Raw genomic sequence first — 113821 nt, forward strand, 5'->3', positions numbered from 1 at the left:
TGCGGGCCCCGCCCCGAGTGTCCGGGATCTGCTGTCGTCGCCCCTGCTTCCGTTTCCAAGACAACCAAACCGGCCAGCCACTGCCTATTGTGCGGCGGCGGGTTGCGGACTGGCAGCGTGTGCGAGCCGGCCGCGCAGCGGGCAGCCCGGTTGCTGACCAGCCGCTTTCGTGCGCGAATGGGCTTTTCGCCCGTTGCTTTTTGTCGCGCCTGGATCTACACCGGTTTACGTGCTCCGTCCCCCGGCGGGCACCTTTTCTTGGACAGGGAAGGAGCCACCCATGTACGCCAGAATCCTTGCCACCATCGCACTGGCCATGCTCTCGACTGTCTCGGCACCGGCGCTGGCAGGCAACTATGCCTATTTCGACCGGCCGGACGCCGTCAATCTGAACAGCCATGCGGCTGTCAGCAGCGATAGCTATGTGCGCGCCTTTGGCTGGGCCTGGGGTGACATTCGCTTCCAGCCGGACCAGTCCGCGCCAAAGACTGACGAACGCCAGGCGCGTGACAGCGCCGTCGATCCACATGACGCGCTGCCGGACCACGGACACGACAGCACAACGCCGCCCCGCACCCGGCGCGGCAAGATCAGCATGAGCTGACCCCGGCCCGGGGTCAGGATTGGCGTTGCGCGGGCCAAGCCGCGCTAGCCTGCCGCCGCTGTCCGGGCGTCAGGACAAAGGAGACCCGGCGAGCGGACGTCGCCGGGTCGCCCTTGGCCTCGGAATCTCTCCCTTGACGCATCCAACTGCCAGGACTCGCGCTATTCGGCCGAAGCTCCCTGCTGCGTGTCGACGCGGATGTTGTGCTTGTGCATCAGCCGATACAGCGTGACGCGCGACACGTTGAGTTCGCGCGCGGCCGGCACCACGTGAAACCCGTGGCTGGCCATGACCGAGCGGATCGCTTCGCGCTCGGCCTCCTCGCGGATCGCATCGAGCGTCTTGCGCGGTACCTCCGTGCCTCCGTGCAGTTGCAGATCCTCGGCGGTGATCTTGCGGTTATCGGTCATCACGATGGCACGCCGCACACGATTGATCAGCTCGCGGACATTGCCAGGCCACGCGTACTGCATCATCGCCTGTGTGGCGCAGGTCGAGAAACCGCGGATGCGCCGGTGCGCCTCGTGGCCATGCTCCGCCAGTACAGCGTTGGAAAGCAGCAGGATGTCCTCGCCACGCTCGCGCAACGGCGGGATCGTCAGCGTAAGCACGCACAGCCGGTGGAACAGGTCTGACCGGAACCGGCCGTCGGCCTGCGCCGCAACCAGGTCGACGTGCGTCGCGGAAATGATGCGCAGGTCCAGCGGAATCGACTGATGGCCGCCGAGCCGGGTGATCGTGCCTTGCTGCAGGAACCTCAGCAGCGCCACCTGGCTTTCCAGCGGCAGGTCGCCAATTTCGTCAAGGAACAGCGTGCCGCCCTGTGCCTGTTCGATCCAGCCGATCTTGCGCTGGTTGGCACCGGTGAACGCGCCCTTTTCATAACCGAACAGTTCGGACTGCACCAGGTGCGATGGAATCGCGCCGCAGTTGATGGCCACGAACGGTCCCTTGCGACGGCTGGAGGCTTCGTGGATGGCCTGGGCCGCGAGTTCCTTGCCGGTACCCGATTCGCCAGAGATGAACACTGGCGCGTCGTTGTGCGCGACCTTCGCCAGCGAACGGAACATCGACCGCATGGCCGTACACTCGCCGATCATCGGCCCGCGCGCGACCTGCTCGGGCGACCTTGCCCCGTGCAGGCAGGCCATGCCGTGTGCATGCTTGAGCGTGTAGAGCAGTTCGTCGAACGAGAACGGCGTACGCACGTAATCCACGCAATAGTCGCGGATCAGTCGGCGGATGCGCTCGTCCTCGAGCATCGCCGTCGAGGTGATGGCCACCCACATGACATGCAGATGCTGCAGGCCTTGCTCAAGCTGGCTCAGCTCGGCATCGCTGTACGGGGTCTGCAGATCGAGCACACCGGCCATCGGTGAACTGCCTCGCACCGTGCGCTCGAGGTCGCGCACCTGCTGCACGCGGCGGATCTCCCATCCCGAGCCAAACTGGCTCGCACTGAAACCAAAATCTTCATAACGCGACACGAGCACGATCTGTGCGGTCCGTGCCGGCGCCTTGCACAGTCGGTCCATGACGTTCTCCCTGACGTTGAACTTCTTGTTGGTAACGGAACCCGGGGCCGCTGGCATGGCGGCGGGCCGCTGGGCCCGTCCGGATTCCGCTGGCTGCGCGGTGGTGCCCGCGCACAACGTAGGGGTCACGGTCTGGACAGACTGCGTGACTGGTCTTCAAGGACGCTGAGATAGTCGCGCCCGGCGCTCAACTGTTCGCTGATACGTCGGCGCACCATGTCTTTCTCGCGCATCAGTTCGACGCTCGGTGCTTCGGGCGACTGGCCGGAATACTGGAAGTACAGGGCCTTGTAGGTAAGCTGGCTGAGAATCCATTCCTGGAGCAGCCTGCGCTGGCGCGTGAGTTCTTCCGCGATGAGCCGGTGTCGCTGCACCAGTCTTTCCACGGCGGCCTGCGTGCGCGGCGACACCTCATGGTCATCGGCGAGCGCGGCGGTGACGTCGGCGATGGCGTAGTCCTCTTGCCTGTCTCGCTGCGCAAAGTCCGAGGACGGATCGCCAAAGACTGTCCACGCATGGTGGATCGACGGACTGGCGGATTCGCTGATGGGCCCGATGGCGGGACGCCGGATTTCTCCTGCGGTCATGGTTTGTTCCCCGTTGAACAACATCCCCCGGCACTACACGTTCGCTGTTACCACTTTCTCTGTTCTGGATTTGAGCTTTCTTTATGTGACGCACGTGTCTTTCCGCGCGCTCTTTATTTCGTGGTGGCGAAGTCGTCCTTCTGCTGTGGACGATCTCATCGGCGCGTGGTCCTTTTGATGGCTGAGATTGCCGGACCTGGCCTTCTGTATGAAACGGTGCCGGATACCAACGGCGGCTTGCCGGATTCCGGAGTCAAGAAAGGGCGCTCTTGCGCGCCCTCAAATTTTTTGCCACGCCTCTAGTTCAGTGCATTTGGCCCTATTTGTCCAGCCCGGCGTGCTCGCTTTCGTCCTCCTCTCATACTTTTGTATGAGACTTTTGCGCGGCCTGATGGCGCCATGGCGAGGTTAATGAGTCCTCACATTCAACGCAGAAACGGGTACGCTGCGATCCAATTGGAAAAATGTTTCATACGCAGAAACGGGTACGCTTCCTGTCATTGACATCGTCGAATGGCAGCGTTTTCATCTTGATGCTGCCGAGTTGGCTTCCTGCAACACAAAGGGCGGCCGAAGCCGCCCCTGGTTGGTCTACAACCTCTTCGGGCTCAATGTCCGGGAAGGTAATAGAACTTGAACAGGAAGACGACGGCGATGATCCACGCCATCGCTGGCACCTCACGGGAACGTCCGGTCAGCAGCTTCAGGCCGGCAAAGGTGATGAAACCGAACGCCACGCCATTGGCCACCGAGTACGTGAACGGCATCCCGAGCGCCGTCAGCACCGCGGGGACGACTTCCGTCACGTCGCTCCAGTCCACGTCCACAAGTTCGCGCAACATCAGGCAGGAGACATAGAGCAGCGCGGGAGCCGTGGCATAGGCCGGAACCGTACCGGCCAGCGGCGCGATGAACAGGCAGGCCAGGAACAATACGGCCACCGTCACGGCGGTCAGCCCGGTACGCCCGCCCGCCTGCACGCCCGATGCACTTTCGATATACGCCGTGGTCGAGGACGTCCCCAGCAGCGAACCGGCCATGATCGCCGTGCTGTCCGCCATCAGCGCCTTGTTGAGCCGGTCCATCCTGCCGGCCTTGAGCAGGCCTGCGCGGTTGGCCACGCCCATCAGCGTGCCCGTGGCATCGAACAGTTCGACCAGGAAGAACACGAGCACGACATTGACGATACCAATCGACAGGGCTGCGGAAATATCGAGTTTCAGCAGCGTCGGCGCGATGGACGGCGGCGCCGAGAACACGCCATGGAACGTGTTGCCCGCGAAGACAAAGCTGAGGATCGTGGTGCCAAGGATGCCGATCAGGATGGCGCCCCGCACCTTCAGGTGGTCCAGCGCGACGATCGCAAAGAATCCGATCACGGCAAGGATCGCAGGTGTCTGGTGCAAGTCGCCAATGGTGACGAGCGTTGCGGGGCTGGCCGTGATGATCCCGGCGTTCTTGAGCGCGACGATCGCCAGGAACAAACCGATACCGGCCGTAATGGCCACGCGGAGCCCATGCGGAATGCCCTTTACGATCATCTCGCGTACACGGAACAGGGTCACGACCAGGAACAGGCAGCCTGAAATGAATACCGCGCCGAGCGCGGCTTCCCACGGCAGCCCCATGCCCTTCACCACCGTATAGGCGAAGTAGGCGTTTAGCCCCATGCCCGGCGCCATTGCGATCGGATAGTTGGCGTAGAACCCCATGATCATCGTGCCGATGGCCGCGGCAAGGCAGGTGGCCACGAACACGGCGTCCTTCGGTACCCCCGCGTCCCCAAGGATGCTTGGGTTGACGAAGATGATGTACGCCATGGTGAGGAAAGTGGTCACGCCCGCGAGAATTTCGGTTCGGGCGTCGGTCTGGTGTTCACCGAGCTTGAAGATGCGCTCGAGAAGACCCGGCGAGGCCTGGACGGCGATGGTGGAATCGCTGCCCGGCCGCGGCGTCTGGTCCGATGTGGACATCGGTGATCTCCTGGTTGGCGATGTGGCGATTGCGTTGCCGGCAATGTCTGGCGGCGGGCACCCCATCGACAATTTTCAAAAAAGGCGTGATGATCCCACACGCTCGCCGTGTTGCGGGAGATTGCTCTGGGGAATCCCCCGCCTTGACGTAGGCCGCAATCCCCCGTATAAATCTCCGCCAGATTCAAGCGACGAGGCAACAGTTCATTCGTTAGCCACCGTCTTGGTACTTCGGTTGTCCATGGTGTCCTTTCCTTGAGTTGGCTGTACGGTGGTGTGCGCACCATCGGTTTCTTTTTTTCTTTTTTTGGAAAGTAATACCATGCAAACCGGTATCGTAAAGTGGTTCAACGACGCCAAGGGCTTCGGCTTCATCAAGCCGGACGCAGGCGGTGACGATCTCTTCGCACACTTCTCGGAAGTTCGTGCCGACGGCTTCAAGTCGCTGCAGGAAAACCAGCGCGTGTCGTTCGAAGTCAAGAACGGCCCGAAGGGTCTGCAAGCCGCGAACATCACGCCGCTGTAAGCATTGCGATTCCGGGCGCACCTCGCGTGCGCTCTCTCGCAAGGAAACCCGCCTTCATGGCGGGTTTTTTTTCGCCCGCCATCTGGCGCTTTGCCCATTGCTGGGCACGAGTGCTTCGTCAGGCTGACGAACCGATGAAGTCTCACGCTCGCAGAAACGGGTACGCAGTTACGTTTTGTGTTGGGCACCGCGGCTCGATCACCTCGCCTCCTCCCTCGACCCGATCTCTTGTAGCCCCGCCCTCCGTTCCTCCAGATCCAACGCAGAAACGGGTACGCATGTAGTACCGGGCATTGGGGCCCTGGAAGCTTTCGCAGAAACGGGTACGCATCTGCGCATGCCCTAGTGTTGTCGCGTTGTGGCTATCCAACGGTCGCGTACGGCGAGCGATACTCCCGGAATCCGGCTGGTTTCGCTGCCTACGAAGTAAGCAGACGAGTTATCCCCGCAGAATCGGGTTCGGACGCCCAGGACATTGGTATACGCGCAGCCTGGATCCGTGCTGCCCGCAGAATTGGGTACGCAATTTCCAGCGAACTGTGCGCAGAAACGGGTACGGGCGCTGTCCTGATCACAACAATCGCCGGGTATACGTATCGACGTATACCCGGCTGCCTCGCAGAAATTGGTACGTTTCCGTTAACCGCACCTCGCAAGGTATACGTAGAGAGCGGGCACAAACTTTCCTTTGGGGCGCATTGCGCTCAGGCATCGTACTTGGTCCGGTTGTGTCGGATCGCGGCTTCGCACGCAGAATTGGGTACGGCCGCCGGATATCGCAGCCTCCGCTGGCACGCAGAAATGGGTACGCAAGGGTCTGTTCCCACAACTGCGCCCACGCTCGCAGAAATAGGTACGCTGCAGAAATGGGTACGCCCTGCCGCGTTTGATGCACATAAGCCCTGTACCGCAGAAACAGGTTCGCCAATCCAGGATATCCACGCAGAAATGGGTACGGAAGCGTACCCGCAAGTGGCTACACCGACGGCGATGCGTACCCAATTCTGCGTGAATAACGAGGTGCGACACCCCGTGAGCTTGGCCGGAACGCTGGTTCTCGCAGAAATTGGTACGTTTACGCGGCCCAGGCCTGTGGAAAAGCCTGTGGGATCAGGCACTTATCCCCGCAGATTCCGGTTCGGCAAACTCGCTGAAACGGGTTCGGTCTGCCGCAGATTCAGGTTCGGCCGTTCGCAGAATCGAGTACGTTTACGCGCAGAAACTGGTACGCAGGGGGTAATTTTTCTCTTTGAAATCAACGGCTGGGATTGTCCGTATACGGTTTACGAGTAGTTAACCCGTATCGGTATCGTTTACTGGTAGTGGATGAGCAGGCAACCGTGGACAACCCCTCCGGGTTGCCCACCGTCTGCCAGCCATCCCGCCACTAGCCGGATTCCCGGCAGCTGCAACCAGTCGGCCTGCACGAAAGCCCAGAGAAATACGTATACGTACCCGTTTCTGCGTGACAACGTTTACGTGTTCGCGTACAAAGGCGGGTAATTCGAAGCCCGTCAATATGCCGATCAAACGCTCAATGGCCATCGACGAGGATCGCTCGCCCCTGCAAGGGGACAACGAGCCATCCCGCATCATCGTTCCCGGTAACGAGAACGGCCTTGTTCCGTCCGAAAAATTCCAGCGCCTCTTCGATGAGGCCCAGGCAATGGAGCGCGAGGACGCCTGGCAAAGCGGCGAAGTCGGCTTCCTTAGCCGTGCCAGTGTGCAGGTCACGCTGCCTTATCGCGCGCCCAAGGGCGCGCCGCCCGTGTGGACGCGCACAAGCGGGAATATCTCGCTGATGATTCAGCCTGGCTACTTCACGCAGCAGCGCTCTGAGCGGGCGACCAACGGCCGGCAGAAGCTCGTTTCCGAGACGGTGTCGCTTGGCTACCCCTATGGCTCCTATCCGCGCCTCATGCTCGCGTGGATCGGCAAGGAGATCATGGCCAAGAAGAAGCGGGGCGAGTTTACCGGCACGGTTGAGGATCGCCGTATTTCGCTGGGTAACTCGTTGTCCGAGTTCATGTACAACCTCGGAATTCCGATGGCTACCGGCGGCAAGCGCGGCACGATGACGCTGGTCCGGCAGCAAATGATCCGGCTGTTCTCGGCGACGATTGCAATCGTCCAGAACAAGTCGATGCCTGTGCCCAACCAGGCACCGAATCACGAGCCACTCTCGATCGATCGCGTGGGCTACCTGCTTGCGGATCAGTTGTCGACCTGGTGGGATCCCATGCAGCCGGGACAAGGCTCGATGTTCGAGAGTTTTGTCGTATTGTCCGAGCCATTCTTCAATGAGCTGGTCAATCGCCCGGTGCCGGTCGACATGCGTGCGCTGAAAGCGCTCAAGCAATCGCCTTTTGCGCTGGATGTCTATTCCTGGCTGACGTACCGGTTTTTCACGATTCAACGCCGTACCGAGATTCCGTGGGAAGCGTTGCAGATGCAGTTTGGGACGGAGACCGAAAGCGAGCGCAAGTTCCGTGCGCTGTTCCGCAAGGCGCTCAAGGATGTCCTGGTTGTTTATCCGGGGGCAAAGGTTGATGCGGACTCGTCGAAGGCGTTGATACTGCAGCCATCGCGAACCAGCGTCCGCAAGCTTTCCTGAACTGCGCCTCGGCTGCAGGCAACAAAAAAGGCAAGCGCGACGCGCTTGCCTTTTTTGTTTGCCGGACGGTCAGTAAATCGAAACGCCGGCGCTTATTGCAGTTCAGCTCAGGCGGGCTTGATGGCCGATGCCTGCAGACCCTTCGGTCCCTGCTTCACTTCGAACGTCACGCGTTGACCGTCCTTCAGCGTCTTGAAACCGCTACCCTGGATTTCGGAGAAATGCGCGAACAGATCCGCACCACCGTCGTCCGGCGTAATGAAGCCAAAACCCTTGGTCTCGTTGAACCACTTGACCGTACCGGTTGCCATAAGAATTTCCTTTCGAAGCAAGTTCGTTACACAGCGCAAACAACCGTTCAAGCATGTTGAGTTCTCGTAGATACCGAACGGAAGCCGACGAGGATGACACGACTTGACTCGACTGTAGCAGGCATCATAACCACATTGTGTTGCGGTGTCATGTGCGGCGTAATGCGCACTACTTTTACTTTAGGCGCATTCCGCCCCGCATTTCAAGAAGAAGAGATTCTGAGTATCGAGATGGCCCTGATCTCCTGCGGGTTTCTGCTGATTTTCCGGGCAGGACCAGTCTCGTATGACCGCTTATTTATCAAATTTTTAATTAATTGAAAGTCGGGTTGTAGTGGAATCTCAATTTGGCTAAAGTGACGCCTTAACCGATCACCATCATTCGCGCTTTCAGCGCTGAAAGTGAGGCCCTTGTGGCAGCAAAAATTATCACCGTTTTCAACCAGAAAGGCGGCTGCGGCAAGACAACCGTCAGCATGCATGTCGCTGGCACACTCGGACTCCGGGGAGCGCGCTCGCTCCTGGTAGATATGGACGAGCAGGGCACCGCCACGCGCTGGGCCGCGCAGGCGAGCGACGAACGCCCCTTTCCGGCGTCAGTAATCGGATTGGCGCCCTCTGGTGGAGCGATGCATCGCGAAGTTCGCAAGTTCATTCACGACTACGACTACATCCTGGTCGACTGCCCACCCGCGGTTCACTCGGCTGCGCCATCCAGCGCGCTGCTGATCTCCGATCTGGCCATCATTCCTGTCGTGCCATCACCCCCGGACCTCTGGGCCGCCGTGGCTGCCAAGACGTTGGCGCAGCATGCGCAGGTTCAGAACGAAACGCTTCAGATCCGAGTGATGGCGAACATGGTGCAACGGCGTGTGTCCATTGCTCGGCAGGCTATCGAGATTTTGGGCGACGACGGGGATGTGCCACTGCTGAACGCGATGATCGGTTCTCGATCGGCATTCCGTGAGTGCCAGGCCATCGGCTGCACGGTGCACGGTGTACCGGGCGCGCGCGAGGCGATCCAGGAAGTCGACATGATGGTGGACGAAGTCTTGTCCCTGATTGAGTAATACGCATGGCAACAAAATTGAAGAGCCTCAAGGCCGGGATGCTCGCCGGCATGGCCGCAGAGAAGACGCGTAGTGACGCGATTGACCGGTTCGCGCGCGCGGAAGCGGCGATCTCCCAGCATCCGAACGGACTCCTGCAGTCGCCGCGCCCGGTGCCGCCGGTGGCCGCTTTCAGCGCTGAAAGTGAAAGTGAGGCGGTAGCCATCGAAGGCCGTACGCTGATCAGGATTCCTATCGCCCAGCTTCACGACAACCCGTTCAACGCCCGGCGCATCTACGACCCGGCCGTTGTTCAGGAGCGTGCGGCGTCGATCGCCACCCATGGACAGAAAACGCCGGGCCTTGCCGCGCAAGATCCGACCCGCCCCGGTCACTACATTCTCATCGACGGTCACTACCGCAAGCGCGCACTGGCGTCGGCGGGAAAGCTCGAGATGGAATGTTTCGTCGAGAGCGATCTCAGCGATCTCGACTTCTATCGCCTGTCCTTTCTGCTTAACGAACAACGATCGGACCAGTCCGCGCTCGATAACGCGATTGCCTGGCGTCAGTTGCTCGATGAGGGCAAGGTGCAGAAGGAAGAAGAGATCTGCGAACTTACCGGCATGTCCGCTGGCACGATCAACAAGACGCTGGCGCTATTGAAACTGCCCGAATCCGTACTGGCCGTCATGCGGGAGCGGCCGAGCGAAATTGGGATCGCTACTGGCTACGAGCTGACCCTGTACTACAAGGTCGCGGGTGAAGACCGCACGCGGGACCTGGTGACCCGGGTCATGAACGACGGCTTGTCGAGTCGCGAGGTTGAATCGATCCGCAAACAGGCGCAAGAAGGCAAGCCGCGCAAGGTCAAGGAGATCAGCCGCCAGTACAAGATCCGGACCGAATCCGGTCAACTGCTTGGCACGATCAAGGAGTGGGATTCCGGGCGGCTGATGCTTGATGTTCAGCTCACGGACCGCAATGCCCGCGAAGATTTGCTTGAAGTCCTCAAGGCCCGTTTCGGGTTGGACAAAACCTTGATCTGAGATGGCCGGATCTGAGATGGCGGGATCGATCGAACCTGGAAAGTCAGATCGCGGTCTGCGCAAGATCATCAGATCAGGGCTGGCCCGACCGAAAGTTCCGAGCCACAGGCAATCAGGCCAGCCGTAGCAACCGCGGTGTAAAGGCGTCCGATTCGGCGCCATGCACTGCGGCAAAGCGCTTCCAGCTTGTCCGCAGCAGCTGGTCCAGTCCGCTGGCTGAGTAGCCGGCGGACACCATCGACTGCTTCGCGCGGCCACGCGCAGTCGTTGGAAACTCGATTGGTGCGAGCAGCGCAGCGTCAGGCTTCCAATCGGCATGCGCTGTATCCCACGTCAGCCGCCTGTCGGTCCAATGCGCGGACAGCGCAGCCAGGACATCTTCAGCCAACAAGATCTCGCCCCGTCTTGCTGCACTTTTAGCGGCCAGCAGCAGATGCCCGCCAGCATCGCTGCGCGATGAAAAATGGCTGAGCCTGAGCGCCGCCAATTCAACGATACGAAGGCTGTGACGCGATAGCAGTAGCGCCGTCGCCAAGGCGGCGCGCTGACGAGGCGACGGCGCATCATTGCCCAGCCATCCCAGGAACGATTCAATTTCGTCGCGAGACAGCACAACCTGGGCCCGGGCGGAATCCCGCCCGCTCGATTCGGAAGCACCATCGGCATGTCGATGTGTCACGGGTGCCTCGTCACGCAACGAGCGCAACAGCGCACTGACAACACGCATTGCAGCCTCGCAGGAACTGGTACGCAGTGGACCCTCGAACGGCCGCCAATGCGCCTTGTCGCGCGGGCCCGCCGGGCCGCACCAGAACGACGATGGCTCGGGACTGGACAGGAAGGCGCGATAGTCCGCGAGATCCTCGCCCGTCATCCCACTCGGCACCTTGCCATTCGCGGCCGCCCAGAGCAGGAGACGCTCCGCCTCCCGGCGATAGCTCTTCCAGGTGTTTGCCGACGCCGTTCGCGTGGCCAACCAGTTATGCACAAACTGAAGATCGTTGCCCAATGCCATAGCCAACGGAGTTGATGGCGATGGCGCCCGCATCAGCTCCAGCGGCACCGGGAAAGGCATTCCGCGTACCAACTGCTGCGACACAAGTACCTTTCGAAGCACTATTTGAGATGGCGCGATCACGTGCGCGCTGACCGCCAAAGCCGGTTGCATCTGCTGGCTACCAAGCCAGCGGATGATCGTCTCAGCAGAATGCCGTCCTATGCGCGGGACATGCCGCCACCAGCTACTGCCCTTCCGGTTGGCAAGATCGGTAAGGTCGGCAACCGTCCGGATACCCGCCGCCGCGAGCCGACGGGCCAGGCTAGGCCCGAACCAGAGCGACACCTGATGGCTCGGCAACGGCCGTCCCTGACCCAATTGCTCGATCGACGACAGCGCCTCCACCCGGCGCGTCATCCCCGTGTCGGAACGGCCGCGCAGCGCCTCGAACATCTCCGCGATATCGGGACGATCATGCTGCAGGGCAAACTGCACCAGCCGGTCGCGCAAGGCCAGGATGCGCTGAATGGCCTGATGCTCGGTCAGCACGTCGTCGTCGTCGGGATCCAGCAGGTACCGGTTTGCGATGTCGACAGGCCGCATGCCCTGGGCATAGGCACGAACCACGGCAAATTCCGTCCGTGTCAGCTTTGTGGCGGCCAGCGTATCTCGGTCGTCAGGCATATATTGAGTGTGTCTTGCTGCACGTTATGCGCGCAGCAGGCATCGCGCGTGAGCCTGCTTCGCCACAGGCCAACCATGCATAAGTGACTGAATTTCAACAGAAAACTTCCGAGTCGAATCCGATCCGGCATGTTTTGCATCACAAAGTGCAATGTAAATTATTTTTTGCTGGATGCAAAGTGGCGCTTGCGTCGGCGCAACGTTCCGGCACGCCTTGACGGCCTGCTCGGGGCATCGGGCGTTCATAGGAACCAAACGTGGCGGTGTATACCGCTGGCGATGCGGATGGAAGGCTGCTGCGGCGTCTGAATGGTGGCGAGGGGGGCGCCAGGGCACCTGTTGCGTTTGTCCGGCACTCCGAAATCGCGGGTATGAACGCACTGCTACCGCTGAACACAGCGGCTCAACTCAGCGTTGATTTACAAGAAGATTCATACGCAGCATCAGGTACGCCGACACGCGAACCAGCACCCGAAGCGCGCATGAATCATCGCAACCATCGTCAGGAGCGCCCGAGCAAAATCGGTATACGTCCCCGTGTTTACACGCTGATCCGAAAATCGTGCACTCGCGAGCAGGCCATTCGCCGCAAGAATTCTTGACCTCGATGAGCGAACGTCACGCAGTCCTCAAACACATGATGGACAGGGCAGCAGTCTGCGCGGCGCGATCAGCTACCGGCCACGCCGACGTATGCATTGTTCCAAGTGTTGTCCGCTACTTGAACGTGTCCGCCCAGTAGGACACCACCTGCTTCACCAGTTCCTGTGGCAGTGCCACGTAGTGTTCCGTGGACGCATCGGCCTGCCCTTCCGCCAGCGCCCAGCGGAAGAACGCAAGCGCGTCTTTCGTGTTGGACGGATTCGCCGCGGAGCGTTGCATCAGGACGAATACGGTGCCGGTGATTGGCCAGGCGTTCGGGCCTGGCGCGTTGGTCTGTATCTGGTAGAAATCGGACCGCGCACTCCATTGCACGGCCGTAGCCGCCGCGCTGAACGATTCGCGCGAAGGTTGCACATAGAGTCCGTCGCGGTTCTGCACCAGCGCGTACGGCAACTTGCGCTGCAACGCGTAGGTCAGTTCCACATAGCCAATGGCGCCACGCAGATTGCGGATGTAGAGCGATATCCCCTCATTGCCGCTCGCGCCGGGGCCACGTGGCCAATGCACGGATGTACCAGCGCCAGCAGCAGTCTTCCATTCCGGACTGACCGTAGAGAGGTAGTTGGTCCAGTTGAACGTCGTGCCTGAACCGTCGCTGCGATGGACGACCGTGATCTTCAGATCAGGGAACGGGATGTCCGGATTGAGTGCGGAGATGGCAGGGTCGTTCCAGTTGTCGATCTTGCCCAGATAGATATCGGCCAGCAGCGCACCTGTCATGCGTATCCGGCCCGGGGCAATGCCCTGGAGATTGATCACGGGAACTACGCCGCCGATTGCGATCGGAAACTGGGCCAGTCCCGCGCGTTCCAGTTCCTCGGGCTTGAGCGGCATGTCGGTGGCGCCGAACATCACGTTGGCCGCCTTGATCTGCCGAATGCCGTTACCGGATCCAACGGGTTGATAGTCGACCTGCCGACCGGTCCTGGCGTAATACGTGGCCGCCCATTTGGACATCAATGGAAAGACAAAGGTGGAACCGGCACCGGTAACGTCGCCGGCGAATGCGCTGACTGCCGCAAAAAAAAGGGCCAGCGCCGCGATGTGTTTGCCCATGATTTTTCATCCTTCTGCAGTCCACACAAGCCCGGCTTCCGGAGATTCAGGCTAGCAGATGCTTTGCGAAGGGAAAGGGATTTCAGTGGCGGCCGACGCCGGCACCGACACCGGCAGCAAGACGGCTGTCATGCGGTTGTCATGAATCCGTCATGATGCCGGTGCATCGACAAGGCGCCACTGCGTGCGGCACGCTTCGCGTCCTGGATTTGACACGCAAGTCACGCAGGGTCACGCGGGTAAATCGGGTCACTCCAACCTGAACGTCCGCACCACCTCCGCAAGCGTTGACGCCTGCGTCTGCAGCGCCGCCGCCGCTGCGGTGGACTGTTCCACGAGTGCGGCGTTCTGCTGGACCATCTGGTCGAGGTGGCTCACGGCGAGGTTCACTTCCTGGATGCCGCGTGTCTGTTCGCGTGCGGCGTGCGTGATCTCGGAAATGATCTGCGTCACGCGGCCCACGTTGCCGACGATCTCGCGCATCGTGTCGCCGCTCATGCGTACCTGCCCCGAACCGGCGTTCACGCTGCCCACCGTCGAATCGATCAGTGTCTTGATTTCCTTGGCCGCCTGCGAACTGCGCTGCGCCAGCGCTCGCACCTCTCCAGCCACCACGGCAAAGCCGCGGCCCTGTTCGCCGGCGCGTGCGGCTTCCACTGCCGCGTTCAGCGCGAGGATGTTGGTCTGGAACGCGATGCCTTCGATCACGCCGGTGATGTCCGAGACCTTCACCGCAGCGCGCTCGATGTCGCCCATCGTTTCGATTGCATTCGAGATTGCCGTGCCGCCATCGGTGGCTACCTGTTGCGCCTGCGCGGCCGTATCGTCGGCCTGGCGCGCGGACGCTTCGGACTGTCCCACGGTTGCGGTGATTTCCTCCATCGATGCAGCAGTCTGTTCCAGGCTTGCCGCTGCCGATTCGGTGCGGCGCGAGAGGTCGGCGTTGCCTTCGGCGATCTCGCTCGCGGCTACGTGCACCGATTCGCTTGCATCGCGAATCTGCCGCATCACGCCCACGAGCTTGTCGGCAAACGTGTTGAACGCGCGTGCGATCTGGGCGACTTCATCGCTGCCGTCGGCAGGCAGGCGGCGCGTCAGATCTCCATCGCCAGAGCCGATTGCCACCATGGCATCGCGGATGCCAGACAGGCGGCGGAACGAGACCGCGGTCACGCCAGCCACGATCACGGCGGCGGCGCACGCCACCACGACAAGCGCGATCAGCGATGCAATCAGCACGGAACGCATGCCGGCCGTCGCTTCAGCCTTGTCCAGCGCAATCACGGCCACCCAGTCGGTGCCGGGGATCTCGCGCCCGCGCAGCAGCTTGGCAGTGCCGCCGATGTCCACTTCGGTTGGCGCGGCGGCGCTGACCAGCGCACCTAGCTTGTCGCCATCGAGCGCGGGCACCAGTTCGGTGATCGGCTTCAACGTGAGCTTGTCGTCGAGGTGCGCGACGATCTGGCCGTTGCGCGCCACAAGAATTCCAAAGCTGGCCGGGGTCGGATGAATCGAACGGACATTGGCGACCACGCTGTCCATGGCCACGTCACCGCCGACCACGCCCTTGACGGCACCGTCGCGGATGATCGGCACTGCGAACGTGACCACCAGCTTGCCGCTGCTGGCGGCGATATACGGCGGCGTGACGATCGGCTTGCCTGCGGCCGCGGCCTGCTTGTACCAGGGGCGCGCGGTCGGGTCGTAGTCGGGCTTCAGGCCGGTGGCGTCCGAGAAGCGATGGCTCTTGTCCGGAAAGCCCACATAGGTCTTGATGAACCCGCCGGATTCGGCGACGAGCTTCAGCGCCGGGATCGGGTCTTCCTGCAGGGCCACGTCCTGCAGGGCGGCGACCATTTTCGTATGGCTGGCGACCCAGTCCGCAATGGCGTCGACATGGCCGGTCTGCACCGCCGCAAGGTTGTTGTCGATCGCTTCGTTGTTATAGGTCCGTGCAACCAGGTGGTTGACGATGGCATTGGCTGCAAGCGCCACGATGACGATGGCCACGGATAGGGCCACGATGCGCGCGCGGAGCGAGGAAAGCATGTGATTGACTCTTCTCTCAGGTTGGCCCGGTTATGGGCAAGGGGGCTGCGCACGCATTTACGGCGCGTGAGGCGGCAGGCTTTAGTGCGCCGCACAAATGCGCTCTGTGCTCCACCCCGCCTGTGCACGAACGATCGTTCGGGGCCCTCGTATGGCAGTTGCCTGGTCGATGCGGGAAAACCCTCTGCAATTCGCTGCGCTGCAGCATCACCTTGCATTCACACGGCGCTCTTCCTATGCTGAACACCAGAATTAGATTTAATTTGAATCAGAGTTCAGAAGTATCTAACGCGCTACATGCGCAAACGGGGCGGTTGGGCATCCTCCGAGGGAGGGCCGGAATTACTGCAGCGGGCCTGGACGGGAAGCTGCGGGGGGCTCGGGAGGCTATACCTGATCGTAAGGAAGTGCAGCCGCGTATAAGCGGAGCGCCTCCAATTAGCGCGATGCCGAGTTGCTATCCTCCGGCGCCGCGCCAAGAAGAAGTGAGCGGCCATGGCCACAATCCTCTTGTTCGAGCCACATCCACTGTTGCGCCTCGGACTGCGCCACATTTTGTCCCAAGCGCACGTGCCCGGCGATCTTGTCGATCTCGACCCCACAACACTGCTCCACCCTGAACCCTGGGTTCACCACGCCGATCTGCTCGTCTGCGGGCTGCCCACCGATGCAGAAACGGGCTGGCACATGCTGGCCGACCTGTGCGATCGCCTGAAGCCGTTGCGCGTACTGGTGCTGGCCGAGCAAGCGCCAGTGCCGATGCCCGAGGCCGGCTTGCCGGAGAAGGTGCGAGGACTGCTGACCAAGACCTGCTCGTCCGATGCGCTGGAAGCCGCGATCCGGCTGGTACTGGCGGGCGGCGAGTGTTTCCCTTCGCAGGTTCCGGCCGCGCGTCCCGGTGAATCGACCGTGGCGGTGTTGCCGGCGGATGCCGCGCGGCACGCCACCACACCGATCGTGGTTCCGCTGCATGGCAGCGTGCCAGGTGCGGGGGCCCACGAGGTGCCGATGGAAACCCCGGCGGCGGGAGCGCACCTGCTCAACATCACCGAGCGCCAGTACGAGGTGCTTGCGTTGCTGGCACGCGGCTATCCGATCAAGACCGTCAGCCGCCTGCTCAATATCTCGGTGGCCACGGCCAAGACCCACGCCTGCACGCTGTATCAGCGGCTGCACGTGCGCAACAAGGGCGAAGCGGTGTACGTCGCGTTGCAGCGCGGGGCGTCGCTGAACTGGCCCGGCCCCACTCCGGCCAGGCCGACCCATATCGCGATGTCGTCGCTGACGGCACAGCAGGCATGCGAGGCAGCCTGACAGCATCGTGCCGCAGTGGCTACCGACCACCGTTCGCCGTCTTTCGTCGTCGTCCTCCACCTTCCGCCGGCCCGCCCTCATCCAAAAGCATGAGGCGGCAGCCGGCGGCCATTGCTACGTTTGAGGTAGAGAAGCGCCGACCCCTGCATACTGGGCAAACCGCCGCCAGCCAGGCTGCGCGGCCATACTAACGAAACGCCCTTTTTCCGTTCGATGACGACTTACCTGATCGCGAGCAACGAAATGATGTGTCGCATCCTTGCGCGACGCATGGAAGGCCAGGACATACCGCTACCGGTGCGCTGGCACAGGCCGGAATGGCTCGACGGTCTGACCGACGGCGCCGTGGGAAGCGCGCCCGTGCATACGATCGACAATCCCGATGAAGCCGAACCGCTGCCGCATGGCGCGGTAGACCTGGTGCTGGCGGACTGCAGCACGGCCGATGATCCGTGCGATCTGCTGGACCGCGTGTACGCGCGCCTGGCACCACGCCGCTGCCTTGTCCTGTCAGATGCGCTCGATGAAACGTTGATGGCCCACGCCGCACGCCTCGGCGCAAGCGGCTGCCTTGCGGTGCCGGCACCCGTGGACCTGGTGTGCGCTGCCGCGGCGCTGGCATGGGCCGGCGGCCAATGCTTCCCCCGTTCCGCGCTGACACTGCAGCGCGCGCGGGCTGCACAGCCGATGCCGTCAACACAGTCCGCACGGCCGCTGCAGTCGCCTGTGACTGCGGCAGAGGCCTCGTCCGCATCCATACCTCCTCCTTTTCGGATCTACCCCGATGGCTCTACAGCCATCGGATGAGAGCGATTGCGCGTTGATATGGCTATGCTGGATGTGCCCGCAGTCAGAAGCCGGCGTGATGGCAGGCCGGCCGCTGCGGGGAGCAGGGGGTCACATGGATCGCAATCTGGATATCCTGGTCGTGCACGGCTTTGCCGTTCGCGAGGGCCGGGGCAAGTGGGCATGCTGCTACGAGATTCGGCTCGCCATTCTCGGTGGGCCACTTCTGTATCGTGGCGAACTGCACGGACGTAGCTTTGCCACCGAGGACGCCGCAATCTTTGCCGCGCTGGACATCGGCGAACGCGAAGCGAGCCTCCATCTTGAAGCCGCGCGCGCGATGATCGTCGCGCTGACGCGCGTGACGCACGACCACATCCCGCACTAGTCACGTAAGCCCGGACCCGGGCATCGATCCGCTCGGCGAGCCAAAAAAGAAGCCCGCCGACCGGGGGACCATGCGGGCTTTGAAATGGGCGCCCGCGCAAGCGCGAACGTCCATTACAGATGAACATATCGAATCGCGCGGCGACACTCTATCAACCAGAAGCAGCAGGCGCGCCGGGCATCTCATCCCCAAGGTTGCAGGTGGCCGCACGTCTCATGCTTCGGTATGGAGGGCCGAGGCGCCCGCCAGCCGGTCAGTTGGAACTGCCGGTGATGTGGTGTTACGCTGCCGCTTGCCGAGCTTCCCGTCATTCACGCCACGCCAACGCATCATGAGCCGCTGGGAACTGATCACCTTCTTTGGAGAGTCCGCCTTTCTGCTGCCGTGCGCCGTATTCCTGTACGTGTGGCTGCGCTGGCGCGGCGCGACCGAAAGTGCGCGTCACTGGCTGCTGGCGTTTTCCGTGACGGCCCTGGCCGTGCTGGTTTCCAAGCTGGCGTTCATGGGCTGGGGCATCGGCAGTGAAACGTTTGACTTCACAGGATTCTCGGGCCACTCGATGATGGCCGCATCCATCCTGCCCGTACTCGCCTATCTGGCGGTGCCGTCGGGGCATCGAGGCTTGAGCCTGCTGGCCGCCGCCGGCGGCATGCTGCTGGCGCTGGCCGTCGGGGTGTCACGGCTTGCGCTGCATGCGCACTCGGTGTCGGAGGTGATAAGCGCGCTGGCGCTGGGGTTCTGCGTCAGCGTGCCGTTCATCATGCGCCGCGCCATGCCTCGCGGGCCGATGGCGATGCTGCTGGCGTCGGCTGCGCTGGCCATGACAATGGCGCTGCCGGTCGGCGGCATTGCCGGGGCCACCCACACGTGGGTCCAGGATCTCGCCACCTTCCTTTCCGGCCGCGATCGCCCCTACCAGCGCGGCGAATGGACGTCCCTGTCCGGCTGCCGGGCCTGCGTGGCCGGCGCGGCGGCGCGTCCGACATGCTCCGCCAGGCACTGCCGCTGCTGACCGGCGGCTGACCCGCTGCCGAACGCCCGCTCCCCAAGAGACCCCGGGGCACTTTGTGCGCCGGCCCACAGACGACCCACGACGGGTGCGCAACCATGGCTGCGATATGGTTCCCGCGAGGGCTTTGGGGCGGTCATGGCATCGAACTGGAACGTTGCCGCCGAGCGGCACACGGCGCTTCACTACCTCTACCGGCTCGGCGACGCGGTGATGATCGCCGCGGGCGGGATCGTCATGGGGGCGCTCTACTTTCCCGGCGGCATACGGGCGGCAGCCCCGGTCAACGGGTTCCTGACCATGCTGTGCGCGCTCGCGGCGCTACTGGTCTTCCCGGCCTTCGGCATCTACGAGTCCTGGCGAGGCCGCAGCCAGGCCGTGCTGGCCCTGCGCATCGGCGCTGCCTGGACCCTGGTGTTCAGCGCAGGTTTGCTCGGCGCGTTCCTGATCCACCAGATTGCATCCGTGTCGCGAGTGTGGTCCATGGGCTGGTTCATCGGAACCGGGGCCACGCTGGTAGTGGCACGGGCGGCCATGTTCCGCATGCTCGGCAACGCGCGCGAACAGGGTATCAACGCCAAGCGCGTGCTGATTTTCGGCTATGGGCCGCTGGGCCGCGAGATGTATTTGCGAGTCCATCAGTTCCGTGCCGCCGGCTATCGCGTCGTGGGCATCTATGACGAGCTGACGAACGCCATTCCCGCCGAAGTGGTGCCGCTGCGCACGATGGAGGAGGTCAGCACGTTCGTGCACAACCAGGGCGTGCGCGAGATCTGGCTGACTCTGCCGATGGCAGCGTGCCGCGACCTGTCCGACGTCGTCCGGCAATTCCGCAATGAAATGATCGACATCCGCTGGGTGCCCGACGTGACTTCCGTCGAACTGCTGGGCCATCGATTCAGCGAATTCATGGGCTTGCCCGTCATCGACCTGAACAGTCCGCCGATATCGGGTATCACGGGGCTGCTCAAGGCAAGCTTCGATCGCGCCTTCTCGTGCGCCGTGCTGATCAGCCTGAGCCCGTTGCTGCTCTTGATCGCCGTCCTGGTGAAACTGTCATCGTCAGGCCCGGTACTGTTCCGACAGCAGCGGCTGGGGATCGACGGTCATCCGTTCGACGTGTTCAAGTTCCGCACCATGCGTGTCCACCGGGAGGCCGGCGTGACCCAGGCCGTGCGTGGCGATGCGCGTGTGACGCGCGTCGGCGCGTTCCTGCGCCGTACCAGCCTGGACGAACTGCCGCAGTTCATCAACGTGCTGCGCGGCGAGATGTCGGTGGTCGGCCCGCGCCCTCACGCGATGGAACACAACGAGATCTACAAGGAACTGATTGACCGCTACATGCTGCGTCACCGCGTCAAGCCGGGCATCACCGGCTGGGCGCAGATCAACGGCCTGCGCGGGCAGACGGACACGATCGAGAAGATGCGCAAGCGCATCGAGTTCGACATCTACTACATCCAGCACTGGTCGTTCCAGCTCGACCTTCGCATCATCCTGCGCACCGCGCTGTACGGCTGGACTGGCGCCTCCGCCTACTGAGGCAAGGGCGCCGCAACGCGTGGTTTGGTGCGACATCGCACCGAGCAGACCGCGCAAAACCAATTGCAATGGAGCCCGTCAACGCAAACGGAGATCACGAATGAAAGCAACCATCCGCAATATCCTGGGCGAAGTGGCCCGGCTCGATGTGCCTCTGGCTTCCCTGGCCGACAACGACGACCTCTATGCGGCAGGACTTTCGTCGCTGGCCACCGTGCACGTGATGCTGGCGCTGGAGAACGCCTTCGATATCGAGATTCCGGATCAGATGCTTACGCGTCAGCTTTTCCGCAGCGTTGACTCGCTGGCCGCTGCCGTGGAAACCATTCGCCAACAGCAGGAGGCAGCATGAACACCGGAGCCAAGGTCACGCTGGCACATGCCAATCCCGATGCCGGCGCTGCAATGGCCGGCGATGCATTGCTGGCCGCCGCGCGTGAGGCGGCAACGGTCGCGCAGCGCTTTGCCGATGAGGTCGACCAGGGGGCGCGCTTCCCGCACGAGGCTTTCGAGGTGCTGCGCGAGCAGGGTTTGCTCGGTGCGATGGTGCCGGCCGTGCTTGGCGGCAGCGGCGCATCGCTGGCCAGCGTGGCGGCAATCTGCAAGGTGCTGGGCGAGTCGTGCGCGTCCACGGCCATGATCTACGCGATGCACCAGATCCAGGTGGCATGCATGCTCGAACATGGGGCCGGCAGCCCGTGGCACCAGCAGATGCTCGCGCGGCTGGCCAGCGAACAGCTGCTGCTGGCGTCGGCAACATCAGAGGAAGCGATCGGCGGCGCGCTGCGCAGCAGCGGCTGCGCGGTCAACGTGGAGGGCGACCGCTTCCATCTGCTGAAGATGGCGCCGACGATCTCCTACGGCGCCCATGCCGATGCCATCCTGATCACCGCGCGCCGGCACGCCGATGCATCGCCGTCCGACCAGGTCCTGGTGTGCGCGCTGAAGGCCGACTACACGCTGCAGAACATGACCGCGTGGGACACGCTCGGCATGCGCGGCACGTGCAGCAACGGCTTCCGGCTGGAAGCCACGGGGCAGGTGGACCAGGTGCTGCCGGTGCCGTTCGGCGAGATTGCCGACGCCACGATGACGCCGGTCTCGCACATCCTGTGGAGTTCGATGTGGCTCGGCGTTGCCAGTGACGCGGTATCGCGCGCCAAGACGTTCTTCCAGGGCCAGGCACGCGCCCGCCCGGGACAGTTGCCGCCTTCCGCGCCGCGTGTGTCCGAAGCGGTCAGCATGCTGCAGATGATGGAAGGGCGTGTGGACCTGGCGCTGGCGCACCAACGCACACGCCATGCGGGCGCATCGGTATCCGCCGCGTTCGCGCTGGCCGCCGAGATGAACGGCCTGAAGACGGCGATGTCAACGATGGCGCTCGATGTCGTGCAGCAGGCGCTGCTGGTCTGCGGCATGGCTGGCTACAAGCATGGCACGCCGTTCAGCCTTGGCCGCCATCTGCGCGATCTCTGGTCGGCGCCGCTGATGATCAACAACGACCGCATCCAGACCAACACCGCCAACCTGCTGCTGGCCGACCGTTCCTGAAGGAGGCATCCATGGATGCACACGCGCTTACAGAGGCTCTTCCGCTCGGCGGCGCCGGCGCGGCCGAGCCGCCGCCGACGTATCTCGAAACGCTGCTGGCGGCAGGGCTGCTCTTCGAAACCGACGTGCGCGGGCTGTATGGCCGCAGCGCCGTGTTCGAATCGATCGCGGATGGCCTGAACGCCGCGATCACGCGGATCGGCGCGGACCAGCAAGCCGAGGTGCTGCGCTTTCCGCCGGCCATGAGCCAGACGGACTTCGAGACGAGCGAGTACCTCAAGAGCTTTCCGCAACTGGCCGGCACGATCCACAGCTTCTGCGGCGACGAGCGCGGACACCGCCGCTTGCTGGCAAGGATCGAGGACAAGCAGGACTGGACCGACCAGCAGGCGCCCACTGGCGTGGTGCTGACGCCTGCGGCCTGCTACCCGATCTATCCGGTCATCGCGAGACGCGGCCCGCTGCCTGAAGCGGGCAAGGTGGTGGATGTGCTGTCGTACTGCTACCGGCACGAGCCGTCGCTGGAGCCGACACGCATGCAGATGTTCCGTCAGCGCGAGTACGTCTGCCTGGGCTCGCCGGAGCGCATCGTGGCGTTCCGCCAGTTGTGGATGGATCGCGGGCAGCAACTGGGCCGCGACCTGCAGCTTCCGCTGGAAGTGGACGTTGCCAACGATCCGTTCTTCGGCCGTGGCGGCAAGATCGTGGCGGACAGCCAGCGCGAGCTGAAGCTCAAGTTCGAGCTGCTGATTCCCGTCAACGATGGTGCGTCGCCCACGGCCTGCATGAGCTTCAACTACCACATGGACCACTTCGGCGCGCTGTGGCACATCGGGCTTGCCGATGGCGGCGTCGCGCACACGGGCTGCGTCGGTTTCGGCATCGAACGGCTTGTGCTGGCGCTGCTGAAGCACCATGGACTTGATCCCGCCAATTGGCCGCAAGCAGTACGGGAAACGCTGGGAGGCGTGTAAATGTACGGGGATGGCAAGGTGCGCACGCGCGGTGGTGCCTATGCGCTGCACGGGGGCAACCCCGTGTGGTCGCACGCCAACCGCCACATCGACCTGTGGGTCGAACTATTGCATGGCTGGGAACTTGAACCCATTGCGGCATTGCCATTCACCGTCACGCAGGATTTCGAGGGCGACCAGTTCACCTCGTCGAACATTCCATCGGCCGACCTGGAACTGCTCTACGGCATCGTGAAGGACGAGCTGTCGACATACGGACGGCTGGAGGCCCACGTGGCCGCGCAGACAAACCGTGGCAACGTGGTGCTGCTGGAGGTGGACAGCTTCCAGTTGCCGCATCCCGCGGGCGTCTATCGCCGGCAGCATGCGCGCTCGTGCATCGCCATCGATGTGCTGGTGCCCGAGGCAACGGCCGTGGGCTACTACCATAACGACGGCTATCACACCGCCAGTGGCGACGACTATGCCTCCATCTTCCGCACACCCGAGGGCGACACGTCATGGGGTGCGGCATCGTTCCCGCAGGTGGAGGTTGTGCGGCGCCGCTTTGCCGCGCAAGCTGACGATGCGCTGCTGCGCGCGTCGATGGACCTGCTGCGCAGCCACCTGGCACGGCGCCCGCGCGAGAACCCGATCAAGGCGTTTCGCGCCGCGTTTCCGGCGCACCTCGAACAACTGATGGCGCGCGGCGAGCCCAACTTCCAGGTCTATGCCGCCAGCGTGCTGCGCCAGATCGGCGCCAACTTCGAACTGCTGGGCCGATACGTGCGCTGGCTGGTGATGAACGGCCAGGCGCTGCCGGATACCGTGGCCGAAGCCTGCTACACGATGGCTTCCGAGGCGATGGTGATGCAGTTCCGCCTGATGCGCGCCGTGATCAGCCACAAGCCCGATGGATGCCAGGATTGCCTGGAGCAGCTGGAGGTGGCCTACCAGGGTACGGTCCCGGCGCTTGCCACGCACTTCGGAGAGACCGTCACATGACCGCACGCGATCCGGAACTGGCCCTGCAGCCCACTCTGCGTCCCGGCGTGGCCGTGGGCCATGCACGGCTGGAAGGCGACTGGACGCTGCTGGAGACCTTTGCCAACGCAGTTGGGCATCCGGGCGAACTATCGGACAACGGGCTCTGGCTGCCGGCACCGGTGCCGGGCACGGTGGCCAGCGCGCTGCGCGCGGCAGGCCGCTGGGACGAAACCGCGCCGCCGCCGCTGCATCAGCACGACTACTGGTACCGGCTGCAGTTTTCCGGCAGCGGACGACGGCTGCTGCGCTTCAACGGCCTGGCCACACTGGCCGAGGTCTGGCTCAATGGCGTCAAGGTGCTGTCCACGCAGCACATGTTCGCCGCGCATCAGGTGGAAGCGGAACTGGCCGGTGACAACGTGCTGCACATCTGCTTCCGCGCGTTGCACCCGTGGCTGCGCGCGCAGCGCGGGCCGGTTCGCTGGAAGCCGCGCATGATCGTTCCGCCCACATTGCGTGCGGTGCGCACCACGCTGCTGGGCCACATGCCCGGCTGGTGCCCGCCCGTGCATGCTGTGGGTCCGTGGCGCGATATCGAATTGCTCGACCCCACCGGCAACGGCGCCATGCACGGCGTGCGCGCGGAACTGTCGAGCCATCTCGATGGCCACGACGGCGTGGTGCTGCTGCAACTGCATTTCCCGGGGGCGGCGCCCGCGCAGGGCACGTTGTCGGCGACAGGCCCCGATCACGCAATCTGGCATGGCGAACTGCGCCGTATCGGCACGCATACGCTGGCCGGCACGCTGCGCGTGGCGCAGGCACAGCGCTGGTGGCCGCACACGCATGGCGTCCCCGCGCTGTATCGCATCGATGCCGGTGTTGGCGAGCAGGCCGTTGCCTGCGGCCATACCGGCTTTCGCACGATCACCGAGGACCGCGGCGGCGAGCCGGGCGCGTTCACGCTGCGCGTCAACGGCGAGCGGGTGTTCTGCCGCGGTGCCTGTGTATCGAGCCACGACCTGCCGGGCCTGGCCGATACCGACGAGGCCGTGGCCCGCTGGCTGCAGCTTGCGCGCGATGCCGGTGCGAACATGGTCCGCGTCAGCGGCGTGACCTGCTATCCCGGCGAGGCGTTCTATCGTCAGTGCGATGCGCTGGGCCTGATGGTGTGGCAGGACTTCATGTTCGCCAACTTCGACTATGGCAGCGAGACCAGTGCCAGTCCGGCGCTGATGAACGATGCCGCGCGCGAGGTGGCGCAATGGCTGACTTCCACGCGCGCCCATGCGAGCCTGGCAGTGCTGTGCGGCGGCAGCGAGGCCGAGCAACAGGCGGCCATGATGGGCGCCCCGCGCAACGCGTGGCGCCAGCCATTGTTCGATGAACTGATCCCGTCACTCGTACGCGAACATCGCCCCGACATGGTCTACGTGCGCAATTCGCCGAGCGAAGGCGCGTGGCCGTTCCAGCCCGATACCGGCGTCAGCCACTACTACGGCGTAGGTGCCTACCAGCGCCCGCTGTCCGATGCGCGCATGGCCAACGTGCGCTTCACCTCGGAATGCCTGGCCTTCGCCAACGTGCCCTGCGCGCGCACGCTGGCAGAGGCCGGATTGTCGCAGCCGCTGCATGATCCGCGCTGGAAGGCCCGCGTGCCGCGCGATGCCGGAGCGGCGTGGGATTTCGAGGACATCCGCGACTTCTATCTGCGCGAACTCTATGACGTCGATCCGCCGCGCTTGCGCTACGAGCAGCCGGCACGTTACCTGGCGCTGTCGCGCGCGGTGGTGGCAGACATCATGACCGAGGTTTTCGGCGAGTGGCGCCGTGCCGGTTCCACGTGCCACGGTGGGCTGGTCTGGCAGTTGCAGGACCTGATGCCCGGCGCCGGTTGGGGCATTATCGACGCGCGTGCGCGGCCCAAGTCGGCCTGGCATGCGTTGCGGCAAGTGTGGCAGCCGTTGCAGGTCATCCTGACGGATGAGGGGCTGAACGGCCTGCATGTGCACCTCATCAATGAAACCGGTACGCCGCGCACGGTGCGGCTTGCACTACGCTGCCTGCGAAACGGCGAGGCAGTGGCGGCACAGGCCACACAAACGCTGACGCTTGCGCCTCGTGAGATACGCAGGCTGGCTGCCGCGGAAATGCTCGATCACTTTTTCGATTTCACCTATGCGTATCGGTTCGGCCCACCCGCGCATGACGTGGTCGTCGCCACACTGCATGAGCCGGACGAAGGCAACGCGTTGCTCAGCCAGTCGGTATATCTGCCGGACCGGCGCGCCAACGCGCTGCGCGAACCGGGGCTGCAGGCCGGCGTGACGCGCGAAAACGAGTCGTGGTGGCTTACGATCCGCACGCAGCGCTTCGCGCGTTGGGTGCATATTGACGATCACGCGTTCCAGCCGGAAATCGACTGGTTCCACCTTGGGCCGGGCGAATCACGCCGCATCCGCCTGATGCACGATATCGGCGGTGCAGGCGGTAGCCATGCCATACCTTCGGGTGAAGTTTCTGCGTTGAACGCCCACTGTTCGGTCAGCTACGACGGCTGATCTCATCCCGCTTCACCCCGCCTCATCCTTACCCGCCTGCGTTCCAATTGCCCGCCAGCCCAGTGCCGGCGCCGATGCGCCGCGCGTTCCCCGGGTGTCTTCACCGTGGCTTCACCCGTTCGGGTCAGCCGTTTTCCTCCATCCAACCTACCAAAGCATGACCGACCATCCCAACCGTTAGCCCACTGTCGGTTCTGTGCGGCATGGCACTTAATAGATCAACAACGAGATACAAGCCGGGGCCAAATTCCGGCGGGGACAACGGGTGGCAGCCGCAAGGCTGCCTGCTTGCACCATCAATCGAGTACGGGTGGCGCGGCGAAATCGGGTCACGCATCCCTTATGCGGGAGGAATCCTGCAAGGTGCGTTCCGATATCGCTTCGGGATCAAAGGGAGGCAAAGAAAATGATCACGCATCGGTCGGACCTGCATGTCAATCACTTGCTCAACGCGCTGCCGCGCCATGAATGGGAGGCGCTTTCGCGGCACTTCGAGCTGGTTCGCCTGCGTGCCGGCGAACTGCTGACCGATTCGGGCCAGCGCATCGTGCACGTCTATTTTCCGACGACGTCCGTCGTGTCGCTGCTGTCGCTGCTGGAAGACGGCGCGACCGTGGAGTTCGCGGCGGTTGGCAACGAAGGGCTGGTGGGCATTCCCGTGGTCACTGGCGGCGACACGATGCCGAGCCGCGTGGAGGTGCGCAGCCCCGGCTTTGCGTATCGCATTCCGGCGCGCGTACTGCGTTCGGAACTGGGCCATCTGCCCGCGCTGCAGCGCGTCACGCTGCTCTACGTGCAGGCCGTGCTCACGCAGATCGCGCAGACGGCCGCATGCAACCGCCACCATTCGCTGAACAAGCAGCTATGCCGCTGGTTGTTGCTGGCCATCGACCGCATGAGCACCAACGAACTGGTCATCACGCAGCAGGTCATCGCCAACATGCTTGGTGTGCGCCGCGAAGGCGTGACCGAGGCGGCCGGCAAGCTTGAGGACCTGGGCCTGATCCACCACAGCCGCGGCCACATCACCGTGCTGGACCGCTGCGGGCTGGAACGGCACTCATGCGAGTGCTACAAGCTGGTCAAGCGCGAGTATGACCGCCTGCTGCCCGCACTTGCGGAAGTGCATATTTGAGGCGCTGCGCGGGGAAAGGGGGCCGGTGTGCGCACCGGCCCTTTTGGTTGAGTGGAGTTCAGCGATGCTGCAGTCAGACGTGTGCGGGGTCCACGCTGCCGAACGAGCGCAGCAGTCCCTCTATGACCTGGTCGTAGGCGGCTTCCAGCGTGCCAAGGGTCTCCACGCACAGGTCGGGGCGGCCACGCGCCACGGCGCGCGCCAGCCGGAACTGCAGCACCTTGCATTCCGATGCGATCGTCGCGGCACCGTTGACGACGGATGCGGGCACGCGATATCCGTGCTCGCCCAGCCACGTCAGGCAGTGACCGAGCATCTCGAAGTTGGCGCCGAACTGGCGCGGCAGGTTGAAGCCATAGTGATGGAAGTAGGCATCGCCACGCGCCAGCACATTGCCGACCTGCTCGCCGAACGCTTCGCGCCAGCTTGCCACCGGATTGCCGGCCGGGCGGCGGCCCAGATGCCGGCGCATCTGCGAGGCCACGGCATTCGACAACGCCACGCCCTGCAGCGGCGGGCGCACGCGCTTGGCGCACTCGGCATATGGAAACAGCAGGTCGCCATTGTCGCGCAGCGCCGGGTCGAGCCGCAGCAGCCCGCGGTAGTCCTCGCCGTCAGCCGTGTAGTAGCCAACGCTGTGGTAGTAGGACAGCCGCTGTGCCGCCGTGTCGATGCGGTCGATCGCAATCGTGGTTTTCACATGTCCGCGGCGGTAGGCCGTGGCGCGTGTATCGGGCAGGTAGTAGCTGTCGACCTCGACCAGCACGGTATGGCCACGTGCAACCTGCTCCGCGATATGCGCTTCCAGCGTGTCGTAGACGGCCATCTCCTGCACGATGGTGCCGTAGAGCTGTTCGATGTCGGCCTGCGGATACTTGAAGAACGTGAAGTGGTCGCCCTCGAAATCCTGCGTGACGGTAAACGCCAGCGCCGCGCGCGGGTCGAGCCCCCAGCCGTAGAGCACTTCAATCCACAGATCCATGTAGCAGTTGGTTTCCTGCCAGATCGCGTCCTCGCCATGCAGCCCGCCGGGCCGCGCCGGTGTCGGCGATGGTGCCGAGGAAGGTGCCAGGATGCCCGGGTCAGCGGACCCGCCGCCACCGCCAAGCGTGCCCAGGACAGTTTCAGTACCACGCTCCATGTCGTTTCTCCGCAAGATTCGAGTGCATGCCGTGCACTGCCCGTCGTAACCGGTACGGACGCGGCCAACGCTATTGAAGCGCCCACGTGCGGCGTTTATCGGTACGGTGGGCAACAGAACCCCTGCCTGAATCCACACCCGAGCGCCGCCCCGCCTCACCGCATCTGGCGCCGGCCAAGCGTGTGCGGAATCGAACAGATGCCGGTTCTGCCACGTTCCTACACTGACGCGTATCAGCCGGAGATATGTCCGGAATCGTCTTGCGTACCCATTTCTGCGAAGTGGCAGGAGGCATGATGAAAACACGGAGTCGGGAGAAGATCCTGCCACCGATCACGGTGCAGGCGCTTGTCGAGGAAGTCCCGGTACTGGTTACGCCAGTACGGGCGACACTGCAGCCGGTGATTCTTGCGGGCGGCTCCGGCACGCGGCTCTGGCCGCTGTCGCGCGAGCAATATCCCAAACAGCTGCTCAACCTGGTTGCGGACGACACGTTGCTGGAGGCCACGGCCCATCGCCTTGAAGGCGTGGCCATGCGCACCGGCCGGACGGCCGGAATGGAAGCGCCCCAGATCGTGGTCTGTGGCGAAGAGCATCGCTTCATGGTGACGGATATGCTCAAGCGCAAGGGCAAGCGAGCGCGCATCGTGTCCGAGCCGTGCGGCCGCAATACGGCGCCGGCGCTGACCGTGGCCGCGCTGCACGCACTGGCTTCCGCAGGCCCATGCGGCGACGCGGTGCTGGTAGCCACGCCTGCCGACCACAGCGTGGCCGATACCGATGCATTCCGGGATGCCATTGCCACGGCCGTGCATCACGCCGAGCGCGGTGCCATCGTCACGCTCGGCGCGCGGCCCACGGTACCGGAAACCGGCTTTGGCTACATCCGTGCGGCGGCGCCGGTGCAACCGGGCGGCTTCGTCATCGACCGCTTCGTCGAGAAGCCGCATCTGGAACTGGCCCGGCACTATGTGGACTCGGGCGAATACTGGTGGAACTGCGGCATTTTCGTGGTGCTGGCGTCGGTATGGCTCAACGCCGTGAGCCAGTTGCAGCCCGAGATGTACAAGCAGTGCCGCGCTGCCTACGAGGCCGGCGAGGCGATCGGCCAGGGCGACGTGTTCCGCGTGGAACGCGAGGCGTTCGATGCGTGCCCGTCCGATTCGATCGACTACGCGGTGATGGAAAAGCTCGACGCACTGCCGGGCATCCCCGGCATGCTCGTGCCGCTCGACGCCGGGTGGTCCGACGTCGGCTCATGGGCCGCGATCTGGGATATCGCCGTGAAGGACAACGCCGGCAATGCGGGGCGCGGCCGCGTGCTGTTCGATGGCGCCACGTCGTGCCTGGCCCATTCGGAAGGTCGCCTGATCGCATGCGTCGGTGTGCAGGACGTGGTGGTGGTGGAGACGGCCGATGCAGTGCTCGTGGTCGACAAGGCCCATGTGCAGGACGTGAAGAACGTGGTGCAGCGCCTGCGCTCGGAGCATGGCGCGGAGATCGTCAATCATCGCAAGGTGCATCGCCCCTGGGGCTGCTACGACTCGATCGACCATGGCGACCGCTTCCAGGTCAAACGCATCATCGTGGAGCCGGGCGCGAGCCTGTCGCTGCAGATGCACTACCACCGCGCCGAGCACTGGGTCGTGGTACGCGGCACGGCGCGGGTTACCTGTGGGGACACCACCAGCATTCTTTCGGAGAACCAGTCTACGTATATCCCGATTGGCACGCTGCATCGCCTCGAGAATCCCGGCAAGACGCCGCTGGAGATCATCGAGGTGCAGTCGGGCGCCTATTTGGGTGAGGACGATATCGTCAGATTCGAGGACAACTACGGTCGAAAGTAGACCGCACGGGTGAAGTACAGGTGGAAGCAAAAGGGGGTACGCGGTGAGCAACATGTTCTTTGCAGGGCCTGGGGCGGCAGCCGGCGCCATGCCTGCAACCAATGGCGGTGCGCGCCGCGCGCTGCTCGATCACGCAGGCTGGATCATCTGCGCCGGCGTTGCCGGCGCGGCCATCGCATGGCTCGTGGCAATTGCCCGGCCGGACGTCTACAACGCCAGCGCGCTGGTTCAGGTGCTGCAGCCAAGGGAAGGTGGCGCACAGCGTGGGGCAAACCTGGCCGGCAGTGTCACGTCGCCGGCGGTATCGATCGACAACGGCATGCTGCGCAGCCGCGCGGTGGTGGCGCCCGTGGTGGAGCGACTGCACCTCGACATCAGCGCACTGCCATTGCGTGCGCCGTTGCTGGGGGCGCTGGCTACCCACTTTGCCACGCCCGGCAAGCTTGCGGGGCCGTGGCCTGCCACTCTCGGCTATGCCTGGGGCGGCGAGCAGATCGCCGTGGAGAGGCTCACCGTACCCGATCGCCTGATCAACGTGCCGCTGACGCTTGAAGTGCTGCCTGGCAGCGCATATCGCGTCTATGAGCAGGACACGCTGCTGCTGGAAGGCGTGGTGGGCGCCAAGGTGGAGTCCAACGGCATCAACATGTTCGTGTCGCGCATCGACGCCCAACCGGGGACCCGGTTCGTGGTGACCCGCCATGACTTGCTGCAGACCATCGATTCGGTGGCCAGCACGCTGCGCATCGACACCGACGTCAAGGACACCGGCACCGTAAGCATCGGCTGGCAAACGTCCGACCGGACGGTGGTGGCCGCGCTGGTCAACGGCATCACGGAATCGTTCATCGATGCCCAGGCTGCGCAACGGCGCGATGACGCGGCCGCGACGCTGGCCTTTCTTTCAAACGAAATTCCGCGTGTGAAGACCGAGCTCGAACGCGCGGAGGCCGCGCTGACGAAATACCGGTCGCATAGCGGATCGATGCAGCCGAGCCAGGATGCGCAGTCGTACCTGAATGGCAGCATGGATTACCAGCGCCAGATTGCCTTGCTGAAGCTCGAGCGTACCAAGCTGCTGCAGCGCTTCACCGAAGAGGCCAACGAGGTCAAGACGGTCGACAACCAGATTCAGCAAATGATCCGCGAGCGGCACGACATGGACGCGCGGCTGCAAAGTCTTCCCGCAACCGAGCGCGAATCGGTGGCGCTGACGCGTGACGTCAAGGTGGCCGAAGACATGTACATGACGCTGCGCAACAAGGCCGAGCAGCTGTCGTTGTCCCAGCTTGACCGCACAGGCCAGGTGCGCGTGCTGGACACCGCACTGGTACCCGTGCAGCCCGTGGGAATGGGCCCATGGCCGATGACCGCCGGCGGCGGCCTGATCGGACTGTGTCTGGCGATGGCCTGCATCACGATGCGCCAGCGTATGAAGCCGACGCTGGATACCGTCAACGATGCCGAACTTCAGCTTGGGCTGCCCATGCTGGGCGACATCGTCTTCAGCCAGGAACAGGTGGAACTGGAACGCCTGGTGGATGCGCGGCTGCACGCGGCGTTCGGCCAGCTGACCGCGTCTGGGCTGCTTGAGCGTCCGCAACCGGGCCACGCGCTGGCCACCCCTGACGAACTGGCCGAGAACAGCGAAGACGATCGCGACGGCGCCGAGCGGCTGCTGAGGCTAGGGCTGCACGACCAGTTCCTGCTGGCGCGCAACGCACCCCATTCGATGGCGGTGGAAGGGTTGCGCAGCGTGCGCGCGGCCTTGCACTTCACGCTGCGCGGTGCGCGCGACAAGGTGCTTGCGGTCACCAGCCCCACGGCGGGCGCCGGCAAGACGTTCGCCTCGGTGAATTTGGCCGTGCTGTTTGCGGAGGCGGGCCAGCGCGTTCTGCTGGTGGATGCCGATCTGCGCCGCGGCAAGGTGGCAAGCTGGTTCGACCTGCCGGCCGAGACGGGCCTGGCCGAGGTGCTGGCGGGTCATGCGCCGTTGTCCAATGCCGTGCAGCGCACCGTCGTCAATGGTCTGTCCGTGCTGCCGGCGGGCACGCACCCGACCAATCCTTCCGAGTTGCTGATGCACCCGGCCATGGAGGCTTGCGTGCAGGCCTGCAAGGAGCGCTACGACCTTGTGCTGATCGATACCTCTCCGGTGCTGGCCGTGGCCGATGCGACGTTCGTGGCCAACCTGGCCGGCGCAACGCTGCTGGTGCTGCGCGCGGACACCACGCTGCCCGGCCAGGTGGAAGAGGCGCTCAAGCGCCTGGGCCGTGCCGACGCACGCATGATGGGCGGCATCCTGAACGGTGTGCGGCCCAAGCGCAGCAACCAGGCCGACTACCGCAACATGAATCCGTATCTGGGTATGCCCCTGCCCGTCACCATGCGGCGGCTGGAGCGGGCCCCGGTCATCGAGCACAAGACGTGAGCATGCAGTCGGCGAGACAGGAGTCGCGTACCCATTTCTGCGTGCCGGATCGGCTGGCCGCGAAGGAGCCGGCATGAGGCGGATCGCATTCGAAGGCTGCACGGGATGGCTGCATGGCGAGGCCGGCCAGACCGGTGTCGTGCTGTGCGCACCACCTGGCCATGAGGGGATGTGGTCGCATCGTGCCTTGCGTCACCTTGCCGACGATCTCGCCGCGGCCGGCATGCCTGCCTTGCGTTTCGACTACCACGGTACCGGGGACGCCGCTGGCACAGGTGACGAGCCAGAGCGTCTCGCATGTTGGGTAGGCAATATCATCGCGGCCACCGAGCAGTTGCGTATGCGCACCGGGGTTCGGCAGGTGGTGTTGTGCGGCATGCGTCTGGGTGCCAGCCTTGCTGCGCTGGCGGCTGGGGCACTGGCGCAACGCGGCGAGGCGGCAGCGGCGCTGGTACTGCTGGCCCCGGTTGTCAGCGGCCGGGCCTTCCTGCGCGAAATGCGCGCCCTGCACCTCAACTGGATCAACAGCGTGGCGCCTGACCTTGCGCGATACGCTGCGCCGGAAGGCGGGCTGGATGTCCTCTCCTATCGCCTGAGCGCGGACCTCGTACATGCCGTGCAGGCGTTTCGGCTGGACCGTCAGCAGGACTGTCCGTCATCACGCGTACTCATTCTCGATCCCTGGCTCGGCCCCGCGTCGGCTGTGCCGCCGCTGGTGGCACACTACCAGGCGATGGGTGCGCACGTCGAAACCGGAGCCTTTCCCGAATATCCGGGGTTGATGCAGTCCACCGAGTACTCAGCGGTCCCGGAGCAGGCATGGCAGCAGGTGACCGCCTGGCTGGCATCGTTGCCGCCGTGCGCCCAGGCGTCGGTGGCGCCGGCGCATGACCCCGGCGAGTGCACCGAGTTCGCGACGGACGGCGCGCTCGAGCAATCTGTCTGGCTTGAGGGCGCCAGCCAATTCGGGGTGCTGAGCCTGCCGGGCAAGGGCAGTCCCGCCAAGGTCGCGGTGATCTTCCCGAACACTGGAGGCAACCATCATGTCGGCGATGGCCGCCTGTTCGTCACGCTCGCGCGGCGGCTGGCGCGCAACGGGGTTGCCTCCTTGCGGCTCGACCTCGCCGCGTTGGGCGACAGTCCGCAGGCATGGCGCCGCATGAGCATTCCTGACATCTATGCCCCGGCGCCGCGTGCGCAGCTTGCCAAGGCCGTGGACTGGATGCATGCGCGTGGCTTCGAGCATATCGTGCTGGCCGGCGTCTGCTCGGGCGCCTTCCTGAGCCTCCATGCAGCACTGGCCAATGACAGGGTGTGCGGGCTCGTGCTGGCAAACCTGGTGAAGTACACATGGGGCGAGGCGGACGTGGCCAGCCTGGGCGAGGCTGACCAGCCGCTGGTACTGCTTTGGCATGCCGCGCGCAAGCCTGGCAACTGGATGCGCCTGCTGCGTGGCGACATTCACCTTGGGCGGCTGCTCAAGGGCGTTGCGCGGCGGGTGAGGACCCTCGCGGCATATGGCCTTGGCCGCTGGCGTCCCGCCCCGCGCGGCGTTGCAACGGTCGATGGCGCGGAGGTTGATGCGGCGCATTCCGCGCGGGCCTTCGCCTGGGCCGCCATGCGCAGGCTCGATACGCGCGGCGTGCGCACGCAGTTCCTGTATGGCGCCACCGACATCGGTCTGGAAGAAACCGCGCAATGCCTCGGCCGCAACCTCGAAGCGCTGCAAGGTCTGTCGCACATCTCGTTGCAGCGTCTCGACTGCCTGGATCATGCGCTGTTCCTGCACGAGAGTCGCGAACGCTTTAGCGAGCACGTGATGCGCCATGTCGAGGCGCAGCTGGCGCGAGTCGCTACACAGGCGAATCCCGTGGTGGCTTCGGCGGCGGCTTCAGCGGCGACTTCAGCGGCGGTCGCGCGCGACATCAGCGAAGCGCTTCGATAGCCGCTGCTCCCGGCACAGCTTGCTGCCGTGGCAATGGTCGATGGTGGTCAAGCGAACTGAGCAGGGCGATCGCGAGTGGCACACTCGCCTTACTTTCCGGCGCGGGCTTGCGCATGCCGGCAGCCTTGCCGTTACCTTACCCGGTTCCGCCCCATGAAGCTGCTACACGTCATCCCATCGATCAATCCAGTCCAAGGGGGCCCCAGCGAGGGCATCAGGCAATTGAACGGACCGCTCGCGGCGCTGGGCGTCGAAGCGGAAGTCTGCTGCTGCGACCTGCCCGATGCGCCCTATGTTCGCAGCGCTGGCTTCCGTGTCTTCGCCTTCGGACCTTCGTGGTTGCGCTACGGCCTCAACCTGCGCCTCGCAGGGTGGCTGCGCCGCCATTGCGAAGACTACGACGCCATCATCGTGGAGGGCATCTGGCAGTTCCACAGCATCGCGACCTGGCTCGCCCTGCGCGGCAAGCGCGTGCCCTATTTCGTCTACACGCACGGCATGCTCGATCCCTGGTTCAAGCGGCGCTATCCATTGAAGCACCTGAAGAAGATGGCGTACTGGCTCTTTGGGGACTATTGGGTACTGCGCCACGCACGCGCCGTGCTATTCACGTCGACAGAGGAGAAGCTGCTTGCACGGCAATCGTTCCGTTTCTATCGCTGCCGCGAAGCAGTGTCTTCATACGGCACCGCTACACCGCCGGGTGATCGCGAACGCCTCTCCGGATTGTTCCTGGACCAGTTTCCGGAATTGCGCGGGCGGCGCCTGCTGCTGTTTATCGGACGTGTCCACGAGAAGAAGGGATGCGACATTCTGCTGCGCGCCTTCGCCGCTTCCTGCGCAGCTGACAGCGCGCTGCATCTGGTGATCGCCGGGCCGTGCGAGCCAACCATGCGGGAGCAGCTTGACGGTATCGCGGCGGCCGCTGGCATTCGTGACAGAGTGACCTGGACGGGGATGCTGAGCGGTGATCTCAAATGGGGCAGCTTCCACGCGGCCGAGGCGTTTTGCCTGGCGTCGCATCAGGAGAACTTCGGCGTCGCGGTAGCCGAGGCGCTGGGATGCGGGGTGCCGGTGCTGATCTCCGACAAGGTCAACATCTGGCGGGAAATCGTGGAGGACGGCGCCGGAATGGCAGGCGACGACACGGTGGAGGCGATGACCGGCGTCCTGACCCGCTGGCTGGCGCTTGACGCATCCGCACGGGAACGCATGCGAGCGGCCGCCATGGACTGTTTCCTGCGGCGTTTCCAAAGTCAAATGGTTGCGGAGCAACTGACAGCCCTGATACGCGCCGAGATCGGAAGCCAACGCCGGTGAGCTGGAGCTGCCGGCGTTGCGTCCGCGTCGTTAGTGCCCGGGACGTTCGGCGAAATCGACCCGGTACAGGCGCCAGTGATCCTTGTTGGGAGTGAACTGGGTCATGTTGTTCCTGACCACGAGTGTCTCCAGCAGCGGCGTAAAGCGAAGATTCCTGCCTTCGATTGGCTTGTCGTCACCGAATGTCTCAACATAGTAGTGGATCGAGAATCGTGTGAGAAACGCCTCGAGCGAAGCAAGGTTGTCTCCTGGCCGGGTTCCCGTCGCTCTGTAGAACTCCATGGCCTGGCCGGATACCAGGCCAACGGTATCGGCAATCGGCAGCGCGGAGTAGTAGCCGAACGCTCCCACCTCGGATAGGGCCACTGTCTTTGGACCGCCTTCCGCGTGCACGACGATTTCGCGTGCGCGTTGCGCGAAGTCGCCAATGGCGACGCCCTCGTCTGTTGCCTTCACGGGCAGGAAGAAGCAGAACAGAGCGATGGAAATGGCGAGTTGGGCATAGGCTGCCGCCCGGACAAGCGGGGACAGCCTGGAGCGGCCCGCCAGGACCAGGCAGGCCGCAAGCAGCAAGGGGAAGCCGATACTGGTCTCGTAGCGCGTGGAGACCAGGATGTTCTTGTAGGCAAGGTAGCCGCTCAGCGCCATCGTGCACACGGCGCTGGCCCAGAACAACCGCACGGCGCGGTCCGGCACCTTGCGCTCAACGTAGGCACAGAGCATGAGCAAGGCGCCCGACACAAAAAGGATCTTGCTTATGGCGATGGCGCTGTACCACTTGTTCGGCATGGCCAGAAAGATGCCCTTGGCCTCGGCAGTCTGGGGGATGATGTGAAAGTCGACGGCAAATGCCACGGCCGTGAACAGAACCAGTCCTGCCAGTCCAGGCCGCAGCAGGCCCCGCATGTTGGCGCGCCAGTCCTTGCCTTCGGCCAGTACCAGAAGCACGACGGCGATGGAGAGCAGAGCCAGTTCCGGACGGACGAAGATCGACAAGGGGGCGAGCAGCGCCACGCAGTTGCGTATTGTTTCTGTCCGCGACAGATAGCAGGCGAACAGGAGTGCGACGAACAGCATCGTCAGCGGGTTCTCCATACCGCTTGAAGACCAGCGCAGCGTCAGCGGGTTCAGTAGCAGCACTGCAACGAGCAGGCCGGGAATCCGCCTGATCCTCAGTATTACGACGAAAGCGCAGGCAAAAACCAGCGCACCGATGATCTTCCACCCGATTACCGTCAGGCCGAGCAGCTTGCAGAGCCCACCAGCCAGTAGCAGCCAGGCGGGAGACGTGACGCCAGTCGACAACGTACCGTTGTAGCTATAGCCGTCACCGCTTAACAGCGACTTGGCGTAGTTCATGTAGATATAGGTGTCGTCACCCGTGCTCCAGCCGCTGCCTGCCAGGGAGACGGCTACCGCAAGTACGAATGCGGGGACTATCCAGGCCAGGCGTGTGAAGACAGGGGTGCCTAGCTGCAGCGTTGGGGGAAGCTGGCTGGCCCTATTCTCGTCTGGCATGTCTATCTCCCTGGAGACTTGCGGTTCGTGGTCGCGGAGCCGTGCACACGGTTCACAGTGCGAGCCGGCGGAAGACAACGTCAGGCAGCGCGCGGATGGCCCACATGATGGGGCGCCAGAAGCCCGGCACGTATGCCACGGCCGTGCCACGCTGAATGGCGGCCACGATGTGCGCGGCCGCATCGTCCGCGCTGATCCACAAGGCGTTCTTGCGGAACGAGCCGGTCATCGGCGTGTCGACAAAGCCGGGTTTGATGGTGACCACGGCCACACCTGATTTCGACAGGCGCTGGCGCAGTCCGGACATGAAAGTGGTAACCATGGCCTTGGCGCTACCGTAGACGTAATTGCTCTGCCGTCCGCGTTCGCCTGCCACCGAGGATATGACCGCGATCGTGCCGACGCGCCGAGCCTCGAAGTAGTTGGCGAAGAGCGTCAGTAATGCAATGACGGACAGAGCGTTGGTGCGTAACTCGGCCAGCGTAAGTTCGACTGACTGTGCACAGGCCGCCTGGTCGGAAAGGGTGCCGTGGCAGATCAGCACGGTATCGATCGTGTCCAGTGCATCTTCCGCCTGACGCAGCATCGCCGCGTGTGAAGAAAAGTCATTCGCGTCCATGGTCAGCGTCTGGACTTGTGCCGCCCCGCGTGCGCGCAGGTCCTGCGCCATCACCTGCAGGCGCGCCGCGCCGCGTCCCACCAGGAAGAGCGAGTCGCCACGCTGGGCAAAGCGCCGCGCGGCGGCTTGCGCGATGGCCGATGTCGCACCAATGATCACTATCGTCGTCATGTCCATCTCCATGGGTGCGGACCGCCTAGCGTACGGCTGGGCCATTGGTGACCCGCCGCCAGAACTCCGACGAGAACGCCGGGTCGACAAAAGGAACCAACCTTTGCCATTGCGGGTAGCCGGCGCGGAAGCATTCGCCGCTCATGCGCCCGTCCTTGGCAGGATAGAGCCGGCCACCCGCCTGCTCGATCAGCGCATCCAGCCTGCCGAAGAGCGCGTGCAGGGCCGGGCCAGTGTTCGGAAAGTCGAGAGCCAGTGTGTAGCCTTCGCGTGGGAACGACAGCAGCCCCGGCGATGGCAGGCCGCCGAACCGCTTGAGCACGCCAAGGAAGGATGCCGCGGCCGAGCGTCCAATCTCGGTCAGCAGAGCCTGCAGCACGGCATGCGCATCTTCGGGCGGTATAACGCACTGGTATTGGTAGAAGCCACGCGGGCCGTACATCCGGTGCCATTCCAGCAGGTCGTCTAGCGGGTAGAAGAACGTCTCGCAGTGTTCGAGCTGGTCGGTCGGCCTGGAGCCGGCCGCGTGATAGTGGAGTGTGTTGAATGCACTGACTGTCAGGCGGTTGACCAGCGACAATGGCGGCGTGAATGGCATCCGGCGGGTTTTTGAGCGTGACGCGGGCGCTTGCGGTGCGCTTTCCGCAGGCGCGTGATTGGCGCGCGTGAAGAGGCCACGGCCGACGCGCCGCGCACCGCCCGAGCAATCGATCCAGGCCACCGTATATTCATGCGTGTCGGCGGACTCGCGGCAGAGGCGGAAGAACGTATCCAGATCCGCGAACTGCTCGGTCCGATGCTGCACCCAGGGCGAAGCGACGGGGCGCAGCTGGATCTCGGCCCACAGAATCATTCCAGTCAGGCCCAGGCCGCCAATCGTGGCCGAGAACCAGTCCGCATTGTGTTGCGCGGAACAGCGCAGCAGGGTGCCGTCCGAGCGACGCAGCATGAACGCGCGGACGTGACGGCCGAAGCTTCCGTGGGTCAGGTGGTTCTTGCCGTGTACGTCATTCGCAATTGCCCCGCCAAGCGTAACGAAGCGGGTGCCGGGTGTGACCGGGAGGAACCATCCCTGTGGCAGGGCAAGGCGCAGAATGTCGGCCAGCAACACGCCGGCTTCGCAGCGCAGCACGCCGCTGGCGCTGTCGAAGGCGATGAAGTGATCGAGGTAGCGGGTGGACAGCAGTGCGCCGCCGTGGTTCAGGCAACTGTCACCGTAGCTGCGACCGTTACCGAACGGCAGGAAGCTTGTGCACCCGGCGGGTAACGGCGGCACGGGCGTGAAGCGATTCCGTAGCGCCACGACTTCGCTGTCGCTGCGTTGCACGTGACCCCAGGAGTGGATGGATTGCCGCGCCATGGTGCTTGCTAGGCCGCCGTGAAAATCACAAGCGCGGCCAGTGCGCCGAGCACAAGGCTGACGCGGTCGCGCAAGGCGAACATGACCGGGTCATCATGCATTTGCCCGCGGTGCGAAAGCACCCATACACGGCTCACCCAGTACAGAAGCAGCGGGCACAATGCCCACAGCAATTCGGGACGGCGATATAGATTCTCGACGGCCGGATTGTTGATGTACAGCGCAAGCACCAGCACGCACATGTATCCAGCGCCGGTACCGAGACTCTCCAGCAGGCCGAGATCGTCCAGGCGGTAGCCGCGCCCGGCGGCTTCCAGTTTGCCATCGTGTTGCATGACCTTCAGCTCGGCGAAGCGCTTGACGAGCGCCAGGCTGAGGAAGAGGAACAGGGAGAACAGTAGCAGCCACAACGACAGCGGCACCGCCACGGCCATCGCCCCCGCCACGATGCGGATCGTGTACAGCCCCGCGAGGCAGATGACATCGATGATGACGATTTTCTTGATGCCCAGCGTGTACGCCAGGGTCAGAAGATAGTAGGTCGCCAGCGCCAGCCTGAACGGTCCAGGCAGCAGCATGGACAGGCCGGCACTGGTGAGCAGCAGCAGCGGTATCAGCACGAAGCCGGTGCTCAGGGGCAGTACTCCGCTTGCGAACGGACGGGTCGACTTGCGGGGATGCTGGCGGTCGGCTTCCACGTCGAGCATGTCGTTCAGTACATAGACGGACGATGCGCACAGACAGAACGCGACAAACGACAGCAGCGCGTTTGCCTGTGCCGAGAAATCAAGCACACGGTGCGCGGCAGCCAGCGGCACGAAAAGCAGCACGTTCTTGGCCCATTGATGAGGGCGCAACGCCGCCCATATCGCCCGCGCAGTGCTCCTGTGTGAGGTAAAGGTGCGGTAGACGTCGGTCACCTCGCGGGCCCGCTGTTCAAGACCAATGTCTGCGTTGACTACCACGCCGCCCCGACTGACGGACCAGACGTGCAGGTCGACCCGGTCGTTGCCGCAGTAGTCGAAGGCACGCGAACCGAACTTCGCCACAAGCATGTCAGCCTTCTGCCTGCCAGACAGATTCTGGGTATCGCTGCTCGCCAGCACGCCGTCGAACAGTTGCAGATGGGAAGCGACGGCTTCCGCGAGGCGATGATTCGAAGCCGTGCACAGCCAGATATGGCGACCGTCACGCTTCTCGTCATTCAACCATTGCAGCAGTTCCTGATGAAACGGCAAGGCCGCATGATTAAGCAGCACGCGGCTTGCGATCTGCGCCTTGAGGTAGGCCTTGCCGTGCAGCAGCCACCATGGCAGCGCGAACAGGTAGAGCGGATTCTTGCGTAGCAGCGCGACGCAAGTCTCGAGCAGGAGGTCGCCATGAATCAGTGTGCCGTCGAGATCAACGCAAAGGGGAACAGTAGGCTGATGCATGTATCAACTCCGCTGATTGGCGATCTCTGTGGAAAGGCTGCTCGCGGCGCTACGAAACACGTAGCGTTTATCCAGTCGGTACTTCAGGTAATAGCCGAGGCCAAGGCCAATTACGCCGCCGAGATAGCGCATCTCCTTGCCGGTGAACACATAGGCGAACCCAAACTCGAAGGCCCAGAAGATCAGCGTCGTCACGAGCCCCATTGCCGTGTACTGCAGGAACACCCGCACGTCGTGAGAGGCACTGCGGGCGCGGAAGTCGAAGATGAAGCGCTTGTCGAGCACATACTTCACCAGCAAGCCAACGGCCGTCCCAAACATCACGGAAAGGAGCCCAACCAGCGCGCCATCGTAGAGACGCACGAACAGGTCCTGAGCGCCAATGTTCGCGCCGATGGCAACTATCGCGAGCACGATGTAAAGGAAGGCGATGCGTGCGGCGCTGCCTTGCACACGTTCCCCAGGCGGATGCGCCACGTGCTGGGCGGGTGCCAGCCGGCCGCGGCGGCGGCAGCTGGAGTCCGCCGCGATCGTGCAGGTATCCTGCGTGTCCGGAACGTGGGGCATGTCGACGTCTCCAGGAACGCGGCGCTCAGGCGCGCTTCGAGTTCGCTGCGCCGTACTGGGCCAGGTAGCGGTACTTGCCGTAGCGGTAGTGCGGCCGGTACCAGCGTCCCTCGACATCGAGGCCATTGAACAGTACACCCTTGACTTCGCCCCCGGCCTGAATGATCGCCCGCTGCGAGGCCTGCAGTTCGCTGGCGGTCGTGCTGTCTGCAAGCGCCACCAGGAACACGGCGCCTGCCTTTGCGGCGAGGATGCCGGTATCGGATGCCGCCAGAACCGGCGGCGTGTCGATCAGCACGATGTCGTAGCGGGCCTTCAGTTCCTCGAGCAGTGCGTCCATTGCCGATGCCTGCAGCAGATCAGCGGCCAGTTGCGGTTGCGCGCCGGTGGCGATGAAGTCCAGGCCGGGCAGCACATCGCGCTGAACGACCTTGTCCAGCGGGGTGCCCGTGAGGCGCTCGGTGAGTCCAGGCTCGCGCGGCTTGTCGAAACTGCGGTGAAGTCCGCCGCGGCGCAGATCCGCGTCGACCAGCACGATCCGGCGGCCGGCCGCGGCGGCGATCGCGGCGAAATTCGCGCACAGGAACGACTTGCCAACCCCCGGGGCCGGCCCGGTGATGACCACGACATGGTCACGACTGTTGGCCAATGCAAACTGCAGTGAGGTGCGGAAGCCGCGCATGCTCTCGATGGCGGGGTCGTCAGGCTGACGCATGGCCAGCACACCATCCGCGGGTTTCGCGGTGCTCAGCGGGATCGTGGCATAGACGGTCAGGCCCGTCTGCCGTTCCACGTCGTCGGCCTCGGCGAGACCGCCGTTCATCATGCGCCGCATGACCACGGCCAGCGCACCTGCCAGAAACCCCATTGCCAGCGACACCACGCCGATCATCATGCGGTTCGGGCGTACCGGCTTGAGCGGCAGGTCCGCAGGGTCCACCAGCCTCGCAGTGCCTACCTTGCTGGCGCGCACCAGCCGCAACTGCTGCGCGTCATTGAGCAGTGCCTGGTACATCTCCGTACTGACCTTGACATCGCGCATCAGGCGCAACACGTTCTGTTCGACTTCGGGCAGGCGCTGGATCTTCGACGTAACGCCGCCCAGTTGGGCGCTCAGGCTGGCGATCTGGCTGTCGAGGATCTCGACGCTCGGATGGTTCGGCGTGTAGCGCGTGGCGAGTTCCTGGCGCTTCTGCTTGAGTTCCTGCAAGCGTGTCTGGATCTGCACGGATTGCGACAGGTACAGCTTGGATTCTTCACTCAGGTCCACCGTGCCCCGCTGGTTGCGCATGGCGTTATAGCGCGTCTCGGCGGTTTCGACCTGCTGCTTGAGTTGCGGCAGCTGTTTTTCCAGAAAGGCCAGCGATTTCTCGGCCTCCTCGGCCTTGCGGCGTGTGTTCTGGTCTACGTATTCATTGCCGATCTCGTTGAGGATAGCGGTCGTCCTCTCGGGGGAGGTATCTTCCAGCGCAATGCCAATCACACCGCTCTGCTTGCCGCGCTCGCCGATTATCAGCCTTTCCTGCAGGTCCGCGATGGCTGCCGAGCGGGCGACGTGGCGTACAACGTACTGGGTACCGGGATGGCCGTCGAGCTGACTGACAATGATCCTGACCTGGCCTGATTCGGTGTTGACCACAAGCGGCGTGCCGAGCGTACCGGCAGCCGTGGTTGCATCGCTGGCAAAGGCCACGCGATAGCGCCGCTCGCCCAGTGCGGTGAGGATGATCTTGCGACCGTCCATCTTGGCGGGCACCTGAAGGTCGTCCACCTTGATTGATTCGTTGCCCCAGGCGAAGCCCCCCCAGCCGAACAGGCCCGGTGTCGACAGTTCGCTGCGGTAGCCGGCGATGGCGGCACCGATCACCGGGAAGTAGCGCGGCATGGCGCTGATGTCGAGGCGCAGGTTGTCGACTGCCTTGCCAACCACCATGCGCGAGCGCAGCAGTTCGATCTCCGCCGTTGCCGCAGGCTTCACATCGAACACCGGAGAGATGGACGCGGCAATCTTCGACGCATTGCTGCTGGAGCCGGTGTCCTCGATCTGCACGAGCATGTCGGCGCGGTACACGGGCTTGGTAAGAAGCGCGTAGAGCAGTCCCACTACGATCACCGCCGCAGCCACTGTCATGAAAGTCCAGCGGAAGCGCAACAGTACGTCGAGGTAGGCGCTCAGGTCGATCGGTGTTTCTGCTGCGTCCCAGTTGTCGGCCGCGCCGCCTTGCACTGGTTTCTCTGTGTTCATGTTGTTCCTCCGCACGGATCGGTGGCAGCCGAGCGGATGCGTGCCGACCACGATTCGACGCCCAGCCTGATCAGGCCGAGTGCGATCACAAACATGTTCTGCGAACCGCCGTACGGGTCAGGGATATCTGTCTGCTCCTGCTCGCAGAGACGATGGGTCTTGCCAAGCGAGCACGGGTAGTGCTGCTCGAGATAGGTACGCTGGTCGGCCTCCATTACCAGCACCAGGTCGGCGGACTCGATCTGTGCGTTGTCAACCGCACGTGCCCGGTGCCGCTTCAGATCGCAGCGCTCGCCGGAAAGCAGCCGCACCGCGCGCGGGTCGGCTACGGCCCCGATCGGCGGCGCCAGTCCGGCCGATTCGATACGGCACTCCGGCAGTGCCTGACGCAGCAGGCATGCGGCCATCGGGCTTCGACAAGTGTTGCCCAGGCAGACGACCAGGATTGAGCGTATTTCGGCCATGTATTCGCCTTTGCACCTATGGCTTGATGAAGGCGGCAGTGCCGGTAATCGGCTGGATCAGCAGGCCCATCACGCGGCTCCATCGCACCAGGTTGCGCGCGTCGACATAGACCACGTCCTTGGGTTCCAGTTCGAAGCTCTCGGCAACCGCGAGTGCCACCGGCGACGTGCCATCGAGATGGAAGACCTGCGGAGCGCCGCTGGACGCACGCCGGATCACGTAGATCTGTTCGGCGTCGGCGGTGCCCGGATTGACGCCGCCGGCATCGCCGAGGGCCTCGTTCAGGGACATGTGCCCGTTGCGCATCAGCAGCGACGTCGGTTTGAGCACCTCGCCGGTGACGAATATCTTGCTGTCCTCGCGCTGCTCAACGCGCACGATATCGCCCGACTGCAGCAGGATCTGCGCGGGATCGACGCCCTTGGCAAGCATGGCGGGAATGTTCACGTACCAGCTGCGCTCGCCACGTGTCACGCGGATGCGGCTGTTGTCGCCGGTCAGGTTGAGTACGCCGCCGGCGCGGTTGAGCGCCTCGACAAGCGTCATCGGCGCATCGTCGATGGCCTGCATGCCAGGAGTCTTCACCTCGCCGTCAACATAGATGCGCTGGCTGCGGAAGCCCAGCACGCGTACGGTCATCTGCGGATCGCGGACCACGCGCGACAGCGCACGCGCCATCTCGTCGCGCACCTGGTTGGCGGTCTTGCCGCCGACCTTCATCACACCCGCATAGGGAAACTGGATATCGCCCAGCGGGCTGACCACGTAGCCTGGCATGTTCGAGCCGCCAGTCTGGGCGGGCATCTCGAAGCCCGCGGCGATGCTGTAGGTCTGGGTCGGAAACACCAGTTCCGGGTGATCCCAGACCACCACGGAGATGATGTCGCCCGGGCCGATGTGGTAGGGCTGGGGCTTGGCGAACAGCTCTTCGACCCCAGCGTTGGTGGGCGGCGCCTTCGCGCGCATGGTGCGCACCAGTTCGAGTGTAATTGGGGTGATCTCGGGCGGCGGGGCGCTCGGGTCTGCGGCGTCGACCGGCATAGTGCCGGTGAGGCGCATGCCCGGCGATGCTGCGCAGCCGGCGAGCACGGCCACGACGCACGCGATACCCAGGCGCGCGGCGTAGGATAAAGCAGGGCGGGACAGTCCGATCACGGCATTCTCCATTGCTGCTGGGGGACAGAAAGGCACGCCTGTCCCCGGACATTGCCATCTTGAGGCGGAGTGGCCCCGTCTTCGGTACGGTCTCACACATATTTGGTGCGGGATCGGGGTACAGGCGCGGCGTACGGGCGGCAGCCCGGAGAGGAGGGCATTCGATCAGTGTGGCGTAGCGCACGGAGCCATGCCGGGCGGCCCGGCTAGGCTGCGGCATGGCCTCCAGACGTGGCGCGATGCGTTCTCTGGCGGGGGCGCTTGACGCATGCGAGGCGATCGATGACATCCATTTCCGTACTGATCCTGACGAAGAATGAGGCAAGCGATATCGCAGGCTGCCTGGAGTCGGTGGCGGCGATAACCGACGACGTGCATGTCCTCGATTCCGAAAGCACGGATGAGACGTGCAGCATCGCCGCAGCGCTCGGCGCGAAGGTGACCGTGCGCCCTTTCGATAACTTTGCCGCACAGCGGAACTTCGGCCTGCACCAGCTACCGATCCTGAACGACTGGGTGTTGATGCTGGACGCCGATGAGCGGCTGGGCCAGGCATTGGTCGAAGAGGCGCTGGCCCTTGTTGCCACCTGTGATGATTCCGTGGCGGCGGCGCGCATGGGGCGGCGCGATTTCTGGCTTGGCCAGCATCTGAAGCATGCATCCATCTCGCCTTTCAATATCCGGCTGGTGCGGCGGTCGTGTGTGCACTTCGAGCGGGAGATCAACGAGGTGCTGGTCGTGGATGGCAACATCGCGGAGCTGAGCAACCCCTTCGATCACTATCCGTTCTCCAAGGGCATGAAGCACTGGCTCAACAAACACAATCTCTACTCGACCATGGAGGCGGAGCTGATCGTGCGCAATCGTGTGGGCCGCCCGGCAATTGGCAAGGCGTTGTTCTCGCGCGACCCGTCCGAGCGCCGCCTGCACCAGAAGCGCATCTTCTATCGGCTACCTGCCCGCCCGCTGATCAAGTTCTTCTACATGCTGGTGCTGCGCCGCTCGTTCCTGGATGGATTGCCCGGATTGCACTACACGCTGTTGCAGTGCATCTACGAGTACATGATCGTGCTTAAGACACTGGAATTACGTGAGCGTCAGGCGGCCGAAGAAAAGGGGCTTGAAAGTCCGACATTGCAGGCATCCACGGCGTCGCGCGTACCCAAGGCAACCGAGCCGACCTGATTGCGCCGGCACCGCTCGCCACGGATGATTCAGGGCTGTGGCTTTCGCTTCCCGATCGCCCTGGCCGGTGCGCCCCCGTAGACGGTCCAGGTCTCGCGCAGTGGCCTGGTCACCACCGAGCGCGGTGCGACCACCGATCCTTCGCACAGCGACACGCCAGGCGAGATGAAGGCCTCGGCGCAGATCCACACGTGCCGTCCAAGCACGATCGGTGCCGAGATCAGCTGGAAGGTGGGATCGTTGTAGTCATGTGAGCCGGTACAGAGATGGGATCCCTGGGAGACGATCGAAAACTCGCCGATCTCGATCGGGCTGATGTTGTACAGGGTGACGCCGTCGGCCGCTGCCGTATGGTTGGCCATCGTCAGGTGCCACGGCGCCCACACCTTGACGGACGGGTAGATGTGCACATGGTGTCCAAGTCGTGCGCCGAACAGGCGCAGCAATGCCGCGCGCCAGCGATGCGCGGAGCGCGGGCTCGGGCGGAACAGCAGCAACCACGTCCAGTTCCAGATCTGGCGGACCACGCGGTTGCGCAGCGTGAAGGACGGGCCGGAAAGGCGATCGGTACGTTGCAGGATCATGGTGCTTCAATGGTGCTTCAGCCGCGGCCGCCAGCAATGGCGCGGCAGCACAGGTTGGCCGGGTTGTGGAGGTCATGGTCGCCGCGCGGCGCCGCTCTTTCGGTGCGCAAGCGCACCGAGTGCGCAGGGTCATCCGCGCATGATCGGATAGCGCCCGGAAAGACGGCGCGCGACCAGCAAGCAGCGTTCAGCACGGAGGCATTCATGATCGCGGATACAGTTCAGGACCGGATCAACAGAAAGGCATGGACCAGCTGGGGCGCTCGCCACTGGTTCGCCGCTGCGGTAGAGCCGACAGATCCTGGCGAGGCTGCGGCAATCGCGCGAATTGCCGATCAAGTGCGTGGCACACCGCTGCTCGATGTTGGCGTGGGTGGCGGGCGCACCGTGCAGATGCTGCGCGCGCTCAGCAATGACTATGTGGCGATCGACTACACGCCGGAACTGGTTGAGATCTGCCAACGCAACCATCCCGGTGTCGCCGTGCATCGCATGGATGCGCGCGACTTGTCTGCCTTCGCCGATAACAGCTTTGGCATGGTCATGTTCAGCTTCAACGGCATCGATGCGGTTGACGCCGACGGTCGCAGCGCGATCCTGCGGGAATTTGCCCGTGTGCTGCGCCCGGGTGGCTTGCTGCTGTTCTCCACGCACAACAAGCGCGGCCCGAGCTACCGCGAGAACCTGACGCGCTTCCTTCAGCTGCCAAAGTGGTCGCCCAATCCGCTGCGGCTGGGCTTCAATACGGCCCGCATCATTGTCAATCTGCCTCTTGCCACCATCAACTATCTGCGTCATTCCAGACTCAACCGCGAGTACGATGGCTACGCCGTGCGCGTGTGCGCCGCGCACAAGTTCGGCATTGTGATCATCTACACGGAAATGGCCGCCCAGAAGCGCGCGTTGGCCAATCTTGGCCTGCAAACGGAGGTCGTCTTCGGCAACCTCGATGCGCGTGAGCTAAGCGAAGATGACGATGTAAGCCAGGTCTACTGGTTTCACTTCATCGCCCGCAAGACCTGAGCGCGACGAGTCTGCGCCGGTACGGAGCGTTGTAGTGTGATTTGCTCCGGCCGGTGGCACGCAGGCTAGCCGCCCGCGCGGCCAGGGCGCCAGGGAATCATGCGCAGGACTGCGTATGAGAACCAGTAGGCAAGCAGGTAGATCAGCAGGGTCTCGATCCAGCTGCGCACGACGTAGCGCGGCAGGCCAGCCATCGACTCCATACCGGTCGCCGCGCTGGTCAGGAAGAATAGCCAGGCAAAAAGACGCACGGCATTGAAGGAGTTGAATGCCGGTAACCAGGGTGCCGAGTGCGGGCCGGGATTCGGGTTGCGCACGCGCGTGGTCTGTGTATCGGCGAGCGTGAAGATCGGGATCAACGCCAGTGCGATCACGAACGGATACAGCCAGCCGAACAGCGCATAGCCGCTGCCGAAGATCGAGCCAGTGCGAAAGCCTTTCAATGCATCGTAGTCGCCGGTGGTGGTGAAAAGCATCAGGTCGCCCCCGGACGAGGTGCTGACCAGGTCCTTATCCACCGGCAGGCCCAGCATGTCGATGACCGGTCGAGGCAAGACGCTGAGTACGCTTTGCCATTCGAGGTCGCGCAGCTTTGCCTTGGCCGACGCGTCCTGACGCAGCGCCAGGTCCAGGCTTTCGTCGGCGAACTTGAGGTTCGACAGACGCGCCAGGAACAGGTTGTCGACGTAGTACTCGTCCCAGTCGTAGCTCTTGGTGGCATCCTGCTGCCGTCTCTCCTCGATCGCGCGCCGGTCATGCATCGTGGTCATGGTCTCTTCGAGCAACTGGGCGGCCGCCAGATCGCGCCTTGCATCACGTACGATCACCATGCTGGTGGCGAGGTCGGCCACCGGTCCCTGCACCAGTATCAGCCCGGCGACCAGCAGCACGAAGTTGCGCACGCTGAACAGCCGCGATGTCACACTGCCCGAGACAACCCCGTACAGGTAGGCGATGCCGAGCGAGGTCAGGCCAAGCAGGAAGGCGGAGCGGCTGTTGCTGCCCATCGAAACGAGCAGCAGCACGCCTGTGTAGGCCGCGAGCACCAGCTTCCAGAACGCGGACACGCGCGCGCCGCTTGCCCCCAGGACCGGCCGGATCAGGATGCAGTACGGCAGGTAGACAAGCGGAAACATCGCCTGCATGAACTTGTTGTCCGCACCCAGCACTTCCTCGCGCGCGGAGCCCAGCACGAAGACCTGGTAACTCATCGCCGCCAGCCCGATGCCGCCGAGAATCAGGAACTGGGCATTGCTCGGTACACGGAAGTACCCCAACGGCTGCAATACGCGGACTGTGAGCGCCTTGCGCACCGAGCCCGCCAGCCGGCTCTTTCGGTAGAGCGCGTGCGCGCCCAGCAAGAACAGCAAGCACACCAGGGCGTGCACAAAGATCAGCTCCGCGTGAACCAGGTTGTTTGTCACCGGCTTCCACTCGAACAGCGTGGCGACTGGTGGCAGCAGGAAATAGGAAAGGGTGTAACCGAGCACGATCAGCGTGGATACGGGATAACAGCGCAGCAGATCGCGCCGCGCCGAGAAGCTCACGCCGAGCACGCCGCCGATGAGGATCAACACGGCGCAGACGATGTTTTCTGGCGTAAGGAAGCACAGCATCTGGAACAACACCAATAGCGACCACACGGCGAGCAGGTGCCCGCGCTTCTTTTGCACACGTAGCAGCAGGTTCGAACGATATGGCTTCCGGGCGCTCAGGATCATGTCATTCCCCAAGGGGTTCGGAGGCGGTCGACACGGACTGGCCGCCGTCGCTGCTGCCAGCAGGCAGCACACGCGAGCGCCAGGAACTGGCCAACAGCCATGCAAGTACCACCGTCTCCGGTACGAGCAGCAGCAGCGCCGCCCCTAGAGTGGGTGGCAGCGCTTGCGCCAGCAGCAGCCAGATGGCCAGCGCGGCACAGCTGGCGCCTGCATACACGGTTGCAACGCTGACATGCGTATTGGTGGCGATCAGAAGTGCCGCGGGGATGAACCAGGCGACGTTGAACAGGGCATGCAGTCCGATAACCGCGAGTTCCAAGTGGCCGACGTGCACGGCGCCGCGTCCCCAGATCTCGATGATGCGGGGCCCGCCTCCCACCAGGCAGGCGTAGACGATCACGCAGGCCGCCATGATCCACAGCGCCGCGCTGCGCGTGAAGGCTCGCGCGCGGGCCATGTCGCCCTGGCCGGCAAGCCGCGAGATCTCAGGCTTGAGCGCGTAGTTGGCCACCACGCCAAACTGAATGATCATGCGCATCAGCGTGCGCGCCATCGTGTAGGCGACCACTACCGCGGGGCCGCCGAGCTGGTTAAGCACCTGCACGCCGCCCTGCAACGTAATGGCCTGCGACAGCGGGAAGCTTGCGTAGGCGAGCGAGGGCTTGAGGACCGCGCGGAACTCGGCCCAGGATGCATGGCGGATGCCTACCACGGGCAGTGGCGTATAGCGGTTCGCAATCATGATCTGGCCCACCGCCAGCAGCGCCTGGCAGGCGCACATGGCTGCGGCCAGTGCGACGGTGCCGCCGCCGCACAGCAGGACCGCAATGGTGATCACGATGTCTGCCAGCCGGCGGTTGGCGATCAGGAAAGCGCCCAGCGGAGCATGGTCCATCGCGCGGAACCAGCCGTCCACTGGCCCCCCTATAAACTGAAAGCCGACATACAGGGCCATGTACAGCGTGATCTGCCTGGCCTCCTCGTTGCTGATGGTGTGCAGCTTGAGCAGCGCGACCCAGTCGATGAGCGGTGTTATGGCGCAGGTCAGTGTGAAGATCGCCACGCCGAGCATGAGGGCGAACACGAAGGACGTCTGCAGGATGACGCGGGCGGCAGGCCAGTCATGTGCGCCGGCGCATATCGTGGCACGGTTGGCCGACGCCTGGGAAATGCCCAGGTCGAGCAGGATGAACAGCGACGGCACACCGGTCAGCACCAGCCAGTCGCTATAGCCGATCTTGCCCCAGGAATTGACGAAGAACGGCAACTGCACCAGCTGGGCCAGGATGGTGACGATCTGTGCATAGCCGTAGCTGAGCGCATTGAGGCGAAAACGCGCAAACAGTGATGGCTGCCGGGCGGCGGCCGGAGGGGGCAGCGTTGACACGGACCGGTACTCGCTGGTTGGCTGGTGTGGTGCGGAGCAGATGCGCTGATACACCGAAGCAACATCGATATCAGGCGAGCCTATACGCGCAGCGCGCGTACGGATGTGGGTTAGCGCACCGTTCTCGCGCCGGTCTGGAAACGGTGTGCGACAGCGTACGGACAGTCAGCAGGGGGGCGCGGCATGGTGCGGCATGGTGCTGCATGGTGCGGCAGGTGGGTCGGCCGCGTGCCGCCTGTCGCGTGCGCATCTGTGCCGCGCCTGACCCGTTCCCTTTCTGGAGACTTGATATGAGGATCGTCGTGCTCGGCCATCCGCAGTATTTCGGCAGCCACAGCATGAACCGTTTTGCGGCCATGGTGGCGCAGGGGATGGCAGACCGCGGCCATGAAGTGTTCCTGTGGTCGCCGGAGCCGATGCTGCAGCGCCTGGCAATTGGACGCGCGTCGCGCAAATGGCTGGGCTACCTGGACCAGTATCTGCTGTTTCCCCTGCTGGTGAGGTGGCGCCTGCGCGGCGACCGTGCCGGTACGCTGGTTGTGCTGGCCGATCATGCACTTGCCATGTGGCTGCATTTCCTGCGTGGCTATCCGCACGCGATCCACAGTCACGATTTCACGCCGCTGCGCGCCCTGGCAGGCGAGCTGCCCCAGATGGAGCTATCGAGAGCCGCGACGCGCGTCTACCAGAGGATGATCCGCGCCAGCCTCGGGCTGGGCCGCTATTTCATTGCCGTGTCGCACCAGACCGCCAGGGATCTTGGCCGCTTTCATGGCGGATCGCCGTTTCAATGCAGCGTGGTGTACAACGGCCTCAATTATCCGTACTGCCCGCTTGATGCCGCGACCGCGGTGGAGCGCCTGCGCAGCGCAGGGCACACTGCAATCGGCACTGGAGCCCTGTTGCATGTCGGTGGCAACGACTGGTACAAGAACCGTCGCGGCGTACTTGCGATGTATATCGCCTACTGCCGGATGAGCCATCAGGACCAGCCAATCCGCCCGCTCTGGATGATCGGTGCACCGCCCACCGACGCCTTGCGCGCGCTGGGTGCGCAGGCGGAGGCGGCTGGCGGGCAAGTGCACTGGCTTTCCGGCCTGGATACCGGGTGCGTCCATGCTGCATACGCGCTGGCTTCGGTCCTCCTGTTCCCGAGTCAGGCCGAAGGGTTCGGCTGGCCGATCATTGAAGCCATGGCATGCGGTACGCCGGTGCTGACCGTCGATCGCGATCCGATGCGGGAAGTGGCGGGCGGTGTCGCCCAACTGGTTCCCCCGATGGACGATGCCGATGTGGAAGGCTGGGCTGCGCGCTGCGCGCCGACGCTGGCCGCGATGCTCGAGTGGTCCGCCGAGGAGCGCGCGCAGGTAGTGCAGCAAAGCTTGCAGCACGCCGCGCGCTTCTCTGCGGAGCAGGCATTGGATCAGTATGAGCGTCTTTACCAGGTTGCATTGCGCAGCGGCGTGGCGACAAGTCATGCATCGGCAAGCACTTGAGTCGCGTTGACGCTCGTTGACGCTCGTTGACGCTCGTTGGCGCTCGTTGGCGCTCGTTGGTGGATAGCGAGCGGGTCCGTCGCCACTACCGTCAACGCTATGGTCAATACGCTGGTGTCAGGGGCCCCAGCTCTCCAGCGCGTCGCCGCGCCTGTCGGCACTCGCGCTATCCTTGACGTTGGCGTGCACCGCACGTAGCGATTGCTCGAATCGCGTCAGCACGGCATCGCGTTCCAGATGCTGCTGCGCCCATCGACGCCCCGCCGCGCCAAGCCCCGCACGTTTCCTGGCATCGTCAGCCAGCGCGGCAATCGCGCGGGCAAATGCGGCGTTGTCGCCGGGCGCCACCACTACGCCGCACTGGCTGACCACGTCGGCCAGTGCGGAATCCGGGGCCGCCGTGGCGACGACCGGGCGGCCGCTGGCCAGCATGCCGGTCAGTTTCGATGGCATGACCAGATCGGTGACGTCCGCGCGTTGCGGCAGCAGGTGAATGTCGGCGGCTGCCAGCAGCGCCTGGAATCGATCCACGTCCTGCAGCGGCAGGAACTGCACACGTGGCAGGCCCGCAGATGCGGTCTGCAGCGTGGCACGGCCACCGCCGTCGCCGCAGAACACGAAGTGGATGTCTTGCCGATCGCGCAACAGTGCTGCGGCGGCCGAAAGATGTTCAAGTCCCTGCTTGGCGCCCATGTTGCCCGAGTAAAGCGCCAGTACCGCGTGCGCGGGGATGCCCAGTTCCTCCCGCATCGCCGCGGCGGCGTCAGCGGGGGTGTCGTGCAGTATCGTCCAGTTCGGCAACAGGATCGCGCGCGACGGGCTGACGCCCTTTTCGATGGCCAGTGCGACCATGGCCGGGGAGATCGACGATACGCGGTCCTGCCGCTTCAGCAGGAAACGCTCGAACCGTGTCGCCAGCCAGCGCAGCCACGGTTGCCGAAGCAAACCAAGCGCGAAGGCGGCATCGACTTCGTAATCCTGGATATGGAGCCACGCCTTGCTGCCCCGGCAGCGGCTGAGCAACGTCCCGGCGGGCGCGCACATCAGCGGCGGCTCGACCATGAACACGACATCGGCACGCCAGCGCAACTGCAGGGCCAGCACTGGCAGGCTGGACAGCGCAAAGCTCGCCAGATGCAGCAGCCGCCGCAGCCCGGACTGCCGTGCGGGAATCCAGACAGGTGCACGCCAGACGTCCACGCCGCGGATGTGCTCGCGGCGGTATTGCCACGCACGATAACCGTCGCCGATCTTCCATGCGGGATAGTAGGGGGGCGCCGCGATGACGCGCACTTCATGCCCGCGTGCCGCGAGCCATTCCGCCTGCTCGGTGGTGTACTTGCCGATACCCGTAAGCTCCGGCGCGTAGTTGAGGCAGTACATGAGGATCTTCATCTTGCGCTTGCCATCGTGCCGGGAAAGCCCGGCGTGGGTGGTCAGGCTGCCGGCGCCGGCTCGCGCGTACTCAGCAGGCCGTTCGACAGTGCGTTGCGATAGGTGTCCTGCAAGCCCTCTTGCAGCGCGATGCGCGGGTGCCAGCCCGTGGCCGCGATGGCGCTGCAGTCCAGCCGCTTGCGCGGCGTTCCGTCCGGGCGGCTCGCATCGAATCCGATCGTGCCGTGGAAACCGGTGGTTCTGGCAATCAGCGCCGCCAGCGCCGCGATGCTGACTTCGTCGTCGCTGCCCACGTTGAAAAAGCCGTGCGGCGCTGCGTGCCGATACGTGGCCACGGGCAGGGCCATCAGGTGCAGGCACGCCGATGCCAGGTCGTCGACATGCAGGAACTCGCGCAACGGCCGCCCGCTGCCCCACACCGATACCTGCGCGGCGCCCTGCGCGGCGGCGTCGTGGAAGCGGCGCAGCAGGCCCGGAATGACATGGCTGTTGTCGGGGTGGTAGTTGTCGCCGGGTCCGTAGAGATTGGTGGGCATCGCGCAGCGGAAATCGGTGCCGTACTGGCGGTTGTAGCTGCTGCACAGCATGATGCCGGCGATCTTCGCCAGTGCGTACGGCGCATTGGTTGGTTCCAGCGCGCCCGTGAGCAGCGCCTCTTCGCGGATCGGCTGCTCGGCAAGTCTTGGATAGATGCAGCTTGAACCGAGAAACAGCAGCTGGCGCACGCCGTTCTGCCATGCCGCATGGATGACGTTGGTGGCAATCGCCAGGTTCTGCTGGATGAATTCCGCTGGAAACGCGTTGTTGGCGTGTATGCCGCCCACGCGCGCGGCGGCCAGGTAGACCTGGTCGATGCGCTGCCCGGCAAAGAATGCCTGGACCTGTTGCTGGTCGCACAGGTCCAGCTCCGCATGCGTGCGCGTGATGATCTCCACATCGCAGTTTGCCCGCAGCGCGCGGGCAATGGCCGAGCCGACCATGCCGCGATGACCGGCCACATAGATGCGGGGCCGGGTATCAGTCATGGTGGTCGTAGGCGCGGAATCCGGCCAGGCGCACCAGCGCATCGCGCCGTGCCGCGGCGTAGTCGGATTCGATCATCTCGCGCACCAGCGCCTCGAAGCCGATACGCGGGGTCCAGCCCAGTTGCGCGCGTGCACGGCTGGCGTCGCCGAGCAGCGTTTCCACTTCCGTGGGACGGAAGTAACGCGGATCCACGCGTACGATGACGTCGCCAACCTTGCAGGCGGGACGTACCGCGCCCATGCCGGCATCGATGGCGGTGACGACGCCCACTTCCTCGGTGCCGCTGCCGCAGAAGCTGACCGAAATGCCGAGCGTGCGCGCCGAAAGCTCGACGAATTCGCGCACGCTGTGCTGCTCGCCGCTGGCGATGACGTAGTCCTCGGGCTGCGGCTGTTGCAGCATCAGCCATTGCATCTCGACGTAGTCGCGCGCGTGTCCCCAGTCCCGCAGGGCGGACAGGTTGCCCAGGTAGAGCGTGTCCTGCAGGCCCAGTGCGATGCGCGCAACGGCGCGCGTGATCTTGCGCGTGACGAAGGTTTCGCCGCGCACCGGGCTCTCGTGATTGAAGAGGATGCCGTTGCATGCGTACATGCCGTACGCTTCGCGATAGTTCACGGTGATCCAGTACGCGTAGAGCTTGGCCGCCGCATAAGGGCTGCGTGGATAGAACGGCGTGGATTCCCTCTGCGGTATCTCCTGCACGAGGCCGTAGAGTTCTGATGTCGATGCCTGATAGAAGCGCGTGGAGCGTTCCATCCCCAGGATGCGCAGCGCTTCCAGCAGCCGCAGCGTGCCCAGCGCATCGGTATTGGCGGTGTATTCGGGCTCTTCGAACGAAACCTGCACGTGGCTTTGCGCGGCCAGGTTGTAGACCTCGTCGGGCTGCGACTGCTGCACGACGCGCATCAGGCTGGCCGTGTCGGTCATGTCGCCATGGTGAAGAAACAGACGGCGATCGGGCTCCTGCGGGTCCTGGTAGAGATGATCGATGCGTTCGGTGTTGAACTGCGAGCTGCGGCGCTTGACGCCATGAACCTCATAGCCCTTGTCCAGCAGCAGTTCGCACAGGTAGGCGCCGTCCTGGCCCGTGATGCCTGTGATCAGTGCGCGCCGGGGGCGCGGGTTGTGCGTCAGATCTGCTTCGCCGAGACCGGCAATCGGTTGGAGGTCGTTAGCACCCATTTCGTCCGAGGCTCCTGGCTTGTGGCCGCAAGCGGTACCCGGGATTCAGCGCGACCCGGGACGGGCCGCGGCATACCCGTGAGGGGACTGTATTCCGTAGCACCGCATGGCACTGTGGGATAGCACACAAATGGGTTGTTTCGACGCGCGGGCCTTGCTCGGCCGGATCGGCCGGTCTACGCAGAAATGGGTACGCCTGGCCGCGATCCACGTGCGTACGCGGCTTCGGCATGACAACAAGGAAGGGAGATTGGCGGGCGCGCAGGGCACACAGCGGCGCCCGCCGGAGGGATCAGAGCGTGGCGGTTGCCGCGCCTGACGGGTAGTGCGTTTCGTCGCGGCGGGCCGCCTGACGGGCCGACGGCTCGTCGCCGCTGACCCACTCGAGCGTTGCGCCGCGCTGGAGCGCCGCGTAGACGGCTTCGCCCTTGTTCCGGACCTTGAGCCGCTGGTACAGCGTGCAGGCATGGCTCTTCACCGTGGCCACGGAGATATTGAGCATGCGGCTGACGGTCTTGATCGGATAGCCACGGGCCAGCAGCACCAGCACCTCGTACTGACGCGGCGTGATCTGGAGCATCTCCGCTTCGTCATAGCTCGGCTCTTCCTCGGCCAGCGGCCGCGCCACCGCGACGGGCGAAGACATCGGCTGCCCGGGGCGCAGGCTGGTGAGGTCGCGCACGGCCACCGCGGAACGCATGGCGCTGGCGCACAGGCCGGGGGAAAGCGGGTCTGGCTGCATGGCCGATGACAACGGCAGCGGCGCCGCGGAGGCCAGCGACTGCGTGACCGGCATGGCCGAGCGCGATGCCGATGGCGTCGTGGCGGCTTCGCCGGCGAACATCAGCCCCTGGACGCTGGAGATGGCCAGCCGGATGGCGGCCTCGATCACCGCCAGCGAAGCGGACTTGGGCAGGCAACCGCAAATGCCGCGCGCGGCATCGGTGTTGGGCACGTGTAGCGGCAGCCCATCGGCCAGCACCAGAATGCGCTGCGGTGCCAGGTGCTCGCGAGCCTGCTCGAGCTGGACCCAGCCTGCGGCCGGGTCGGCAGGCATGCCGAACACCAGCAATTCAGCGTTTCGATGTGGGACTTCGAGCCGGACAACGTCGGCCGGCGACATCGCCAGCACGTGTCCAAATTCCTGAATGGTTTCGAGCATCTGCAGAAGCCCGAGCCGGAGCAGCGGATGCTCCTCGATCAGCAAGGCGTTCATTCTTGTTCACTCCCCGTTCATGGGTGAGCTTCGGGAGCTTTGCGTGTGGGAGTGAACTGCTGCGTCAGGACAAGCGCCGCCTTGGCGGTGCCGCGAAACTGCGCCAACCCCGTGCTTCCGTATCAGTCGACGTCCACTTGTCAGGATGGACTTGTCCGCGCGACCGGAAGGATGACCCGAACCCAAACCCGAAAAAAAAATCTCGCTCCAAAATCGAACTTAAAACCATCTTATGGGGTGGTTGATCTGAATGCAAGCGGCCGGGTTTGAGGTGGTGCCGGGTTGGAATGAGGTCCATCTCATAATCCATTGCCGGGGTCGTTCATTTGGTTGTCAGAAAGCTCGCAGGCCCTTGTAATTAGGCCTGTCACAGCGGTTGCATCGTTGATACAGCGGCATTCGAAAATGTTTCACACATGCAACCGATTTGAATGAAAATCGTCTGGTGAATATCAAAAGTTCACCCGGTTGGGGGGTGTGGCATTAACAAATATCGTGCGGGGTGACGCAATGATGAAACCCCTGGGAAAGTACCTTTATGTCATTAATTCGACCTTTGACTGCGATAGGGCGGGCAGTCGGACTAGGGCAAATGGATGAGAGGGTTACCCCTCTTCAGTAGGAGAAGAAAGGCTGGTTGTCGGGCACCCGCCGCCCGGTATCCCACCGCCATTCGCGGGAGTCCGGCAGGGGGTAAAAATGGCAGCGGGCCGGGTCCCATGCCCATGGCCCCAGCCCGCCTTCAGCCATTTTCCCGTTTGCCGGAACCGCAGCCCGGTAGAGCGTGTGCTGACTTACCTGAAGCGTGTCCGTAAGAATGTCCGTGACAGCGTCCGTTTGGCGATCCGCTCAACGGTCCCAGTATCCAGGCCGCTTGTACCAGCCGTTCGGCCCGCGGGCCCAGCGGTCAGGTACGTATCGATAGCCCGGACGCGCCGGTTGCCAGTAGCCCTCACGCCATGCGTAAGCCCCATGTGCCCGGTCGTAGTGGCCCGGCACCCAGACATGGCCCGGCCGCGGCGTTGGGCGCATCTCATGGTGCGGTGGCGGGGGCGGGCCGCGGTAGTAGTCGTGCGCCTGCGCCGCAGGCGGCAGCAACCCGAGAACTCCGCCTGCGGCAAGCACGGCGGCAGCGAGCAATAGTTGGCGTTTCATGATGTCTCCTTGACTGGCGTTGAACCGGCGGCTGGTGGCGCGTCTGGCTCAATGGCCGCAGCGGCCGTTCGGTAGCGTCAGTAGCGGTCGTAGTAGTGGTAGTGCGGGCCGCGTGGCGGCACCACGATGCAGGCTGAAAGCAGGGCGCTGGTGGCGGTCAGCAGGATGGCCAGGGCGAGGGCGCGTTTCATTTGGGGGCTCCGTATCGGGTTCGTGTTGAACACGGCTTCAATCTAGCGGCGCTCCCGGCGCTTGCGTGGTTGCACTTGTAAGGTGGTTTCTCACGCCCGAAGGTGTCCGGGCGCGTTTTCCTGATCTTGCAGGCATCCCGCGCGGCCTTGCCAGGCAACGGTTTGCGGGAATGTGACGTGGGCGCCGTCGCATGCGGTGGCGATCACGCGCCGAATAATGTGGCGTTACATCGGAAATGAATCGCGCAAAGATTTTCCGATCCGCAGGCGTTGGCTACCGCATCCGGATGTGCCCTGTCATCGCAATGACGGCTCACCACGTTGGTCGCAGAAACGGGTACGCTTTCATCAGTCGGGCCGTTGCCGGCTGATGCGCCGATACGGTGCGCGGGATGCGCCCGAAGGTGGCGCCCGAGGTGGCCCCGATGGTGGCGGCGGGACGTGGCACGCCCCACCATGCGTCAAAGAGATGCGCCAGCCCGGCCCGCCCGGTGGCATGGAGCTTGCGCCAGTCTGTTCGCCGTAAACCCGAGGGAGGAAGTCATGCCGGTCATGCTCATCCTGCTGGTCCTGCAGGCGCTCGAGGGCCTGAACCCGCTGATCGTGCCGCAATTTGCGCGCGCACACCTGGCTGATGGTGCCGATTCAGTAGCGGTCATCGAACACGTGCCGGCGCCATAGGACCGGCGCCATAGGACCGGCGCCATAGGCGTGGGCGAGCGTGGCGGCCCTGGCGCCGCCGCTCAGCCGAAAAATTCCTGGTAGTAGCGCGCGCAGTTGCCGGTCTGCCGGAACGTGTAGGGCAGTTCGGCCATCGCGGCTGCGTCGAGCGAACCAAAGGGGATGTCGAGGTCGGCTTCGGGTTGAACGGCCTCGTCGTTGCTGCTGGAGATTTGTTGCGGATTCACGGTAACGCTCACTCGATCAGGGCGGGTTTTCGGGGTTCTTCGCTGTTGCTCCCGGGCGCCGCATTTTGGGGGACTGGACGGGATCGCCATCCTGCAACGCATCGTACGCAGTCACTGCAATCCGATCAGCCACGTTCGCCCGAAAAGACTGTTTCACTTCCGATATCAATCGCCTGACCTATCGCTGCGATAGCGCAGCATTCGCAACAACGACCCTGCTTCCAGTGCGGACTTGTCGTGCCATAAAGACAGCACAAACAAAGCTGCGCCGGGTTGCCGGGGCAGGACTATAGTGGCTGTGGAGTCGCGCCCGGCGCGGCTTTCCCCATCGGTTTCCGCCATCTTCCCAGCCATTCTGCGGGAGTCCGTCATGAGTCTGCCGCCATGCTTTGCCGACCGCCGCGAGGCGGGTCAGTATCTCGGCCGCTATCTGGTCGAACTCGGTTTTGCCCGGTCACGCGATGGTGACCCGGCGCTGGTGCTGGCCCTGCCGCGCGGCGGTGTTCCCGTTGCCTATGAAGTTGCGCGTGCGCTCGGCGCCGTGCTCGATGTGCTGCTCGTGCGCAAGATCGGCGCACCCGGTTACCCGGAACTGGCACTGGGCGCGGTCGTGGAGGGCGATGCGGGCGGCAGCGGGCCGCATACCGTCGTCAATGACGATCCCTGGGCGCGCCGCGCGCTGGAGTCTGGCGCGTTCGACGCCGAACGCGGTCGTCAGCTCGGGGAAATCTGCCGACGGCAGCAGCGATATCGTCAGGGACGCCCCGTTGCGGCCATGGCGGGGCGACGCGTGATCGTCGTCGATGATGGCGTGGCCACGGGCGCCACCATGCGTGCCGCGCTCGATGCCGTGCGCATGGCAGGTGCCGCGGAGGTGATTGCGGCGGCGCCGGTGGGATCGGCCGATGGCATCGACACATTGCGCGGTGTGGCCGATCAGGTGGTCTGCCTGAACATCCCGCCGAATTTCGGAGCCGTCGGCGCGTTCTATCTCGATTTCACGCAAACCTCGGACGACGAAGCGCTGTCGCTGCTGCGCGATGCCGGTTGCACGCCGCCGGTTCCCACACCTGGCACCTGGCCGCGCAACGATGGCGCGTCAGGGGAGTTCAGGAACGGCGGCCCCGCCGCGCATTAAGACGCGGCGCCGCTCTCGCATGGCGGCCAATATCAGCCGCCAAGGCGCGATTTGAGATGCGGCACCAGGCCGCCGGCGTGCAATAGCGCGAGCAGGAAGTCGGGCACTGGCTCGCACGGGACGCGCGTGCCGTCGTCCAGTCGCACCTCGGCGGCATCGAGGTTGAACGCCGCGCGCAAGCCATCGGCCAGCGCGGCGGTGTGCGCGCATACCAGCACCGGCAGCCCGATATTGATCGCATTGCGATAGAACAGGCCCGCAAACGACGACGCCAGCACCGCCGATACGCCAAGCTGCTTCAGTGCCTGCGGCGCCTGCTCGCGCGATGAGCCCATGCCGAAGTTGCTGCCGGCCACGATGATGTCGCCGGGTTTGACCGCGCCCGGAAACTCCGGCCGCAGGCTCTCCAGGCAATGCGCTGCCAGTACGTCGAGCCCCGCCTTCATGAAGGGGCCTGGGGCCATCGCGTCGGTATCCACGTTGTCGCCGAAACGCCAGATGCGGCCGGCCGGTGGTTGCTGAAAATCGGGTGCCGGGGTCATGCCAGTAGCGTGCGCGGGTCCGTGATGTGGCCGGTAACGGCGCTGGCGGCCACGGTCAGCGGGGACGCCAGCCATACGGCACTGCCCGCATCGCCCATGCGGCCGGGGAAATTGCGGGCGGTCGATGCGATGGCACGGCTGCCCGCCGCGAAGCGCGTTGCGCCGTAGCCCGCGCATGCATTGCACGCGTTCGGCAGCAGTTCCGCGCCCGCATCGACAAGCGCGCCGAGCGTACCTTCCAGCGCTGCCTGTTGCTGGTCGCGGACCGAGGCCGGCGCGACCCGCAACGACACCCCCGGTGCCACCTTGCGCCCGCGCAGCACGCGCGCGGCCATGCGCAGGTCCTCCAGCTTGGCGCCGGTGCAGGCGCCAAGATAGGCGATGTCGATCGATTGCCCCGCAGCCTGGTCCACCGGCGCGCTGTTCGCCGGCGAATGCGGCGCGGCAACCTGCGGTGCCAGCGTGGCGGCGTCGAAGCGATGCGTGGCCAGCACTGGCGCGTTGGCGTCGCTGCGCCACTGGCGCGTGTCGATGCCTGCGAGCGTAGCTGCATCGACGCCGGCATCGGCCAGCCAGGCCATCGTCGTCGCGTCGGGCGCGATCAGCGCTGTTTGGGCACCAAGTTCGGTGCTCATGTTCGTGAGCGTCATGCGCTCCTGCATCGGCAGCGCCTTGACCGCGGTGCCCGTGTACTCGATGACTTCATAGCGGCCGCCCGCCATGCCCAGCGTGGTACACAGGAACAGCATCATGTCCTTGGCGCAGACGCCTTCGGACAGCATGCCCTGCCACTCGATGCGGATCGTGTTCGGCACGCGCAGCCAGATTTCGCCCGTGACCAGCACGCCGGCCATCTCGGTGGCGCCGATACCGAACATGTAGGCGCCAAACGCACCGCCCGTCGGGCTGTGGCTGTCGCCGCCGACGATGAACCGGCCGGGAAGGATATGGCCGCGCTCGGGCAGCACCACGTGGCAGATGCCTTCGTTGTCGATGAAGTTCGTGATGCCGGCTTCGCGCACCCAGTCGCGCGTGAAGCGGATGATCGCCTCGGCCTCGGGGTCGGCAGCGGGCACGAAGTGGTCGGTGACCACCACGAAGCGCGATGGGTCCCATACCTTTGCGCCGAGTTCACGCAGCAGCGGCGCAACGCGTCGCGGACCGCTGGAATCGTGCGACATGGCCAGATCGACCTTGCACATCACCACGGTGCCTGGCACGACATGCGCCACGCCCGCTGCGCGCGCGACCAGTTTCTGGGCGAGCGTAGCGGGCAGGATCTGCGGATCGACGGCGCTGCCGTGCGGAGGGGTCATTCCGGTTGGGCTCCTGAGTACTTCACGACGGTGGCCCAGCGCTTGACGTCCTGTTTCACGAAGTTTGCGAACGCGTCGGGCGGCATGCCGCTCGGCTGTGCTCCATCGTTTTCCAGACGGCGACGCACGGCGGGCTGTTCCAGCCCGTGGCGCGCGGCCTGGTAAAGCGTCTGCGTGATTTCCGGCGGCAGGTTGGCCGGACCGAACAGGCCGAACCACGCGCTCGACTCGAAGCCCTTCACGGTTGCGCCGATCGGCTGCACACCGGGGAACTGCGGCAGCGGCGTCGGGCTGGTGACGCCGAGTACCTTGAGCTTGCCCGCCTTGACGTGCTGCGCCACGTTGATCGTGCTGGCGAACATCAGGTCCACCTGGCCGGCCAGCAGGTCCGTAATGGCTGGCGTGGTGCCCTTGTACGGGATGTTGACGATGTAGGTGCCCGTCATCATCTTGAACATGTCTCCGGCCAGATGCACCGACGAGCCGACCGCCCCGATGCCGAAATTCAGCTTGCCGGGCTCCGACTTGGCCAGGCGGATCAGGTCGGGGATGTTGTTCGCCGGCAGGCTGGGCCGCGCCACGAGCACGCTGGGAACAGTGGCCACGAGCGTGATCGGCGTGAAGTCCTGGATCGGATCGAACGGCAGCTTCTTGTACAGCGTTGCGTTGATGGTATGGCTCGTGAAGCTCATCAGCAGCGTGGTGCCGTCGGCCGTGCTTTTGGCAACCATGTCGGCGGCGATGTTGCCGCCTGCACCGGGCCGGTTCTCGACCACCACGGGCTGGTCCAGCACCTGCGACATCTCCTGGGCAATCGTGCGTGCCAGCGTGTCAGTGGTGCCGCCAGCGGGCGCGCCCACCAGGATGCGGATCGGCTTGCCGCCAGCTATCGCGGCTTCGGCGCCGGACGGAGCGATGCACAGCGCCACCAGCGCAAGCAGCGCGGCGCCAGATACGCGGCGCATCCTGCTTGCGGGTTGCGGGGCGGACTTGCTGGCAGGCTGATGCTCGCCCGGGCGAACGACTGGCATGACGAAAGCTCCTGGTGTGATGTGGAGTGCGCAGTATCGCCCGATTTTTCTTTACCGCAATTAGAGCGGGGCTCTAAGAGACGCTGTCACGTCCCTGACTCCCGCCCTTGCCCATCAGTCGCGCAGGCCCGTACGGGTTTCGTTTTCCACCCACACGTTGGCGCTGTCCCCGCCGCCCATCGGCGACAGTTCCATGCGGTACTCGTAGCGGTCGGGCCGATACTGCCCCAACAGCAACTGCACCGGCCTGCCGCTCTTGTCCAGCACCACACGGCGCACAGCCAGCAGCGCGCCGCCCACGGGTACGTCAAGCAGCGGGGCCACGACTACGTCGGCCAGCCGGGCGGTCAGCACCTGCGACGCACGGCCCAGTTCCACGCCGGCGGATTCCAGCAGGCGCAGCATCGGCGTGGTCTCCAGATCCTTGCGCGTCAGCGATCGGCCCAGGCTGGCGGGCAGGTAGACGGTGATGTACGAGAGCGGACGGCTCTTGTAGTGGCGCACGCGCACGACCTTGACGACAGGGTCGCCCACCTGGATCTGCAGCGCCTCGGCAACTTCGGGGGTGGCGTGAACCTCGTCGATCGAAATGACCTTGACCGCGGTCTTCTCGCCCATGTCGATGATCGCGCCGAGCAGGCTCGTGGCGCGCTCCTCGGTGACCTGCGGCTTGACCGGGTGCGGGTTGACGAACGTGCCGAGCCCGCGGTGCCGGCGCACCAGACCCTCCTGGACCAGACGGTCGAACACGCGCCGCATTGTCACGCGCGAGGCGTGAAACTGCTTGGCGAGGTCGATTTCGCCAGGCAGCGGGCCCTGGCCGAATCGGCCTTCCACGATCTGCTGGCGGAGCACCACGTAAATCTGGTGATACAGGGGAACGACGGCTTCACTCATGGTTTCCCTAGCGAATGCGCTGACAAGTCCTAGACGCGTGTAATGTACTTTAAATCAGACATAGAGCCTAGCAAGAAACGCACTCGCGGCGTGGGCGCCACAATTGGCCGCCCCAACTGTTGCCAGACGACATCGGGACAGCACTTGCCGCAAGAAAGGCCCCGCCTCCGCGCCGATTCCCTCCATGGATGGAGGTGACGGCGCCTCCAAAATGGCGCTCCGCCGCAATTGCAGCATGACCAAGCCGACACTGACTAGTCAGGTTTACCGGCACATTGTCGAGCGACACGCAGGTCACCACGGTATGGATGTTTCATTGCCGTAACGCGCGCCGGCGGCGTGCGACTGCCGACGGCGCGTCCGTAACCCTTTGAAAAGGCGCCGCTTTTCCCAAGGGCGCCGGAAGGGCCCCGCAAGCGGGCCAGATCCCGTGTCACAGCGCTGTGACATGTCTACTGCCGCGCACAGACCTCGCGCCTATGTGCGGTGCACAACTGTCGGGAAAAGTTCCCCTGCGCGCGTGCGGCAGCCTTTGTAATTCAACGGGTTTCGGCGCTGGCCCTCAGTGCTGGCACTGAATATGCGCAAGGGAAGGCTGGTCCGGCAACGGTGCGGGACCTGAACCTCCAGCCGTCGTTCGGCGTGTATGAGCGGCGGCCGGAGGCTGAGCCGCGATGTGTATTTCTCCTGGGAGCAACGTATGAACAAGACATTACTTGCGTCGGCGATTGCGCTAGCTTTTGGCTTAGCAGGTAGCCAGGCGTTGGCAAACCCGACAAACACCAACCAGAAGGCCCAGAACAACACGCAGACCGCAACCGCAACCGCGACACAAAGCGGCAGTGGTGCCGATGCAAATGAAAATTCAACTGCTATCCAGGCGAACGGGAATTCTTCGAGCAAGACAAAGACCACTACTACCAACACCACCAACACCAACTCCAAGAACCACAGTGACCAGGACATGAGCGGCTATGGCAACGCCGCTGCAGCGAATGGCAGTACGGCTACCGCCACGTTCACCGACGCGTTCAACACCAGCAAGGCGATCGCGGTCAGCAAGCTTGAAGGCACGGTGACTGGCAACTACATCCACAACATCGGCAATGTTGCCACCAATAATGGCAACGCCAATGGCGGCGCGGGTGGCAAGGGTGGCATGGGCAAGGGCGGCACTGGCAACGGCGGGACTGGTGGTAATGCTGGAAACGGTGGCGCCAGTGGCAACGGCGGTGCCGGCGGCTCGGGCGGTTCGGCGACGAACGGCAGCGCTACTGCAGGCTATGCCTCCAACGGCAGCGCCTCTGCAGGCGACGGCGGCAATGGCGGCAATGCCAAGGGCTGGGCTGGTGACGGTGGCAGCGCCAAGTCCTATGGCGGCGGCGCGCTCTCGGCAAGCCTTGGTGTAGGCGGCTTTGGCGGCTCGGGCAAGGGTAGCGGCGGCGACGCCGGCTCCGGCGCCAAGGGTGGCTCTGGCGGCGATGGCGGCAATGCCAAGGGTAGTGGCGGCGGCGCCCTGGGCGCCAGCGGCGGCCTTGGTGGCAGCAGTGGTGCGCTTGCTGCGTTGGGCAAGGTCCATGGCAATGCTGGCAATAGCACGGCAACGTCTGGTGCTGGCGGTGCCGGCACTGGTGGCACTGCTTCGGGCGCTGGCGGTTCTGGCACGGCTACTGGCGGCGCTGGCGGCGCTGGCGGTGCGGCCACTTCGGCTGCTGGCGGCGGTTCCGGCACGGGTACCGGCGGTGCTGGTGGTGCCAACGCCTCGACGGCTGGTGCGGCAACTGGCGGCGCAGCTACGTCTACCGGCGGTGCAGGCGGTGCTCAAACCAGCACGGCAGGCGCAGGCGGTGCCGGCGGCTCGGCCACCAACGGCGGCGCGAGCAGCCTGGCCTCGAACGGCAGCGCAACGGCCGGCAACGGCGCAGTCGGCGCAACATCAGGCGCTGGTGGTGCAGGTGGTACTGGTGGCGTCGGCATGGGCGGCACGGGTGGTACTGGCAATGGTGCAGTTGGTGGCGCCGGCGGCGCTGGCGGTACCAACTATGTCGATGCTGGAACCTTCAACATGTCCAACGCGATGGCCAGCGTCGGCCAGTCCGCAGCGGGCATCATGATTGCCAACCAGAACAGCGGCATGGCGTCGCTGGTGCAGCAAAGCGTCAACGTCCAGGCGAACCTGAACGTCGGGCACTAAGCCCGGTTGAGCGTCTGTTCCGTTCCGCACGGAGCGGAACGGCGCCCGCAGGGTTGAATCCGGAAGGACAGTGCATACCGGCGCGCTCGCGTGCCGGCTGCACTGGCGTGTCAGACGCCTGTATGTCCGATATCGCATCCGAAGCTCGCGGCCCGGATGGGGGGCCGCGTCTCGGGGCATGAGGAGACGCACCATGCGATCGCATCGCCGAGCTGTCCTGGCTTTGTCGACAGCCATTCTGGCCTGGCCGTTTGCGCAGGCCGTTGCAGGGCCGCCCAGTGCCGAGGCAACCGCCACGGCCGTCGCGGCGGCAAGCAGTGAATCGGGCGCAGCCACCGTGGTGGCGGGCGCGGCGGCAAGCGTTGCGGCGGGGACGCCGGACGCCGGTCCAAAACTGAATATTTTCGGTACGACAGCCAGTGCAGTCGCGAGCGACAAGCTCGACGGCGTGCGCGGCGGCGCCGAACTGGTCGTCAACGATATGCGCCTGAGCGGCACGGTGGGCAACAACGCCGCCATCAATACGCTCTCCGGCAGCAACATCGTTTCGGATGGCTCGTTTGCCAACGCCTCGGGCTTGCCGACCGTGATCCAGAATTCAGGCAACAACGTACTGATCCAGAACGCGACCATCCTCAACGTCCAGTTCAAATGATCATGCGCAGCCTGCTGTTGGCAGCCGCCTCCGTGGCGGTGGCGCTGGGCGGCATCGCCGGAGCCCGCGCCGATACCGTTCGCATTCCGGGCGATCAGGGCAACTCGTACACGGTGCCCGTGACCAGCCTGCGCGAGGCGCGCTTCCGCACGACGATCCGGCAGCAGTATGACTTCAGTTGCGGCTCCGCCGCCGTTGCCACGCTGCTGACCTACCAATACGGCTTCCCGGTCAACGAAGAAACCGTCTTCGCCAACATGTATGTCAACGGCGACCAGGCGAAGATTCGCACGGAAGGCTTTTCGCTGCTCGACATGAAGCGCTTCCTGGAATCGCGCGGCTTCCAGGCCGACGGCTACGAATTGCCGTTGTCGAAGCTGGAAGAAGCGCAGATCCCGGCCATCGTCCTGATCGTCGAGAACGGCTACCACCACTTTGTCGTGGTGAAAGGGGTGAAAGGCAACCGCGTGCTGATTGGCGACCCCGCACGCGGTACCCGCGCTCTCGAACGCGATCACTTCGAGAAGATCTGGGAAAGCCAGTTGTTGTTCGTCATCCACAACCGCACGGAGAGTGCACGTTTCAACCTCGCGTCCGACTGGCGTGTCGCGCCGTCGGGCCCGTACTGGATGGGAGTCCCCCGAGACAGCCTGTTCTTCACCGTCATGCCGAAGCATGGCGCCTCTGATTTTTGAGCTGAGGAACATCATGGTCCAGACAACCATTTCTTCCGCGTCAAGACGCACGGCCGGGTCGGCAACCGCGGCCGTGCTGCTGGGCGCGGGACTCGCCTGCGCGGGCAATGCCCACGCGGGTGTCGAGACCCTGGCGCCGGAGTCAGCGGACACCGCAAGCGTGGCGGTTCCGACCGCCATCGATCTACCCGCATTGCCGGCGCCGACGGAACTGGCGGCGCTGCCTGAAGCCCCGATCACCGATGCGGCACGTGCCGCCGAACCCGCTGTTGCCGAACCTGTCATTGCCGAACCCGTTGCCGAAGCGCCTGCGCGAGTGGTGCCGGTCGACAAGGCCACCGTGGCCCGGTTTCATCCCTCCGGGGACTCGCTCGAGGCAGCCATGTCCATGGCCACGCGCGAACCCGAAGTGCAGGTGGCCGAGGCGCGCAAGGGCATGGCCAAGTGGAAACCGGTCGCGCAGGCGCGGCTTGAAGATTCGCGCGGCGGGTTCGATGTCGGTGGCGGGTTGCAGGTTGGCTTCGGTATCGATCGTGCCGTGTTCGTCAACGGCGCACTGGCCGTCGCCACCAGCATCACGATTCCGAATATCAGCAACATCACCTCGGCGCAGGCGGCGCAGCTTGCTCAGGCACTGGCCCCGGTGACCGTGGCGGTGACGGGCGCCAACAGCGTGGCCAGTGCCGCCATTGCAGCCGCGCAGGCTGCCGCTGCGGCGGCGCAGGGCGCGGCGGGCCAGGCAGGACAGTCGTCGATGGCAGCCGCAAACGGCGCGGCAGGCAGTGCCCAGGGCGCGGCCGGTGCGGCGGCGTCGTCAAGCGCGGCGGCCGCCACTGGCGGCGTGGCCCAGGCGACTGGCGCCGCCGGACTGGCGCAGCAGGCTGCCGCGACAGCTACCGCCGCGACAGGCACCGTTGTCACCAACGGCCTGCTTACAGTGATTCAGAACGGTGCGGCAAATACCGCGAATGTAGGTGCGGTATCGAACGTGCCCGCCACGGTGATCCAGAATACCCTCAACAACCAGAACATACAGAGCCTGATGACGATCAACGCAAGTGTGAACACGCTGGCGGCATTCCGCTCGCAGATGGCAAACACCGCGTTGAACAGCGTCATCCAGAGAATGGCCGGCATGAAGTAACTGGGTGTATTGCGTAGCAAGGAACAGTATTCGCGCACAGAAGGACATCGAACGAACTGGCTGCGGGCGACCGCGTAATCGCCCGCCGTCCCCGGGGGAGGAAGACGTCATGAAGAAGCGCTCGCTGCAGGGCATCCGATTTGCCGGTTGCTCGACAATGTTGCTGCTTGGCGGCATGGCCCACGCGCAAACGCCGCCTGACGATGGGCCGCCAGCAGCGGCCAGACTTGAATCGCTCCAGAAGGAACTGGCCGAACAGGCAAAACAGCTAGAGGCGATGAAACGCGCGCTGGCCGATCAGGAGGCCACGATCCGCGACCTTCGCAGCACGGTGGATGCCGAAACGCTGGCGCGAAAACGCGGCGGCCAGGCGGGGGTGGGCACCGGCGTGACGCCGGGCAATGCCGCCACCAACGCCGCGGCCGCCAGCGCGGGCAGCGCAGCCACCCAGATCAACAATACGGCTCAGCAGGGCGTGCAGGCGCAGCAGGCGCCATCCGATGCGCCGCCGCAGGCCGTGGCACCACAACCGCAGGACACGCAACAGGGCCAGGCCGCACAGGGGGCCCAGGCTCAGGGCGACCAGCAGGGCGAGTCGGTGGCGGGCCCCGAACAGCCGGTGGGCAAGCCGCCGGAGCGCGATACGCGTCCGCCGGAAATCGCACCGATCTTCGATCAGCCAGGCGTGCTGACGCCGCAGGGCAAGATCGTCGTCGAACCGAGCTTCCAGTACGGCTACTCGTCGAGCGATCGTGCCGTGCTGGTGGGTTACACGGTGATCCCCGCGCTGCTGATCGGCCTGATCGACGTGCGTGAAATCAAGACGTCGACGTACATCACATCGCTGGCATTCCGCTATGGCATCACCAAGCGGCTCGAGATCGAAGCCAAGGTGCCGTACGTGCATTCGAGCAGCGATACGGTCAGCCGCGAGATCTTCACGGGTACGGCCGTCGACAATGCCTTCAATGCCAGCGGCAGCGGGCTTGGAGACGTGGAAGCGACCCTGCGCTACCAGCTCAATTTCGGCAACGAGAAGATGCCGTACTTTATCGGCTGGCTGCGCTATAAGTCGAACACCGGCACGGATCCGTTCGAAGTGGTGACCGATTGCGTGACGCGCTGCGTGAGCAATACCACCGGCACCGGGCTGCCGCTGGGCATGCCGACGGGTACCGGCTTCCAGGCAATCCAGCCCGGCGTGACGTGGCTGCTGCCAACCGATCCGGCGGTGTTCTTCGGCACCTTCAGCTACCTGCACAACTTCGCGCGCGACAACGTCAGCCGGACCGTGCTGAATGGCGAGCAGGAGTTCCTCGGCAAGATCGCCCCGGGGGACATCTTCGAGTTCAACTTCGGCATGGGCCTGTCGCTCAATGAGCACGCGTCGTTCAGTATCGGCTATGACCAGAGCATCATCTGGCCGACCAAGCAGAACGGACAGACCGTTCCAGGCTCCGTGCGCATCACGCAGGGCACGCTGCTGGTGGGTTACTCGTACCGCTTCAACAACAAATACACGCTGAACCTGTCGGTGGGCGCCGGCCTGACGCGCGACACGCCAGACCTGACCGTGACGGTGCGGCTACCGATCACATTCTGAGGGGCATCCGGGGGGGTGATGTGACGCGCGAAATCCATCAAGCGCCCACCCCCTTGCTGTCATCCATTCGGTACCTTGCGCTGGCTTCGCGGAGGGAGTAGAACACCAACTAACCCGTCCCGCAGACGGATGACCCACATCGGGGCGGCCTGACAGAGGAGACAAGTCATGCGCAAACGGATCTTCTGGTTGTTGCCCGACCTGGCAAGCGCGCGTCGCACGATGGACGACCTGCTGCTGGCTCGTATCGAGAATAGCCACATCCATTTCGTGGGACGCGATGGCGCCGACATGACGGGTCTGCACGAAGCAAACCTGTTCCAGACTTCGGACATCGTGCATGCCGCGGAAATGGGCCTGATGGTTGGCGGTGGCGTCGGCATCGTGGCCGGGGTGGTGGTGGCGATGTTCCCGATCGTCAGCGACTCGCCGCAATGGGGCCTGGTAGGCGTGCTCGCCGTGCTGGGCGCCGTGTTTGGCGCGTGGGCCTCGAGCATGATCGGCAGTTCGGCCCCCAACAGCCGTCTGCGCACGTTTGAAAAGGACATCGAGGCAGGCAAGCTGCTGCTGATGGTGGACGTGCCGCGCAGCCGCGTCGAAGAGATCGAGACGCTGCTGCAGAAGGTGCATCCCGAAGCGGCCTTTGCCGGCCTCGATCCTGCGGTACCGGCCTTCCCCTGATACCGGGAACGCCGGCTTCACCCAGCGCGCCAGTCGTGGCGCGCCCCGGCGCACGTGCTATCGCGCGCCATGCTGCGGCCACACCTGAAACCGTTACCGGAGTCATCGGGTTTCCGGTGTGATGCCGCAGCAACACTTTCCCCCGCAAATCCCGTCTTCATCCCCCCCTTCGTTTGAACAATCGCTGCCGTTGGGTTACCTTGCGAAAGCCGCCGTGTGGCACCGTGAGGGTGTGTGCAGTCGCGCGGCGCGCATTGGCACAAGAAGCCGTTTCGCTTCGTTCTGAAGCGGCTTCTAAAAAATAAACACGCCAGCGCATCTGGAGGGGTCAACAATGAACGCAAGGCAATTTGCGTGCGGCATGCTTGCCGCCACGCTCGGGTTTATCACGCCCATCGCGGCGCAAGCCGAACCCGGCATCACCAAGAGCACCATTCGCATCGGCCAGTCGGCCGGCGTCACCGGCCCGGTGGCGGGCTCCGTCAAGGAGCAGATCGCGGGTGCCCAGGTCTATCTCAACGCGATCAATGCAAGCGGCGGCATTTCGGGCCGGCGCATCGAGCTTCTGACCTACGACGACGGCTTCGATGCCAAACGCACCCCCGGCAACGTGCACAAGCTGATCGCCGACGACAAGGTGTTCGCGCTGTTCATGGTGCGCGGCACGCCGCAGAACGAGAGCATCCTGCCGATCATCGGCGCGGAAAAGGTGCCGCTGGTTGCGCCGCTGACCGGCGCCATTACGCTGCACCGGCCGGTCAATCGCTACGTGTTCAACGTGCGCGCCAAGTACCAGGACGAGGTGGCACGTGCGATCAACCATCTTGCCACGTCAGGCATGAGCCGCATCGCGATCTTCTATGCCAACGACGGCTTCGGCCAGGACGTCTTCGAAGGCTTCACCACGGCGTTGCAGGCGCGCGGCGTGCAGCCGGCCGGGGCGGCGTCGTTCAATCGTCCGATGGGTGATATTGGCCAGGGTGTTGCCAACATCAACAAGGCCGGCCCGCAGGCCGTGCTGGTGATCGGCTCCGGATCGGAAGCCGCGAAGATCATCCGCGAGATGAAGAAGGCCGGCAGCCAGGCGCAGTTTGTCACGCTGTCGAACAATGCGGCCGACTCGTTTATCAAGGAGCTTGGCGACGACGGCCGCGGCCTGATTATCACGCAGGTGGTGCCTGGCATGAATTCGAGCCAGATGAGCATTGCCAGCGAGTACCGCAGCATGGCCAAGGCGCAGAAAGTGGAGCCGACCAACGCGGGCATGGAAGGCTTCATGTCGGCCAAGGTGCTGGTGGAAGGCCTGCGCCGCGCGGGGCCAGAACTCACGCGCGAAAAGCTCGTGGCGGCACTGGAGGGCCTGCGCGACTATGACTTGGGCGGCATCCTGATCAGCTACAGCCCCACGCGCCATACCGGCTCCTCGTTCGTCGAAATGTCGATCGTTTCGTCAACCGGCAAGCTGATCCGCTAGTGATCCGCTAGTGATCGGCTAGAGGGACCGGGGCTGCGGTATATTTGCCCGCATGGCAACTTCCTACCCAGCCCATCCTTTCTCGCTTTCCGGCCGCGTGGCACTGGTCACCGGCGGTGCGCAAGGCCTTGGCCAGGCGATCGCCGCCGGGCTGGCCGCCGCCGGGGCGCATGTACTGATCTGCGCACGCAACGCCGGACGCGTCAGCGAGGCCGTGGCGCAACTGCAGGCGCACGGACTCGGCGCCGAGGCGCTTGTGCTCGACATCACAGACGAGGCCGCCGTAGCTGCGGCGTTCGATGACATCGCCGCCAGGCACGGGCGGCTCGATGTCCTAGTCAACAACGCCGGCGCGCGCAATCGCAATTCGATGGACCAGCTCGATGCGGGCCACCTGCGCGCGATGCTGGAGACCAACCTCGTTGCTCCCTACGCGCTGTGCCGCCATGCGGCCCGGCTGATGCAGCGGGGCCAGTACGGGCGCATCGTCAACGTGACGTCGATTGCGGGTCAGGTCGCACGTGCCGACGACGTGCTCTATCCCGCCACCAAGGGCGGGCTGGATGCGCTCACGCGCGCGATGGCGGCTGACCTGGGCCGTCAGGGCATCACCGTCAACGCCATTGCTCCCGGTTACTTTGCCACCGAGCCGAACCAGGCGATGGTGGCCGACGCTACCGTGGCCGAGTGGCTGCGGAACCGGACGTCACTAGGCCGCTGGGGCCAGCCGGATGAAGTGGCGGGCGCGGTCGTGTTTCTTGCCTCGCCTGCCGCGTCGTATGTGACCGGGCAGGTGCTGGCTGTCGATGGCGGGTATCTCGGGCATTTCTGAGCGCCGGTATCTTCAGCGCTTGCCGCCCCGGTAATGCGCCCGCAGGGTTTCGATCATCGCCGCCGCGGCGGCTGAATCGCTGCGTTCCTTCAATCGCACCATGCAGATTTCGCGCATCAGCGACGGCATCTGCATGGGACGGATCGCCAGCCCCTCCCGCCGGAACTGGAACAGCGCCAGCGCCGGCACCACGGACACGCCCAGGCCCGCCTCGACCAGCGCCGCCACGGTAGCCAGGTGCTCCACCTCCATGACCCCGTGCAGCTTGAGCGGATGCAGCGCCGCATCCAGATGCTGCCGCACGCTGCTGGTTCGCGACAACTGGATGAACGGCAGCCCGGCCAGAGCCTGTGGCGTGATACGGCGCCTGTCTGCTAGCGGGTGATCGACCGGACAGACCAGATGGAAGCTGTCGTGCACGAGCGGCTCGACGCGCAGGTCGGCATCCTGGGCCGGTGCAGGGGCCAGTGCGAAGTCGGCCTGGCCACGTCGCACAAGATCGATGCAGCCATCGGCCAACTGGTCGTGCAGTTCCAGCGCGATGCCCGGATAGCGCCGGCGGAAGTCCGCCAGCAGTGGCGGCAGGTCGCCGCCGGCAAGCGAGGGCAGCGCCGCAATGGCGACACGGCCCTTGCGGCGCTCGGCGTGGTCGCGCAGATCCTCGAAGGCCGCTTCGAAATCGCCAAGCAGCCGGCGCGCAACCTCTTCGAAGCGGCGGCCGTCGGCGCTCAGTTCGACATGGCGCGTCGTGCGTTCGAACAGCCGGCTGCCTGCCTGTTCCTCAAGCGTCTGGATCAGCGTGCTGAATGCCGATTGCGACAGATGGCACGCCTGCGCCGCGCGCGTGAAATTGCGGTGGCTCGCAAGTGCCACAAAGGCGCGCAGGTGCTTGACCGACAGGTTCGAGAGCATGATCGCGGGCGTGGGATTCATCCAAGAAGTCGATAGATTAATTCAAATCATCCGTTTGTTAGTGGGAGTGGGCCGGCCCTAGAATGGGATCGCCGCTCTCCCCAACGTGTACTGCGAACGCCCATGACTGCTCCCTTGCTGATCGGGTCCGGCGCCGGATTCTCCGGTGACCGTACTGACGCCGCCTTGCCCGTGGTGCGCACGCTGATAGCTGCCGGCGGCCCGGCCGCGCTGATTTTCGAGACGCTGGCCGAGCGTACGCTGGCACTGGCGCAACTGGCTCGCCGCGATGATCCAGAGCATGGCTACGAGCCGCTGCTGGACCAGCTGCTGATGCCGGTGCTCGGGCTGTGCCTGGCCAACGGCATTCCAATCGTCGGCAACTTCGGGGCGGCCAATCCCCGGGCGGCCGCGCGACGCATCGGCGAACTGGCGGCCGAGCTGGGCCTGCCCGCACCGCGCGTGGCGGTGATTGAAGGCGACGACCTGTCGCACGACGCAGGCCGTGCGTTGCTGCGCGGTATCGTCGGCGACGCTTTCCCCGACGCACGCTTCGTCTGTGCCAACGCGTACATCGGCGCAAAGGGCATTGCCGATGCTCTGCGCGAGGGCGCCCAAGTGGTGGTGTGCGGCCGCGTGGCCGATCCGGCGCTGGCTGTCGGCCCTGCCATGGCGCATTTCGGCTGGGCCTGGGACGACTGGAACCGCCTTGCCGCGGCAACGATGGCCGGCCACCTGCTCGAATGTGGAGCGCAGGTCAGCGGCGGATACTTTGCGGACCCGGGCATGAAGGACGTTCCGGATGTGCACGCGGTAGGGTTTCCCATCGCGCAGCTCGATGACGATGGTCGCATCGAGATCTTCAAGGCGGCCGGAACCGGCGGGTGTGTGGACCTGCGCACGGTCAAGGAACAGTTGCTCTACGAAGTGCATGACCCCAGTGCCTACCTGACGCCGGACGTGGTGGCCGATATCGGCGCGGTAACCGTCGAACAGATCGGCCCGGATCGCGTGGCGGTGCGTGGCATCCGCGGCCATGCGCGCCCCGATACCCTCAAGGTGAACCTGTTCCATCAGGGCGGATGGATCGCGGAGGGAGAGATCTCATACGCCGGCCCCAACGCCGCAGCACGCGCGCGGCTGGCCGCCGAGATACTTCGCAAGCGCATGGAGGGGCTTGGGTTCGAAGTGCCAATCCGCTTCGACCTGATTGGCGTGCTGAGCGTGTTTGCCGACGATGCCGGTGAAATGCTCGCGCGCCCACAACCGCATGAGCCTGCCGCGCAGGATGTGCGTTTGCGCGCGGCCCTGGCACACGACGACAAGGCCGTTGCCCAGGCGCTGCTGCGCGAAGTCAACGCGCTCTATACCTGCGGCCCGGCCGGCGGTGGCGGCGTGCGCACGGCGCTGCGCGCACGCCTGAATGCGATGTCGTGCCTGGCGCCGCGCGCCGCCGTGACGCCGCGCCACACCCTGATGGCCTGACTGGAATCCGCCATGACCCCATCCGCCCAGCCCTTCCTGCTCTACCAGCTTGCCCACGGCCGCACCGGCGACAAGGGTGATCGCTCCAACATCAGTGTGATTGCCTACGACGCGCGCGACTTTGAGCATCTGGTTGCACACGTCACCGAGGACGCCGTTCGCACGCTGTTCGCGCATCGCCATCCCACGGCTGTGAAGCGCTATCTGGTGCCATCGATCCACGCGATGAACTTCGTGATCGATGGCGTGCTCGATGGCGGCGTCAACGACGCGCTCAACCTTGATGCCCACGGCAAGGCGCTGGCCTTTCTGCTGCTGGGCATGCAGATCCCCCTGCCGCCGCGGCTCGCCGGCGGCACCGCATGATTGCCGAGCCGACCCATGACAGAACGAACAGAGGAGACAAAGATGTACGCGTTTCGCAGGTCGAAGGCCCTGGCCGCCATTCCAGCCGCCATTCTTGCTCTTGGCACGTTCGCTTGCCTGGCCCTGCCGGCCGGCAGCGCGTGGGCCGAGTATCCCGACAAGCCGATCCGCTTCGTCGTTCCTTTTGCGGCAGGTAGCGCCACCGACCAGCTCGCGCGTGCCGTGGGCAAGGCCGTGACGCAGGAGGCCACGGTCAGTGTCGTGGTCGACAACAAGCCGGGCGCCAACGGTTTCATTGCCGCCAGCGATGTGGCCAAGGCCGCGCCCGATGGCTACACGGTGCTGATCACCACCAACACCACGCACGCGGCCAATGAGCACCTGTTCAAGAAGCTGCCCTACGACCCGGTCAAGGACTACGCGCCGGTGACCGCGCTGGGCCGCGGCGGCCAGATCATGGTGGTCAACCCGCAGGTGCCCGCAAAGACCGTGGGCGAGTTCATCGCGCTGGCCAAGAAGGAGCCGGGCAAGCTCAGCTTCGGCAGTGGCAGTTCGTCTTCGCGCATCGCCGGGGAGCTGTTCCAGCAGATGGCGCATGTGGAACTGCTGCATGTGCCGTACAAGAGCAACCCGCTGGCCATTACCGACCTGCTCGGCAACCAGATCCAGATGATGATCACCGATACCGCCACGGGCCTGCCGCAGGTGAAGAGTGGCAAGCTGCGCGCGCTGGGCGTCTCGGGCAAGGTGCGCTCCCCGCTGGCGCCGGATGTGCCGACGATCGACGAGGCCGGCGTGAAAGGCTACGAGATGAGCTACTGGTTCGCCGCCTATACGCCGGCCGGCACGCCGCCTGCCGTGGTCAACAAGCTGAACCAGATGCTGGTGAAGGCAGCCCGAAGCGACACCGCGGCCACTTTCTACCAGACGACCGGCACCGAGGTGTTCACGACCTCGCCGGCCGAACTGGCAAAGTTCCAGTCGCAGGAATCGGCCAAGTGGGGCCGCATTATCAAGGCCGCGAACATCCAGCCCGAGTAAGAAACCGCTTCAGACTGATTCTGGCGTCGTTGCGGGGGCCTTGCCGTACTACTTGTACTGTCTGCGGCCCCGCGTCTAGCCAGAACCGCTTCGCTTCAGCCTGAAGCGGCTTCCATTGTTGATCACGCAGAAACGGGTACGCTTGCCGACGGTATGACGCTCCCGTAACAACTTGCCGCGCCATGCGCCGCGATTTGGCCTAGAGTGTCTGGATCGGAACGACTGGAGCGAGCCATGGGGCAAACGGGCAAGGGATTCCGGGGCGGCCGCCGCAGGCTGCTGGTTGCCGCCACGCTGTCGGCGGCACTCGGTGCGGTGGAACTGCCGGCGCAGGCGCAGACATTGCGCGGCAAGCCAAGGTCGAAGATCGGCGTCATCGGCTCCGGCCATATCGGCGGGACGATCGGCGGATTGTGGGTCAGCGCGGGGCATCCGGTGATGTTCTCGTCGCGCCATCCCGAGGAACTCAAGTCATTGGTCGACAAACTGGGCCCGCTGGCCCAGGCCGGCACCGTGGCGCAGGCCCTGGCATTTGCGGATGTGGTGCTTCTTGCCGTGCCCTACAGCGCGGTGCCCGAACTGGGCCGGCAGAATGACTGGAAGGGCAAGATCGTGCTCGATGCCACCAATGCGATATCACCACGCGATGGCGCGATCGTCGACGAGGCCAAGGCCAACGGCATCGGGGTGACCACCGCCAAGTACCTGCCCGGTGCGCGCATCGTGCGCGTTTTCAACTTTACGAGTGCCGCCACCTTCCAGCGCGAGAGCAATCGCACTGGGTTGCTAATGGCCGTGCCGATGGCCGGCAACGATGCCGCCGCGTTGATGCAGGCGGGCAGGCTGGTACGCGATGCAGGTTTCCAGCCGGTGGTGGTGGGTGGCCTGTCCAGTGCCGACCGTTTCGCGCCGGGCGGCAAGCTGTACCATGTCGAGGGCACGGAAGCGGAGTTCCGCAAGGCCATGGCGCAATATCCCGCGCCATGACGCGTGGTTCGGCGGCGCCGCTCAGCGCCGGTGCCACTCCATCGCCACCATCGACGGGGCAAAGCCCATCTGGCCGAAGAACGCTGCTTCGGAAGAGCGCGCTGCACGCAGGACCCAGGTGATGTCGGGGTCGTTGCCCATGACATGACGCATCAGCGCGCGGCCAATGCCGCGGCGCCGATGCTGTGGCGCCACCGCGACCATCGAGATATAGCCGTTCGAGATATCGTCGCAGAGCGCGCGTGCAAAGCCGATGACTTCGCCGTTTTCGACGGCCACGGCAACGCGTTGCGAATTGGCGATCAGCTGTGCGAACCGTTCGGGATTGCTGACCCGTTGTTCCCAACCGTTGGCGGCCAGCAAGCGCCGGGCTGCCTCGATTTCTGCGGGCAACGGGTTGCGGATTTCCATTGACGACTCCTCCAGCCTGATACCTGCGCACGTGCGCGACCCCGCCAAAGTGGGGGATGCGGCGGCGCTTGCGCCACGAGCGCGCGGATTCCCCGCGCGTTTCGGCGCAGAGTGTAGCGAAGCGAATGCCGCCGCGTCAAACAACTTTGCCGGAAACGCACCGGCGTCCGCTGACGCACGCAACGCCTGCACATGGCTCTGTTGTGCACGGGATGCAAGCGGTATGATGGCTGCCATGAACGCCTCGATCTTCTCTTCCGCCCACCCGGCCGATCAGTTGGCCGAGTTCAACGACGCCGATAGCGCGCTCGCGCGCATCCGCGAAATCTATGACAGCTCCGTGGCTTCCGTGCGCGCGCGCTTTGACGCGTTCGCCAAGGGCAAGCCGCTGCCTTCGGCCGCGCACGCGTGCTATCCGTACCTGGGTATATCGGTCAATCTCGAAACGATGGTGACCGACAGCCGGCCCTCCTGGGGCACGGTGGCCTACCCTGGCGTCTATGGCACGACAGTGACGCGCCCGGACCTGCTGTGCGACTACTATCGCGACCAGATCGAACGCCTGATGCGCTATCACCGCGTGCCGGTGGTCGTCGGGTTGTCGCGCCGGCCGATCCCGCTGCCATTCGTGATCGAAGCGTCGACCACCGATATCAGCTACACGCAGGCGCGCGAACTCGAGGCCTCGTTCGTGTTGCCCGAACTGAGCCGCATCGACGATTCGATTGCCAACGGCACGTTCGAGCCGACTCCGGGCGAGGCGTGGCCGCTGTCGCTGTTCTCGGCCGAGCGCGTGGATCTGGCACTGCAGCGGCTGTATCACTACACGGGCACGGCGCCACATCATTTTCAGCGCTTTGTCCTGTTTACGAACTACCAGCGCTATGTCGACGAGTTCATCACGCTGGGCCGCTCGCTGATGGCCGGTGACGGCGGCGATGGCTACGTGAGCTTTGTCGAACCTGGCGACGTGATTCAGCAGCTTGGTGCAGCGGAGCCCGACGACGCAACGCGCCCGCGCGCGCTGCCGCAAATGCCGGCCTACCACCTCGTGCGCGAGGACGGGCTCGGTGTCACGCTGGTCAATATCGGCGTGGGGCCATCCAACGCGAAAACGATGACCGACCACCTCGCGGTGCTGCGGCCGCATTGCTGGCTGATGGTGGGGCACTGCGGAGGACTGCGTCGCTCGCAACAGCTTGGCGACTACGTGCTGGCGCACGCGTACGTGCGAGATGACCACGTGCTCGACCACGACCTGCCGCCGTGGGTGCCTGTGCCGCCTATCGCGGAGATCCAGGTGGCACTGCAGGAAGCCGTGGCACGCGTGACGGGCTTGTCTGGCACCGAGATGAAGACGCGCATGCGCACCGGCACGGTGGTATCCACAGATGACCGCAACTGGGAGCTGAAGTCAAAGGCCCTATACGCCCGCTTCAACCAGTCGCGCGCGATTGCCATCGATATGGAGAGCGCGGCAGTGGCCGCCAACGGATTCCGCCTGCGCGTGCCCTACGGTACGTTGCTGTGCGTATCCGACAAGCCGCTGCATGGCGAGCTCAAGCTGCGAGGCATGGCCAATGCGTTCTATCGGCAACGCGTGAGCCAGCACATGACCATCGGCCTGGAGGCGGTTCGGATCCTGCGCGAAAACGGTGTCGAGCAACTGCACTCGCGAAAGCTGCGCAGCTTCGACGAACCGGCGTTCCGGTAATCTCTTCCCAGAACGAAAAAAAGCGCGAAAAAAAGCGCGCGGGATCGCCGCGCGCATGGAAGCGGAATGGGCCGTGTCAGCCCAACCGTGTGACAAGGAGGAGAAAGCGTGTGGCTTAGAAGCGGTAGCCGACGCCCGCGCTGAACAGCCACGGATCGAGTTGCACCGACGATACCTTTGCGCCGGTCGAGTTCGCGTAGACGTTGCTCGAGATCCAGACCTTCTTGACGTCGACGTTGAGGAACCAGTTCTTGGTTACCTTGTAGTCCATGCCGATCTGCAGGGCAGGACCCACGCTCCAGCGGTCGAGACCAAGCGTGCCGCCGGCGATGTCCGCGCCCCAGATGCGCGTGACGTTCACACCGGCGCCCACATAGGGGCGGAACGTGCCGTTGGGGATGAAGTGGTACTGCAGCAGCAGGCTCGGCGGCAGATGGCTGAACGAGCCGATCTTCGCGCCATCCAGGCGGACATCCTGCTTCTGCGGAATCGTCAGCACCAGTTCGGCCGCAATGTTCGGCACGATGAAGTACGTGACGTCGACTTCGGGAATCCACTTGTTGTTGACGCTGATGCGGTCGGATGCGCCGACACCGCCGATCGGGTCGGACTTGTTGTCCATGTTCAGGAACGTGCCGCGCAGGCGGACCATCCAGTTGCCCTGCGTTTCATCGGCGGCCATGGCCGGTGCCGAGAGCGTACCGATCGTTGCGGCGGCGAGCGCCGTGCAGATGGACGAAGCGAGGGTCTTGCGGCGAAGAGAGAAGAGAGTAGTCATATTGGACAAGCACTTGACATCGAAAAAGTGCGCCCAGTGTGTCTTGCGGTGTCCCGCCAGACCTTGATGCAAAGCAACTGCGAATCACCCCTCACTACGAAGGGTCAATGACCGTCGCCTGTGCGCGACAGGCTGATGCGAAGTGCGACAGTGTTTGCGCTGACTCAACGTCTATCGACATGCGGAAGGATTCGTGGCGCCGCGATGTCGATCCCCTTACGCTGTGCGCACGTGGTTGTGCACCGCGCATGTCGTGGGCGTCCTTGAGGGCGTCTTTCACGGTGTGCCCTGTGGGGGCAGGGCACACCGGTTTTCTTCGGCGCAGTAGGGTGCACGGGCATCTGGTTGCAGTGCTCGACGCATTGGCGTACCTGGTCAATATCGGAGAAGTCCAATTCCTGGTCCACGCGCTGCGTGTACAGGTTTAGCGCCAGCGTTACCAGGTCGACGTTGCCGGTGCGCGCGCCATTGCCGAATGGCGTAGTTCAGAAGACGCGCAGGCGTCAACCGTGAATTAACGCCGAAATCGGCAAACGTGAGCATATGTAGCGGCCGGACTTCCGACCAATGGATGAATCCTGGTCCGCTATGTGGGCTTGCGCTCAGTCCTCTGGCTGGTATTGCATCCGCCGCATCGCGCCTAGTCTGATTGTGGGAACGGGACCATAACCACAAACAGAGGGGATCATCATGCGGACACGTACGTGGGCCACGTGGCTTGCCTGTGGGGCGATTGCATTGCTGATGGCGGCATGCGGTGGCGGAGGCGGCGGTTCGGGTTCCGGCACGGCGCCCACTGGCAGCGGCGGCAGTGGCACGGGTAGCGGTGCCGGTGGCACGGCGGCGGTGGCGAAGTCCTATACGCTGGTGATGAACCAGACCTCGGGCAAGGTCAGCGTAGGCAATTCGATCTCTCTGACTGCATCAGTGGTTGACGATCTCGGCAACGATGTCACGGGATCGACCAGTTTTGCGTGGTCCACCTCGAACGTTTCAATCGCGGCGGTTGCGGCCGGTACTGTCCCGGGCAGTGCGGTGGTGACCGGCGTAGGCACCGGTACTGCCACCATCAGCGTGGTGGCGACCGTGACCGGCGCCAACAATGCCACGACGGTCCTTCCGCAGGCGTCGGCATCGATCACGGTAGTGGCGCCTGGGACAACGACGTACAGCCTTGCATTGCCCTATCCCTCGCTATCGATGACCAATGGGCAGACGCTGCCCGTGACGGCATCGCTGATCGACAGCGATGGCGCCGACCGCTCGGCAATCGCTACCGGATGGACGTGGCTCAGCAGCACGTCGGCGGTGCAGGCGACAGGAACGTCGAATGTCGGCACGCTGCTCGGCGTCAATGCAGGCAGTGCCGTTGCGTTGTCGGTGGTCAGTGTCCAGGTCACCGCACCTGATGGCAGCACGCTGACCGGCGCGTTCCCGGTGTCCGTGTTCCCGGCGGGCACGGCGAGCTACCGGCTCGTGCTGTCGCAGAACGGCGCGCAGATCAATGCGCTGAACGTGCTCAACGGCCATCCGCAGACCTATAACTCGCAGGTGGTACGCAACGATGGCACCGATTCAACTGCGGATTTCACCGGCCTGTGGACCTTCACGACGACGTCGCCCACGCTGGCAGTGTTGCCGGATTCGTCGACGCGCATCACCACGGTAAGCACCAGCCGCGCGAACGGTGCATCGCCGCTGCAGAGCATACTGGCCGAAATGGCCGGCAGCCTGACGCTGAGCGCCAAGCCGCGCGCCAGCCTGTTTGTCACCGAACAACCGACCTGGGCACTGGCCTACAACGGCCCGCAGCCACTGGTGGTGATGCGCGTGGCCGGCGTGACGACGATCGCCGTGCAACTGTTGCATCGCGGTGTTGACGAGGGCATCACGGGGTGCGGAAGCAGCTGGGCGTGGTCGACATCGAGCGGCAATATCGTGCTCACGCAGTCACCGCTCGCGCCCAACTCGGCGTCGATCATGCCGACGGCAACCGGCGCCTTCACGGTCACGGCAACATGCACTGCCGGCACCGAGGCCATGCCGCTTTCGATCACGATTCCGGGCACGGCACAGTAGCCGGCGATTCACGGGCGTACCCGTTTCTGCGTACGGCTCGCATGCTTCGGTCTGCTCCCCTCTCCCGCGTGCGGGAGAGGGGCCGGGGGAGAGGGCCAGGCGGCTCTCAATGCGACAGGTCGCGATTTAGACCGCTTTTCCCTCTCCCCCAGCCCCTCTCCCATTTCATGGGAGAGGGGAGCGCAGAACAGTGTCTCGGGCAAAAGCGTACCCGTTTCTGCGTGCCCGCTCACCTGCGCCACAAACAAAAACGGCGGCCCCGAAGGACCGCCGTCATCCACCAGCATCGATCACGCCATCAGGACTTGCGCACGAACGTGATGACCTGCTCGTTTGCGGAACCCGAGCCGGAATTGCCCGTGGAAGCCGAAGTATTCGACCCACACGTGCCGCAGCCACTATTCGTGTCGCACCCCGTGGCACAGCCAGCCGCCGCCTCGCGCGGTGTCATCCGGCGCGCCAGCCAGCCGCGCCAGCCCTGCGCCGACGCACCGCCCAGCGATGCCGCCAGCCCGGCTTTCACGCGCTCGCGCGTGCGCGGCATGTAGCGGGCTGCCACATGCACGGCGCAGGCCACCACGATCAGCGGGACCAGTAGCGATTCAAAGGCGTGATAGAGCGTCATGGCTTCTTTGTCCGATCAGCTGAACATCAGTGCCACACGGTAGGTGATGAACGACGCGATGTAGGCCAGCCCTGCCAGATAGGCGGCCGAAGCGGCCATCACTTTCCAGGAGTTGGTTTCGCGGCGGATCACGGCGAGCGTGGAAATGCACTGCGGCGCGAACACGTACCACGCCAGCAGCGACAACGCGGTGGCCAGCGGCCACTGCGCGGCGATCATCGGGGCGAGCTGCGTGGCCACGGCGTCATCGCTGCCGGACAGCGCGTAGACCGTTGCCAGTGCGCCCACGGCCACCTCGCGCGCGGCCAGGCCGGGCACGAGGGCGATGCAGATCTGCCAGTTGAAGCCGATCGGCGCGAATACGTGCTCAAGCGCGCGGCCGATCATGCCTGCGAAGCTGTAGTCGATCGGGGGCATCGTGGCGCCTTCGGGCGGCGACGGGAACGTCGCCAGGAACCACAGCAGCACCGTCAGCGTCAGGATCACGCGGCCAACGCGCGACAGGAAGATGCGGGCGCGCTCCCACAGGCCGATGGCGATATCGCGCGGATTCGGCACCCGGTACGACGGCAGTTCCATCAGCAGCGGATGGTCGGTGCGGTCGCGGCGGAACCACTTGAGCACAAACGCCACCGCCAGCGCACTGACGATGCCCGCCACATAGAGCGCGAACAGCACCAGGCCCTGCAGGTTGAACAGGCCGGCGACCGTGCGCTGGGGGATGAACGCCGCAATCAGCAGTGCATACACGGGCAGGCGCGCCGAGCAGGTCATCAGCGGTGCGACGAGGATCGTCGTCAGCCGGTCGCGCGGGTCCTGGATTGTCCGCGTGGCCATGATGCCGGGGATCGCACATGCAAAGCTCGACAGCAGCGGAATGAACGAGCGGCCAGACAGGCCCGCGCTCATCATCAGCCGGTCCAGCAGAAACGCGGCACGTGGCAGATAGCCCGATTCCTCGAGCGTCAGGATGAACAGGAACAGGATCAGGATCTGCGGCAGGAACACGATCACGCTGCCCAGACCCGCAATCAGGCCATCGACAACCAGGCTCTTGAGCATGCCCTCGGGCATCAGGGTGCCGACGAGTTCGCCGAGCCAGTGCACGCCGCCCGCGATGCCGTCCATCACTGGGGCCGCCCACGAGAACACCGCCTGGAACATGAAGAACAGCAGCACTGCCAGAATGGCCAGGCCGAACACCGGATGCAGCACGATGCGGTCGAGCCGGTCGTCGATGCGCGCGGTGCGCGTGGGCATCGATACGGCGATGCTCAGCAGGCGCTTGACCTCGGCATGGGTGTCCAGCTCGGACACGCCTTCCAGCGGCTGGGCCGGCGGTGCGGGTGGCAGCGCGTCGTCGAACATCCTGATCAGGGATGCCGCGCCGTCGTGCCTGACGGCCACGGTCTGCACCACCGGCACGCCCAGCGCGCGCGACAGTGCATCCCGATCGATCTTGATGCCTCGCCGCGCGGCCGCATCGCTCATATTGAGCACGACCACCATCGGCAGCCCCAGGCGGCGCAACTCCAGCACGAACCGTAGGTGCAGGCGCAGGTTGGTGGCATCGACCACGGAGACGAGCAGGTCGGGCCGCGCCTCGCCGGGGCGCTGGCCCATGCAGACCTCGCGCGTAATGGCTTCGTCAAGGCTGGCCGAGTGCAGGCTGTAGGCGCCCGGGAGATCCAGGATGCGTACCGTTCGGCCGGCCGGCGAGATGAACTGGCCTTCCTTGCGCTCGACGGTGACGCCCGCGTAGTTGGCCACCTTCTGGCGGCTGCCTGTAAGCCGGTTGAACAGTGCGGTCTTGCCGCAATTGGGATTGCCTACCAGCGCGATGCGCAGGGCGGAGGGATTCTGGGCGACGGACATGATGGTTCGGAGGTCCTGGCCTTCAGGCGATACGCTGGGATGGCGGCGCGTCGGCGTCGATCTCGGGCGCGATGCTCGTGACGGTGGCGCTGAGCACTTCCACGGTGATGCGGGCCGCTTCCGCGCGGCGCAGCGCGAAGCGCGTATAGCCAACCTGTGCTACCAGCGGGTCCTTGCCGAACGGGCCGACGGCAATGATCTGCACTTCCTCGCCAGGCACGAAGCCCAGGTCACGCAGGCGGCGGGCAACAGGATCGTTCGCGAACTCGTCATTCACGGATTTCACGACGGCGGCCGTGCGCCGGGGCAGTTCTGACAACCGCATATGCTTCCAGTCCAGGGGGCGGGATTAGCGCCACGCGGCAAGGCAAGAACCTGCCGGGTACGTAAATAGAAATCGTTCTCGATTGTATAGCATTCGCGGAAGTTTGGCGCTTTTACGGTGAAGACGAGGGGGGGATTGCGCACAGATCGAGGACCGGGCCGCGACGATCGGCAACGGCCGCCGTGGGGGGCGTGTCCAGGCGCTCAGGAAAACCCCCACTTATGTTCCGAATAACACATTTGCGGTATTGGTTACCGTGCAGGCCCGGCGATAAGCTGCAAGCACGCTGAACACCCCGTTCCACGCGTACTTCTAGCCACTGGCTTCGGCCAGTGGCTCTTTCTTTGCGCGGCTAGATTTCTGCCTTGGCGGCTGCGGCCCTGACCGTATCGACAAAATGGTCGCGCGCCGGGTGATCGGGTGCCTGTTTCCACACGCAATACACCTCGGACGGCACCGTAGCGTCGGCAAGCGGCCGGAAAACGGCGCCAGCCATGCCGGAACGCGCCAGCGCAGCCGGCACCACGGCCACGCCCATCCCCTGCGATACCAGCGACACCACGGACAGCCAGTGACGCACCTCGTGGCGAATCTGTGGATAGAAACCTTGCGCCGCGCACATGTCGAAGATGCGGCTGTAGTAGTCCGGCGATGCCTTGCGCGAGAACAGCACGAACGCCTCGCCACGCAAGTCAGTGAGCGCTACCGTATTCTGCGAGCCAAGCGGGTGGCCGGCCGGCATGCAGCAGACGAATGCTTCGCTGTGGGCCAGCGTGGCCGCCAGCTCGTCCGGCACGCGGCTTGTGTGGACGAAGCCGGCGTCCAGTTCGCCATGTAGCAGCGCATCGATCTGCTCCTGCGAATTCAGTTCGGTCAGCGCCACATGGATGCCGGGGTAGCGGGCCTGGAATTCCTGCAGGCGCTGGGGCAGGCCGCGATAGAGCATCGATCCGACGAAGCCGACGCGCAACCGCCCCACGGCCCCCGCCTCGATCTCGCGCGCCAGCAAGCGCGCCTGCTCGGCCTGCGCCAGCAGCGCGGCCGCCGATTCCTGGAACGCTCGCCCGGCCGCTGTCAGCCGCACGCCACGGCTGTCGCGCTCGAACAGCCTGGCGCCCACGGACGCTTCCAGTTGCTGGATATTGAGCGAGAGCGGCGGCTGCGAGATCGAAAGGCGTCTGGCGGCACGCCCGAAGTGAAGTTCCTCGGCCAGCACAAGGAAGTAGCGCAGATGTCGGAATTCCATGGCGATACAAAAATTATATTGATCGAGCCAATTTTAGAATTAGACACGAATCGTTGGGGTTCGAATAATGAACGTCAAACCATCCCGCCCGAGCCGCGATGCATGCCGGGCAGGGAGCATCAGGAGACGATTCATGCCGACCAGCGCCGCAGCCCCCACATCCACCCTGGCGCCTGCCACCCCCGGATTTTCCGAGCCCACCGCCCATCCGGTACCTGACCGCCATGGCGCCAGCCTCTTCACGGCCGATCCGGACCTGCGCGCGCTGCTGCCGCTCTATCTGCCTGCCGATCTGTTCAACCACCTGCTGCCGCACCTGGAGCGCATGGGCGCGCTGGCCGGGGGCGTGCTCGACGAACTGGCCAACGTGGCCGACCACGCACCGCCTACGCTGTCGCATCGCAGCCGCACCGGCCTGGATGACCAGCGCATCCACAAGCATCCGGCCTATGTGGAGCTGGAACGCGTGGCGTTCTCCGAATTTGGTCTGGCCGCGGCATCGCACCGTGGCGGCGTGCTCGGCTGGGACAAGCCGATGCCGCCAGCGGCCAAGTACGCACTGACTTACCTGTTCGTGCAGGCCGAGTTCGGCCTGTGCTGCCCGTTGTCGATGACCGATTCGCTGACGCGCACGCTGCGCAAGTTCGGCGATCCGGCGCTCGTGGAACGCTTCCTGCCGAACCTGACCACGCAAGTGTTCGATGACCTCTACCAGGGCGCGATGTTCATGACCGAGCAGGGCGCCGGCTCCGACGTAGCGGCCACGGCCACGCGCGCGATCCGCGACAACAGCGTCGAGGGCGGCTGGCGTCTGGTAGGCGACAAGTGGTTCTGCTCGAATCCCGACGCCGCGCTGGCCATGGTGCTGGCCCGTGTCGAGGAGGCTGACGGATCGGCTGTGGACGGCATCAAGGGCGTCTCGCTGTTCCTGCTGCCGCGCACGCTGGCCGATGGCAGCGCCAATCACTACCGGATCATTCGCCTGAAGGACAAGCTCGGTACGCGGTCGATGGCCAGCGGCGAGATCCGCCTGGAGGGCGCGCATGCCTGCCTGGTGGGCGAACTGGGCCGCGGCTTTGTGCAGATGGCCGACATGATCAACAACTCGCGCCTGTCCAACGGCGTGCGTGCGGCCGGCCTGATGCGCCGCGCGCTGACCGAAGGCCAGTTCATCGCACGCGAGCGCCGCGCGTTCGGCAAGCGTCTGGCCGACATGCCGCTGATGCGCCGCCAGTTGCTGAAGCTGACCCTGCCCACCGAGCAGGCCCGCACGATGGTGTTCCAGACCGCCGAGGCGCTGCGCCGCGCCGATGCTGGCGAGGCCGATGCCTACCCGCTGATGCGCATCCTGACGCCGCTGATCAAGTTCCGCGCCTGCCGTGACGCGCGCAAGGTCACCGGCGACGCCATGGAGATCCGCGGCGGCTGCGGCTACATCGAGGAATGGAGCGATCCGCGTCTGGTGCGTGACGCGCATCTCGGTTCGATCTGGGAAGGCACGAGCAATATCGTCGCGCTCGACGTGCTGCGCGCGATCCGCCGCGAGGGCTCGCTGCCCGTGCTGCAGGCGCACCTGCAGGCGCTGCTGCGGGATACGCCGATGCACGCCGCCGCGCGCGCCACGTTCGACCTTGCCATCGCCAATGCTGCGGCGCTGGCGAGCCGTGCTGCGGAAGCAGGCGCCAATGGCGACGTCCTCGCACGCCAGGCCGCTTCCGCGCTGTATCACGTGACCAGTGCCGTGGCGATGGCGTGGGAAGCCGGACGGATCGGCTCGGTACGACGCATGCGCCTGGCGCAACTGGTGCTTGTGCATCGTGTGTTGCCACAAGACCCGCTTGGCGGCGGCATCGAGCCAGTATGGCTGGCCGAGACGGTCGCGCCGCCTGCTGACGGTGTCGTACGCGCGGCAGGCCCGGTCGATCAGGTCAACGTGTTCTGACCGATCGCTTGCGCAGTACGGTGCACCGGCGAAGGTTCGCGAAGGTGCACCTCGCGCGCTCGCGGCGCGCATCCATACATAAATAGATTCACCGGAGACAACCCATCATGCCCCAATGGCACCGCCGCACGGCTCTGGCCGCGCTGACCTCCTTCGTCGCCTGCACGCTCGGCATCGTCACCACACCGGTCTTCGCACAGAAGGACCAGAAGGACTTCCCGACCAAACCGATCATGCTGGTGGTGACCTACCCGCCCGGCGGGCCTACCGACGCGATGGCGCGCACGCTGGCAGCCGCACTGAAGAACAGCCTTGGCCAGCCCGTGGTGGTGGAGAACCGCGCGGGCGCTGGCGGCAATATCGGCGCAGAAGTTGTTGCGCGTGCCGAGCCCGATGGCTACACGCTGATGTTTGGCACGTCGGCGCCGCTGGCGATCAATGTCAGCCTCTATCGCAAGATCAACTACGACCCGGTCAAGAGCTTCGCTCCCGTGATCCAGATTGGCCAGTTGCCCAACGTACTGGTCGTGAACCCGAGCGTGCCGGCCAAGAACGTGCAGGAGCTGATTGCGTACGGCAAATCCCATCCGGGCAAGCTGTCCTATGCGTCGTCGGGCAATGGCGCGTCGTCGCACCTGGCGGGCGTGTTGTTTAACAACCTGGCCGGCACGGACTTCCAGCACGTGCCGTACAAGGGTACCGGCCCCGCGCTGAACGATCTGCTGGGCGGACAGGTCAGCATGACCTTCACCGATGTGCTGACCGCGCTGCCGTTCATCAAGAGCGGCAAGGTGCGCGCGCTCGGCGTGACCACCAAGGGACGCTCGCAGGCGCTCCCTGACGTGCCCACCGTGGCGGAGCAGGGTGTTGCCGGTTTCGATGTTTCCGTGTTCTTCGGCGTGGTAGCCCCGGCCGGTACGCCGCCGGAGGTCATCAGCAAGCTCAACCATGCGTTTGCCGATGCGCTGCAGCAGCCGGGCGTGCGCAAGACGCTGCTGGCACAGGGGCTCGAATTCGCGCCCGCGACCGCGCCCGAGCAGCTTGGCGGTTTCGTGAAGGCGGAAGTCGGCAAGTGGCGCACCGTGGTGCAGAAGTCCGGCGCGCAACTGGACTGATCACGACGAGCAGCGACAAGAACCAAGGAACAGACATGACGCCATTTACCCCCGGCGCGCTGGCCGGCATTCGCGTGGTCGACCTGTCGCGCATTCTGGGCGGGCCGTTCTGCGGCCAGATCCTGGGCGACCACGGCGCGGACGTAATCAAGATCGAGCCGCCGCAGGGCGACGATACGCGTACCTGGGGGCCGCCGTTCCGCGATGGTGTGGCGTCGTACTACTTCGGCCTCAACCGCAACAAGCGCGTGATGCGGCTGGACCTGACCGCCGACGCGGATCGCGAAGTCCTGTTGAAGCTACTGGCCGATGCCGACGTGATGATCGAGAACTTCAAGACCGGCACGCTGGAGAAATGGGGCCTGGGATACGACGTGCTGTCGCAGCGCTTTCCCCGGCTGGTGCATTGCCGCGTGTCGGGGTTTGGCGCCGATGGTCCGCTCGGCGGCCTGCCAGGCTATGACGCGGCGATCCAGGCGATGGCCGGCATCATGAGCATCAATGGCGATGCCGATGGGGAACCGCTGCGAGTGGGCCTGCCGGTGGTCGACATGGTGACCGGCCTGAACGCCACGCTGGGCGTGCTGCTGGCACTGCAGGAGCGCGAGCGCAGCGGCCGCGGGCAGTTCGTGGAAGCGGCGCTGTACGACTCGGGCCTGTCGCTGCTGCATCCGCATGCGGCCAACTGGTTCATGAGCGGCAAGACGCCAGCGCGCACCGGCAACGCGCATCCGAACATCTATCCGTATGACACGGTAGCAACGGCAACCGACCCGATCTTCCTGGCAGTCGGCAACGACCGGCAGTTCCGCATCCTGTGCGAACACCTTGGCGTGGCCGCGATGGCCGACGACGAGCAATTCGCCACGGCGGGCGCGCGCTCGGTCAATCGCGTGTTGCTGAAGAGGGAGCTTGAGTCGCGCATGGCGACGTACGATGGCAAAACTTTGGCCGATGACCTGGCCGCAGCCGGCGTGCCGTGCGCACCGGTGCTGTCGGTGCCGGACGCACTGCAGCATCCGCACACCGCGCACCGCGAGATGGTGGTGGAGATGCCCGGCGGCTACAAGGGCCTTGGCGCGCCAGTCAAGCTGAGCCGCACACCGGCGACGTACCGGTACGCGCCGCTGACAGAGGGTAACGAGTTCCTGCCAAGAGAGGCGGCGAACGACTGAGTTACCGCTAACCGTTGTTATGCGCTCCCCTCTCCCATGAAATGGGAGAGGGGTGGGGGAGAGGGCGAGCGGTTCAATCCACGACAGTTCGAAATTTGAACCGCCATGCCCTCTCCCCCTGCCCCTCTCCCGCAGGCGGGAGAGGGGAGAAAACCAGTAGCACGGTTTAACCCGGAATCATCCCCGTCAGCACATACGCCTGCAGCGTCGTGATCACGCCGACGATCGCCGCAAACAGCAGGCTGTGCTTCACGGTGAAGCGGAACAGCTCCGACTCCTTGCCGACCAGCCCCGTTGCCGCGCAGGCCACGGCGATCGATTGCGGCGAGATCATCTTGCCGGTCACGCCGCCCGTGGTGTTGGCGGCCACCAGCAGCGTGTCCGACACCCCGATCTGATGCGCGGTGGTGTGCTGCAGCGAGCAGAACAGCGCGTTCGACGATGTATCCGAGCCGGTCAGGAACACGCCCAGCCAGCCGAGCAACGGCGAGAAGAACGGGAACGCGGCGCCGGTACCGGCCAGCAGCAGCGCCAGCGTGGACGACATGCCCGAGTAGTTGGCGACGAACGCGAACGCCAGCACCAGGCCAATCGATGCGATCGGGCGGCGCAGTTCCAGCAGTGTTTCCACGAACGTGGTGATGGCGTCGCGCGGCTTCATGCGCAGCAGCACGGCCGAGATGATGGCGGTCAGCAGGATCGCGGTGCCAACGGCGGACAGCAGGTCGATCTTCAGCACGGCCTCGTACGGCTTCGGCGATGCCACGATCGGCGCGGCCTTGATCACGAGCTGGTCGAGCATCGGCACCTTGAACTTCAGCACCGTACCTGCCAAGGCGCCGTTGCCCGCGAACAGCGCCTTGAACGGCTGCAGGCTCCACACGGTGACGATGGCAGTCAGGATGCCGAACGGTGCCCATGCACGCACGGTCTGGCCAAACGTGTAAGGCGATGGCTTGCGGCTTGCGGGCGCTGCACCCGTGCCGCCGCCGAACCCGGCCATCGCCACGGTGCCGCCAGCCGGAACCGTCCCACGCGCCGCTTGCGATGCCGAGCGTGGCTGCCACACGCGCAGGAATGCCGTGAGCGAGATCAGGCTGACCAGTGCCGAGGTGATGTCCGGCAGTTCGGGGCCAATGTGGTTCGACGTGAAGTATTGCGTGACGGCAAAGCTGCCGCCGACAACCAGCGCGGCGGGCCACGTCTCGCGCACGCCCTTTGCGCCGTCCATCATGAACACCAGCCAGAACGGCACGGCCAGCGACAGCAGCGGCAACTGGCGGCCCGCCATCGCGCCAATGTGCATCGGGTCAATGCCCGTGACCTGCCCGGCCACGATGATCGGAATGCCCATCGCGCCGAATGCCACCGGCGCCGTATTGGCGATCAGGCACAGCCCCGCTGCATAGAGCGGGTTGAAGCCAAGGCCGACCAGCAACGCGGCGGTGATCGCCACGGGCGCGCCGAAGCCCGCCGCACCTTCCAGGAACGCGCCGAACGCAAAGCCGATCAGCAACATCTGCAGGCGCTGGTCATCGGTGATCGACAGCACCGATGCGCGGATGATGTCGAACTGCCCGGTCCTGACGACGATCTTGTAGAGGAACACCGCCGTGACGATGATCCACGCGATTGGCCACAGGCCGTACGCGAAGCCGAAGCCGGCTGCGGCAAACGCCTGCTGCGCGGGCATGCCGTAGGCGAAGATCGCCACGGCCAGCGCCAGTGCCAGCGTCACCGCGGCCGCCACATGGCCCTTCATGCGCAGCACCGCCAGCGCGACGAAGAAGAACAGGATGGGTACTGCCGCCGCTAGTGCCGACAGCCACAGGCTGCCCAGCGGCGTATAGATCTGGGTCCAGGATTGCATCTGGAGGTCTCCTTTGATGATATTTAGTTTTGGCGTCCGGATTCTTGTTCTGACCTTGCCGCTACTCGGGCTGGTTGCGTGCGTCGAGCAGATCGGAAAGGCTTTTCGGCGCCGGTGTCAGCGGCTGCCGATGCTGGGTCCAGCCCATCTGGCGTGATGGCGTCAGCACGCGCAGGCGCGTGGCGGCCCAGCGGAATAGGCGATAGGTGGCAGGATGCGCGAACGCGCCGCTCCAGAAGCGCCAGACCAGATGCTCGCGGCGGCTGAATTTCGCGCCCTGGCCCTTGAGCGGATGCGGTACGGCTTCATCGGGATCTCGGTTTGCTTCGGTGCGCAGCCGCACAAGCAACTGCGGAATCGGAATGCGCACGGGGCACACCTCGCCGCAGGCACCGCACAGGCTCGAAGCCGTCGGCAAATCGGCCGTGGCGTCCAGGCCAAGCAGATGCGGCGAGATGATCTTGCCGATTGGCCCCGGATACGTCGTGCCATAGGCGTGGCCGCCGATGCGTGTGTAGACCGGGCAGTGGTTCATGCACGCGCCGCAACGGATGCATTGCAGCGTGGCGCGCAGCTGTTCGTCCGCGTAGGCCTGGCTGCGGCCGTTGTCGAGCAGCACCAGGTGAACTTCGCGCGGCCCATCGCGTTCGCCATGCTTGCGCGGACCCGAGATCAGGTTGAAGTAGGTGGTGATCGGCTGCCCGGTTGCGGAGCGCGTCAGCAGGCTGGACAGCGGCACGATATGCGACAGCTTCGCCACCACCTTCTCCATGCCCATGATCGCGATATGCACGTCGGGCACCGTGGTGGAAAGGCGGCCGTTGCCTTCGTTCTCGACGAGCCACAGCGTGCCGGTGTCGGCCGCGGCGAAATTGACGCCGGACAGGCCGATATCGGCCTCCACAAACTCCTGGCGCAGCGCGCGGCGGCCGGTCTGGATCAGCGCATCGACATCCTCGGTGTACGGGGTGTCCGGTATGTGCTGCTCGAACAGCGTCGCAATATCGGCCTTGGTCTTGTGGATCGCCGGCATCACGATGTGCGATGGCTTCTCGCCGGCCAGCTGGACGATGTACTCGCCCATGTCTGACTCGATGCAGTCAATGCCGCGTTCCGCGAGGTAATGGTTGAGTTCCATTTCCTCGCTGGCCATCGACTTGCCCTTGATCACGCGCCGCGCGGCACGGGACTGCGCGATGCGCAGGATGGTCGCGTTCGCCTCGTCGGCGGTCTCGGCCCAGTGGACATGCACGCCGGCCGCCGTGAGCCTGTCTTCAAGCTCGACCAGCAGGTCGGGCAGGTTGGCCAGTGCGTGCTGTCGGATCGCTTCGCCAAGATCGCGCAGATGCTCAAGCTCGTCGCCATCGGGAAACTGCACGGCGCGCTTCTGCTGCAGGAAATCCATGGCGCCACGGAAGCTCTTGCGCAGCTTGGGGTCGTCGAGCGCGGCGCGCGCGCGGGCGCGAAAGTCCTCGGATGGAACGAAGTGCAGCGGTTGCTGGTTCATTGCGCGGCGTCTCCATCAGTCACGATCACTACCCAGAGCTGGCGCGGGCCATGCGCCCCATAGGCCAGCGTCTGCTGGATATCGGAGGTCTTGGACGGGCCGGAGACCATCACAAGGTTGGTGGGCATGCCGTCGGCCCATTGCTCGGCGCGTACGGCCGCATGCAGGTCGGGGTGCAGCGTCGACGCGTAGACCAGCGCGATATGCGTCGGCGGCACCAGCGACATCGTGCGCGGCGAGCCGGTATCGGGCGCCAGCACGAGTGTGCCGGTAGCGGCCAGGCCTGAACGGGCCACGGTGAAGCCGGCGTCGACGGTATCGAACAGCTCTGCTTTCCAGGTTTCCAGCGGACGTTCGAACCCCACCGTGTCGATGCCGGGCGGCAGCGCCCGCGCCAGCGCGGCGCCTTCGGGTCGATTGCGGTCCAGCAGCAGGCGGCGCACGCCTTCCTGCTGCAGCTTCTGGGCAACCCAAGCGGGCCAGCTGGCAGCGTTGGTGCAGATCACCTCGGCATGCGAAGCGGTCAGCGCGGTCTGCATCGACGCGACCATGGCGCCGATCGACGGCGCTTCGCCACGGCGCGCATCGAAATGGGTGTCGATGCGCTGGTCCAGCTTGCGGGTGTCGCCCGGCAAGCTGTTGCCAGAGGTCGGCACGGCGGCGCGCAGTCGTCCGAGCATGCGTTCACGTGCGCTCATCGTGGTCATTGGGCACCTCCGGTACGGCGCCACAGGAACGAGGCCAGGTGCTCGACCGGTAACGGCGCGCCCGCATGGGCGGCGGCGTGGCCGATATTGAGCAGGCAGCCGCAATCGGCGGAAACGAGCCGGTCGCAGCCGGTGGCGCAGGCGGAAGCCACCTTGTCGCGCACCATCGCACCCGAAATATCGGCGTGCTTCAGCGAGAACGTGCCGCCAAAGCCACAGCACTCGGATTCGCGCTCATGTTCGACACGCGTGACACCGGGCAGCGCATCGAGCAATGCGACGCCATGCGTGCGCGTACCCATTTCTCGACGCGCCGCGCATGACGTGTGCAGCACCACACGCTCGTGCCCGGCATTGCCAGCCGCCGTATCAAAGCGCACGTGGAGCACGTTCAGCAGGAATTCGGCCAGTTCATAGACGCGCGCGGCAAGGTCGTTGGCCAGCGCGGCGGCCTCGGGGTCGTCGGCGAACAGCGTGGGCCAGTGATGGCGCATCATGCCGGCGCACGAACCGGAAGGCACGATGATCGGCCATGGCTCGCGGAACAGTTCCAGCTGCGCACGGGCCACCTTGCGTGCCTGCTCGGGGTTGCCGCTGCTGTAGGCGGGTTGGCCGCAGCAGCTCTGCCCGCGCGGAAAGTGCACGGTCAGGCCTTCGCGCTCAAGCAGGCGCACGGCATCGAGGCCGGCTTGCGGGACGAACAGGTCGACCAGACAGGTGCCAAACAGGTACACCTGTTGCGGGATGGATGTGGGGTACTGCCTGGGTTGCATTGTCTGTCTCCGGTAGGCGGCGCCGCCTGCTGGCAACGCGCTGCGAGATTTTTGAGCGCATAATTCCCGCTCTCGCGCCGGAGTACAAATTGGTTGGACCAATCGCCGGCCAATCACCGGCCAATCACCGGCCAATTGCCGGCCGCGCCGGATTTCAGAGGAAAGAGCCAGATGGCGGCAGCCAATATGCGCAACCGCGTGGAAGACATCATGCGCAGGATGGAGACAGCGCTGCTGGACGGCACATGGCCCGTCGGCACGCGGCTGCCTGCCGAGCGGCTACTGGCCGAGCAGTACGATGTGTCGCGCAACACGATCCGTGAGGCAATCCAGCGGCTGGCCGCGCGCAACCTGCTGCAAAGCCGGAGAGGCGCGGGCGTATACGTGACCGACCAATTGCGCACCGGCATCGCCTCGCCATGGGGTCAGCTTGTGGCAGATCATCCCGCGCTGCGTGACGACATCCTCGAGTTTCGCCGTGTGCTGGAAGGCGCCACGGCCTACTTCGCGGCGCTACGCGCGGACGCCTCCGACCTCAAACGTATACGTGCGCTGCTCAAGGAACTGGAGCGCACGCGCAAGACGGATGACAAGCGCGCGGAGGCCGTCGCCGATGCAAAGCTGCACGATGCCATTGCGCAGGCGTCGCACAACACGATGTTCCTGCATTTGCACACCAGCGTGATCGGCATGCTGCGCGAACACATCACGATCAACGGCACGGGCCTGCGCGAAGCGGACGAGGAGTCGTCGGACCTGCTGCTACGTCAGCACCGCACGCTGTGCGAGGCGATCCTGGCGCGCCGGCCGGAAGAAGCGCGCACGGCGATGCAGACGCATATCGACTTCGTACGCAGCAAGGTCGACTGAGGCCGTTTCAGAATGATTCTGGCGTCGTTGCGGGGCCTTGCCGTACTAGTTGTACTGTCTGCGGCCCCGCGCCTAGCCAGAACCGCTTCGCTTCATTCTGAAACAGCCTCCTAGGCCAACGCGTATTGGTCGTACCAATTGCTGCGTATCACATCGCAATGGAATCAAGTACTTGGCGCGAGGCTCAAACGAGCTCGGCCAACGTCAATTCGCGCTTCACGTACGCATAGAAGATCGGGCCTGCGATCACGCCAGGTATACCGTACAGCGTCTCCATCACCAGCATCACGGTCAGCAGCTCCCATGCGGCGGCATGTATACGTGCGCCGATGATGCGTGCATTCAGGAAGTACTCGAGCTTGTGGATCACCACCAGGAACAGCAGTGACACCACGGCGATCGGCAGCGATATCGAGAGCGAGGCGATCACGATGGCCGTGTTCGAGATCAGGTTGCCAAGCACCGGCAGCAGCCCCACGATGAATGTGATGGCCACCAGTGTCTTCGACAGTGGCAGGTGCTGCTGGAACAGCGGCAGCACCACCAGCAGGTAGATCGCGGTCAGCATCGTGTTGACGAGCGAGATCTGGATCTGCGCGAAGATGAACTGCGAAAACGCGGTCTGCAGCGTACGCGCCCGCTCGACCAGCGCATGAGCCAGCGGACGGCGATTCGGGCGGGAAATGGCGCGGTACAGCGCAACCATCGCTCCGATGATGAGCCCGACGATGATATGCAACAGCGCGCGCAGGATGTCGGCGCCAAGCCGCTGGGCCATCTGGGCGTGCTCGCGCAAGGCCGAGATCAGCGTGGTGGCCAGTTCTTCGACGCCATTGGGCAGGTAGTCGCTAAGCCAGACCGGCAACTGGCTGCGCGAGCGGTCGATGATGTCTGCGGCATGGTCCAGCAGCCGGTCCAGCGTATTGCCGTCGCCAGTGACAAAGCGGACGAGCGCCCAGATGCCGACGGTCAGCACCAGCAGGATGATGGCCGACAGGATAGCCACGGCCAGTGCATCGTGACGCGGATGCAGCCGCATCAGGCGCGGCGCCATTGCATCTACGAGCGAGTAGAGCAGCAGGCCGGCCAGCAGCGCGGCAACGAGGTTGGCGTGCATCACCAGCAGCAGGGCCCCTCCGGTCAGCACGAAAGACACCGCCTTGACGTTGAACCAGCCTGTCGGCGTCAGGTGGCGGATCGGCGAAGGCCTGGGGGCGCTGCCGGTTTCGGCGCGTTCTGTTGTCTGGTCGGTATCCAACTGCGGCATATCTCGGCTGGGCGCGGGGCGTTGCGGAAATGAAGGAATCGCCCAGATTGTCGATGGCGCGCGTAACAATGGCAAGACAGCATGACGAGACAATCACCGCGGACGCCGCAGGCGTGAAACTTGCGTCGCTGGCCTATATTGAAGTTCCGAGAGGAGCGCGCAGAGCGCCCAGAGCGCCCAGAGGAGACCGCACGCATGGCCTTTACGCACACCGTCGGCGCGCGCCGGCACGTATTCGCCGATCTGCGCACGCTGCTGGCCAGGGCCAGCCCTGCCCGGTCCGGCGACGCGCTGGCCGGGATCGCCGCCGCCAGCGAGGAAGAGCGCATGGCGGCTCGCATGGCACTGGCCGACATGCCGCTGGCGCATTGCCTGTCGGAGGCGCTGATTCCCTACGAGGACGACGAGGTCACCCGCCTGATCGTCGACAGCCACGATGCGCAGGCGTTTGCCGAGCTTTCAGGCCTGACCGTTGGCGCGTTCCGCGACTGGCTGCTGCGGTCCGAGACCGACACCGCCACGCTGGCGCGCGTGGCGCCCGGCATCACGCCGGAAATGGCGGCGGCTGTCAGCAAGCTGATGCGCAACCAGGACCTGGTGGCGGTGGCGCGCAAGTGCCGGGTGGTCACGCGCTTTCGCTGCACGATCGGGCTGCCCGGGAGGCTTGCGGTGCGGCTGCAGCCCAACCATCCCACCGATGACCGGCGCGGCATCGCCGCGTCGATTGTCGACGGGCTGCTCTACGGTTGCGGCGATGCCACCATCGGCGTCAATCCGGCTGGCGACAATCTTGGCTCGATCGTTGCTCTGCTGGAACTGATCGACGAGATTCGCTGCCGATACGAGGTGCCGACGCAATCCTGCGTGCTGACCCACGTCACCAACACGCTGCGCGCGATGGAGCAGGGTGCGCCGGTCGACCTGGTGTTCCAGTCCGTGGCCGGCAGCCAGGCGGCCAACGAAGCATTCGGCATCTCGCTGGCGCTGCTTGACGAGGCACGGCAGGCAGCGCTGTCGCTGCGGCGCGGCACGCTGGGGCACAACGTGATGTACTTCGAGACCGGCCAGGGCAGCGCGCTGTCGGCCAATGCCCATCACGGCGTGGACCAGCAGACCATGGAAGCGCGCGCCTACGCGGTGGCGCGCAGGTTCGAGCCGCTGCTGGTCAACACCGTGGTCGGATTCATCGGTCCCGAGTATCTCTACGACGGCAAGCAGATTATCCGGGCCGGGCTGGAGGACCATTTCTGCGGCAAGCTGCTGGGCGTGCCGATGGGCTGCGACGTCTGCTATACAAATCACGCGGAAGCCGACCAGGACGACATGGACACGCTGCTGACGCTGTTCGGCGTGGCGGGCGTCAACTTCATCATGGGCGTGCCGGGCGCCGACGACATCATGCTGAACTACCAGAGCACGTCGTTCCACGATGCGCTGTATCTGCGCGAGATACTGGGCCTGCGGCCCGCACCCGAGTTCGAGCAGTGGCTGCAGAAGATGGGAATCGTCGATGCCGGCGGGCGGCTGCTGGAGGCGGGCACGCGCCAGGCGCTGCTGACCATGGCGGACACGCTTTGAGCGGACAGGAGACGTCATGCCGGACATACCTGCCAGACCCGATGATCCATGGACACGCCTGCGCCAGTTCACGCGCGCCCGCGTCGCGATTGGCCGCACCGGCCATGCGCAGAAGACCGAAACGATTCTGGCGTTCGGACTGGCTCACGCGCAGGCGCGCGATGCGGTGCACCTGCCGCTCGATGCCGCCGCACTGGAGGCGGCGCTGGACGCCGCGCTGCGCCAGGCAGGCCAGGCAGGACCTGAGGTTGTGCACGTGCATAGCGCCGCGCAGAATCGCGACCAGTACCTGCGCCGGCCGGACCTGGGGCGGCAGCTCGATGCAGACAGCCGTGCGCGGATCGTTGCGTCGGCGCCGCCGTGCGATGTGGTGTTCGTGATTGCCGATGGCCTGTCCGCCCTTGCCGCGCAGCGTCATGCGCTGCCGCTGCTGCAGGCCGTGCTGGCGCGTTTGCAGGGCTGGCAGGTCGGCCCGATCGTCATCGCGCGGCAGTCACGCGTGGCGTTGGGCGATGAAATTGGGGAGCGGCTTGGGGCGCGGCAGGTGGTGATGCTGATCGGCGAGCGCCCGGGGCTCAGCTCGCCGGACAGCCTTGGGGTCTACCTGACGTTCGATCCGCGCGTGGGGCGTACGGACGCCCAGCGCAACTGCATTTCCAACGTGCGGCCGGAGGGACTGTCCTACGCGGAAGCGGCCGATCGGCTCGTGTTCCTGATGCGGGGCGCGGTGGCGCTTGGCCGGTCCGGGGTAGACCTGAAAGACGACAGCGCCGCCGTGGCGGCGACGCTGCCGGGCCCCTGATGCCATCAGGGGTTACATTCAAGGGTTACATCATGCGGCGGGAGAAGTTGCCGCTTTCCGCATCGCTCATCAACGTCATGAACTGGTCGCGCGCCATGTGCACCAGCTCCATGTGGTCGCCAGCTTCGAACCAGATTTCCGGCTCGCCCATCAGGCTTTCGTCCACATAGGTCTTCATGCCGTACGACATCGCGCAAGGCGGGATGGCGCCAAGGTCGCAATCCTTGAACACTTCGCGGATTTCATCCTCGTGCGCGAGCACCAGCTTGCGGCCCGTCATTTCGCAGATGGCTGACATCTGCAGGTGGTGACTCGAAGGAATCACAACCGCCACATAGCCGCCTTCGTCCTCGAGCAACAAGGTCTTGGCCAGACGGTTTCCAGGTACATGGGCAGCCTGTGCAGTGGCCATGCTGCTGAGGCTGTAGGGGTGACGAATAATATCGAACTGGCTGTTCATTCGGCTGAGCCGGCCAGCCAGGGTGCCTGCCATTGCCATGATTGCCTTCCTTCCTACGCGCCCACGCGCAGTTTAGTCCCGAGTGTTCTCACTATAGGCACTGGCGGCGCGCACGTGAGGCCAGATCGCCTGCAACTCGGTTTTCAGGAAGGTCAGCAGGTAGCGCGTGGCCATGGTCTGGTAGCGGTTGGGCATCGTCAGCATGTACAGCCTGCTGCCGAACGCGCTGATGCGGTAGTTGTCCAGCAGCGATACCAGCGTGCCGGCCGCCAGTTCCGACCCAACCGCGTAGTAGGGCGAGATGCCGATGCCCAGTCCTCCGACCACGGCATCCTTGAGAAACGCAAAGTTTTCGGAAGTCAGCGTGGGTTCCAGTACGACCTGCTCGCGCTCGACGGTGCCATGGCGCGTGCCCGACACCTTCAGCTTCTGCCCGATCGGCGATGCGCAAACGACGGCGTGTTCTGTCAGGTCGGCCAGTGCCGCAGGCCGCGTGCGGCCCGCCAGGTACGATGGTGCCGCGCAAATCACCCAGTCGACGGCGCCTATCTCGGTGGCGACGACTGAATCGGGCGGCGTGGAAATGATGCGCAGCGCCACTTCCACGTCTTCGGAGACGAGGTTGTGGATGCGGTTGTCGAACACGACGTCGAGCGTGATATCGGGATAGCGCTGCTTGAACTGCACCAGCAGCGGCGAGATCATCGAGTGACCCAGGCCGGTGGGTACCGACAGCCGCACATGGCCCTGCAGGCTCTTGCCCATGCTGCTGATCAGCGCATTGGCCGCGGCCACTTCGCCAAGGATGTTCCTGCCGTGCTCATAGAGCCCGGCGCCCACGGGTGTGGGCTCCACGTGCCGCGTGGTCCGGCGCAGCAACTGCACGCCCAACTCTTCTTCCAGCGCCTTGAGGTGGTAACTGACGTTGGCGCGCGTCATCTTGAGCTTGCGGGCGGCGGCGCTGAGATTGCCGGCGTCGACAATATCGACGAACAGGCGCAGGGCGTTGAGATCCATGGCGATGGGGACGATGGGGCGATGCGGCGATGAGGCGGCGAGGGCGCAGGCAAATGAAAAGGGGCCCGAAGGCCCCTCAGTTTGCCACTGTTTGCCGCGAGTGCGGCCGGTGGCCGCGGCAGTTCAGTGTTCGTGGTGCAGGTACTTGGCCTGGCGCGGCAGGCGCAGGCTGACCAGGAAGGCCACCACCATCATCGCGGTGACGTACCAGTAGAACGTGCTTTCGTGGCCGATCGACTTCAGGCCCAGCGCCACGTACTCGGCCGAGCCGCCAAAGATGGCGTTGGCCACCGCATACGCCAGCCCGACACCGAGTGCCCGCACTTCGGGCGGGAACATCTCGGCCTTCACGATGCCGCTGATCGACGTGTAGAAGCTGACGATGGCCAGCGCCACGCAGATCAGCACAAGTGCCATTTCGGGGCTGCTGACGGTCTTGAGCGTCGTCAGGATTGGCACCGTGGCCAGCGCGCCAAGCGCGCCGAACAGCAGCATGTTGTTGCGGCGCCCGATGCGGTCGGACAGCGCGCCGAACAGCGGCTGCATGCACATGTACAGGAACAGGCAGCCCGTCATCACGTAGCTGGCGGTCTTGATCGGCATGCCGGCGGTGTTGACCAGGTACTTCTGCATGTACGTGGTGAACGTGTAGAAGATCAGCGAGCCGCCGGCCGTGTAGCCCAGCACCGTGAAGAACGCAGCCTTGTGGTGGCGGAAGATCTCGCCCACGGTGCCCGCGCCCTTGGCGTTGCGCGACTGTGCGGTGGTCGTTTCATGCAGCGTGCGGCGCAGCAGCAGGGCCACCACGGCGGTGACAGCGCCCACCACGAACGGAATGCGCCAGCCCCAGGCCTTGAGTTCGGCCTCGGTCAGCAACTGCTCCAGAATCACGATCACCAGCACGGCCAGCAACTGGCCGCCGATCAGCGTCACGTACTGGAACGACGAGAAGAAGCCGCGCCGGCCTTTCAGCGCGACTTCGCTCATGTACGTGGCGGTGGTGCCGTACTCGCCGCCGACCGACAGGCCCTGCAGCAGCCGCGCCACAAGCAGCAGCGCCGGCGCCCAGTTGCCGATGGCGGCATACGTCGGCAGGCAGGCAATCATCAGCGAGCCGAAGCACATCATCGTGACCGAGATCACCATCGAGTGCTTGCGGCCGGCGCGGTCGGCGAGGCGGCCGAACAGCCAGCCGCCGATCGGCCGCATCAGGAAGCCGGCCGCGAACACGCCGGCGGTGTTCAGAAGCTGCGCGGTGGGGTCAGCCTTCGGGAAGAACGACGACGCGAAATAGATCGCGCTGAACGCGTAGACATAGAAGTCGAACCATTCCACGAGATTGCCGGACGAAGCGGCAACGATCGCGAAGATGCGCTTTTTGACTTCTTCCGGGGAGGGTGCCGTGCCGGTGGTGGCGGGGGAGGCAGTGTCTGTCATAGGACCTTCTGATTCTTGGCGGCGGGGCTTGCCGCTGGATAGAGGCGGGCGCGTTGTGCGGCGACCTGGCGCGACTTGAAAGCCGGCACCAGGCGGGGGCTGCCGCTCATCGGGCCCGTGTGCCCGGTTAGCGTAACTCGGAAATCATTGACTGCACAGACGACGTGCACCGAGCGCTCGTACACATGCCTTGCGGGGGCCTTGTCCGCGCTGGGCTTGCGGATCATTGTCCTGCTTGGTGAATTGTGTTTTCGAATGCGCGGGGCGCCCGGGGGCAGCGAATCGCCGCTCCGCCCGCCGCCGCCCGTCACTGCCGTCCGTTGCGTTTGACCGGGCAGCTTGCGTGGCACCGCAGGCTGCGCAATGATGCTTGCCGGATTGTGCCCCCCGCTCCTTTCAAAAGCCTTGTCGAAGCCTAGCTGATGCCCGTTTTGCGAATCCTGCGAACCCTGCCGGTTCTGCTGCCATTGCTGCTATCGCCCATGCTGGCGGTGGCCGAACCCGATCTTGTGCAATGCAAACGGATCGACCGGGAGCAACTGCGCACGGCTTCGGAAGAAACGCTGCTCTTCCTGCGCTGCCGCGCGCGGCAGACTTCGTACGATGCACCGCGGCTCAAGGGCGTGACGCAGAAGTACAAGGACGACATCGTGTTCTCGTGCCTCGACCAGGCCGATGCCGTCGAGCATCAGCTCAAGCTGAGCTACGGATATACGCGCGAGTCACTGGCCAAAAAGAAATGTGATGAATATCTAACTCGATAACAATTGTCAAAATTTGTTATCGGTTCTGTCCAAGTTGTCGTGGATTGTCAAAATCGTCCATCCGCGTACCATTGGCGGCCATTGCTGTTGGATCTGATTGACCGGAGACTGCCATGGCCCTCGACGCCGAATCCTTTTCCCTGCTGCGCGCTTCCGTGCAGCGCTTCATTGACGACCGCCTGAAGCCGGCTGAGGACACGCTCGAGGAACTCGACGACGTGCCCGCCGATATCGTGGCCGACATGAAGGAGATGGGCCTGTTCGGCATTTCGATTCCCGAGAGCTACGGAGGCATTGGCCTGTCGATGTCGCAGGAATGCGACGTCGTTTATGACCTGGGCCATACCGCGTTCGCATTCCGTTCGGTGTTCGGCACCAACGTTGGCATCGGTTCGCAGGGCATCCTGATGGACGGCACCGAGGAACAGAAGCAGGCCTATCTGCCGAAGATCGCCAGCGGTGACCTGATCATCTCGTTTGCGCTGACCGAGCCGAACGCCGGCTCCGATGCTGCGTCGCTGCAGACCCGCGCCGAACTGGACGGCGACCACTACATCATCAACGGCACCAAGCGTTTCATCACGAACGCACCGCGCGCGGGCGCGTTCACGCTGATGGCGCGTACCGGAGGTCCGGGCGCCTCGGGGATTTCGGCATTCATCGTGCCGGCCGATACCCCGGGCATTTCGCTGGGCAAGCCGGACAAGAAGATGGGCCAGCGCGGCACCAAGACCTGCGACGTGGTGCTTGAGAATGCTCGCGTGCCGGCCGCCAACATCATCGGCGGCGTTCCGGGCGTGGGCTTCAAGACGGCGATGAAGGTGCTCGACCGCGGCCGACTGCATCTTTCCGCACTGGCCTGCGGCATGGCGCATCGCCTGATCACCGACGCCGTGGCCTATGCCAAGGAGCGCAAGCAGTTCGGCAAGCCGATCGGCGATTTCCAGCTGATCCAGGGCATGCTGGCCGACAGCCAGGCGGAACTCTATGCGGGCCTGTCGATGATGCGCGACTGCGCGCAGCGCTATGACGCCAAGCCGGTCGGCAAGAGCGACCCCGAAGTCAGCATGCTGGCTTCGTGCACGAAGATGTTCTGCACGGAGATGGTCGGGCGCGTGGCGGACCGTGCGGTGCAGATTCACGGCGGCGCGGGCTATATCGCCGAATACACGGCAGAGCGCTTCTATCGCGATGTGCGTCTGCTGCGCCTGTACGAAGGCACCACCCAGATCCAGCAGGTCATCATCGCCAAGCATCTGCTGCGCGACTGAGTGCGCAACTAAGTGCGCAACTAAGAGGGCGTTTGAGAACCGCTGCGCTTCATTCTGAAACGGCCTCCAGGCACTAAAGAGGTTGCGCGACGGGTCAGAGGGCGACAGGAGACAGGATGAGCAAGTTCCAGGTAGCGGCCCCTTGGCGGCCGGTCACGGCGGGGCAGCAGTCGGCAGTGTCCCGGATCGATGTCCCCGCTGTGCACCGGCTGCGCGCCGTGGTGGCCACGTATCGGACGGCGCTGCAGGCGTACACGCTGGTCGTCTCCCCGGACGAACTGATGGCATTGAGCAATGGCCGGGAGCCGTCGCATTCGGCGCGCGACTATCGCGCGCAAGCGCATCTGGACCGGCTGCTGGCCTCGGTTCGAGGGTCCGGCCTGGCCCTTCCCAGTGCGATCGTCGTTGCGGTATCGGGCGGCCGGATGCAATGCGAGTGCGATCACCTTTACACGCTGGAAATGCATCCGCAGGCTGGCGACAGCCTGATCGTGCTGGATGGGTATGACCGGCTGGCTGCGCTCGCCGAATCGGGGCGAGGGAATATCAAGACGCTGGTGACAGCCGTGCTGTGCTGTACGGCAATTGACGGCACCGAGGCCACATCGGCTACATCGGCCACCGGGGCCACCGGGTCCGATCATGTGCCGATGCACACATCGGCGGCCGCGCGTTGGGCCGGTGCGACGCGGATCTGGCAATAACACTGGCGACTGCCCTGCGGCAGCGCAGGGCCGCGGAAGCTGCGGCGGACGCCGGGACAGAGGCGGCTTCAACCAGCCGTCAGTGCCAGATGCTGTCGACGTCGCGCAGCAGGTGGCCGGCCAGGATGTAGTCGCCCAGGCGGCTCGCCTTGGCTTCGAGTTCCAGTAGTTGATGGTTGGCCAGCGTGCCAAGATCGAACTGGCAATACAGGTTGCGTTGCCGGAATGTCGTCTTGGGTTTGCCAAGCCCTTCGATCAGGGCGTCGCAAGAGCGGACGGCGATGCTCTCCTGTCCGCGATATTGCACCCTGACGCCGCGACTTTCCCCCAGCCGTCCAAGCTCGATGGCGTCCTGCCATCCGGTCTCGTAATCCAGCTCAAGCGCACGCATCGGATTCGAGGCCAGAAGCCTGAGCGCTTCTGCCTTGCTGCCAGCTCGCACAATCGACATCCATACCTCTGGTTTCAATAAGCACTGTATGAATATACAGTACTCGGTGGCTGTCCTCAAGGCTGGTCTTGTTGGTGTCGTTACGCCCGCTCACGGCTTGACGGCTTCGGCCGGGGCTGCGGCGGGGGCCGTGGCCGGCTGTGTTTCCGGGGGCGCCGTGCTGGCCGCCCCAGAGCCAAAGTCTCCGGCGAATGCCTGGGTCAGGGTGTCTGCGCCGAGGTAACGGCGGATCGCGTCGTTGACGGCTTCCGGCGTGGCCGTGCGGATGCGATCCTCCACTTCCGCCGTATGGGCCATGGTGCGGCCCAGATAGAGCTGGTTTGCCAGCGCCCCGGCAAGCAGGCCATCACGCGAACGGCTGATCAGGCCCTGCTGCAGCAGGCCGCTGACCGCTTCGGACAATTCGCTGGCGGTAATGCCATTGCGCACGAAGCGCTGCATTTCCTCATCGACAGCCCGATGCAGGCGCGCCTGGTTCTGCGGTGCATACACGGCCCACAGCGCGAAGCGGCCAGCGCGATCCAGCGCGCCGACCGACAGCGAACTCGACACGCCATAACTGATGCCGTCCTGCTGCCGCAGCCGGTCGGCCAGGCGGCTGCGCATGCCTGTGCCACCCAGCACACGGCTGGCAATCAGCATCAGCGGGTAGTCCGGCGAATCGCTGAGCAGGTCTATCGGTTGCGATGCCAGGTAGACCGCGTTGGCCTTGCCCGGCGTATCGAGCGTGAACGTGGCAGCAGGAATGGCGATAAACGGGCGGTCCACGCGGTCGAACGGGACTTGGGCGCGCCAGTCGCCAAACAGGAACTGTGCCTGCCGGACGGCATCGTCGGCGTTGAAGTCGCCAACGATGGCCAGTTGCGCGTGCTCCGCACCGTAGAAGCTGGCGTGGAAATCGCGCAGTTCGGCCAGCTTCACGGCCTTGAGGTCGGCCACGCTTTCGTCGAAGGTTGGCGTATAGCGCGGATCATCGGGCGGGTACGGATTGCCGTGGCGGCCCAGTGCATTGGGCGCCAGCGCATTGGGCTGGCGGCGCTGGCTTTCGATGCCCGCGATGCTGCTGGCGCGCAGGGTCTCCAGTTCGGCGGACGGGAAGGTGGGCATGCGCAGCACGGTACGGAGCAGCGCCAGCAGGTCGGGCAGATAGGCGCGCCGCGTCTCGAACCGGACTGTCAGCCGTTCGGAGTTGCCGGAGATCGACACATTGGCCTTGAGCGCCTCGAGCCGGTCAGCAATCTGCTGGCGGCTGAACGCGCCGGCGCCCCGGTCCAGCATGCTGGCGGTCAATGTGCCGATTGCAGTCTTCCCTTGCAGCGCTTGGGCATTGCCCAGCCGCAGGATCAGCGTGCCATTGACGGCTTCACCGCGCGTGGGCTTGGGCAGCAGGGCCAGTTCCATGCCGTTCGACAGCGTCTGGCGCAGCGTATGGGCATCGATATTGGCCGGGCTCGGGTCGAACGTGGCAACGGCCTGTGTGGCGGCCTTGCCGGTGTAGTTGCTGACCAGCGTGGCGATGTCAGGCGCGGGCGGAATGCTGGCGAGCTGGGGTTTGTCCCCGGGCAGGAACTCGCCGACCGTGCGGTTTGTCGGGCGCAGGTAGTTGTCCGCCACGCGCTGGACGTCTTCGAGCGTAGTGGTCTCCACGCGGTCGCGGCCGATGAAGAGCAGGCGCCAGTCCCCTTTGGCAATGGCCTCGGACAGCGCAACGCCATAGCGCGCCGGATCATTGAGAATTTTCTCGTAGCCGTTGCGCATGCGAACGCGTGCGCGCTCGAGTTCCTCCCCGGTGACGGGATGCGCGGCAAGTCCTTCTATCTCCGCCAGCAGTGCCGTGCGCACGGGCTCGATTGGCCGGTCCTTGCTGGTTCCGGCTGCGAACAGGATCACGCCGGGGTCCTTCATCGCGTCGAACGACGACATCTGCCATGCAGCCTTGCGGGTATCGACCAGCGCGTGTTCAAGCCGGCCGCCCGGCGTGTCGGCAAGGATGACGGAGAGCAGCCCCAGCGCCGTCGTATCGGGATGCGCGCCGGGCGCCACGTGATACAGCACGGCCACGATGCTGCTGTCACCCGGGCGCGTCAGCGTGAGTTCCCGGGCGCCTTCCTGCGCCGGTTCCACGGTGTGCTCGGGGGGCAGCACGCGCGTGGGCCGCGCAATCGGCCCGAACGCCTGCTCGATGCGCGCCAGCGTGCGTGCGGGGTCGAACTGGCCTGCCACCACCAGCACGGCGTTGTCAGGCTGGTAGTAACGGCGATAGAACGCCTGCAGGTTCTCGATGCCGACGCGCTCCACGTCGCTGCGCGCACCGATCGGCGTCTTGCCATAGTTGTGCCACCGATACGCTGCCGCATACATCTGCTGCTGCAGCATCCGCATCGGATTGTTCTCGCCGATCTCCATCTCGTTGCGGACCACCGTCATCTCGCTGTCGAGGTCACTGCGTGCGATGAAGCTGTTGACCATGCGGTCCGCTTCCATGCGCAGCGCCCAGTCGAGGTTGTCCTCGCTGGCCGCAAAGGTCTCGAAGTAATTGGTACGGTCCTGCGCGGTTGTGCCGTTGTACTGCATGCCGCGACGCGCGAATTCGGTGGGAATCGTCCTGCCCGGCAACGACGGCGTGCCCTTGAACATCAGGTGCTCCAGCAGGTGCGCCATGCCCGTTTCGCCGTAGTTCTCGTGCCGGCTGCCGACCAGGTAGGTCATGTTCACCGTTGTGGTCGGCTGGGCGTCGTCGGGTGCAAGCAGGATCCGCAGGCCGTTTGGCAACTGGTACTCGGTGATGCCTTCCACGGTGGTCACGCGCGTGGCGTGAACGACTGGCGCGGCGGCGGGCGGCGGCACATAGGTGCCAGGCCGCGCAGCCATGGCGGGCGCGGAAACGGTGATCAGGCAGGCCAACAGGGCACAGGCGGCACCGGTGACGAAACCGGCAGCAGGACGACGATGCATGGATTCTCCGAGGACGGCGTTGCAAGGCCGTCTGCAAGGATTCTATCCGTACCGGGGCGGCGAAAACCGCGTCCCGGTGCACTTTCAGAATCGGGGACATTCCGGCTCCACTCAGCGCCGGGACAGCGGGCACGGCCGCGAGGCGAATGTCCGATTCCAGCGGGTTTGTCTTGCCGCAAAGGCGTAGGATGCACGGCATGGAACTCGATCCCGATACCTGCTACAAGGCCGTTGCCTCGCACGACCGACGCTTCGACGGACGCTTCTTCGTCGGCGTGTCGTCGACGGGGGTGTACTGCCGGCCGATCTGCGCGGTGCGCACGCCGAAGCGCGAGAACTGCACGTTCTACGAGACGGCCGCGGCGGCCGAAAAGAACGGCTTTCGCCCGTGTCTGCGCTGCCGGCCCGAACTGGCGCCGGGCCACGGGCTGGCCGACATCTCGGGACGCCTGGCGCAGGCCGCGGCCACGCTGATTGACGAAGGCTTCATGGCCGGTGCCGGCGTGGCACAACTGGCTGCGCGCATCGGCGTGACCGAGCGGCACCTGCGCCGCCTGTTCGATGCGGAATTCGGCGTCTCCGTGCATGAGTACGCACAGACCCAGAAGTTGCTGCTGGCCAAGCGGCTGCTGACCGACACCGGGCTGCCCGTGATGGAAGTGGCGCTGGCCGCTGGTTTCGGCAGCGTGCGGCGGTTCAACGATGTGCTCAAGGACCGCTATGGCCTGACGCCGCTGGCGATGCGCAAGCGCGCTGCCGACGGCATGGCGGACCGGCTGGTATTCGAACTCGGTTACCGGCCTCCGCTGGCGTGGTCCGCGCTGCTCGGATTCCTTGGCGTGCGGGCCGTCGACGGGATCGAGCAGTGTCAGGGCGAGGTTTATACGCGCACGCTGGCGATCGATGCGGGCGGCCATCGCCATATCGGCTGGGTGCGGCTGGAGCATGTGGCCAAACGCGCGGTTGTGCGGGTGACGCTGTCCGGCACGCTTGCGCACGTGATACCGCAGGCGCTGGGCAAGGTGCGCCGGCTTTGCGATCTCGGCTGCCGGCCCGATATCGTCGACGCGCACCTGGGCGATCTGGCCGCGCAGACGCCTGGCATGCGCCTGCCCGGGACGTTCGATGGATTCGAGATAGCGGTGCGGGCGATCGTCGGTCAGGTGATTCCGGTGGTGCAGGCGCGGCGTATCCTGGCGCGGCTGACGCAGGTTGCCGGCGAACCGTTGCCCGACGCGGCGCTGGCGGGGCTGGCCACACCGGCTGGCATGGCGCCGCTGGCGCATGTGTTTCCGACCGCGCCGGCACTGGCCTCGCTGCCCGACGCGGACTACCGGGCAGCCGGCGTGACGGCTACGAAGGCGCGGACGATCCGCGCGCTGGCCCGTGCGGTGGCAGCCGGTGAGATCGACCTCGATCCGCACGCGCCACCCGAGGCCACCGTGGCGCAGTTGCGTGCGATCGACGGCATCGGGGACTGGACGGCGCAATACGTTGCCATGCGCGCGCTAGGCTGGCCTGACGCGTTTCCAGGTACCGATTACGCGTTGCGCAAGGTACTGGGCGTCGACACGGTCCGGCAGATGCAGGCGATAACCGCCGGATGGGCGCCGTGGCGCGCCTACGCGGCAATCCATTTGTGGCACCGCTACGAAGCCATCAAGCTTCAGGGTAGCGATATAGACGAGCAGGAGGCGGCATGAGCAGCCATCAAATCATCGACAGTCCGCTGGGCAACATCCTGTTGCGTGCCGACGCGGGCGCCTTGACCGGCGTGTTCTTCGCCGGACAGAAGTACTACCCCGGCCAGGCACAGCCATCCCCGGCGACGTCCGCCGCGGACGCACGTGTTCTGGATCAGGCTGCGGACGAGATCAACGCCTATTTCGACGGCGCGCTGCATGTGTTCTCGGTGCCGTTCCGGCTCGTTGGCAGCGCGTTTCAGCAACGCATCTGGCAGGCGCTGTGCGACATCGGGTTCGGCGAAACATCGACGTATGGACAACTCGGGGCCGGGCTGGGCCTGCCGCCGAGCCATGCGCGTGCGGTGGGTGGCGCCGTCGGGCGTAATCCGCTGTCGATCATCGTCCCGTGCCATCGCGTGCTGGGTGCCTCCGGCGACCTGACCGGCTACGCGGGCGGCGTCGACCGCAAGCGTGCACTGCTGACGCTGGAAGGCGTGCTGCATCCGGGCCAGATGCAGGCGATGGCGCCGCGTCAGGTGGCGCTGGCCCTGGACTGACACGACCGGGGAAACACGTGGCGCGGCTGTTTGTTGCCGTCGAGATGCCGCCCGCGCTGGCGGCCGACCTGCTGCGCCTGGTGCCGGCACAACGCGGCATCCGGCCCACGCCGCCCACGCAATTGCACCTGACACTGCGCTTCCTGGGCGAGCAGGACGAACCGACGGCTGCGCGGATCGACGCGGCGCTGCGTGCGGCCATGGTTCCGCCCACGTTTCCGCCCATGTCGCTGCAAGTGCAAGGCGTGGGCCGTTT

General features: G+C 64.8%; 98 protein-coding genes and 1 pseudogene (1 of these 99 cut by a window edge). 52 read left to right on the top strand and 47 right to left on the bottom strand.

Annotated elements, in window-relative coordinates:
* The first annotated feature begins 280 nt into the window (after positions 1-280).
* Entirely contained in the window at positions 281-604 is a 324-nt protein-coding gene (locus B552_RS0114625) for a hypothetical protein (protein WP_019449776.1), read from the top strand.
* A gap of 161 nt (positions 605-765) precedes the next feature.
* On the opposite strand, the gene B552_RS0114630 is transcribed toward B552_RS0114625, so the two are convergent.
* From B552_RS0114630 to B552_RS0114640, 3 genes are all read right to left on the bottom strand, one after another.
* Positions 766-2139 (bottom strand): sigma-54 dependent transcriptional regulator, encoded by a 1374-nt coding sequence (locus B552_RS0114630; RefSeq protein WP_019449777.1) that lies wholly within the window; start codon positions 2137-2139, stop codon positions 766-768.
* Between the two features lie 125 nt (positions 2140-2264).
* Positions 2265-2726 carry a hypothetical protein gene (locus tag B552_RS0114635; RefSeq protein ID WP_019449778.1) on the bottom strand — a complete coding sequence of 154 codons (462 nt, stop codon included), beginning with the start codon at positions 2724-2726 and terminating at the stop codon, positions 2265-2267.
* A 608-nt stretch (positions 2727-3334) separates the two neighbouring features.
* Positions 3335-4699, bottom strand: a complete 1365-nt coding sequence (locus tag B552_RS0114640; protein WP_019449779.1) for an NCS2 family permease — start codon at positions 4697-4699, stop codon at positions 3335-3337.
* A gap of 322 nt (positions 4700-5021) precedes the next feature.
* On the opposite strand from B552_RS0114640, the gene B552_RS0114645 reads away from it, so the two are divergent.
* Both B552_RS0114645 and B552_RS0114650 read left to right on the top strand, forming a co-directional pair.
* The gene (locus B552_RS0114645; RefSeq protein ID WP_008646365.1) at positions 5022-5225 is read left to right on the top strand and encodes a cold-shock protein; all 204 of its coding nucleotides are present in this window, start codon (positions 5022-5024) and stop codon (positions 5223-5225) included.
* A gap of 1519 nt (positions 5226-6744) precedes the next feature.
* Positions 6745-7839, top strand: coding sequence for a replication protein RepA (locus B552_RS0114650; RefSeq protein WP_026035670.1), 1095 nt, complete (start codon positions 6745-6747; stop codon positions 7837-7839).
* Between the two features lie 107 nt (positions 7840-7946).
* On the opposite strand, the gene B552_RS0114655 is transcribed toward B552_RS0114650, so the two are convergent.
* Entirely contained in the window at positions 7947-8150 is a 204-nt protein-coding gene (locus tag B552_RS0114655; RefSeq protein ID WP_006159056.1) for a cold-shock protein, read from the bottom strand.
* A gap of 413 nt (positions 8151-8563) precedes the next feature.
* Here B552_RS0114655 and B552_RS0114660 point away from each other — a divergent pair, with 413 nt between their 5' ends.
* Together B552_RS0114660 and B552_RS0114665 are read left to right on the top strand one after the other, a co-directional pair.
* The gene (locus tag B552_RS0114660; protein WP_019449781.1) at positions 8564-9220 is read left to right on the top strand and encodes an AAA family ATPase; all 657 of its coding nucleotides are present in this window, start codon (positions 8564-8566) and stop codon (positions 9218-9220) included.
* 5 nt (positions 9221-9225) lie between these two features.
* On the top strand, positions 9226-10248 hold the full coding sequence (locus B552_RS0114665) for a ParB/RepB/Spo0J family partition protein (protein ID WP_019449782.1): 1023 nt from the start codon (positions 9226-9228) through the stop codon (positions 10246-10248).
* A gap of 112 nt (positions 10249-10360) precedes the next feature.
* Here the strand turns inward: B552_RS0114665 and B552_RS0114670 are convergent, their stop codons facing one another.
* Entirely contained in the window at positions 10361-11929 is a 1569-nt protein-coding gene (locus B552_RS0114670) for a phage integrase family protein (RefSeq protein ID WP_019449783.1), read from the bottom strand.
* A 371-nt stretch (positions 11930-12300) separates the two neighbouring features.
* On the opposite strand from B552_RS0114670, the gene B552_RS28880 reads away from it, so the two are divergent.
* Positions 12301-12531 (top strand): hypothetical protein, encoded by a 231-nt coding sequence (locus B552_RS28880; protein ID WP_157160258.1) that lies wholly within the window; start codon positions 12301-12303, stop codon positions 12529-12531.
* Between the two features lie 115 nt (positions 12532-12646).
* Here B552_RS28880 and pstS read toward each other — a convergent pair whose 3' ends face one another.
* Both pstS and B552_RS0114680 read right to left on the bottom strand, forming a co-directional pair.
* Positions 12647-13648, bottom strand: coding sequence for a phosphate ABC transporter substrate-binding protein PstS (gene pstS, locus B552_RS0114675; protein ID WP_019449784.1), 1002 nt, complete (start codon positions 13646-13648; stop codon positions 12647-12649).
* A 249-nt stretch (positions 13649-13897) separates the two neighbouring features.
* Entirely contained in the window at positions 13898-15697 is a 1800-nt protein-coding gene (locus B552_RS0114680; protein ID WP_019449785.1) for a methyl-accepting chemotaxis protein, read from the bottom strand.
* Between the two features lie 495 nt (positions 15698-16192).
* Here B552_RS0114680 and B552_RS0114685 point away from each other — a divergent pair, with 495 nt between their 5' ends.
* The 11 genes from B552_RS0114685 to B552_RS0114735 all read left to right on the top strand — a co-directional run bounded on the left by B552_RS0114685 (position 16193) and on the right by B552_RS0114735 (position 27923).
* Positions 16193-17011, top strand: coding sequence for a response regulator transcription factor (locus tag B552_RS0114685; RefSeq protein ID WP_026035671.1), 819 nt, complete (start codon positions 16193-16195; stop codon positions 17009-17011).
* A gap of 243 nt (positions 17012-17254) precedes the next feature.
* Positions 17255-17818: a DNA-binding response regulator gene (locus B552_RS27510; protein WP_237718219.1), complete on the top strand. Its 564-nt coding sequence runs from the start codon at positions 17255-17257 to the stop codon at positions 17816-17818.
* A gap of 94 nt (positions 17819-17912) precedes the next feature.
* Complete coding sequence (locus tag B552_RS0114695) at positions 17913-18185, top strand: hypothetical protein (protein WP_019449789.1); 273 nt, start codon at positions 17913-17915, stop codon at positions 18183-18185.
* 331 nt (positions 18186-18516) lie between these two features.
* Complete coding sequence (locus B552_RS0114700; protein ID WP_019449790.1) at positions 18517-19197, top strand: phosphatase PAP2 family protein; 681 nt, start codon at positions 18517-18519, stop codon at positions 19195-19197.
* 135 nt (positions 19198-19332) lie between these two features.
* Entirely contained in the window at positions 19333-20736 is a 1404-nt protein-coding gene (locus tag B552_RS0114705) for an undecaprenyl-phosphate glucose phosphotransferase (RefSeq protein ID WP_019449791.1), read from the top strand.
* 100 nt (positions 20737-20836) lie between these two features.
* Entirely contained in the window at positions 20837-21088 is a 252-nt protein-coding gene (locus B552_RS0114710) for an acyl carrier protein (RefSeq protein WP_019449792.1), read from the top strand.
* Complete coding sequence (locus B552_RS0114715) at positions 21085-22287, top strand: acyl-CoA dehydrogenase family protein (RefSeq protein WP_019449793.1); 1203 nt, start codon at positions 21085-21087, stop codon at positions 22285-22287. Before B552_RS0114710 ends, B552_RS0114715 begins: the two co-directional genes overlap by 4 nt.
* A gap of 11 nt (positions 22288-22298) precedes the next feature.
* The gene (locus B552_RS0114720; RefSeq protein WP_019449794.1) at positions 22299-23261 is read left to right on the top strand and encodes an amino acid--[acyl-carrier-protein] ligase; all 963 of its coding nucleotides are present in this window, start codon (positions 22299-22301) and stop codon (positions 23259-23261) included.
* Positions 23262-24245: a DUF1839 family protein gene (locus tag B552_RS0114725; protein ID WP_019449795.1), complete on the top strand. Its 984-nt coding sequence runs from the start codon at positions 23262-23264 to the stop codon at positions 24243-24245.
* Complete coding sequence (locus B552_RS0114730; protein ID WP_019449796.1) at positions 24242-26788, top strand: glycoside hydrolase family 2 protein; 2547 nt, start codon at positions 24242-24244, stop codon at positions 26786-26788. The genes B552_RS0114725 and B552_RS0114730 overlap by 4 nt, the downstream gene beginning before the upstream one ends.
* A 406-nt stretch (positions 26789-27194) precedes the next feature.
* Positions 27195-27923 carry a Crp/Fnr family transcriptional regulator gene (locus tag B552_RS0114735; RefSeq protein WP_019449797.1) on the top strand — a complete coding sequence of 243 codons (729 nt, stop codon included), beginning with the start codon at positions 27195-27197 and terminating at the stop codon, positions 27921-27923.
* 73 nt (positions 27924-27996) lie between these two features.
* Here B552_RS0114735 and B552_RS0114740 read toward each other — a convergent pair whose 3' ends face one another.
* Positions 27997-29064 (bottom strand): DUF1839 family protein, encoded by a 1068-nt coding sequence (locus tag B552_RS0114740; RefSeq protein WP_019449798.1) that lies wholly within the window; start codon positions 29062-29064, stop codon positions 27997-27999.
* 293 nt (positions 29065-29357) lie between these two features.
* Between B552_RS0114740 and B552_RS0114745 the strand changes: the two genes are divergently transcribed.
* The 4 genes from B552_RS0114745 to B552_RS0114760 all read left to right on the top strand — a co-directional run bounded on the left by B552_RS0114745 (position 29358) and on the right by B552_RS0114760 (position 36610).
* Positions 29358-30914 carry a mannose-1-phosphate guanylyltransferase/mannose-6-phosphate isomerase gene (locus tag B552_RS0114745; protein ID WP_035879860.1) on the top strand — a complete coding sequence of 519 codons (1557 nt, stop codon included), beginning with the start codon at positions 29358-29360 and terminating at the stop codon, positions 30912-30914.
* Positions 30915-31002: 88 nt separating this feature from the next.
* Positions 31003-33345: a polysaccharide biosynthesis tyrosine autokinase gene (locus tag B552_RS0114750; protein WP_237718220.1), complete on the top strand. Its 2343-nt coding sequence runs from the start codon at positions 31003-31005 to the stop codon at positions 33343-33345.
* 73 nt (positions 33346-33418) lie between these two features.
* On the top strand, positions 33419-35290 hold the full coding sequence (locus tag B552_RS0114755) for an alpha/beta hydrolase (RefSeq protein ID WP_019449801.1): 1872 nt from the start codon (positions 33419-33421) through the stop codon (positions 35288-35290).
* Between the two features lie 153 nt (positions 35291-35443).
* Positions 35444-36610, top strand: coding sequence for a glycosyltransferase (locus tag B552_RS0114760; protein WP_019449802.1), 1167 nt, complete (start codon positions 35444-35446; stop codon positions 36608-36610).
* A gap of 30 nt (positions 36611-36640) precedes the next feature.
* Here the strand turns inward: B552_RS0114760 and B552_RS0114765 are convergent, their stop codons facing one another.
* From B552_RS0114765 to B552_RS0114800, 8 genes are read right to left on the bottom strand one after another with little or no spacing between them, the layout of a single operon-like run.
* Positions 36641-38128 carry a hypothetical protein gene (locus B552_RS0114765; protein ID WP_019449803.1) on the bottom strand — a complete coding sequence of 496 codons (1488 nt, stop codon included), beginning with the start codon at positions 38126-38128 and terminating at the stop codon, positions 36641-36643.
* Positions 38129-38180: 52 nt separating this feature from the next.
* Positions 38181-38918 (bottom strand): SDR family oxidoreductase, encoded by a 738-nt coding sequence (locus tag B552_RS0114770; RefSeq protein WP_019449804.1) that lies wholly within the window; start codon positions 38916-38918, stop codon positions 38181-38183.
* A 25-nt stretch (positions 38919-38943) separates the two neighbouring features.
* On the bottom strand, positions 38944-40278 hold the full coding sequence (locus tag B552_RS0114775; RefSeq protein WP_019449805.1) for an FAD-binding oxidoreductase: 1335 nt from the start codon (positions 40276-40278) through the stop codon (positions 38944-38946).
* A gap of 8 nt (positions 40279-40286) precedes the next feature.
* Positions 40287-41711: a UbiA family prenyltransferase gene (locus B552_RS0114780; RefSeq protein ID WP_019449806.1), complete on the bottom strand. Its 1425-nt coding sequence runs from the start codon at positions 41709-41711 to the stop codon at positions 40287-40289.
* A gap of 3 nt (positions 41712-41714) precedes the next feature.
* A complete protein-coding gene (locus B552_RS29085; protein WP_019449807.1) occupies positions 41715-42278 on the bottom strand; it encodes a GtrA family protein in 564 nt (187 codons plus the stop codon).
* 25 nt (positions 42279-42303) lie between these two features.
* Entirely contained in the window at positions 42304-44523 is a 2220-nt protein-coding gene (locus B552_RS0114790) for a polysaccharide biosynthesis tyrosine autokinase (RefSeq protein WP_019449808.1), read from the bottom strand.
* Entirely contained in the window at positions 44520-44987 is a 468-nt protein-coding gene (locus tag B552_RS0114795) for a low molecular weight protein-tyrosine-phosphatase (protein WP_035879857.1), read from the bottom strand. Before B552_RS0114795 ends, B552_RS0114790 begins: the two co-directional genes overlap by 4 nt.
* A gap of 16 nt (positions 44988-45003) precedes the next feature.
* Positions 45004-46047: a polysaccharide biosynthesis/export family protein gene (locus B552_RS0114800; RefSeq protein ID WP_237718223.1), complete on the bottom strand. Its 1044-nt coding sequence runs from the start codon at positions 46045-46047 to the stop codon at positions 45004-45006.
* A gap of 378 nt (positions 46048-46425) precedes the next feature.
* Between B552_RS0114800 and B552_RS0114805 the strand changes: the two genes are divergently transcribed.
* The gene (locus tag B552_RS0114805; protein WP_019449811.1) at positions 46426-47328 is read left to right on the top strand and encodes a glycosyltransferase family 2 protein; all 903 of its coding nucleotides are present in this window, start codon (positions 46426-46428) and stop codon (positions 47326-47328) included.
* Positions 47329-47357: 29 nt separating this feature from the next.
* Here the strand turns inward: B552_RS0114805 and B552_RS0114810 are convergent, their stop codons facing one another.
* A complete protein-coding gene (locus B552_RS0114810; protein WP_019449812.1) occupies positions 47358-47912 on the bottom strand; it encodes an acetyltransferase in 555 nt (184 codons plus the stop codon).
* 204 nt (positions 47913-48116) lie between these two features.
* Between B552_RS0114810 and B552_RS0114820 the strand changes: the two genes are divergently transcribed.
* Positions 48117-48935 carry a class I SAM-dependent methyltransferase gene (locus B552_RS0114820; protein WP_019449814.1) on the top strand — a complete coding sequence of 273 codons (819 nt, stop codon included), beginning with the start codon at positions 48117-48119 and terminating at the stop codon, positions 48933-48935.
* A 65-nt stretch (positions 48936-49000) separates the two neighbouring features.
* On the opposite strand, the gene B552_RS0114825 is transcribed toward B552_RS0114820, so the two are convergent.
* Positions 49001-50656 (bottom strand): hypothetical protein, encoded by a 1656-nt coding sequence (locus B552_RS0114825; RefSeq protein WP_019449815.1) that lies wholly within the window; start codon positions 50654-50656, stop codon positions 49001-49003.
* Between the two features lies 1 nt (position 50657).
* Complete coding sequence (locus tag B552_RS0114830) at positions 50658-52043, bottom strand: MATE family efflux transporter (protein ID WP_019449816.1); 1386 nt, start codon at positions 52041-52043, stop codon at positions 50658-50660.
* A gap of 290 nt (positions 52044-52333) precedes the next feature.
* On the opposite strand from B552_RS0114830, the gene B552_RS0114835 reads away from it, so the two are divergent.
* Entirely contained in the window at positions 52334-53539 is a 1206-nt protein-coding gene (locus B552_RS0114835) for a glycosyltransferase (protein ID WP_019449817.1), read from the top strand.
* Positions 53540-53656: 117 nt separating this feature from the next.
* On the opposite strand, the gene B552_RS0114840 is transcribed toward B552_RS0114835, so the two are convergent.
* The 5 genes from B552_RS0114840 to B552_RS28460 form a co-directional block, all read right to left on the bottom strand.
* A complete protein-coding gene (locus B552_RS0114840; protein ID WP_019449818.1) occupies positions 53657-54934 on the bottom strand; it encodes a glycosyltransferase WbuB in 1278 nt (425 codons plus the stop codon).
* A 41-nt stretch (positions 54935-54975) separates the two neighbouring features.
* Positions 54976-55959 (bottom strand): GDP-L-fucose synthase, encoded by a 984-nt coding sequence (locus tag B552_RS0114845; protein ID WP_019449819.1) that lies wholly within the window; start codon positions 55957-55959, stop codon positions 54976-54978.
* A complete protein-coding gene (gene gmd / locus B552_RS0114850) occupies positions 55952-57142 on the bottom strand; it encodes a GDP-mannose 4,6-dehydratase (RefSeq protein WP_019449820.1) in 1191 nt (396 codons plus the stop codon). The genes B552_RS0114845 and gmd overlap by 8 nt, the downstream gene beginning before the upstream one ends.
* Positions 57143-57434: 292 nt before the next feature.
* Positions 57435-58358, bottom strand: a complete 924-nt coding sequence (locus B552_RS0114855; protein WP_019449821.1) for a LuxR C-terminal-related transcriptional regulator — start codon at positions 58356-58358, stop codon at positions 57435-57437.
* An 849-nt stretch (positions 58359-59207) separates the two neighbouring features.
* Entirely contained in the window at positions 59208-59513 is a 306-nt protein-coding gene (locus tag B552_RS28460) for a YXWGXW repeat-containing protein (RefSeq protein ID WP_083860296.1), read from the bottom strand.
* A 734-nt stretch (positions 59514-60247) separates the two neighbouring features.
* Between B552_RS28460 and B552_RS28885 the strand changes: the two genes are divergently transcribed.
* The gene (locus B552_RS28885) at positions 60248-60385 is read left to right on the top strand and encodes a hypothetical protein (protein WP_019449823.1); all 138 of its coding nucleotides are present in this window, start codon (positions 60248-60250) and stop codon (positions 60383-60385) included.
* A 62-nt stretch (positions 60386-60447) separates the two neighbouring features.
* Here B552_RS28885 and B552_RS29090 read toward each other — a convergent pair whose 3' ends face one another.
* On the bottom strand, positions 60448-60612 hold the full coding sequence (locus B552_RS29090; protein ID WP_193352190.1) for a hypothetical protein: 165 nt from the start codon (positions 60610-60612) through the stop codon (positions 60448-60450).
* A 370-nt stretch (positions 60613-60982) separates the two neighbouring features.
* On the opposite strand from B552_RS29090, the gene B552_RS0114875 reads away from it, so the two are divergent.
* Positions 60983-61750: a phosphoribosyltransferase family protein gene (locus B552_RS0114875; RefSeq protein WP_019449825.1), complete on the top strand. Its 768-nt coding sequence runs from the start codon at positions 60983-60985 to the stop codon at positions 61748-61750.
* Between the two features lie 32 nt (positions 61751-61782).
* On the opposite strand, the gene B552_RS0114880 is transcribed toward B552_RS0114875, so the two are convergent.
* The 4 genes from B552_RS0114880 to B552_RS0114895 all read right to left on the bottom strand — a co-directional run bounded on the left by B552_RS0114880 (position 61783) and on the right by B552_RS0114895 (position 65536).
* Positions 61783-62292: a 3-isopropylmalate dehydratase small subunit gene (locus B552_RS0114880; RefSeq protein ID WP_019449826.1), complete on the bottom strand. Its 510-nt coding sequence runs from the start codon at positions 62290-62292 to the stop codon at positions 61783-61785.
* A complete protein-coding gene (locus B552_RS0114885; protein ID WP_019449827.1) occupies positions 62289-63608 on the bottom strand; it encodes a 3-isopropylmalate dehydratase large subunit in 1320 nt (439 codons plus the stop codon). The genes B552_RS0114880 and B552_RS0114885 overlap by 4 nt, the downstream gene beginning before the upstream one ends.
* The gene (locus B552_RS0114890; RefSeq protein WP_026035677.1) at positions 63605-64639 is read right to left on the bottom strand and encodes a tripartite tricarboxylate transporter substrate binding protein; all 1035 of its coding nucleotides are present in this window, start codon (positions 64637-64639) and stop codon (positions 63605-63607) included. The genes B552_RS0114885 and B552_RS0114890 overlap by 4 nt, the downstream gene beginning before the upstream one ends.
* A 114-nt stretch (positions 64640-64753) precedes the next feature.
* Positions 64754-65536 (bottom strand): GntR family transcriptional regulator, encoded by a 783-nt coding sequence (locus B552_RS0114895; RefSeq protein WP_019449829.1) that lies wholly within the window; start codon positions 65534-65536, stop codon positions 64754-64756.
* A gap of 700 nt (positions 65537-66236) precedes the next feature.
* Here B552_RS0114895 and B552_RS0114900 point away from each other — a divergent pair.
* From B552_RS0114900 to B552_RS0114935, 8 genes are all read left to right on the top strand, one after another.
* Positions 66237-67730 (top strand): hypothetical protein, encoded by a 1494-nt coding sequence (locus B552_RS0114900; protein WP_019449830.1) that lies wholly within the window; start codon positions 66237-66239, stop codon positions 67728-67730.
* 193 nt (positions 67731-67923) lie between these two features.
* The gene (locus B552_RS0114905) at positions 67924-68385 is read left to right on the top strand and encodes a hypothetical protein (RefSeq protein WP_019449831.1); all 462 of its coding nucleotides are present in this window, start codon (positions 67924-67926) and stop codon (positions 68383-68385) included.
* Positions 68382-69080 (top strand): C39 family peptidase, encoded by a 699-nt coding sequence (locus B552_RS0114910; RefSeq protein WP_019449832.1) that lies wholly within the window; start codon positions 68382-68384, stop codon positions 69078-69080. The genes B552_RS0114905 and B552_RS0114910 overlap by 4 nt, the downstream gene beginning before the upstream one ends.
* A gap of 13 nt (positions 69081-69093) precedes the next feature.
* The gene (locus B552_RS0114915; RefSeq protein ID WP_019449833.1) at positions 69094-70224 is read left to right on the top strand and encodes a hypothetical protein; all 1131 of its coding nucleotides are present in this window, start codon (positions 69094-69096) and stop codon (positions 70222-70224) included.
* Between the two features lie 109 nt (positions 70225-70333).
* On the top strand, positions 70334-71827 hold the full coding sequence (locus tag B552_RS0114920; RefSeq protein ID WP_019449834.1) for an acetate kinase: 1494 nt from the start codon (positions 70334-70336) through the stop codon (positions 71825-71827).
* Between the two features lie 168 nt (positions 71828-71995).
* On the top strand, positions 71996-72508 hold the full coding sequence (locus tag B552_RS0114925) for a hypothetical protein (protein WP_019449835.1): 513 nt from the start codon (positions 71996-71998) through the stop codon (positions 72506-72508).
* A 334-nt stretch (positions 72509-72842) separates the two neighbouring features.
* Positions 72843-73982, top strand: coding sequence for an ABC transporter substrate-binding protein (locus B552_RS0114930; protein WP_026035678.1), 1140 nt, complete (start codon positions 72843-72845; stop codon positions 73980-73982).
* A gap of 52 nt (positions 73983-74034) precedes the next feature.
* The gene (locus B552_RS0114935) at positions 74035-74814 is read left to right on the top strand and encodes an SDR family oxidoreductase (protein WP_019449837.1); all 780 of its coding nucleotides are present in this window, start codon (positions 74035-74037) and stop codon (positions 74812-74814) included.
* A gap of 12 nt (positions 74815-74826) precedes the next feature.
* Here the strand turns inward: B552_RS0114935 and B552_RS0114940 are convergent, their stop codons facing one another.
* Positions 74827-75726, bottom strand: a complete 900-nt coding sequence (locus tag B552_RS0114940; RefSeq protein ID WP_026035679.1) for a LysR family transcriptional regulator — start codon at positions 75724-75726, stop codon at positions 74827-74829.
* Between the two features lie 123 nt (positions 75727-75849).
* Between B552_RS0114940 and B552_RS0114945 the strand changes: the two genes are divergently transcribed.
* The 4 genes from B552_RS0114945 to B552_RS0114960 all read left to right on the top strand — a co-directional run bounded on the left by B552_RS0114945 (position 75850) and on the right by B552_RS0114960 (position 79605).
* The gene (locus B552_RS0114945) at positions 75850-77211 is read left to right on the top strand and encodes an acyclic terpene utilization AtuA family protein (protein WP_019449839.1); all 1362 of its coding nucleotides are present in this window, start codon (positions 75850-75852) and stop codon (positions 77209-77211) included.
* A 12-nt stretch (positions 77212-77223) separates the two neighbouring features.
* Complete coding sequence (locus B552_RS0114950) at positions 77224-77577, top strand: hypothetical protein (RefSeq protein WP_019449840.1); 354 nt, start codon at positions 77224-77226, stop codon at positions 77575-77577.
* A gap of 42 nt (positions 77578-77619) precedes the next feature.
* Complete coding sequence (locus B552_RS0114955; RefSeq protein ID WP_019449841.1) at positions 77620-78618, top strand: tripartite tricarboxylate transporter substrate binding protein; 999 nt, start codon at positions 77620-77622, stop codon at positions 78616-78618.
* Between the two features lie 234 nt (positions 78619-78852).
* Positions 78853-79605: an NAD(P)-binding domain-containing protein gene (locus B552_RS0114960; RefSeq protein ID WP_019449842.1), complete on the top strand. Its 753-nt coding sequence runs from the start codon at positions 78853-78855 to the stop codon at positions 79603-79605.
* A 21-nt stretch (positions 79606-79626) separates the two neighbouring features.
* Here the strand turns inward: B552_RS0114960 and B552_RS0114965 are convergent, their stop codons facing one another.
* Positions 79627-80016 (bottom strand): GNAT family N-acetyltransferase, encoded by a 390-nt coding sequence (locus B552_RS0114965; RefSeq protein WP_019449843.1) that lies wholly within the window; start codon positions 80014-80016, stop codon positions 79627-79629.
* A 223-nt stretch (positions 80017-80239) separates the two neighbouring features.
* On the opposite strand from B552_RS0114965, the gene B552_RS0114970 reads away from it, so the two are divergent.
* Positions 80240-81730: an AMP nucleosidase gene (locus B552_RS0114970; protein ID WP_019449844.1), complete on the top strand. Its 1491-nt coding sequence runs from the start codon at positions 80240-80242 to the stop codon at positions 81728-81730.
* Positions 81731-81845: 115 nt separating this feature from the next.
* On the opposite strand, the gene B552_RS0114975 is transcribed toward B552_RS0114970, so the two are convergent.
* Both B552_RS0114975 and B552_RS28890 read right to left on the bottom strand, forming a co-directional pair.
* Positions 81846-82508: an OmpW family outer membrane protein gene (locus B552_RS0114975; RefSeq protein ID WP_035879858.1), complete on the bottom strand. Its 663-nt coding sequence runs from the start codon at positions 82506-82508 to the stop codon at positions 81846-81848.
* Between the two features lie 326 nt (positions 82509-82834).
* Positions 82835-82984 (bottom strand): annotated as a pseudogene (locus B552_RS28890) (hypothetical protein); the annotation flags it as partial.
* A 214-nt stretch (positions 82985-83198) separates the two neighbouring features.
* Here B552_RS28890 and B552_RS0114980 point away from each other — a divergent pair.
* Positions 83199-84587 carry a hypothetical protein gene (locus tag B552_RS0114980; RefSeq protein ID WP_157160259.1) on the top strand — a complete coding sequence of 463 codons (1389 nt, stop codon included), beginning with the start codon at positions 83199-83201 and terminating at the stop codon, positions 84585-84587.
* 298 nt (positions 84588-84885) lie between these two features.
* Here B552_RS0114980 and B552_RS0114985 read toward each other — a convergent pair whose 3' ends face one another.
* The 4 genes from B552_RS0114985 to B552_RS0115000 form a co-directional block, all read right to left on the bottom strand.
* Positions 84886-85212, bottom strand: coding sequence for a DUF6587 family protein (locus tag B552_RS0114985; protein WP_019449847.1), 327 nt, complete (start codon positions 85210-85212; stop codon positions 84886-84888).
* A 15-nt stretch (positions 85213-85227) separates the two neighbouring features.
* Positions 85228-87087: a ferrous iron transporter B gene (locus tag B552_RS0114990; RefSeq protein WP_019449848.1), complete on the bottom strand. Its 1860-nt coding sequence runs from the start codon at positions 87085-87087 to the stop codon at positions 85228-85230.
* Between the two features lie 22 nt (positions 87088-87109).
* Positions 87110-87412 carry a FeoA family protein gene (locus B552_RS0114995; protein WP_019449849.1) on the bottom strand — a complete coding sequence of 101 codons (303 nt, stop codon included), beginning with the start codon at positions 87410-87412 and terminating at the stop codon, positions 87110-87112.
* A gap of 352 nt (positions 87413-87764) precedes the next feature.
* On the bottom strand, positions 87765-88658 hold the full coding sequence (locus B552_RS0115000; protein ID WP_019449850.1) for a LysR substrate-binding domain-containing protein: 894 nt from the start codon (positions 88656-88658) through the stop codon (positions 87765-87767).
* A 133-nt stretch (positions 88659-88791) separates the two neighbouring features.
* On the opposite strand from B552_RS0115000, the gene B552_RS0115005 reads away from it, so the two are divergent.
* From B552_RS0115005 to B552_RS0115015, 3 genes are all read left to right on the top strand, one after another.
* Positions 88792-90600: an acyl-CoA dehydrogenase family protein gene (locus tag B552_RS0115005; RefSeq protein WP_019449851.1), complete on the top strand. Its 1809-nt coding sequence runs from the start codon at positions 88792-88794 to the stop codon at positions 90598-90600.
* Positions 90601-90707: 107 nt separating this feature from the next.
* Entirely contained in the window at positions 90708-91715 is a 1008-nt protein-coding gene (locus B552_RS0115010; protein WP_019449852.1) for a tripartite tricarboxylate transporter substrate binding protein, read from the top strand.
* Between the two features lie 35 nt (positions 91716-91750).
* Positions 91751-92890, top strand: a complete 1140-nt coding sequence (locus B552_RS0115015) for a CoA transferase (protein ID WP_019449853.1) — start codon at positions 91751-91753, stop codon at positions 92888-92890.
* A gap of 166 nt (positions 92891-93056) precedes the next feature.
* Here B552_RS0115015 and B552_RS0115020 read toward each other — a convergent pair whose 3' ends face one another.
* The 4 genes from B552_RS0115020 to B552_RS0115035 all read right to left on the bottom strand — a co-directional run bounded on the left by B552_RS0115020 (position 93057) and on the right by B552_RS0115035 (position 97747).
* Positions 93057-94760, bottom strand: coding sequence for a lactate permease LctP family transporter (locus B552_RS0115020; RefSeq protein WP_019449854.1), 1704 nt, complete (start codon positions 94758-94760; stop codon positions 93057-93059).
* A gap of 61 nt (positions 94761-94821) precedes the next feature.
* Positions 94822-96267, bottom strand: a complete 1446-nt coding sequence (locus B552_RS0115025; RefSeq protein WP_019449855.1) for a LutB/LldF family L-lactate oxidation iron-sulfur protein — start codon at positions 96265-96267, stop codon at positions 94822-94824.
* On the bottom strand, positions 96264-96974 hold the full coding sequence (locus tag B552_RS0115030) for a lactate utilization protein C (RefSeq protein ID WP_019449856.1): 711 nt from the start codon (positions 96972-96974) through the stop codon (positions 96264-96266). The genes B552_RS0115025 and B552_RS0115030 overlap by 4 nt, the downstream gene beginning before the upstream one ends.
* Complete coding sequence (locus B552_RS0115035; RefSeq protein ID WP_019449857.1) at positions 96971-97747, bottom strand: (Fe-S)-binding protein; 777 nt, start codon at positions 97745-97747, stop codon at positions 96971-96973. The genes B552_RS0115030 and B552_RS0115035 overlap by 4 nt, the downstream gene beginning before the upstream one ends.
* A 171-nt stretch (positions 97748-97918) precedes the next feature.
* Between B552_RS0115035 and B552_RS0115040 the strand changes: the two genes are divergently transcribed.
* Entirely contained in the window at positions 97919-98617 is a 699-nt protein-coding gene (locus B552_RS0115040; RefSeq protein ID WP_019449858.1) for an FCD domain-containing protein, read from the top strand.
* Positions 98618-98801: 184 nt separating this feature from the next.
* Here the strand turns inward: B552_RS0115040 and B552_RS0115045 are convergent, their stop codons facing one another.
* The gene (locus B552_RS0115045) at positions 98802-99884 is read right to left on the bottom strand and encodes a membrane protein (protein ID WP_019449859.1); all 1083 of its coding nucleotides are present in this window, start codon (positions 99882-99884) and stop codon (positions 98802-98804) included.
* A gap of 195 nt (positions 99885-100079) precedes the next feature.
* Here B552_RS0115045 and B552_RS0115050 point away from each other — a divergent pair, with 195 nt between their 5' ends.
* On the top strand, positions 100080-101462 hold the full coding sequence (locus B552_RS0115050) for an ethanolamine ammonia-lyase subunit EutB (RefSeq protein WP_019449860.1): 1383 nt from the start codon (positions 100080-100082) through the stop codon (positions 101460-101462).
* 16 nt (positions 101463-101478) lie between these two features.
* Positions 101479-102264, top strand: coding sequence for an ethanolamine ammonia-lyase subunit EutC (gene eutC / locus B552_RS0115055; RefSeq protein ID WP_019449861.1), 786 nt, complete (start codon positions 101479-101481; stop codon positions 102262-102264).
* Between the two features lie 25 nt (positions 102265-102289).
* On the opposite strand, the gene B552_RS0115060 is transcribed toward eutC, so the two are convergent.
* From B552_RS0115060 to B552_RS0115070, 3 genes are all read right to left on the bottom strand, one after another.
* The gene (locus B552_RS0115060) at positions 102290-102763 is read right to left on the bottom strand and encodes a YbaK/EbsC family protein (RefSeq protein WP_019449862.1); all 474 of its coding nucleotides are present in this window, start codon (positions 102761-102763) and stop codon (positions 102290-102292) included.
* Between the two features lie 33 nt (positions 102764-102796).
* A complete protein-coding gene (locus B552_RS0115065) occupies positions 102797-103741 on the bottom strand; it encodes a LysR family transcriptional regulator (RefSeq protein ID WP_019449863.1) in 945 nt (314 codons plus the stop codon).
* Positions 103742-103864: 123 nt separating this feature from the next.
* Positions 103865-105178, bottom strand: coding sequence for an MFS family transporter (locus tag B552_RS0115070; RefSeq protein ID WP_019449864.1), 1314 nt, complete (start codon positions 105176-105178; stop codon positions 103865-103867).
* 422 nt (positions 105179-105600) lie between these two features.
* Between B552_RS0115070 and B552_RS0115080 the strand changes: the two genes are divergently transcribed.
* From B552_RS0115080 to B552_RS0115090, 3 genes are all read left to right on the top strand, one after another.
* Positions 105601-105942: a hypothetical protein gene (locus B552_RS0115080; protein ID WP_019449866.1), complete on the top strand. Its 342-nt coding sequence runs from the start codon at positions 105601-105603 to the stop codon at positions 105940-105942.
* A 113-nt stretch (positions 105943-106055) separates the two neighbouring features.
* Entirely contained in the window at positions 106056-107213 is a 1158-nt protein-coding gene (locus B552_RS0115085; RefSeq protein ID WP_019449867.1) for an acyl-CoA dehydrogenase family protein, read from the top strand.
* 116 nt (positions 107214-107329) lie between these two features.
* Positions 107330-107917: a hypothetical protein gene (locus tag B552_RS0115090; protein ID WP_019449868.1), complete on the top strand. Its 588-nt coding sequence runs from the start codon at positions 107330-107332 to the stop codon at positions 107915-107917.
* Positions 107918-107996: 79 nt separating this feature from the next.
* Here the strand turns inward: B552_RS0115090 and B552_RS0115095 are convergent, their stop codons facing one another.
* Positions 107997-108368 (bottom strand): hypothetical protein, encoded by a 372-nt coding sequence (locus tag B552_RS0115095; RefSeq protein ID WP_019449869.1) that lies wholly within the window; start codon positions 108366-108368, stop codon positions 107997-107999.
* A gap of 90 nt (positions 108369-108458) precedes the next feature.
* Positions 108459-111323, bottom strand: a complete 2865-nt coding sequence (locus B552_RS0115100; protein WP_019449870.1) for a pitrilysin family protein — start codon at positions 111321-111323, stop codon at positions 108459-108461.
* A gap of 197 nt (positions 111324-111520) precedes the next feature.
* Between B552_RS0115100 and B552_RS0115105 the strand changes: the two genes are divergently transcribed.
* The 3 genes in view from B552_RS0115105 to thpR are tightly spaced (at most 17 nt apart) and all read left to right on the top strand, a layout consistent with a single transcriptional unit that may run on beyond the window.
* Positions 111521-113026 carry an AlkA N-terminal domain-containing protein gene (locus B552_RS0115105; protein WP_026035682.1) on the top strand — a complete coding sequence of 502 codons (1506 nt, stop codon included), beginning with the start codon at positions 111521-111523 and terminating at the stop codon, positions 113024-113026.
* Entirely contained in the window at positions 113023-113565 is a 543-nt protein-coding gene (locus B552_RS0115110; protein ID WP_019449872.1) for a methylated-DNA--[protein]-cysteine S-methyltransferase, read from the top strand. Before B552_RS0115105 ends, B552_RS0115110 begins: the two co-directional genes overlap by 4 nt.
* Before the next feature lie 17 nt (positions 113566-113582).
* Positions 113583-113821: the 5' end (the start) of an RNA 2',3'-cyclic phosphodiesterase gene (gene thpR / locus B552_RS0115115; protein ID WP_019449873.1), read on the top strand. 331 nt of this gene lie beyond the right edge of the window; only the first 239 of its 570 coding nucleotides appear in the window; it begins with the start codon at positions 113583-113585; its stop codon lies off the right edge, out of view.

The organism is Cupriavidus sp. BIS7, assembly GCF_000292345.1.
In the GTDB taxonomy this organism is placed as follows: Bacteria; Pseudomonadota; Gammaproteobacteria; order Burkholderiales; family Burkholderiaceae; genus Cupriavidus.

Excerpts from the sequence above, each read along its gene's own strand:
- B552_RS0114625 (WP_019449776.1), top strand. The coding sequence starts at position 281 with ATGTACGCCAGAATCCTTGCCACCATCGCACTGGCCATGCTCTCGACT.
- B552_RS0114630 (WP_019449777.1), bottom strand. The coding sequence starts at position 2,139 with ATGGACCGACTGTGCAAGGCGCCGGCACGGACCGCACAGATCGTGCTC.
- B552_RS0114635 (WP_019449778.1), bottom strand. The coding sequence starts at position 2,726 with ATGACCGCAGGAGAAATCCGGCGTCCCGCCATCGGGCCCATCAGCGAA.
- B552_RS0114640 (WP_019449779.1), bottom strand. The coding sequence starts at position 4,699 with ATGTCCACATCGGACCAGACGCCGCGGCCGGGCAGCGATTCCACCATC.
- B552_RS0114645 (WP_008646365.1), top strand. The coding sequence starts at position 5,022 with ATGCAAACCGGTATCGTAAAGTGGTTCAACGACGCCAAGGGCTTCGGC.
- B552_RS0114650 (WP_026035670.1), top strand. The coding sequence starts at position 6,745 with ATGCCGATCAAACGCTCAATGGCCATCGACGAGGATCGCTCGCCCCTG.
- B552_RS0114655 (WP_006159056.1), bottom strand. The coding sequence starts at position 8,150 with ATGGCAACCGGTACGGTCAAGTGGTTCAACGAGACCAAGGGTTTTGGC.
- B552_RS0114665 (WP_019449782.1), top strand. The coding sequence starts at position 9,226 with ATGGCAACAAAATTGAAGAGCCTCAAGGCCGGGATGCTCGCCGGCATG.
- B552_RS0114670 (WP_019449783.1), bottom strand. The coding sequence starts at position 11,929 with ATGCCTGACGACCGAGATACGCTGGCCGCCACAAAGCTGACACGGACG.
- B552_RS28880 (WP_157160258.1), top strand. The coding sequence starts at position 12,301 with ATGAACGCACTGCTACCGCTGAACACAGCGGCTCAACTCAGCGTTGAT.
- pstS (WP_019449784.1), bottom strand. The coding sequence starts at position 13,648 with ATGGGCAAACACATCGCGGCGCTGGCCCTTTTTTTTGCGGCAGTCAGC.
- B552_RS0114680 (WP_019449785.1), bottom strand. The coding sequence starts at position 15,697 with ATGCTTTCCTCGCTCCGCGCGCGCATCGTGGCCCTATCCGTGGCCATC.
- B552_RS0114685 (WP_026035671.1), top strand. The coding sequence starts at position 16,193 with ATGGCCACAATCCTCTTGTTCGAGCCACATCCACTGTTGCGCCTCGGA.
- B552_RS27510 (WP_237718219.1), top strand. The coding sequence starts at position 17,255 with ATGATGTGTCGCATCCTTGCGCGACGCATGGAAGGCCAGGACATACCG.
- B552_RS0114695 (WP_019449789.1), top strand. The coding sequence starts at position 17,913 with ATGGATCGCAATCTGGATATCCTGGTCGTGCACGGCTTTGCCGTTCGC.
- B552_RS0114700 (WP_019449790.1), top strand. The coding sequence starts at position 18,517 with ATGAGCCGCTGGGAACTGATCACCTTCTTTGGAGAGTCCGCCTTTCTG.
- B552_RS0114705 (WP_019449791.1), top strand. The coding sequence starts at position 19,333 with ATGGCATCGAACTGGAACGTTGCCGCCGAGCGGCACACGGCGCTTCAC.
- B552_RS0114710 (WP_019449792.1), top strand. The coding sequence starts at position 20,837 with ATGAAAGCAACCATCCGCAATATCCTGGGCGAAGTGGCCCGGCTCGAT.
- B552_RS0114715 (WP_019449793.1), top strand. The coding sequence starts at position 21,085 with ATGAACACCGGAGCCAAGGTCACGCTGGCACATGCCAATCCCGATGCC.
- B552_RS0114720 (WP_019449794.1), top strand. The coding sequence starts at position 22,299 with ATGGATGCACACGCGCTTACAGAGGCTCTTCCGCTCGGCGGCGCCGGC.
- B552_RS0114725 (WP_019449795.1), top strand. The coding sequence starts at position 23,262 with ATGTACGGGGATGGCAAGGTGCGCACGCGCGGTGGTGCCTATGCGCTG.
- B552_RS0114730 (WP_019449796.1), top strand. The coding sequence starts at position 24,242 with ATGACCGCACGCGATCCGGAACTGGCCCTGCAGCCCACTCTGCGTCCC.
- B552_RS0114735 (WP_019449797.1), top strand. The coding sequence starts at position 27,195 with ATGATCACGCATCGGTCGGACCTGCATGTCAATCACTTGCTCAACGCG.
- B552_RS0114740 (WP_019449798.1), bottom strand. The coding sequence starts at position 29,064 with ATGGAGCGTGGTACTGAAACTGTCCTGGGCACGCTTGGCGGTGGCGGC.
- B552_RS0114745 (WP_035879860.1), top strand. The coding sequence starts at position 29,358 with ATGATGAAAACACGGAGTCGGGAGAAGATCCTGCCACCGATCACGGTG.
- B552_RS0114750 (WP_237718220.1), top strand. The coding sequence starts at position 31,003 with ATGCCTGCAACCAATGGCGGTGCGCGCCGCGCGCTGCTCGATCACGCA.
- B552_RS0114755 (WP_019449801.1), top strand. The coding sequence starts at position 33,419 with ATGAGGCGGATCGCATTCGAAGGCTGCACGGGATGGCTGCATGGCGAG.
- B552_RS0114760 (WP_019449802.1), top strand. The coding sequence starts at position 35,444 with ATGAAGCTGCTACACGTCATCCCATCGATCAATCCAGTCCAAGGGGGC.
- B552_RS0114765 (WP_019449803.1), bottom strand. The coding sequence starts at position 38,128 with ATGCCAGACGAGAATAGGGCCAGCCAGCTTCCCCCAACGCTGCAGCTA.
- B552_RS0114770 (WP_019449804.1), bottom strand. The coding sequence starts at position 38,918 with ATGACGACGATAGTGATCATTGGTGCGACATCGGCCATCGCGCAAGCC.
- B552_RS0114775 (WP_019449805.1), bottom strand. The coding sequence starts at position 40,278 with ATGGCGCGGCAATCCATCCACTCCTGGGGTCACGTGCAACGCAGCGAC.
- B552_RS0114780 (WP_019449806.1), bottom strand. The coding sequence starts at position 41,711 with ATGCATCAGCCTACTGTTCCCCTTTGCGTTGATCTCGACGGCACACTG.
- B552_RS29085 (WP_019449807.1), bottom strand. The coding sequence starts at position 42,278 with ATGCCCCACGTTCCGGACACGCAGGATACCTGCACGATCGCGGCGGAC.
- B552_RS0114790 (WP_019449808.1), bottom strand. The coding sequence starts at position 44,523 with ATGAACACAGAGAAACCAGTGCAAGGCGGCGCGGCCGACAACTGGGAC.
- B552_RS0114795 (WP_035879857.1), bottom strand. The coding sequence starts at position 44,987 with ATGGCCGAAATACGCTCAATCCTGGTCGTCTGCCTGGGCAACACTTGT.
- B552_RS0114800 (WP_237718223.1), bottom strand. The coding sequence starts at position 46,047 with ATGCGCCTCACCGGCACTATGCCGGTCGACGCCGCAGACCCGAGCGCC.
- B552_RS0114805 (WP_019449811.1), top strand. The coding sequence starts at position 46,426 with ATGACATCCATTTCCGTACTGATCCTGACGAAGAATGAGGCAAGCGAT.
- B552_RS0114810 (WP_019449812.1), bottom strand. The coding sequence starts at position 47,912 with ATGATCCTGCAACGTACCGATCGCCTTTCCGGCCCGTCCTTCACGCTG.
- B552_RS0114820 (WP_019449814.1), top strand. The coding sequence starts at position 48,117 with ATGATCGCGGATACAGTTCAGGACCGGATCAACAGAAAGGCATGGACC.
- B552_RS0114825 (WP_019449815.1), bottom strand. The coding sequence starts at position 50,656 with ATGATCCTGAGCGCCCGGAAGCCATATCGTTCGAACCTGCTGCTACGT.
- B552_RS0114835 (WP_019449817.1), top strand. The coding sequence starts at position 52,334 with ATGAGGATCGTCGTGCTCGGCCATCCGCAGTATTTCGGCAGCCACAGC.
- B552_RS0114840 (WP_019449818.1), bottom strand. The coding sequence starts at position 54,934 with ATGAAGATCCTCATGTACTGCCTCAACTACGCGCCGGAGCTTACGGGT.
- B552_RS0114845 (WP_019449819.1), bottom strand. The coding sequence starts at position 55,959 with ATGACTGATACCCGGCCCCGCATCTATGTGGCCGGTCATCGCGGCATG.
- gmd (WP_019449820.1), bottom strand. The coding sequence starts at position 57,142 with ATGGGTGCTAACGACCTCCAACCGATTGCCGGTCTCGGCGAAGCAGAT.
- B552_RS0114855 (WP_019449821.1), bottom strand. The coding sequence starts at position 58,358 with ATGAACGCCTTGCTGATCGAGGAGCATCCGCTGCTCCGGCTCGGGCTT.
- B552_RS28460 (WP_083860296.1), bottom strand. The coding sequence starts at position 59,513 with ATGAAACGCCAACTATTGCTCGCTGCCGCCGTGCTTGCCGCAGGCGGA.
- B552_RS28885 (WP_019449823.1), top strand. The coding sequence starts at position 60,248 with ATGCCGGTCATGCTCATCCTGCTGGTCCTGCAGGCGCTCGAGGGCCTG.
- B552_RS0114875 (WP_019449825.1), top strand. The coding sequence starts at position 60,983 with ATGAGTCTGCCGCCATGCTTTGCCGACCGCCGCGAGGCGGGTCAGTAT.
- B552_RS0114880 (WP_019449826.1), bottom strand. The coding sequence starts at position 62,292 with ATGACCCCGGCACCCGATTTTCAGCAACCACCGGCCGGCCGCATCTGG.
- B552_RS0114885 (WP_019449827.1), bottom strand. The coding sequence starts at position 63,608 with ATGACCCCTCCGCACGGCAGCGCCGTCGATCCGCAGATCCTGCCCGCT.
- B552_RS0114890 (WP_026035677.1), bottom strand. The coding sequence starts at position 64,639 with ATGCCAGTCGTTCGCCCGGGCGAGCATCAGCCTGCCAGCAAGTCCGCC.
- B552_RS0114895 (WP_019449829.1), bottom strand. The coding sequence starts at position 65,536 with ATGAGTGAAGCCGTCGTTCCCCTGTATCACCAGATTTACGTGGTGCTC.
- B552_RS0114900 (WP_019449830.1), top strand. The coding sequence starts at position 66,237 with ATGAACAAGACATTACTTGCGTCGGCGATTGCGCTAGCTTTTGGCTTA.
- B552_RS0114905 (WP_019449831.1), top strand. The coding sequence starts at position 67,924 with ATGCGATCGCATCGCCGAGCTGTCCTGGCTTTGTCGACAGCCATTCTG.
- B552_RS0114910 (WP_019449832.1), top strand. The coding sequence starts at position 68,382 with ATGATCATGCGCAGCCTGCTGTTGGCAGCCGCCTCCGTGGCGGTGGCG.
- B552_RS0114915 (WP_019449833.1), top strand. The coding sequence starts at position 69,094 with ATGGTCCAGACAACCATTTCTTCCGCGTCAAGACGCACGGCCGGGTCG.
- B552_RS0114920 (WP_019449834.1), top strand. The coding sequence starts at position 70,334 with ATGAAGAAGCGCTCGCTGCAGGGCATCCGATTTGCCGGTTGCTCGACA.
- B552_RS0114925 (WP_019449835.1), top strand. The coding sequence starts at position 71,996 with ATGCGCAAACGGATCTTCTGGTTGTTGCCCGACCTGGCAAGCGCGCGT.
- B552_RS0114930 (WP_026035678.1), top strand. The coding sequence starts at position 72,843 with ATGAACGCAAGGCAATTTGCGTGCGGCATGCTTGCCGCCACGCTCGGG.
- B552_RS0114935 (WP_019449837.1), top strand. The coding sequence starts at position 74,035 with ATGGCAACTTCCTACCCAGCCCATCCTTTCTCGCTTTCCGGCCGCGTG.
- B552_RS0114940 (WP_026035679.1), bottom strand. The coding sequence starts at position 75,726 with ATGCTCTCGAACCTGTCGGTCAAGCACCTGCGCGCCTTTGTGGCACTT.
- B552_RS0114945 (WP_019449839.1), top strand. The coding sequence starts at position 75,850 with ATGACTGCTCCCTTGCTGATCGGGTCCGGCGCCGGATTCTCCGGTGAC.
- B552_RS0114950 (WP_019449840.1), top strand. The coding sequence starts at position 77,224 with ATGACCCCATCCGCCCAGCCCTTCCTGCTCTACCAGCTTGCCCACGGC.
- B552_RS0114955 (WP_019449841.1), top strand. The coding sequence starts at position 77,620 with ATGTACGCGTTTCGCAGGTCGAAGGCCCTGGCCGCCATTCCAGCCGCC.
- B552_RS0114960 (WP_019449842.1), top strand. The coding sequence starts at position 78,853 with ATGGGGCAAACGGGCAAGGGATTCCGGGGCGGCCGCCGCAGGCTGCTG.
- B552_RS0114965 (WP_019449843.1), bottom strand. The coding sequence starts at position 80,016 with ATGGAAATCCGCAACCCGTTGCCCGCAGAAATCGAGGCAGCCCGGCGC.
- B552_RS0114970 (WP_019449844.1), top strand. The coding sequence starts at position 80,240 with ATGATGGCTGCCATGAACGCCTCGATCTTCTCTTCCGCCCACCCGGCC.
- B552_RS0114975 (WP_035879858.1), bottom strand. The coding sequence starts at position 82,508 with ATGACTACTCTCTTCTCTCTTCGCCGCAAGACCCTCGCTTCGTCCATC.
- B552_RS0114980 (WP_157160259.1), top strand. The coding sequence starts at position 83,199 with ATGCGGACACGTACGTGGGCCACGTGGCTTGCCTGTGGGGCGATTGCA.
- B552_RS0114985 (WP_019449847.1), bottom strand. The coding sequence starts at position 85,212 with ATGACGCTCTATCACGCCTTTGAATCGCTACTGGTCCCGCTGATCGTG.
- B552_RS0114990 (WP_019449848.1), bottom strand. The coding sequence starts at position 87,087 with ATGTCCGTCGCCCAGAATCCCTCCGCCCTGCGCATCGCGCTGGTAGGC.
- B552_RS0114995 (WP_019449849.1), bottom strand. The coding sequence starts at position 87,412 with ATGCGGTTGTCAGAACTGCCCCGGCGCACGGCCGCCGTCGTGAAATCC.
- B552_RS0115000 (WP_019449850.1), bottom strand. The coding sequence starts at position 88,658 with ATGGAATTCCGACATCTGCGCTACTTCCTTGTGCTGGCCGAGGAACTT.
- B552_RS0115005 (WP_019449851.1), top strand. The coding sequence starts at position 88,792 with ATGCCGACCAGCGCCGCAGCCCCCACATCCACCCTGGCGCCTGCCACC.
- B552_RS0115010 (WP_019449852.1), top strand. The coding sequence starts at position 90,708 with ATGCCCCAATGGCACCGCCGCACGGCTCTGGCCGCGCTGACCTCCTTC.
- B552_RS0115015 (WP_019449853.1), top strand. The coding sequence starts at position 91,751 with ATGACGCCATTTACCCCCGGCGCGCTGGCCGGCATTCGCGTGGTCGAC.
- B552_RS0115020 (WP_019449854.1), bottom strand. The coding sequence starts at position 94,760 with ATGCAATCCTGGACCCAGATCTATACGCCGCTGGGCAGCCTGTGGCTG.
- B552_RS0115025 (WP_019449855.1), bottom strand. The coding sequence starts at position 96,267 with ATGAACCAGCAACCGCTGCACTTCGTTCCATCCGAGGACTTTCGCGCC.
- B552_RS0115030 (WP_019449856.1), bottom strand. The coding sequence starts at position 96,974 with ATGACCACGATGAGCGCACGTGAACGCATGCTCGGACGACTGCGCGCC.
- B552_RS0115035 (WP_019449857.1), bottom strand. The coding sequence starts at position 97,747 with ATGCAACCCAGGCAGTACCCCACATCCATCCCGCAACAGGTGTACCTG.
- B552_RS0115040 (WP_019449858.1), top strand. The coding sequence starts at position 97,919 with ATGGCGGCAGCCAATATGCGCAACCGCGTGGAAGACATCATGCGCAGG.
- B552_RS0115045 (WP_019449859.1), bottom strand. The coding sequence starts at position 99,884 with ATGCCGCAGTTGGATACCGACCAGACAACAGAACGCGCCGAAACCGGC.
- B552_RS0115050 (WP_019449860.1), top strand. The coding sequence starts at position 100,080 with ATGGCCTTTACGCACACCGTCGGCGCGCGCCGGCACGTATTCGCCGAT.
- eutC (WP_019449861.1), top strand. The coding sequence starts at position 101,479 with ATGCCGGACATACCTGCCAGACCCGATGATCCATGGACACGCCTGCGC.
- B552_RS0115060 (WP_019449862.1), bottom strand. The coding sequence starts at position 102,763 with ATGGCAATGGCAGGCACCCTGGCTGGCCGGCTCAGCCGAATGAACAGC.
- B552_RS0115065 (WP_019449863.1), bottom strand. The coding sequence starts at position 103,741 with ATGGATCTCAACGCCCTGCGCCTGTTCGTCGATATTGTCGACGCCGGC.
- B552_RS0115070 (WP_019449864.1), bottom strand. The coding sequence starts at position 105,178 with ATGACAGACACTGCCTCCCCCGCCACCACCGGCACGGCACCCTCCCCG.
- B552_RS0115080 (WP_019449866.1), top strand. The coding sequence starts at position 105,601 with ATGCCCGTTTTGCGAATCCTGCGAACCCTGCCGGTTCTGCTGCCATTG.
- B552_RS0115085 (WP_019449867.1), top strand. The coding sequence starts at position 106,056 with ATGGCCCTCGACGCCGAATCCTTTTCCCTGCTGCGCGCTTCCGTGCAG.
- B552_RS0115090 (WP_019449868.1), top strand. The coding sequence starts at position 107,330 with ATGAGCAAGTTCCAGGTAGCGGCCCCTTGGCGGCCGGTCACGGCGGGG.
- B552_RS0115095 (WP_019449869.1), bottom strand. The coding sequence starts at position 108,368 with ATGTCGATTGTGCGAGCTGGCAGCAAGGCAGAAGCGCTCAGGCTTCTG.
- B552_RS0115100 (WP_019449870.1), bottom strand. The coding sequence starts at position 111,323 with ATGCATCGTCGTCCTGCTGCCGGTTTCGTCACCGGTGCCGCCTGTGCC.
- B552_RS0115105 (WP_026035682.1), top strand. The coding sequence starts at position 111,521 with ATGGAACTCGATCCCGATACCTGCTACAAGGCCGTTGCCTCGCACGAC.
- B552_RS0115110 (WP_019449872.1), top strand. The coding sequence starts at position 113,023 with ATGAGCAGCCATCAAATCATCGACAGTCCGCTGGGCAACATCCTGTTG.